This window comes from Aeromicrobium halocynthiae (assembly GCF_039531385.1).
Lineage (GTDB): Bacteria > Actinomycetota > Actinomycetes > Propionibacteriales > Nocardioidaceae > Aeromicrobium > Aeromicrobium halocynthiae.
In genome coordinates this window covers 1-111524 of sequence record NZ_BAAAPY010000008.1, presented here as the reverse complement: position 1 = coordinate 111524, position 111524 = coordinate 1, and the positions used below count along the sequence as shown (strand labels likewise).

Sequence of the window (111524 nt, the reverse complement as noted above, 5' to 3'; positions counted from 1 at the left end):
GGAGCGTGGCGCGAGGCCCGCGGCAGCGGCCCCACGCCGCGGCGAGCCGCCGGGCGTGACCGTCGAAGGGGTCGTCGTCGCCGGTCACGACGAGCAGGGGAACGCCCAGGGCGCCGTAGCGGTGGCGCAGGTCCAGCGGCCGTGCGGACCAGAGCCGACGCCAGCGCTGGAGCTCGTCCTCGTCCCAGCCGAGCCAGCGAACGGCGGCGAGCGGGCCGTCGGTGGCGGCGACGTGGGTCGCGGTGCGCAGCACCTGCGCGGGCAGCGGTGGGTGGTCGGTGCGGGCCAGGCCGTGGATCGACCACCACCCGAGCCGGTCCCGGTGCTGGGGGCGGCCGCGGTCGTCGTGCGCCGTCTCGTGCAGGCCGAGGGCAGGCACGAGGGCCACGACCGCAGCCACGTCGTCCGAGTCGAGGACACGGGCCGTCTCGAGGGCGGTGTGGGCGGCGTAGGAGGCCCCGAAGAGCACCCAGGGTCCGGCCAGCCCGGCAGCCGTCGCGGCGGCGACGGTGGCGGCGCCATCGGCGGCCTCGTGGGCGTAGGGGGTCCAGCTCCCGGTGGAGCCGTGCCGCCCTCGGACGTCCTGGACCAGGCAGTCCCAGCCACGTTGCGCCAGTGAGCCGGCGACGGATCGGTGCGCGACGGCGTCGTACGGGGTGCGCAGGAGCACGGCACCCCTGCGCACCCCGCGGTGCCGGTGGAGCTCGCCGTGCAGGACCGCACCCGCGGTCGGGACCGGGAAGGGCGCCGGGGTGGTCATCGTGGCGGCGCCGTCGTGGGCGCCGGCTCGTCGAAGCCGAGGACCACGTGCTGCGTCTGGTGGAGGTCGGGGTGGACCACGTGCAGCGTGCGGCGCAGGTCGTCGAGCTGCGGAGCCTCGCTGGCCCACGTCCGGACCACCTCCACCACGCGGGCCGTGACCAGGGCCCGCACGGTGCCGCTCGGCTGGACCGGTGGGCCCTGCGTGAGCCAGCACGCCAGCTCGTCGGCGGCCGGGGACGCGGCCAGTCGCCGCCGGCGCACCTGGTCCGGCGTCACCGCGTCGCGGTCCGTCGCGAGGGGCATCACCAGGAAGCCGCCGCCGTCGGCGTGGCCGTGGAGCACGGCGGTGCCCTGAGAAGGCAGGTCGGCCAGCCGGTCGGCGACCGCCGGCTCGGGAGCGTGAGCGGCCACGGCGACGACCAGGTCCGCCGTCGCGTCGGCCGCGGACCGGGGGGAGCGTCGCACGTCGGCGCCGAGTCGTGCGAGCTGGTCGGCGATGGCGCGGGAGAGCTGGTCGGTGTCGAGCACGTCCACGCGTCGACGCCCGGCCGGCCAGAGACCGGCCTGGATCCTCCCGCGGCGGTCGCGGGCGAAGTCGGTGACCTGGCGCAGGTAGGCGCGGCGCGCCAGGCGTCCGCCGTCGGGCACACGGTGCAGGCGGAGGAACTCGCCGGTGTCCGTGCGCAGGGCGGGCCGCAGGCCCTCCAGTCGTACGTGACCCAGGCCGTCGGGCAGCGGTCGCCACGGGTGCTTCATGGAAACTCCTGACGCGGGCGGAAGGGCTGTCGGATGATGGGGCGGCGGAGTGCGCCGGGCGATGAGGACGCCCGGCGCACTCCGCCTGGTGCACCCGGTGTCACGCGTCAGCTGCCACGTGGCACCTGGTGCGGATCACTCGAAGGGGTTCTCGACCAGAGCGTTGGAGTGGCTGGCCGAAAGGTGCGCCAGCTGCTCGGTGTCCTGGATCTCGCTCGCGATGACGTTGTCCATCGTGAGACTCCTTCCTGTGTGATGTTTCCGGCCGGAGCCGGGCCCACGGGTGTGGGCACGAGCCACCCTACACACGAACGAGAGTCATTCCCATATAGGGTGTGGTCGATGACTTCCTCCCTCCTGGTCTCCGACCACCGCGCCGGTTGGTGGCGATCGGTCTCGACCGACTGCCTCCTCGAGCCGTTGCCGCCCGCCCGCCCGGCGACTCTGGCGGAGCACGCCGGCGTGCTCCGTCTTCCTCTCGGTGCTCCGGCTCGCGCCGTCTTCGCCGACGACGCCCGTGGCGCACTGGTGGTGGTGCGCGGCGCGAGCTCCGTCGAAGAGATCCCGCTCGCCATCCCCGCCGAGCACCTCGCGTGCGACGGCTCCGGGCGCCATGTCGTCTGCACGACGGGAGCGGGTGCCTCGTGGGAGCCCTGGAGCGACCTGGTGACGATCGCCGACCTCGAGACCGGGGAGTCGTTGCGGTGCCGGGTTCGTGTCGGCGAGCCCGGAGTCGCCGTCGTCGACGGCGAGGAGGAGCACGAGCCGGTCGTCGTGCTGCGTCACCGTCAGCCCGGCGCGGTGGAGACCATCGGGCTCGCTGCGATCCGGGCCGCCGGGCCGCACTGCCCCGTGGTGCGGGGCGTCTCCCTCGCGCTCGAGGGCGATCTCGGCCACGGTGACGCGCTCGACCGGAAAGGTGGAGTCCTGTACTGCGCCACGGAGGCAGGGCTCGAGCGGGTCCGGATCACCGGAGGCGGCTCCCTCGAGCGGCTGGTAACCTGGCCGTGGCCGGTCGAGGGCCGGGCCTACTTCCTGCGGCTCGATCCCGTGCGCCGCGAGCTGGTCGCCGCACTCCGAGGGGGTCCGGCTGGCCCGACTCGCTGGCAGCACTGGCGCAACCACGTCGCCACCTGGAGGCTGGACGAGGAGTCGGTGGACGTGGAGGCCACCGACGACGGGCTGGTGTTCCGTCCCGACGTGCTGGACGGCCACGTTGCCTGGACCGTCGTGCACCCTGACGGCGACCGGCTGCACCACCGGCGTCCGGACGGTCAGACCCTCAGCACCGAGCTGCCCGCGATGTCCGCCGCTCCCCGCCCCGGGGCCACGCCGTGGGACGCCGTCGACGGGCGCTCGGCCCAGCGCCGTGCTCTCGCCCTGCTCGACGGGCGGCGCACCGCGGTGACCCGCGGAGGTGACGGGGAGCTGTCCATCGTCGAGGACGGAGAGATCACCACCACCGTGAGCCTCGAGACCCCGGTGGACGAGGGCGGTCACCTCACCCTCCTGCCCGGGAGCCCCCCGGAGCTCGTGGACGGGATCGGTCGATGACCCGGGCGTCCGCAGCGTTGCAGCGAGCCGACGCCGTACCGCGACCGGAGCTGCCCCTGCCCGGCTTTCGGCTGGTGCGACGTGCCGGCGACGAGTGGCCCGTGGTCCTCGACGAGGATCACCGACTCCTGCTCGTCCCTGACGCGCGGGTGCAGCGCGTGAGCGCCGGGCCCGACGGCCAGGTGCTCGCCCTCGAGCTCGCCGAGGACGGGAGCGAGACGGGGCACCTGGTCCTGCTCGACCGGGCGGGCCGACTCACCCCGGTCGCCACCCCGGCACTGCGCCACGGCGACCAGGCCTGGACCGGTTCGCAGCTGCACCTGCTCGACCGGGCCGGGGGCTGGCACGTCGTGGACTCCCGCTCCCCGACCCCCCGGGCCCGACTCGTGAGGGCGGCCGCGGCCGGACGGCCCCGACTGGTCTCCCTCGGTGGCCGGTGCTTCCTGGCGGAACCCGGGCCGGACCAGAGGGACCCCTCGTGGCTGCTCGGCGTGGATGGTCGGCAGCTCCTGCGGCTGCCTGCGGTGCGCAGTCTCAGCAGCGTCGGCGACACCGCACTCGTGGTCTCCGCTGACCACCTGCTGCTGCTCGATGCCTCGGACGGGGAACCGCGGGTGAAGGCCAGCGCGACCCTGGACGCCCGGACGCACGGCGTTCCCGTCCACGCCGCGGCGGCCCCCGGAGGCGCCGCGGTCCACCTCGTGCGGGCTGGGCACTCCCGGGTGGTCGAGCACGACCGTGGACTCCGGCCGCTCCGCGACCACGCGCTGTCCGCCGACGACGACGTCGCGACGGCCACCGGCCTCGCCTGGGCCGACGGCGCGATGTGGGTGCGCCACGAGTCGCCCGGCGGCGCCCCCTGCCTCACCAGGCTCGAGGACCTGCCGACCGGACCCCGGCCGACCGGCCTGCGCTCGCGCCTGGTCACCGTGACAGCCGAGGACGGGACCCCTCTCGAGCTGGTCGTCACGGGCAGCCGCTCGGGTCCCGTGCCGACGCTGCTCGAGGTGTACGGGGGGTTCGGCCTGGTGGACGTGCCGCGCTTCGAGCCGTCGGTGGCGGCGTGGTGCGACGTCGGGGGACTGCACGTGACCGCGCGGGTCCGAGGGGGTGGAGGACACCGCTCGCCATGGCACGAGCAGGCCCGAGGGCCGCGCAAGGGCCGCGCGGTGGCCGACACCGTGGCGGTGGCCCGGGCCCTCGTCGACCGAGGCATGACGAGCCCGCAGCAGCTGGTCGTGGCCGGGGCCTCGCACGGCGGCCTCGTCGCCGCGTCGGCCGCGCTCGCGGCTCCCGGCCTGCTGGCAGGTGCCGCGTGCACGGCGGCGCCGCTGGACCCGCACCGACTGGCCGAGCACCCGCTGGCCCGTGCCTGGACCGAGGAGTTCGGCGACCCCGGCGACGACGCAGTGCGGGAGGCCATGGACGACTACTCCCCGCTGCGACGACTGGACCGGTGGCCTCGACCGTCGCCGCTTCCGCGATTCCTGCTCACCACCTTCGCGGAGGACAGCCGGGTGTCCTCGAGTGCCACCGACCGGTTCGAGACGGCGTTGAGATCGCGCGGAGCCGAGGTGCAGCGCCACCACCGACCCGCCATGGGCCACGGCGCCAACGCCCGCAGCCGGGTGCACGACTTCGCCACGTCCGTCCTCGACTTCGCCCTCGCCGCGACAGGAGCCACATGACCACCGAGCTCGCGCCGTCCCGGACGTCGTCCGCGCCGGCCGCCCACTCCCCCCTGCGGGACCGACGGGTCCTCCGGGCCAGGGTGCTGACCCTGTGCTCGACACTCGCGCTGGTGGTGGTCGTGCTGATCTCGGCCAGCACCGGGACGGTCAACCTCACCCCGATCGACGCCGGCCGGCTCGTACTCGGTCACCTCGTCCCCGGGCTCCCGTGGATGAGCGACGGCTCCTACACCCCGCTGCAGGACCAGGTGGTCTGGCAGTTCCGGCTGCCGCGGACGCTGCTCGCCGCCCTCGCCGGCGCCGCGCTCAGCCTCGCCGGGGTGCTGCTGCAGGCCGTGGTGCGCAACCCCTTGGCCGAGCCGGCGATCCTCGGGGTCTCGGCGGGCGCCAGCGTGGGTGCCGTCAGCGTCGTGGCGATCGGAGCCCTCGGCGCCGTCTCGGTCAGTGCGGCGGCCTTCACCGGGGCCACGGTGGCCATCGTGGCCGTCTTCCTGGCCGCGCAGAAGAATGGTCGGATCGCGCCGCAACGGCTGATCCTGGCCGGTGTCGCCCTGGGCACCTTCTTCAGCGCCGTCACGAGCTACCTGACCCTGACCACGGACGCGCAGAACGTGTTCAGCGTGCTGTTCTTCCTCCTGGGCTCGGTCTCCGCCGCGACCATGCAGAGCCTCGTCGGTCCGTCCTGCGCGCTGGTCGTCGCGGCCGTCGTCGTGGCGTGCACGGTGCGTGGAATCAACGCGCTCAGCGCGGGGGACGAGGCAGCCACGGCGCTCGGGGTGCCGGTCAACGGCCTGCGTGCCCTGCTTCTGCTCACTGCCGCCCTGCTCACCGCCGCCGTGGTCTCCGTGGCCGGCGGCATCGGGTTCGTCGGCCTCGTCGTGCCCCACGTGGCGCGGCTGCTGGTCGGCGCCGACCACCGGCGCCTGGTCCCGCTGGCGCTCGTCGGCGGTGCGCTGTTCCTCAGCACGGCGGACCTGCTGGCGCGGACGGTCTCCGCTCCGGCCGAGGTTCCCCTGGGCATCGTCACCGCGATGATCGGCGCGCCCTTCTTCCTGTGGCTGATGCGCGGCCAGGCCGCCGACGCGCAGGGCATCGGTCGATGAGGCTCGAGCTCGACGGTGTCGGCATCGTCCACGGCTCCCGCACCGTCGTCTCGGACGTCCGCCTGACGGTGGAGCCCGGTGAGGTGGTCGGCCTGCTCGGTCGCAACGGGTGCGGCAAGTCGTCCCTGCTGCGCACGTGCTTCCGGGCCGCCCGCCCGGCGGCCGGCCGGGTGCTGCTGGACGGGGCGGACGTCACCACGCTGCACCGTCGCGAGATCGCCCGGCGGGTGGCCGTCATGTCCCAGGAACCGGCCGACGACCTCGGCCTCACGGTCGCGGAGAGCGTGCTGCTCGGCCGTACACCGCACCACCGAGGCTTCGGTCAGGACACGAGCGAGGACCGGGACCTCGCGCAGGCGGCCATGGCGCGGACCGGCGTCCTGCACCTGGCGCAGCGCACGATGCCGACTCTCTCTGGCGGAGAGCGGCAACGGGTCCTGCTGGCCCGTGCCCTGACGCAGGAGGCGCAGGTGCTGGTGCTCGACGAGCCCACCAACCACCTCGACCTGGCCTACCGCTTCGAGCTCATGCGCCTGGTGGCCGAGGCCGGGGCCGCCACCCTCGTGGCCCTCCACGACCTCGACCTGGCCATGGGCTACTGCGACCGCGTCGCCGTCCTCGACGGTGGCGGTCTCACCGACCTCGGCCCGCCCGAGCAGGTCCTGACCCCAGCACTCGTCCGCGCCGTCTTCGGCGTCGAGGCAGCACCGACCGTCCATCCCGCGACCGGTCGCCACCACCTGCTGCTCAGCGGAGCAGCAGAACCCCAGGAAAGGCCAGCATGAGCATCTCCAGAACCCACCACGTCCGGTCCCACCGTCAGTCCCGGTGGCTCGCCACCGGGCTGAGCACGGTCGTCCTCGGCATCGCCGGATGCGGCGCGGACGTCACCACGACCGCGGCCGACGACGGTCCCACCGACGAGGGATACCCGGTGACGATCACCAACTGCGACCGGGAGCTGACGGTCGACCGCGCCCCGGAGAGCATCGTGGGCCTGATGCCCTCCCAGACCGAGCTGCTGGTCGGTCTGGGCCTGGCCGACCGGATGGTCGGGCAGGCCCAGACGGGCACCTACGCCCTGCCCGAGGAGGTCGCCGAGCAGGTCGCCGACGTCTCCGAGCTGAGCACGGACACGCCGCCGGCGCGGGAGGAGCTGCTGGAGGCCGCCCCGGACGCCGTCGTCGCCCCCACGACGTACGAGTTCACCGGGGAGCAGGGCTTCGCCACCCTCGAGCAGCTCGAGCAGGCGGGCGTCACGTCGTACGTCGCCACCGGTGGCTGCCCCGAGCGGCGCAACACCGCCGTCGTCGAGGACCTCCTGACCGACATCGAGAACCTGGGACTGATCTTCGGTGCCGACGCCGAGGCCGAGACGCTGGCCGGCGAGGTCCGAGGCCGACTCGCAGCCGTCGACGAGGCCATCGACGGAGCGGACCAGCCCACGGTGGCCCAGCTCTACATCGAGGGCACGTCGGTCTTCGCGATCGGCGCCGGGGTCGAGTACGACATCATCCGGCGGGCGGGCGGGGACAACGTCTTCACCCCGGACGAGGATCTCTTCGAGCAGTTCTTCTCCGCCGCGATCTCGCCCGAGGAGGTCGCAGCACGCAACCCGGACGCCATCGTGTTCACCGTGGCCGACGACGCCCAGGAGCAGCGCGTGCGCGACTACCTGGGGCGCACGTTCCCCGACGTGACGGCCGTCGCCGAGGACCGCCTCCTGGCCATCCCGGCGTCAGACGTCTTCCCGGGCGCACTGGGCAACGTCTCCGCCGTGGAGTCCATCGCCCAGGTGCTGCACCCGGACCGGTTCTAGGTCTACTCGGCAGGGACGTTGCCGATGGGACGCGCTGCGTTCTCGCTCTTGGAGGGTCCACCGTTCCGAGTAGGTGAGCCGCAGCGTTCCCGTCGGTGCCTGAGGTTCCAGATCACCTTCGTGTGTTCCGCAGCGTTGAATGAATGTCCCCATGTCCCAGAGGCCCGCGGGCTGGGCGTGCTGCCTCGAGTGCCCCGGGTGCCGCGACCCATCTTGGCAGAGCCGACCGGCGCCGGCGGCGCAGTGCGGGCCCCGGTGTCGGGCGTCCTGTCGACCAGCCCTGGCGGGACCCGTTCCCGAGTTGACATGCGCTCATGCATATATGGCGAACGTCTGCATGAGTGACGGGCCGAGCATCGCCGCTGACTACAGCGACGTGAGCGACATGTTCGGCGCGCTCTCCTCACCAGTCCGGGCTGCCATCGTGCACCGCCTGACCGAGGGGGAGCAGACGGTCGGTCACCTCGTCACCACCTTGGGTCTGTCCCAGCCGTTGATCTCCCAGCACCTGCGGGTGCTGCGGGGCGCGCGGCTGGTCGTCACCGAGCGTCGAGGCCGAGAAGTCGCGTACACCCTGGCGGACGACCACGTCGCCCACGTCTTCCTGGACGCGTTCCACCACACCAAGGAGAACCACGATGACGATCACTGACCACCGCGAGGCCGAGACCCACGCCCACACCCACGGACCCGACTGTGGCCACGAGGCCGTCGTGCACGAGGACCACGTCGACTACATCCATGACGGTCACGCGCACCGCGAGCACGACGGCCACTCCGACGAGTGCGCCACCTGCTCGTGCGCCAACTGTGCGGACACCTGTGCGAAGTGCGACTGCCGCGACTGCAGCTGCCCCACCTGCAACCACCACACCTGCTCCTGCAGCAACTGCGGCGGCGACCCGTGCGTCAACTGCGTCTGCGCCGACTGCTCCTGCGCCACCTGCAACCACGCCGCCTGACCTGCGCCAGCTCCACGCGACGCCCCCGCCGAGACCGGCGGGGGCGTCGGCGTGCTCAGCGAGTGCTGGTGGCTTCCGCCGGCGCCTCGGTCGCTGGGCTCACCAGCTCGACTTGGTGATGCCGGGGAGCTCGCCGGCGTGCGCGGCGTTGCGGAAGCGGATGCGCGAGAGGCCGGCCTTGCCGACGTGACCGCGGGGGCGGCCGTCGACCTGGTCCCTGCGACGCACCCTGGAGGGAGACGAGTCCCGCGGCAGCCGCGCCAGGGCGCGGGAGGCCTCCATGCGCTCGGCCATGGTCAGCGACGTGTCCTTGGACGCCCGACGCAGGGCGTCACGCTGCTCGGCGTAGCGGGCCACGATCTCCTTGCGTCGCTCGTTGGCGACGATCTTGCTCCGCTTGGCCATGTCAGCGCTCCTCCTTGAAGTCGACGTGCCTGCGCAGCACGGGGTCGAACTTGCGCAGGACCGTGCGGTCGGGGTCGTTGCGACGGTTCTTGCGGGTCACGTAGGTGAAGCCGGTCCCGCCCGTCGAGCGGAGCTTGACGATGGGCCGCAGCTCGTTGCCTCGCCTGGCCATCAGAGCCTCCCTCCCCGGGCGCGGATGTCGGCGACGACGGCGTCGATGCCGCGGACGTCGACGGTCTTGATGCCTCGGGCGCTCAGCGTCAGCGTGACGTGGCGGCCGAGGCTGGGGACCCAGTACCGCTTGCGCTGGACGTTGACGTCGAATCGGCGCCTGGTCCGCCGGTGCGAGTGGCTGACGTTGTGGCCGAAGCCGGGCTCGGCCCCGGTGACCTGGCACACGCGTGACATGGAGGTGCTCCTGTGTAGAATGGGAATCGTTCTCAACCCTACATGCAGGAGCTGACGCTGTGAAGAACGGCATCCACCCCGAGTACCGCCCCGTCGTCTTCCGTGACCGCTCCGGAGGCCAGACCTTCCTCACCCGCTCGACGATGACCTCCACCGAGGAGATCGAGTGGGAGGGACGCACCCTGCCCGTGGTCGACGTCGACGTCTCGAGCGCGAGCCACCCCTTCTGGACGGGCCGCGGCCGGGTCGTCGACACCGAGGGCCGCGTCGAGCGCTTCCGTCGCCGGTACGGGAACCAGGCATGAGCCGCACGCCGGTCATCCTCGTCTGCGGCGTCGCCGACGACCCGATGGCGCGGGTCACCATGGGTCTGCAGTGGGACCTGCCCCAGGCCGTGGTGGTCCAGCACCGCATCGACGACGAGCGTCAGGTCCTGACCCGGACCGTCACCGACATCGGGGGCGTCGTCGAGCGCGAGGAGATCGACCTCGAGCACGCGTGCACCAGCTGCGCGATCCGCGAGGACATCGTGCCGAGCATCGAGCGGCTCGCCGCCACCGGACTCTGGGGCTCGGTCGTCGCCCACCTGCCCGTGGGCGCCGAGCCGATCCAGGTCTGCCGGGTGGTGGCTTGGGACCCTTCGCGGGTGCCGCACGTCGAGGTGGCGGCCGTGGTCGCGGCCCTGGATGCTGACGACGCCGTGGACGACCTGCTCGGCGACGACCTGTTCCGCGACCGGGGGATCGGCGCCACGGCCGACGACGGCCGCGGCGTCGCGGAGGTGGCCGCGGCCATGGTCGAGTACGCCGACGTCGTCGCCGTCCTCGGCCAGGCCGACGGCCCGGAGCACGCGCTGGTGCGCACCATCGCCCGTCCCGGCGTCGACGTCGTCGACGACGCCTCGGCCCTGGACACGGCGCGCCTGGCGCGGGGCGTCCACACGCACGGCGCGACCGAGCAGTGGGTCTCGGAGGTCCGTCGCGGGGACCTCCCCGGGCCCGAGCACGACGAGTCGGAGGTGTGGCGACTCGACCTGTCCTCGGACCGGCCGTTCCACCCGGGCCGGCTCCACGAGAACATCGAGCTCCTCGGTGGGGGACCACGCCGCTCCCGGGGCTGCTTCTGGCTGGCCAGCCGTCCCTCGGCCCTCTGCGTCTGGGACGGTGCCGGTGGCCAGCTCAGCATCGGCACGGACCGGCAGTGGGGCGCGGCCCGGCCCCTGACCCGGATCGTGGTCGTCGGCATCGACGACGGTCGCGACGAGATCGTCGAGACCTTCGAGCACTGCCTGCTCTCCGACCAGGAGATGGCCGGTCGCGGCCCCTTCTGGGAGGTCGGCGAGGACGGTCTCGAGCCCTGGCTGGGCGAGATCCGCCGAGCCGCCTGACCGAAGGAGAAGACATGGCCGTCCCGAAGCGCAAGCTGTCCCGCAGCAACACCCGCCACCGCAGGTCGGCCTGGAAGGCCACCGCGGTCGACCTGGTCCCCGTCACCGTCGACGGACGGACCCACCGGGTCCCACGTCGACTCGTCCGCGCGGTGCAGCGCGGACTCATCGACCCCACCGCACGATGACCCACTCCCGGAGGAGACACCCATGAAGGTCCGCAACTCGCTGCGCTCGCTGAAGAACCAGCCCGGCTCCCAGGTGGTGCGCCGCCGCGGCCGCACCTACGTCATCAACAAGCAGAACCCACGCCTCAAGGCACGCCAGGGGTGATCCCGGCCGCCTGGTCGGCTCAGGCCAGGGCGATGGTCGCGTCGCGCACGAAGTCAGGGTCGGTCAGCAGGTCGCCGTACACCTCGCGGAGCTGCCCGACGCGGTAGCGGACGGTCTGCGGATGCACGAAGAGCACCTCGGCGATGTCCTCCCGGCGCCCCTGGTGGAGCAACCAGGCCCGCCAGGTGTCGGTCAGCTTCTCGCGGGACGCGGGGGTGAGGTCCTGCAAGGGCGCGAGCACCCGAGCGCGCAGGTCACCCACCGCGTCCGGGTCCGCGCTGACCGCGAGGGTGGCGAGGTGGGCGTCGGTGTCGCCGGACAGGCCGAGCAGGTGAGCCTCTCGCGCGCGGCGGAAGGAGGCGTCGGCTCGGACCCAAGGGCGCGCCGGCCCCACCACGGCCTCGACGTCGGCGAGCGACCGGATCAGCGCGCGCCGCTCGCGCCCCGTCCCGGCGGGGGAGCTCAACTCTGGGCGGGCTGAAGAAACCTGACTCAGGGGTGGACGTGGGAGCGGCGATCCGTGGCCTGAGGTGTCAACACCGACATCTCAGGAGGAGGGGACTGCCCCCAGTTAGGTAGACACCTGACCTCTGAGGTTTCGACCTCAGGCGGAAGGATGTCCCCGTGGCAAAGCCCTACCCCAAGGAGTTCCGCGACGACGTCGTGGCCGTGGCCCGCAAGGGCCAGGCACCGCTGTCCCAGATCGCGAAGGACTTCGGCATTTCCGAAGGCTCGCTGACGAACTGGATGAAGCAGGCCGACATCGAGGACGGCAAGCGCCCCGGCCTGAGCGAGGACGAGCGCAAGCAACTGCGCGAAGCGAACAAGCGGATCCGGCTCCTGGAGCAGGAGAACGAGGTCCTGCGCCGTGCGGCCGCCTACCTGTCCCAGGCGAACCTTCCGGGAAAATAGTCTTCCCGCTCGTCCGAGAGATGGCCGCGACCGGCGCCCACATCAGGGTGCCGGTCGCGGTGACGTTGCGGGTCCTCGGCCTGTCCAGGGCCGGGTACTACAAGTGGCTCAACGACCCCGTATCCCAGCGCGACTGGGACGACGCCCACCTGCTCAACCTGATCCACGAGATCCACGCCGACGACGCCACTCTCGGGTACAGGTTCATCACCGACGAGCTCGACCTCGAGCACGGCATCAGCGTCGGGGAGAACCGCGTGCACCGGCTGTGTCGCATCGCCGGCATCCACGCCTCCCATCACAAGAAGCGCTCCAAGCCGGGCTCCACTGGCCCCGCGCCCCACGACGACCTCCTCGCCGTCGTCGATGAGCACGGCGTGGTGCGCCACGAGTTCGTCGCCGACGCAGCCAACAAGGTCTGGCTCTGGGACATCTCGGAGCACCCCACGAGAGAAGGGAAGCTGTACATCTGCGCGATCAAGGACGTGTGGTCGAACAAGATCGTGGGCTACTCCATCGACACCCGGATGAAGTCGTCGCTGGCGCGGGCAGCGATGCGCAACGCGATCGCGCTTCGCAGCCCCGTCGGCACGATCTGTCATTCGGATAGAGGCGGTCAGTTTCGTGCCAAGCGCACCCAGCGGCTGCTGGCGAACAACGGCCTGGTGGGCTCGATGGGCCGCTCCTACGGAGCCGGGGACAACGCCAGCATGGAGAGCTTCTTCGCGCTGTTGCAGAAGAACGTCCTCAACACGAAGCGCTGGGACACCCGCGAGGAACTCCGCCTCGCGATGGTCACCTGGATCGAGACCAAGTACAACCGGCGCCGTCGCCAACGCGCCCTCGGCAAGCTCACCCCGGTCGAGTTTGAGATGATCTACGCGGCCGCAGACGCGGCCTGATTACTGCAAACCCCGAGTGTCAACCAGACCGGGGGCAGTCCCATCACTAGTGCGTATCGAACCGTCTGATCGACGCGGGCCTTGGCCGCATTGTTCTTCCACCAGCCACCGACCGGAAAGACTGCGAGCTTCCCCGAGCGCGTAAGCTCGATGCCGGAGGCTCGCCAGACGTCCTGGTGTAGTGAACCGAGGTTGCGCTGGTTGGCACCCACTAGCCACCTGACCTGTCCACCCCCGGGGCGTCCGCCCGCCTCTTCCGTTCGAGCGTCGTGGTTGACCCGTTGTACAAACTGCGATTCGGTTTCCAACGGATCTTGAACCTCGAAGCGCAGGTGATGGGAAGTGTAGCTGTAGCGCCGGCGCCATCCTCGCCGCGACGCTGTCGGTTCAATAAAGTACGAGAGTGTGACTCGAAGATCCACCTGGGCGTCTCCTAGGTCTTGGAGAACCTCTGTCGGCCAGGGCAAGTCGTGTAGACGGAAGGCGGGGGCCTTGAACTCGTCGCCCTCGAACGGAATGAACTCGTCTTGAACGACCAGGGTCACTGCCTGATCCGTCGAGTAGAGCACCCGGTCCTCGGTCGGAACTCCCCAGCCGTATCGACGCAGCATCGCTTGCTGGTCCCTCTTGCCGGACTTGCCCGCTTTGGTTACGGCAGCCTTCATAACCGGAGTCCACTCTGCTCCGTGCACCACAAGCGCGCGGATGGTCTCAGGCCAGTACTCCGGGTAGGTGGCCATCGCCAGCGCAGCGAGACGCGCAGCTTGAGCAGTGGCCGCACTGGTGGCGTGCGCCGAAGCAAGCGCGAGATCGTTGGCATGCCCGGTAGTTGGCGTGGATAGCACCGGCAATCCTGGTTCGAACAGCGAAGCCCCGTCGTGAAGGACATTGCCACCCTCCATCACGATGTCCGGCTTAATTGGCCATGGCTTGATCCCGAACAGCAATGAAGTGCGGCTGTACGGGGAAAGTTCGCCGTCCTCGGCGACCACGTCCCACCCCGTGTAAGCCGGGTCCATCGGCGGATCGGTGAGTTCGGTATGTGCACCGACTGTCAGTGCATTCCAAGCCTGTCCAGGATCCAGGACCGCTGAAAGATCCGACTGGGCAAGGTGATCAGCGACGCTCTGGTCTGTGTTTCCGGCCGAGACCACCAGCAATCGTGCGCGTTCGGGATCCGGCGCGGAGAGTAGTTCAAGTTCGTCGCCGCTCCGGACAACCTCGGCCCCCACCGCGAGCGCATCGACTGTTGCTGACCAGAGGGTTGGTTGGCCCGGCACGTCGACGGTGTCGGACTTGGCGCTGACAGGCATGCAGAACACACGGCCCCGGTTGGAGACGGTCTCAGGTATCGCGACCGCTTGAGCAGTAACGTCGCCGTAGGCGATCGGGGCGTGCTGCGGTTCACCGTTCTGAGGGATGATTCTCACGGATTCCAGGCGATGCCGCAGCACCACGGGAGCGGAACCTGCCAGATGTCCCTCAAGGTCGCCGAACAAGGCGATTCCGGCCATCTTGGTGCCGTGGCCTTCGTGATCGAAGCCGCTAACTCCGAGCACGGTGTGCAGATCTTGCTCGGCCAGCGATTCGCCCAGCAGGACATGCGTGCGCGCCACACCGGTGTCGAGATGGCAAACGGCCGGCACAGTCTCTTGGGCCGGTTCAATACGCTCACGGAGATCGGCGAGGTACTCCTGCTGCTCGTCCAACGTCAGGTCCTCGATCGTGTCCACGAACTCAGGGCGACGGATCTCCGCTACTGGGACGGCCGTGAACGGGAGAGGTTCGAGCTGAGACCAGGTGGCTTGAACCCACGTCACGTTACGGTCCAGGAGGCGCAAGACCCGCGGCGAAACAACAAACTCTGCAAGCCGCGCGTAGCGGCGTAGAAGGTCCGGACCGTCTGCCGTAGGCCGAAGCCAAACTTCCCACCAACGAATCCCGGTCAGTGGGGGCTGTCCGTCGGACTGCCACAGGTCAGCGAGAACGCTCTGTCGGATCCGGGCGATGTTCGCCACCAGTTCGTTGTTCCTGGGGTTCCCAGAAGAACTAGATTGATTCAGATAGTCCTCGAAAAGCTTCAGGAACTGGGTCCGGTACTCGTCGCTAACCCAGACCATCGCACGCTCCGGTAGGTCCTGGTCAGGCTGCGCTGAAAGTACTGAGAGAAGAAGCCACTTTGAACGCTTTGGCGTCTTGCGGTGTGCAGACGTGCGTTCCAGACGTTCGATCGCCAGCGGATACTCGGCGCCGGTTCCTTCGAGAGTGATTACGGTCCCGAGAGCGCGAAGCTCTTCCTCGGTCAGAAGCTCGACTCGTGCCTGATCGCCGGCGTCCAGTGCCGTCCGAGTCTCAGCGAGACGTCCTCCACCGTGCCCGGCGCGGCTCTCGACATGTCGGATCTTGGGATCGCCTCCGCCGCGGCGCCGAAACTCCTCGTCGGTGGATCTGTTCTCAACCAGGAGATGGCTCAGATGTTAACGGGGTCCAGCCAAGGCTGCCCGCCTTTCGCGCCTCTAGCGAAATCCTCAGATCCTCGACGGTGATCCGAATGCTTCCATTCAGGATCACAGTCTTCGCAGCCGACTCAGCCGCCCGCACGAGATCGGCATGCGACAGACCTTCCATCGCCGGTGCGAGGCTCGGCCACCGCACCCCCTTCGCCAGTCTGCCTAGGCGTCCGCGCATCACAGCGGCCCCTTGCTTGGGATCTGGGAGTGCATAGTCCAGCACCATGTCGAAACGCCGGAACAACGCTCGGTCCAAGATCTGGCGGTGGTTGGTCGCAGCGATGATCAAACTCTCGCTCCTGTTGTTCTCCAAAAACACCAAGAACGAGTTCAGGATTCGGCGAGCTTCACCGACGTCGTTGCCTGTGCGGTCTCCACCGAGAGCGTCGAACTCATCGAAAAGATAGACCGCGCGCTGCTGCTCGGCCGCGTCAAAGATGACCCTCAGTTTGCTCGCCGTCTCCCCCATGAACTTGCTCATCAAGCTGTCCAGACGGATCGTCAGCAAGGGCATCGAAAGCTCATGGGCGAGCACCGCCGCGGTCATCGTCTTGCCGGTTCCTGGTGGGCCTTCGAACAGGAGGCGGTGCGCCGGCTCGAAGCCATGATCCAGAAGATTCTTGCGCTGGCGTTGCTCAGTCAGGACTCGTTCGACAAGAGACCTCAGCCCTGGCGGAAGCACGAGTTCCTTCAGCGTTACGTCAGGATGTGTCGCGATAACCAGATCTGCCAAATCGCCGCGCGGCTGCGCGATCGAAGTCACCCCACGCCCGGACGTACGGGAGGACTCGACAGCCGACTTCAGGTCGGCCGCGATCTTGTGGTGTCCCTTACGCGCCTCTTGAGCCGCCACCTGCATCGCGACGGAGTAGAAGGCGGAATCGTCACCAGCAGCATGGCTGCGGACGAGCGCCTTGAAATGCTCAGCACTTCCCGCCACAACACACCTCCCGCCGCATCTGACCCGTTCGTGCAGTCTAGAGGGCACCGCCACCGGAATAGACCGAACAGGGCCACCAAAGACGGTCACCGAACCGCGAGGTTGGTCTTTTCCAACTCGCACCCATCGCTCCAGCGTCAATGATGGGCTCCCTCTCAGGGTCCTCGTGACGTCGAAGAGGTGATTGCTGCGTTCCGCCACCTACATGACGCGAAGTCGCGCACGAGGGGTACGACTTCTGAGTGTGGATGCGCGTCACTTGATGCGGGCGGCAGAGCAGTAGTGTCGCTCCATCTCAGTGCGTCTATGCGTCGCGATTGATGCGAGCGACCAACTGCCTTGGATGGCCTGGGTGAGCGTGACCAGTTGTCGGCGGTGCGCTCGTGGCGGGGTCGATGGCGTGCTCACGGAGGTCCGGCTCTGTGTGCCCCTGGCGTGTCCCGAGCATGGAGACGGAGGGAATCTGGGGTACGAGTGCAACTGATATGACGGGAAATCGAGGGTTTCGCGACTACTCGTAATGAAAAGGTCGTCGGTTCGATTCCGACAGGCGGCTCCACCGCGTCCCATCGCCTCGCATGACGACGCCCCCACCGGGTACGTCCCGCGTCGACCCCGACGCGAGGAGCAGCCATGGTGCGGAGCACCTTCTGGGACCGATCGACCGAGCCGCTGGTACCGCCGGCACCGACCAGCGAGTCCTACGACGACGTCGTCGTAGGCGCCGGGGCGGTGGGACTCGCCGTCGCGACCGCTCTCGCCCAGCGGGGTCGGTCCGTGCTCGTCGTCGAGGCGCACGAGGCGGTCGGGCACGGCACCACCGCCCGCTCCACCGGCAAGCTGGCCCTGCTGCAGGGCACCCGACTGTCCACCATCGCGAAGGACGCCGGCCTCGATGCGGCGGGCGACTACCTCGCCATGTGCCGGGAGGCGCTCGAGTGGGTGCGTCCCGTCCTCGCGCGGCACGACGTCGCCACGACGCGACGGACGTCAGCGAGCTGGGGTGAGGACCTCGGCGACGTCGACGCGACCCGCGACGAGGACTCCGCCGCCCGAGCGCTCGGGCTCGCCACCCGCTGGCAGCGCTCCGCTCCCGACGGACTCCCCGGCCACGGCGCGGTGTTGCTCGACGACGAGCTGCAGGTCGACCCCCTCGCCTACACCGTCGCCCTCGCTCACGAGGCCATGGCCGTCGGCGTCGACATCTCCGTCGGTCGTCGCGTCACGAAGGCCGTCGGCCACCCGCAGGCCGTCGTGCACTGCGACGACGGCTCGGCCGTCACCGGCTCGCAGGTCGTGCTCGCCACCGGCATCCCGGTCCTCGACCGCAGCCTCGCCTTCGCCACCACCAAGCCCGTCCGCTCCTACGCCCTCGCGTTCGCGAGCCCCGGAGCGGAGCTGACGATGTCGGTCTCCGTCGGCCAGGCGTCCATCTCCGTGCGCGACGCGGCCGGGTCGGGCTCGACCACGAGCGAGGCCGTCGTGGTCGGCGGGCTGTCCCATCCCGTCGCCCGCGGCGGCTCCGAGGCCCGGCGGATCGAGACCCTGCGCCGCTGGACCCGCGACCACCTGCCCGGAGCCGGGGAGGAGCTCGACGCCTGGTCGGCGCAGGACTACACGACGCCCGACGACCGACCCCTCGTCGGACGACTGCCCGGCGCGACGCCCGTCCACGCCGTCACCGGGTTCGGCAAGTGGGGACTGCTCGCCGGGGTCGGAGCGGCCCGCCGGCTCGCCGACGCGATCGTGGCCGGCGACGACGTCGGCCGCTTCCCGCCCTCTCGCCTCGCCGGCCCCAAGCGTGCTGCGACGATCACCGCGTGGAACGGCGAGGTCGGCGCCGCGATGGTCGCCGGCTGGCTGGGCGCGGCGCGCCAGGGCCGCCGGCCCCGCGCGACCTCCACCGTCGACGGGTGCACCCGCACCGTCAGCGGGGTCTGCCCGCACCTCGGCGGCGTCGTCCGGTGGAACGACGCCGAGCAGACGTGGGACTGCCCCCTGCACGCGTCGCGGTTCGCTCCCGACGGTCGGGTGCTCGAGGGACCGAGCACGTCGCCCCTCGAGGGCTGAGGGTCAGAGGGCGCCGACAGCGGCCTCGAGTCGGACCCGGGCGTCGGCAGCGACGTCGCGGAGAACCTGCGGGGCGTCCTCCATCATCGAGATCATCACGGCCGGGTCGAAGGCCTCGACGACACGATGGTCCCCGGCGTCGCGCACGACGACGTTGCACGGCAGCAGTGCCGCGATCGACGGATCGGCCTGCACTGCCTCGTGCGCCAGCTGGGGCCGGCACGCCCCCAGCACGACGTGGTCCGCCGTATCGGCGTCGAGCTTGGCCTTGAACGTGGCGCGCAGGTCGATCTCGGTGAGCACGCCGAAGCCCTGCGCGCCCAGCATCTCCTTGACGCGTGCCGTCGCCTCGGCGAAGGGAAGGTCGGTCCGCGTGGTCATCGTGTACTCCGTCATGACACCATCGTAACCCCCCGGGGGGATCTGTGCTAGCGTCGCCACGTCATCCCCCCGGGGGGTTCTTTTCGTGAGCAAGAGAGACCGTCATGGCCACCACCACCCGCGCCGTCCCACCGACACCCGACGCCCCCTCGAGCACCGGGCCGCTCGGCCGACTCGGCCTCTGGGTCGTCCGCAACGCCCGCACCGTCACCATCGTCTGGCTGCTGCTGGTGGTCGGGCTCGGGATCTTCGCGCCGAAGGTCGAGCACCACCTCTCCGGCGCCGGGTGGCAGGCCGACGGCTCCGACTCCGTCGCCACCCGCGAGCTCGCCCAGGAGCACTTCGACGGGAACGCCTCCTCGGCCATCCAGGTCGTCGTGCACTCGGAGTCCGGGCCCGTGACCGAGGGCACCGGGGCCACCGTCCTCGAGGAGGTCCAGGCACTGCTCTCGACCGAGGACCGGATCGCCGACATCGTCGCCCCCCAGCCGGGCGCGACGCTCTCCCCGGACGGCCGCACCGCCGTGGTCCTCGCCGGCGCCGGCGTCGACACCAACGAGATGGTGCGCGTCGCCAGCGACATCAAGGGCCCCCTCCAGGACCTCTCCCGCGACGGCGTCCAGGTCAATCCGACCGGGTCGTCCCTGCTCTGGTCCGACTTCAACCAGGCCAATCTCGAGGCGATGCTGACCTCGGAGATGCTCGCCTTCCCCGTCACCATGGCGATCCTCGTGCTCGCCTTCGGCGCACTCGTCGCCGCCGGTCTGCCCCTCATGCTCACCATCGCCGGGCTGGTCGCATCGGCCGGCTCGCTCGTGCTCATCAACGAGCTCGTGCCGGTCTCCATCTGGGCGATGAACTTCGCCCTCATGTTCTCCCTCGCGCTCGGCATCGACTACGCCCTGCTGATCGTGGTGCGCTATCGAGCCGCCCGCATGGGTGCGAAGCTCAGCGCCGAACGGGCCATCGCCCAGACGATGGACACCGCCGGCAAGGCCGTGCTCCTGTCCGGCATCACCGTCCTGGTGTCGCTGTCGGCGGTGATGATCGTCCCGTCACCATCGTTCCGGTCGATGGCCGGAGGCATCATGCTGTCCGTCCTCTTCGTCCTCGGCGCCACCCTCACCCTCCTGCCACTCGTCCTGCACAAGCTCGACCACCGCATCAACCGCTTCGCCCTGCCGTGGGCGAGCAGCGGCGAGCACCGCTCCGCGCGCTTCGCCGCCTGGGGCGAGCGTCTCTGGCGACGGCCCCTCGTCTTCGGCGCGATGTCGCTCGTCGTCCTCGTCGCCCTCGCAGCACCCGTGCTCGGTCTCAAGACGGCGATGCCGTCGATCAAGGTCCTGCCCGAGGACGCGTCGGCCCGCGTCGGGTACGACCTCGTCCAGGACGCCTTCGGTGACGGCGCCCCGGGCACGCTCCAGGTGGTCGTCGACGCCGACCAGGCGCAGGCCGCGACCTCCGTCCTCGACGCCGACCCCGGCATCGCCGGAGCCATGCCCGCCCAACCTGCGGCCGACGAGAGCGGCCTCGCCCTCGTGCAGGCCGTCCCCACCGTCGATCCGTCCGACCCCGCGCTCGCCGAGACCGTCGACCGCCTGCGTGCCGACCTCCCGGACTCCGCCGTCGTCGGTGGCGCAGCCGTGGAGAACCTCGATCTCGAGGACCAGCTCGACGAGTCGACGCCATGGGTCATCGCCATCGTCCTGGGCCTTGGCTTCCTGCTGCTCCTCGTCGCCCTGCAAGCGCCTCTCATCTCCCTGCTGGGGACGTTGGTCAGCCTGCTGTCGACTGCTGCAGCCTTCGGCGTCGCCCGCCTCATCTTCCAGGAGGGGTGGGGCGCCGGCCTGCTCGGCTTCGAGAGCCAGGGCTTCCTCGACGCCTGGGCACCGGTGTTCTTCTTCGCGATGATCTTCGCCATCGCGATGGACTACACCGTCTTCCTGCTCGCCTCCGCCAAGGAGCACTACGAACGATCCGGCGACCCGAAGGACGCGATGGTGGGCTCCCTCGCCCACACCGGCCGCGTCATCTTCGCCGCAGCGGCGGTCATGGTGGCGGTGTTCTTCACCTTCGCGCTGTCCGGACCGCTCCCACCCAAGGAGATGGGCATCGTGCTCGGCGTCGCCGTGCTCCTCGACGCCTTCCTCGTCCGCCTGGTGCTGCTGCCGGTGCTGCTGCGCCTCAGCGGACACGCCGCCTGGCACGTGCCGACCTGGCTGCAGCGTGTGCTGCCCAAGGTCACCTTCGCCCACGGCTGAGCCGTCCAGCCCTACCCCAGGAGACCCCTCGTGACCGTCGATCGACTCGTCCTCGCCCTGGCCGGCAATCTCGTGCTGGTCGGCACCGTCCTCGCCGTCCTCGTCTCGCCCTGGTGGCTGCTGCTCACCGGTTTCGTCGGGGCCAACCTGCTGCAGTCCAGCATCACGGGCTGGTGCCCGGCAGCGATGGTCCTCGGCCGGTTCGGCGCGAAGCGGGGCTGCGCGTTCAGCTGAGGACCGACAACCGCCACAGCGCCTCGTCGATCACCTCGGGGCGCTTGCAGAACGCCCACCGGACGAGGGGGCGGCCCGCCTCGACGTCGTCGTAGAAGGCCTGGTGCGGGACCGCCACGACACCCGCGCGCTCCGGCAGCGACCGGCAGAACTCGAGCCCGTCGTCGAAGCCGAGCGGACGGATGTCGGTGGTCGCGAAGTACGTCCCGTCGGGCACGAACACGTCGAACCCGATCTCCGCGAGGCCGGTGCACAGCTGGTCGCGGCGGGCCCGCATCCCCGCGGAGAACTCGGCGAAGAAGTCGTCGCCCAGCATCAACGCCTCCGCGATCGCCGGCTGCAGCGGAGCCCCCGAGGTGAAGGTCATGAACTGCTTGGCCTTGAGCAGCGACTCGATCAGCGGCGCGGGCCCGCACGCCCATCCGACCTTCCAGCCGGTGAACGAGAACGTCTTGCCGCCGCTGGAGACCGTGAGGGTGCGCTCGGCCATGCCCGGCAACGTCGCGATCGGCACGTGCGGGACGTCGAACGTCAGGTGCTCGTACACCTCGTCGCTCACGACGACGAGGTCGTGCTCGCGGGCCACCTGCGCGACCGCCTCGAGCTCCTCGGCCCTCAGCACCGCGCCCGTCGGGTTGTGCGGGCTGTTCAGGACGATCGTCGTGGTGCGCGGGCCCACCGCGGCCCGCAGCTCGTCGACCGGCAGACGGAAGTCGGGTGCCCTCAGCGTCACCGGGCGCCGGACACCGCCGACCATCTGGATCACCGCGACGTAGGAGTCGTAGTACGGCTCGAGCACGATCACCTCGTCGCCGGCCTCGACGAACGCGAGCATGGCCGCCGCGATCGCCTCCGTCGCGCCGGTGGTCACCGCGACCTCCGTCTCCGGGTCCAGCTCCATGCCGTAGAAGCGGTGCTGGTGCGCGGCGATCGCCCGGCGCAGCTCCGGCACCCCGGCTCCGGGGGCGTACTGGTTGCGTCCCGAGCGCAGCGCGTGGACGGCTGCCTCGAGCACCTCGTGCGGTCCGTCGGTGTCGGGGAACCCCTGGCCCAGGTTCACCGCGCCGGTGCGCTGCGCGAGGGCGCTCATCTGCGCGAAGATCGTCGTGCCCAGACCGTCCAGACGTGCCGTGCTCGTCCTCATCGTCACGACTGTACGCGGGGAATCTCCGCGAACACGTGGCGCACCGCGTCGGACGGGCGCATGATGTCTGCACCGAGACTGCCGGGAGACGGTCTCGCCGTGAGCAGGGGGAACTCATGAGCGGACGCCTGTCTGCTGCCGTCAAGCCGAAGCCGCTGAGCGCTCGGAACCATCACGACGTCAGTCGCTTCACCTTCGGTGTCGACGCCGCCGTCATCAAGGACGTGCGCACGCGCGGGTCCAGCAACGCCTGGTTCGACGCCCAGCTGCGCCACACCGCGATCAAGGACAGCGCCGCCGGCGCCGTCGCGTCCTGGTTCCCGCGGCTGTCCCACAGCCCCGGCCAGGCATGGGCGGAGGTCACGGCCGGCCGGGCGAGCGGCTGGGACTACGGCATGGACTTCACGTCGTACACGCTGGCGCGACGCATCCTGTCCATGCGACAGGTGCACGAGGTGATGAGCGACTTCTGGTCGAACCTGCTCTACATCCCCGCCTGCGAGGACCGGTCGTTCCCGTGGCGGTACTCCTACGACCAGGCGATCCGCAAGAACGCGCTGACCAGCTACGGGGCGCTCCTGCGCGAGGCGGTCGTCCACCCAGCCATGTCCGGGTGGCTCACCAACCACGAGAACACCAAGCGCGGCGTCAACGAGAACCTCGGACGCGAGCTCCTGGAGCTGTTCACCGTCGGGCGCGGTGCCGGGTACACCGAGGCCGACGTGCTGAACGCCTCCCGACTGCTCACCGGGTTCCGCGTCCGGATCTTCGACGGCTACGACGCCAGCTACTCCCCGGGCGACCACTGGACCGGTCCGGTCTCGGTCCTCGGCTTCCGGCACGCCAACAGCGACCCGGACGGACGGGCGGCGCTCTCCGCGCTGCTGACCTACCTCTCCACCCATCCGGCGACCGCCGAGCGGGTCGCCCGCAGGCTGTGCCGACGCTTCGTGCGCGACGAGCCGCCCGGCGCGATCGTCAAGGCCGTCGCCACGGCGTACTCGCGATCCGGCGGCGACGTGAAGGCCAGTCTGAAGGCCCTGCGCGCCCATCCGGAGTACTACGCGTCCCGGCGGTCCAAGCTGCGCACCCCCGTCGAGGACGCCGTGAACGTCGCCCGGCTGCTCGGGATGCGCCCGACCGGTCGCGGCGACGACAACGGCTTCGTGCGTCAGCTGGTGTGGATGTCGGAGTCCATGGGCCAGCAGCCGTTCCGCTGGCCGCGGCCGGACGGGTTCCCCGAGACGTCGGAGGTGTACGCCTCCCCGGCCCGCATGCTGCGCTCGTGGGAGCTGCACTACGCCCTGCCCGGCAACTGGTGGAAGTCCACCGCGATGACCCGCCCGAAGCAGGCCTCGACCCTGCCCACACAGTGGCCGCGGCGACTCGACGAGATCGTCGAGCACCAGTCGCGGATGCTCCTCGGCCGATCCGCCGACCCCGAGGCGGTGCGGGCCATCAGCCGCGTCCTCGAACGCCCGGCCTCGGCCCGCTGGCGGCGGGCCTCCGAGGTCGACCCGTGGCACCTCATCGTGATCCGCGGGACCCTGCTGAACACACCCCACGGGATGCTGCGATGAACGAGACCGAGCCCTGCGGCTGCCCCGACTACTCGATGACCCGCCGCTCGCTGCTGCGTGCCGCGGGCCTGGCCTCCATGGCCGGCGTCGTCACCTCGATGACCGGGGGCGCCCTGACCTCCACGGTCTTCGGATCCACCAACGCGAACGTGCTCGTCGTCCTGTCGCTGCGTGGAGGCGCCGACGGCCTCTCGATGGTCGTCCCGCACGCCGAGCCCGCCTACCACGCCGCGCGGCCCTCCACGGCGATCAAGGCCACCCAGGTGCTGCACCGCGACGACACCTTCGGCCTGCACCCGGCGTTCGCGCCGCTCAGTCCCTGGTGGGAGCGCGGCGAGCTCGCCGCCGCCCACGCCGTCGGTCTCCCCGCACCGAACCGGAGCCACTTCGAGGCGATGGAGATCGTGGAGGACGCCGACCCCGGCAGCCCCGAGCGGATCGGCTGGATCAACCGGATGATCGCGGGCCTGGCCGGGCAGGCCGACGTGATGCGCGGCCTGCAGCTCGGGAACACGACGATGCCGACCTCCCTGCTGGGTCCGGCCCCCGCGCTGGCGACCGGACGCCTGGACGACCTGACGATGCCGATGCACGAGAACCCCCGCATCACGGGCGTCCTCGAGGACACCTGGCGCCGCCAGTACGGCGGGCGCAAGGACGTGCTCGGACGCGCGGCTGGCGAGGCCCTGGCGCTGTCCAAGCGTTCGGCCGCCATCAGCAGCGCGATCGAGCGCAAGCCCGCCAACGGTGCCGCCTACGCCCGCTACTCCGAGGCCGGAGCGGCCCTCGCGCACGGCGCGGCGCTCATCAAGGCGGCCGTCGGCGTCCGCGCGCTGGCCGTCGACGCCGGCGGGTGGGACCACCACGCCGGCCTGCGCTGGAACGTCGAGGACACGATCGGCAAGCTCGCGACCGACCTCGCGGCGTTCTTCACCGACCTCGGGTCGCACGCGTCCCGCGTCACCGTCATCACGCTGAGCGAGTTCGGTCGACGTCTGCAGGAGAACGGTTCCGCCGGCGTCGACCACGGGTACGGCAACTGCGTCCTGCTCATGGGCGCGGGCGTGCGAGGCGGCCAGTACTACGGACGCTGGCCGGGGCTCGGGCGGGCCCAGCAGGTCGACGGCGACCTGGCCGTCACCACCGACTACCGCAGCCTGCTGGGCGAGGTCCTCGCCGCCCGGTTCCCGGAGATCGACCTCTCGCGGGTCTTCCCCGGGGTGACGCGCGAGCCTCTCGGGGTCATGCGCTGATCCGCCGTCGAGTCCCGGGACCGGCCCCGGACATGAGTCACCCCGCCGGTCTCGGGGGGTGAACCGGCGGGGTGATGTCTCCAGTCTAGGACAGCGGTGGCGGCGGGCAAGCGCTTTCAGCAAAATCTCAAGAGAATCGTCCGCGACAGCGCTTCGAACCCCATGAGACGATGGGATCGATGACTACCGACGTGACCGACCAGGCGCCGCGACGCCGCGCGCAGAAGCGCCGGCGCAACCCGATCGTCACCGTGCTGGGCCTCTCGCTCATGCTCGGCGGTCTCGGGATCCTCGGCTGGGGTGCGTGGCAGTACTGGGGCACCAACGTCGTGGCCAAGCAGGAGCACAGCCAGATCCTGCAGGCCCTCGACGAGGACTGGGGCCAGGGTCTGGACTCCGACGCCATCGGCGTCCTGCGCGTCGAGCGCTGGGGCGACGACTACGAGGTCCCGATCGTCAAGGGGTTCGAGGACGAGGACCTCGCCCGCGGCGTCGGCTGGTACGAGGAGGGCGCCCTGCCCGGGGAGATCGGCAACTTCGCCATCGCCGGGCACCGCGTCACCCACGGTGAGCCGTTCCGCGACTTCCTGGAGCTGCGCGCGGGCGACCTCGTCGAGGTGGAGACCCGCACCCACGTCTACACCTACGAGCTCGAGAACGACGGCGACTCCCTCACCCTCGACTTCACCGTCGGGTGGCCGCTGCAGCCCGTCCCCGACCCGGACCTGCGCGGCGAGCAGCCCACCGAGGCACGCCTGACGATGCTGACGTGCTCGGAGCTCTTCCACACCCGCAACCGCAACGTCGTCTTCGGCGACCTCGTCGACACCGTGGACAAGCGAGAAGCCACCGCCTGATGCACGACTACCAGCACGAGTTCATCGAGCTGGCCCTGGACCACGAGGTGCTGAGGTTCGGCGACTTCACCCTCAAGTCCGGGCGCCGGTCGCCGTACTTCTTCAACGCCGGCAACATCCGCACCGGAGCGGGCCTCGCGGGGCTCGGCCGCTTCTACGCCCAGGCCGTGCTCGCCGCGGACCTCGACGTCGACGTCCTGCTCGGTCCCGCGTACAAGGGCATCCCCCTGGCCGCGGCCACCGCCGTCCAGCTGGCCGAGCACCACGACCGCGACCTCCCGTGGTGCTTCAACCGCAAGGAGGCGAAGGACCACGGCGAGGGCGGGATGATCGTCGGAGCGCCGCTGCAGGGTCGCGTCGTGGTCATCGACGACGTCATCACCTCCGGCAAGGCGATCCGCGAGGTCCTTCCCCTGATCGACGACGCCGGGGCGAGCCTCGCCGGCATCGTCGTGGCCGTCGACCGGCAGGAGCGCGGCACCGGCGACCTCTCGGCCATCGCCGAGGTCGAGCGCGACACCGGCGCCCGCGTCCACGCCATCGTCACCCTCGACGACGTCATCGAGCACCTCGATGCCACCGGACGCTTCGCCGAGCACCTGCCGGCCGTCCGCGCCTACCGCGCCGAGCACGGCGTGTGAGCGAGCCGGTCGGCTCCCGCGCCGGCGTCGGGGTCGGGCCGTGGGAGGGGCCCTGGCCCGACGACCCTCGCTACGACCCCGAGCTGCTCGAGCACGGCGACCGCCGCAACGTCGTCGACGCCTACCGCTACTGGAGCGTCGAGGCGATCCTCGCCGACCTCGACACCCGCCGGCACGGCTTCCACGTCGCCATCGAGAACTGGGAGCACGACTTCAACATCGGATCGGTGGTGCGCACGGCCAACGCCTTCAACGCGGCCGCGGTGCACGTCGTCGGCCGTCGCCGCTGGAACCGTCGCGGTGCGATGGTCACCGACCGCTACCTGCACGTGCGCCACCACGAGGACGTCGCCGCGCTGACCGACTGGGCCCGTGACGAAGGCCTGCCGCTGCTCGGCATCGACAACCTGCCCGGCGCCGAACCCCTGGAGACCGCCGAGCTGCCCGCCGCGTGCGTCCTCGTCCTCGGCCAGGAGGGCCCGGGACTCTCCGACGCCGCCCGGGCGGCGTGCCGCACCACGCTGTCCATCGCCCAGTTCGGCTCGACCCGGTCCATCAACGCCGGAGCGGCCGCCGCCATCGCCATGCACGCATGGGTGCGCCGACACGCCGAGCTCGCATGAGCAGAGCCCCTCGCCCCCGCCCAGCCCTCGTGAGGCTGGTCCCCCGCGCGACCGCTCCCGCCGACCTGCCGGCCGGCACGAGCCGAACCTTCTCCGACGACCTCGTCGCCGTCCTCGTCGACGACACCGGACATCCCCTCGACGACGACGCCGTCGAGCGGCTGGGAGGGCCGCGGGCCGCCCGCACGACGGCTCTGCAGGCCCTCGGGCAGGTCGTCGCCGACCTCGAGGTGCACCACCTCGGCAACGAGGAGGTCGGGGTCACGCTCCTCACGTCGGACTCGCCCCTGACCGCCGCCACTGCGCTCGTCCTGCCCGCGATCCTCGCCCACGCCGAGCTCGGAGCCGCCCCCGACGGCGTCTTCGTCGCCACTCCCACCCCCACCGAGCTGCTCGTCCACCCCCTGCGCGACACCCGCTCGGTCGCGAGCCTGCAGGTGCTCACCCAGATGACGCACGCCGGCTTCCAGCAGTCCGACGATCCGCTCAGTCCCCACGTGCACTGGTGGGACGGGACGACGACCACGCAGCTGACCAGCATCGATGCCGAGCGGACCCGTCTGCACGTCGGACCCGAGCTCCAGGCCGTGCTCGAGCGCCTCTGCTCCTGAGCCGACCTGCGTCCCGGACGGCGCCGTCCTACGCTCTGCCCATGGCTCCACGCGTGCTCGTCATCGGCGGTGACGCCGCGGGGATGACCGCCGCGTCCGCCGTCAACCGTCTCGTCGACGACGTCGAGGTCGTCGTGCTCGAGCGCGGCACCTACACGTCCTACTCCGCCTGCGGCATCCCGTTCTGGATCGGCGGCGAGATCGACTCGTGCGACGACCTCGTGGCACGCACCCCCGAGCAGCACCGCGAGCGCGGCATCGACGTCCGCCTGGAGAGCACCGCCACCGGCGTCGACGTCGACGCCCGGACCGTCACGTACACCGACGCCGCCGGCGAGCACACCCTCGCGTGGGACCGGCTCGTGGTGGGCACCGGCGCCGCATCCGTGCGACCCGACCTGCCCGGCATCGACGCCACCGGCATCCACACCATCAAGGACATCGACGACGGCCACGCCGTCCTCGACGCGCTCGACGGCGACGTCCGCCGCGCCGTCGTCGTCGGCAGCGGCTACATCGGCATGGAGATGGCCGAGGCGTTCGCCGGTCGCGGTCTTCGCACCACCGTGATCGAGCGCGAGAGCACGCCGCTGCCGATCGTCGAGGACCACATCGGCGAGGTCATCGCCGAGGCCATGGGCCGCTTCGGCGTCGAGCTCGTCACCGAGGCGGAGGTGACCGGTTTCGGCACGAGCGACGGACGGGTGACGTCCGTGCAGACCGCCGAGGGCGAGCACGAGGCCGACATCGTCGTCGTCGCGTTCGGCGTGACCCCCCGATCGAGCCTGCTGCCCGACGCGCAGAAGGGGATGAAGGACGGCTTCGTCACCGACGACCAGCAGCGCCTCACCGGTCTCGACGACGTGTGGTCCGCCGGCGACTGCGTCGTCACGCTCGACCGCCTCACCGGCGACCTCGTGCATGTCCCGCTCGGCACGCACGCGAACAAGCAGGGTCTCGTCGCCGGGGAGTCGATCGCCGCCTCGCTGGGCGCCACCTGGTCCGGGCGGACCTTCCCCGGCATCGTCCAGACGGCGATCACCAAGTTCTGCGACCTCGAGATCGCCCGCACCGGGCTCGGCGAGCAGCAGGCCCGCGACGCCGGGTTCGACCCCGTCGTCACCACGATCGAGACCACGACGCGCGCCGGCTACTACCCCGGTACGGAGTCCATGCACGGCCTCGGCATCGCCGACCGCAGCACCCGCCGTCTCCTTGGCGTGCAGGTCGCCGGTGGCGCCGGTTCCGGCCTGCGCATCGACGCCGCCGCGATGGCCCTGTGGAACGGGCTCACCGTCGACGAGCTCGTCATGACCGACCTGTCGTACGCGCCACCGTTCTCCAGCGTGTGGAGCCCCATCCAGGTCGTCGCACGGGCCCTGACCAAGGAGCTCGCCGCCGGCACCGGCCGACCCGCGTGAGGCCGGGCGGCCACGAGCGGCGATAGGCTGGCCGGACCGCCGCACGACCGTCCACGAGGAGAGCCCATGCCCGTCGCCACCCCCGAGGTCTACGCCGAGATGCTCGACAAGGCCAAGCGCGAGTCGTTCGCGTTCCCGGCCATCAACGTCTCCTCCTCCCAGACCCTGAACGCCGCACTCGCCGGCTTCGCCGAGGCCGAGTCCGACGGCATCATCCAGGTCTCCACCGGCGGCGCCGACTACTTCTCCGGGCCCACCGTCAAGAACATGGTCTCCGGCTCCCTCGGATTCGCCGCCTTCGCGCAGGAGGTCGCCAAGAAGTACCCGGTCAACGTCGCGCTGCACACCGACCACTGCCCCAAGGACAAGCTCGACGGGTTCGTCCGGCCCCTCATCGCCGCGTCCACCGAGCGCGTGCAGGCCGGCGGCCTGCCCTACTTCCAGTCGCACATGTGGGACGGCTCGGCCGTGCCGCTGGAGGAGAACCTGCAGATCGCCGAGGAGCTGCTCGCGCTGTCCGCCGCCGCGAAGATCATCCTCGAGGTCGAGATCGGCGTCGTCGGCGGCGAGGAGGACGGCGTCGAGGCCGAGATCAACGACAAGCTCTACACGACCCCCGAGGACGCCCTCGCCACCGTCCGCGCCCTCGGCCTCGGCGAGAAGGGCCGCTACCTCACCGCTCTGACGTTCGGCAACGTCCACGGCGTCTACAAGCCCGGCAACGTGAAGCTGCGCCCCGAGGTCCTCAAGGCCGCTCAGGACGCCGTCGAGGCGGAGTTCGGCACGGCGAACGCGTTCGACTTCGTCTTCCACGGCGGCTCCGGCTCCCTGCCCGAGGAGATCTCCGCGGCCGTCGACTACGGCGTCGTCAAGATGAACGTCGACACCGACACCCAGTACGCGTTCACCCGCCCCGTCGCCGGCCACATGTTCGACAACTACGACGGCGTCCTGAAGGTCGACGGCGAGGTCGGCAACAAGAAGGCCTACGATCCGCGCGCCTGGGGCAAGGCCGCCGAGGCCGGCATGGCATCCCGCGTCGTGGAGGCCTGCCAGAACCTGCGCTCGGCCGGCACCCGCCTCTGACGGATGCCCGATTCCCAGGAGGACCTGGGAATCCGACATCGGGCTCGGAGAACTGTCGCGGACCACGGGAAACATCGCGTGGTCCGCGACAGATTCCCGTGACTCATGCGGTCGGGCCGTTCAGGCGATGACGCGACGTCCGCGCGCGTAGAGGCGGTGGGACTGCTCCAGCTCGTGCCGGAGGCGTGCACCCGTCGCCCTCGACGAGTCACGCAGGACGTCCGGCCACGTCGTGCGGGTCATGCCCCAGCCCTGAGCGCGCATCGCATCCTCACGGGCCTTCTCCCTGACGACGACGTCGCTCGCATCCTCTCCGGCACGCCGGTCACGCCAGTACTTGCGCATGCCATCGAACTCCGCGAGATGACGGTACAGACGCCAGCCGAGGTCGCTGCGACCGAGCAGTCGGCCATGTCCGTCGACCACCTCGAGCTGGGTCTCCGGAGCCGGCAACGCCTCCTCCCAGCAGAGGAACCGCAGCAGGGACTCACCGACGGACTCGGCGCCCGGGTCGGCGAGCCTCGCCATGAGCCGCGCTCGTCGTGAGCCCCGCCAGGTCGCGTACCGGCCGACGGTGTCAGCCAGCTCCTCCGGCGACATCGACCCGCGCCGCAACGCGGAGTCGAGCACCACCAGTGCTCCCCTGCTCGACGTCGAGCAGGCGGTCTCCCACGCTGCCCGCGACGCCGAGGTGACGAGGCGACCGTCGAGCTCCACGATCTCCTCGGGTGCCGGTGAACCCGTGTGGTGCTGGATCCCCGACTCGATGCGCCCCGAGCCGTCGTCCAGACGGGTCAGGTGGACGACGGACAGATCGACGTCGAAGAGCTCGATGCCGTGCAGCGCCGCGGCGCTGGCGTGGGAGAGCGCGACCGAGCCGGCCGGCAGCTTGTCGATCGTGGCGCGGGCCAGGACGACGTGCCTGCCGAGAGGATCGAGCGCATCGACGCGGTCGCGGAAGGCGTAGGTGCCCACACGGATCCGGACCAACGTCCGGTCCCGAAGGGCGCGGGCGATGGAGCGGTCCGTCTCACCCAGTGCCAGGAGGTCCTCACGATGGAGGTACCCCCCGTTGCGTTCGGCGACGTGTCTCAGCAGGGGATCGTCCATGGAGACATGGTGTGCTCGATCCGGCCTTGAACGGGCCCGCTCCGACCTGGCCTGTGGACAGCGGGTCCAGCCCTCCGTCCGGTGTGGACAGGCGTCGACCATGGTCCTCCCGCACTGATCATGGGGAGCATCCCGTGAGGCGCGCAGGAAAGCCGTGCCCTGGGTCTGATTCCCAGGTGGTCCTGGGAATCAGCGACACGGATCGTAGGGTCGGGGCATGACGAACCTGCTGGGCGAGCCGCCCGAGACCTTCCTGCCCGCCGACTCGGGGGCCGCAGCCATCGACGCCGGCGACGACGTGCAGTCGGTCGCCGCGACGCACCCGGACTCCACGCTCGCGTGGTCGCTGCTCGCGGAGGCGGCGTTCATCGAGGGCCGCGACCTCGAGGGGTACGCGTTCGCGCGCACCGCCTACCACCGTTCCCTCGACGCGCTGCGGCGCAACGGGTGGAAGGGGCACGGCCCCGTGCCATGGTCGCACGAGCCGAACCGCGGATTCCTGCGCTCCCTCGCCGTGCTGGCCACCGGGTCCGAGCGGCTCGGCGACGAGGCCGAGGCGCACCGCTGCCGGGAGTTCCTGCGCGAGTCGAGCCCTGAGGCGTACGCCGAGCTGGTGTGAGCGAGAACCCCCGATGGCGTCGTCGTGGCGACCGCCCACCGGTCTCGAGCCGGCCTGGGGCGGTCGAGCCGTCGGACTCCTCGTCGTCGCCGCGGCACTGACCCAGGTGTACCCCCTCTACGGTGACATCGAGGCGGGCCTGTGGGCCCTGAGCGCCGTCGCTGCCATCTGTGGCGTCGTCGCCGGCCTGCGCGTCGACGGCATCGCCGCGATGCAGCTGGCCGCGCGTCGTGAACCCCAGCCGTCGCTGTTCCCCACCCTGTGGCCCCTGTTCCTGGCGCCGGTGCTCACCGCGGTCGTCGGCCTGCCGCTCGTCCTGCCGCTCGTCGTCCAGCCCGACGAGGACGCGAGCGTGCTCCTCATGCCGCTCGTCCTCGCCCTCCTGGTCACGCTCGCCTCGCTGCTCGGCTGGCTCGTGTGCGGGCTCGTCCTGTGGCCCCTCGTCCACCTCGTCCGATGGGTGCTGCGACGACGCGGCGGCGAGCCCGACGCCGCCCTCGTCGTGCTCTCGTCCCTCTCCCTGCTGCTCGTGACGGCACTGTCGACCGTCATGGTCCCCGCCCTCCCTGCCGACGGGCGCAGCGGGCTCGGCATCCTCCGGGTGGTCGACGACGTCGTCAGGCTGTGGACCATCGACGGCGAGGACTCGCGCCGACAGGGCATGCTGCTGGCCGCCCGCCTCCTCTTCGTGGCGACGTGCGTCTCCGTCGTGGCATGGGTCGCCGTCGCGAACCGCACCTCTCGTCGTCGGCGCCGGCGACCGACCGTCGACGACCCGCCGCTCGTCTAGTTCGACGCCTCGGCGCGGTCCTCGTCGCGGGGGACGAGGAAGCGCAGCGCGCCCGGCTCGATGCGCCACTCGTAGGTCGTGACGGGCGGGCCGATCTCACCGTCGGCGTTGCTGCCGGTGGCCTCGCCCACGACCCGCACGGTCCGGCCCTTCAGGTACTCCACGTCGTCGCGCAGCGGGTGGCGTCCCTTGCGCAGTCGCCACGCGTACCCGAGCCGTCGCAGTCGCGGGTTCGACCAGGAGATCGCGACGTCGAGCAGACCGTCACCCGCCTCGGCCTCGGGCAGCAGCGGCGCTCCACCACCGATGTACCGGCCGTTGCCGACGGCCACCTGGATGATCCGCCCCCGGTGGCGCACCGGCTCGCCGTCGACCTCCACCCGCGCCCGGAACCCGCGGTGCTTGACACCGGAGATCGTCGCGCCGATCGCGTACCCGACCCGGCCGAGGACACGCTTCCACGGCTTGGCCTCGATCGCCGCCTCCGCGCCGATGCCGATGTGTACCGCGTTGACGACCACCGCGTCGCGCTCGTCGCGGATGAGGTCGATAGTCACCTCGTGGCCGTCGAGGAGCTGCCGGGCGGCGTCGACGGACCCGTCGCGGTCCATGCCGATGGTGCGCGCGAAGTCGTTGCCGGTGCCCCGCGGGACCAGCGCCACCACGACGTCGGACAGGCGGTCGAGGTCGTCGAGCGCGGCGACGACGGCGTGCAGGCTGCCGTCGCCACCGATCGCGGCCACCACGGTGCCGTCGGCGACGTCCGCGAGCGCGTCGCGCAGCTCGTCCGTCCCGGCGGTCTCGACCAGTCGGACCTCGTGCACCTCGCGCAGCACCTCGACGACGGCCTCGACCTCGTCGGGCGTGCTCGTGCCTGCCTTGGCGTTGGCGATCGCCACCCACTGACCCATGTCGCTCCCTCGTCCCGTGGAGAGCATAGGCCCGGCGGCGATAGACTGCCCCGGTCAGAGCCCCGGACACGGGGCTTGTCTCGTGTTCGAGGGGTGCATTCCGATGCCCGCAGTCGTCATCGTCGGAGCCCAGTGGGGTGACGAGGGCAAGGGCAAGGCCACCGACCTGCTCGGCAGCCGCGTCGACCACGTCGTGAAGTTCAACGGCGGCAACAACGCCGGACACACCGTCGTCATCGGCGACGAGAAGTACGCCCTGCACCTGCTGCCGAGCGGCATCCTCAGCCCCGGGTGCACGCCGGTCATCGGCAACGGCGTCGTCGTCGACCTGTCGGTGCTGTTCGAGGAGATCGACGGTCTCGAGGCGCGCGGCATCGACACCAGCAACCTGCTCATCAGCGCCAACGCGCACGTCATCGCCGACTACAACCGCACCCTCGACAAGGTCGCCGAACGGTTCCTCGGCAGCCGCAAGATCGGCACCACGGGCCGCGGCATCGGGCCGACGTACGCCGACAAGATGAACCGTCTCGGCGTCCGCGTGCAGGACCTCTTCGACGAGAAGATCCTGCGCCAGAAGGTCGAGGGAGCGCTGGAGCTGAAGAACCAGATCCTCACCAAGGTCTACAACCGACGCGCCGTCGAGGTCGACGAGATCGTCGAGGAGCTGCTGTCGTACGTCGACCGGCTCCGCCCGATGGTCGCCGACACGACGTTGCACCTGCACGAGGCGCTCGAGCGCGGCGAGACCGTGCTGCTCGAGGCCGGCCAGGCCACGCTGCTCGACGTCGACCACGGCACCTACCCCTTCGTGACGTCCTCGTCGGCCACCACCGGGGGTGCGTGCACCGGCTCGGGCATCGCCCCCACGCGCATCACCCGCGTCATCGGCATCGTCAAGGCGTACGCCACCCGCGTCGGCGAGGGCCCGTTCCCGACGGAGCTGTTCGACGCGAACGGCGACCGGCTGCGTGAGAACGGCGGCGAGTTCGGCACCACGACGGGTCGTCCGCGTCGCTGCGGCTGGTACGACGCACCGATCGCCCGCTACGCCGCCCGCATCAACGGCGTCACCGACTTCGTCCTCACCAAGCTCGACGTCCTCACCGGCTGGGACCAGATCCCCGTCTGCGTCGCCTACGAGATCGACGGCGAGCGCGTCGAGGAGATGCCGATGACGCAGACCGGCTTCCACCACGCGAAGCCGATCTACGAGATGTTCCCGGGCTGGAGCGAGGACATCTCGGCCTGCCGCGAGTTCTCCGACCTCCCCCAGAGTGCCCAGGACTACGTCCTGGCGCTCGAGTCGATCTCCGGCGCGCGGATCTCGACGATCGGCGTCGGCCCGGACCGCGAGCAGACCATCGTGCGCCACGACCTGCTCGACGCATGAGGGTACGGCGGCTCGCGCCCCTGCTGACCGTCTTCGCCCTCGTCGGCTGCGGCGGGAACGGCGACGTCGACATCGAGGACGTCGAGGTGACCGGAGTCCCCCAGTCCTGGCTGGAGGAGACCGCCGAGCAGTGGCCCAGCTCCGACGGGTTCGACGCAGCGATGCCGGTCCTCGATGCCGACGGCTCGTGCCTGACGTTCGAGGAGGGCACGACGATCGCCGGGGTCGAGCCGACGACGACCGGTGCCGGGTTCGGACGTCTGGGCTTCAGCTCCTCCGACGACGACTACCTCTACGTCTGCAGCATCTGGGACCGCGACCACTACGCCGGGGACGTCCAGCTGATCCAGGTGGCCGACCTGGCCACGGCCGAGGCCGTCGCGGCCGACCTCGCCGACGACACCGACCTGCCCGTGCAGGAGAACGACGTCACCGTCGTGGAGGTCGCCGGCCTGCAGATCTCGGTGCTGTCGCGCTGGTACCCGACGAACCCGCAGGGGATGCGGCGCGCCGTCCTCGTCGACGAGGACCGGACGGCCGTCGTCTCGCTCGAGGTCAACTCCCTCGACGAGGAGGACTTCGAGGCCTACACCGACCGCGACGTCGCCGAGGACCTCGTCGCCGTGCTCGCGCGCGGCTGACCGCGCCGCCCGAGGCGGCCCGGTCGACGGTTACGCTCAGGAGCCGTGAAGACCCTCGTCATCGGCACCGGCGGGCGCGAGCACGCCCTCGCCCTCGCCCTGTCCCGCGACCCGAACGTCACCGAGGTGCACGCCGCCCCGGGCAACCCGGGGATCGGCGAGGTCGCCGAGCGCCACGACGTCGACCCGATGGACGGCGCCGCCGTCGCGGCGCTCGCGACGGAGCTGGACGTCGACCTCGTGGTCGTGGGGCCCGAGGCGCCGCTGGTGGCCGGTGTGGCCGACGCGGTCCGCGAGGCCGGCATCGCCTGCTTCGGGCCGTCGCGTCGGGCGGCGGAGCTCGAGGGCTCCAAGGCGTTCGCGAAGGACGTCATGGCCGCCGCCGAGGTGCCCACCGCGATGGCTCACGTGTGCGAGACGCCGGAGCAGGTCGAGGCCGCGCTCGACGCGTTCGGCCCGCCGTACGTCGTCAAGGACGACGCGCTCGCCGCCGGCAAGGGCGTCGTCGTCACCGACGACCGCGCCACCGCGGTCGCCCACGCCGCCGGGTGCGACCGCGTCGTCATCGAGGAGTTCCTCGACGGACCCGAGGTGTCGCTGTTCGCGATCACCGACGGCGAGACCGTCATCCCGCTGCAGCCGGCGCAGGACTTCAAGCGGGCCCTCGACGGCGACGAGGGGCCCAACACCGGCGGCATGGGCGCGTACACGCCGTTGCTGTGGGCGCCGGACGACCTCGTCGCGGACGTCACGCGGCGGGTCCTCGTCCCGACGGTGCAGGAGATGGCACGTCGCGGCACTCCGTTCGCGGGACTGCTGTACGCCGGCCTCGCGCTGACCTCGCGCGGGGTGCGGGTCGTGGAGTTCAACGCCCGTTTCGGCGACCCCGAGACGCAGGCCCTGCTCGCACTGCTCACGTCCCCCTTGTCGCCGCTGCTGCACGGCGCCGCGACCGGCACCCTCGACTCCGTCGCCCTGCCCCAGTGGCACGACGGCACCGCTGTCACCGTCGTCATGGCGTCGGCCGGCTACCCGGAGAGCTCCAGCAAGGGCGACGTCATCCTCGGCGTCGGTGCCGCAGACGTCATCGAGGGCGTCGACGTCATCCACGCCGGCACCGCCCTTGACGACGACGGCCGGCTCGTGACCGCAGGTGGCCGGGTCCTGGCAGTCACCGCCGTCGGGGAGGACCTCGAGCACGCCCGCGACCGCGCCTACGCCGGCGTCGACGCCATCAGTTTCGACGGCGCCCAGCACCGCGCCGACATCGCCCTCGCCGCCCAGCGCGGCGAGATCCAGGTCGACCCCGCCTGAGCCGGTCCGGCCGACCCGGCTCGCGGTTTACCACGGTCCCACGGCAAGCACCCACTTCCCGCGGCAGATCTGCCGCGGGAAGTACAGCCTTGCCGTGGGACCGTGGTAAACCGCACCCCGGGGGGGTGGGAGGATGAGGGGCGTGACCACGCCCAACGTCCTCGCCGCCCGGTACGCCTCCGACGAGATCACCCGCATCTGGTCGCCGGAGCACAAGATCGTGCTGGAGCGGCAGCTGTGGATCGCGGTCATGAAGGCCCAGCGCGACCTCGGGGTCGCCACGCCCGACGGGGTCGTCGAGGCGCACGAGGCGGTCGTCGACCAGGTCGACCTCGCCTCCATCGCCGAGCGCGAGAAGGTCACCCGCCACGACGTGAAGGCGCGCATCGAGGAGTTCGCCGCGCTCGCAGGCTCGGAGCACATCCACAAGGGCATGACGTCGCGCGACCTGACCGAGAACGTCGAGCAGCTGCAGGTGCGTGCCAGCCTGCAGGTGCTGCGCTCGCGCGCCGTCGCCACCGCCGCCCGGCTCGCCCGCCTCGCCGCCGAGCACGCCGAGCTCGTCATGGCCGGTCGCAGCCACAACGTCCCGGCCCAGGCCACGACGCTGGGCAAGCGGTTCGCGACCGTCGCCGACGAGCTGCTCGTCGCCGTCGACCGTCTCGACGCGCTCCTGACCCGCTACCCCCTGCGCGGCATCAAGGGTCCCGTCGGCACGTCGCAGGACATGCTCGACCTCCTCGGCGACGCGTCCGCCCTCGCCGAGCTCGAGCAGCGCGTCGCCGCGCACCTCGGCTTCGAGCGGGTCCTCACCAGCGTCGGCCAGGTCTACCCCCGCTCGCTCGACTACGACGTCGTCACCGCGCTCGTGCAGCTCGTCTCTGCGCCGTCGAACCTCGCCACCACCGTCCGCCTCATGGCCGGCAACGAGCTCGTCACCGAGGGCTTCGCGCCCGGCCAGGTGGGCTCCAGCGCGATGCCGCACAAGATGAACACCCGCTCGTGCGAGCGCGTCAACGGCCTCGCCGTCGTGCTGCGCGGCTACGCCTCGATGGTCGGTGAGCTCGCCGGCGACCAGTGGAACGAGGGCGACGTGTCCTGCTCCGTCGTCCGCCGCGTGGCGCTGCCCGACGCGTTCTACGCCGCCGACGGCCTGTTCGAGACGTTCCTGACGGTGCTGGAGGAGTTCGGGGCGTTCCCGGCCGTCGTGCAGCGCGAGCTCGACCGCTACCTGCCGTTCCTCGCGACGACGAAGGTGCTCATGGCCGCCGTCCGCGCCGGCGTGGGCCGCGAGAGCGCCCACGAGGCCATCAAGGAGCACGCCGTCGGCGTCGCCCTGGCCATGCGAGAGAAGGGCGCCAGCGAGAACGACCTCTTCGCCCGCCTCGCCGCCGACGAGCGCCTCTCCCTGACCGAGGCCGACCTCGAATCGCTCGTCGCCGCCCCGCTGGAGTTCACCGGCGCCGCGACGACGCAGGTGGGCGACGTCGTGGCACGCGTCGAGGAGCTCGTCGCCACCGACCCCGACGGCGCGCGGTACAGCCCCGGCGCCATCCTCTGAGCGGGACCGCACCGTGTCCCAGCTGACCGTCGTCGAGGCCGCCGGCCTCCTGGACGTGCCGACGACCGAGGTCCACCGCCTCATCGCCACGGGCCGCCTCGACCACCAGCTCGCGTGCTCCGGGCGCTGCGAGCTGGTCGTCAGCCACGAGTCCGTCGTCGCGGTGCTGGTCGAACGCGCCCACTAGGCTGGCGCGCGTGCCCCTCGACATCCCCGGCCGCGACATCCCCGGCGCCCAGCACCTGCACTCGGGCAAGGTCCGCGACCTCTACGCGCTGGACTCCGGCGACCTGCTGATGGTCGCCTCCGACCGCATCTCGGCCTACGACCACTCGCTGGAGCCCGGCATCCCGGACAAGGGCGAGATCCTCACCCGCATGTCGCTGTGGTGGTTCGACCAGCTGGCCGACATCGTCCCGAACCACGTCCTCTCCACCGACCTGCCGGACGGCGCGCCCGACGACCTGCGCGACCGGTCCCTCGTCGTCGAGCGGCTCGAGATGTTCCCCGTCGAGTGCGTCGTCCGCGGCTACCTCACCGGTTCGGGGCTGGAGGACTACCGGCGCACCGGTGAGGTGTGCGGCGTCGCGCTGCCGGGCGGGCTCGTCGACGGCGACCGGCTGCCCGAGCCGATCTTCACCCCCGCCACGAAGGCCGAGATCGGCGAGCACGACGAGAACGTCGACTTCGCACACGTCGTCGCGACGGTCGGAGCCGACGTCGCAGAACGCCTGCGCGAGCTCACCCTCGCCGTCTACGCCCGCGCCGAGGCCGTCGCTCGCGAGCGCGGCATCATCCTGGCCGACACCAAGCTGGAGCTCGGCGCCCGCGCCGACGGCACGATCGTCCTCGGCGACGAGGTCCTCACCCCCGACTCCTCGCGCTTCTGGCCCGCCGACGACTACGCGCCGGGCCGCGCCCAGGACTCCTTCGACAAGCAGTACGTCCGCGACTGGCTCACCTCGCCGGCATCCGGCTGGGACCGTCACGGTGACGCACCGCCGCCACGGCTGCCCGCCGACGTCGTGGAGCGCACCCGCGCCCGCTACGTCCAGGCCTACGAGCAGCTGACCGGCGAGCGGTTCTGACCGGACTCGCGTACCGCGGGTATCCCGCCCGCCGGTAGGCTGGGTGACGCCCACCACACGTCCGACCGAGGAGTACCCGTGGCCAACCTCGCCGCCCTGCTGGAGACCACCACCGAGAACCACGGCGACCGCACCGCCATCGTCTTCGGCGACACCCGCATCAGCTACGCACAGCTGAACGGCGCGGCCAACCAGGTCGCGAACCTGCTCGTCTCGCGCGGGATCCAGCCCGGCGACAAGGTGGCGCTCTCGTGCCCCAACGTCCCCTACTTCACGATCGTCTACTACGGCATCCTCAAGGCCGGCGCCACGGTCGTGCCCCTGAACGTCCTGCTCAAGGCCCGCGAGGTCGCCTACCACCTCGACGACTCCGACGCGAAGGCCTACTTCGCGTTCGAGGGCACGCCCGACCTGCCGATCGGCGAGGAGGCGTGGGAGGGCTTCCAGGCCACCGAGAGCTGCACCGACTTCTTCCTCATCAAGCTCGACTCCTCCGCACCCGAGCCGATGGAGCCGCCGGAGTTCTACGGTCCGCTCGTCGCCCAGCAGCCCCCGACGTTCGAGACGGTCCAGACCGACGACGACGACACCGCCGTCATCCTCTACACCTCCGGCACCACCGGCCAGCCCAAGGGCGCGGAGCTGCGCCATCGCAACATGCGCGACAACGCCCTCGCCGGCGAGGCGCTCTTCGGTGCCGACGTCGACAACCCCGACACCTACCTGTGCGTGCTGCCGCTGTTCCACTCCTTCGGCCAGACGTGCATCCAGAACGGCGGCATCGCCTACGGCGGAACCGTCGTCATGCTGCCTCGCTTCGAGGCGCAGGCGGCGCTCGGGCTCATGCTCAAGGAGAAGGTCACGTACTTCGCCGGGGTCCCGACGATGTACTGGGGTCTGCTCGGCGCGCTCGCGGACGGCGACGTCGACGTCTCCTCCATCGCCGAGACCCTGCGCGTGGCTGCGGCCGGTGGCGCGGCGCTGCCGGCGGAGGTGCACCGCAACTTCCAGGAGAAGTTCGGCGTCACGATCCTCGAGGGCTACGGCCTGTCCGAGACCTCCCCCGTCGCCTCCTTCTCGCCGTGGGGTCAGGAGGTCCGCGTCGGCTCGATCGGCACCCCCATCCCCGGCGTGGAGATGAAGCTCATCGATCCGGAGTGGAACGACGTCCCGGGCGACATCCAGGACGACGGCAAGAGCGCCGTCGGCGAGATCGCCATCAAGGGCCACAACGTCATGAAGGGCTACTACGGCCGCCCGGAGGCCACCGCCGAGGCCATCCGGGACGGCTGGTTCCGCTCCGGCGACCTCGCGCGCAAGGACGCGGACGGCTTCTACTACATCGTCGACCGCTCCAAGGACATGATCATCCGCGGCGGCTACAACGTGTACCCGCGCGAGCTCGAGGAGGTGCTGATGACGCACCCCGCGGTCTCCCTGGTGGCCGTCATCGGCGTCGAGCACGAGTCCCACGGCGAGGAGATCAAGGCCGTCGTCGTCAAGGAGAAGGACCACGACGACCTCACCGAGGCCGACCTCGTCGCGTGGGGCAAGGAGCAGTTCGCCGCCTACAAGTACCCGCGCATCGTGGAGTTCCGCGACGAGCTGCCCATGACCGCCACGGGCAAGATCCTCAAGCGCGAGATCTGAGCCGCATCGGCCCGGCGGCCGGGTCCAGGTGCGTCCTGGGCCCGGCCGCCGGCGTGTCAGCCCCGGCCTTCCTACCTCAGCCCGAAGATCGGGGGGAGGGCGAGCAGCATGGTCAGCGACCACGTGCAGTGCGTGAGGATCGGCGCGAGGATCCCGCCCGAGACCCGGCGTTGAAGCCCCACGACCACGCCGAGCAGGATCGCGGCGAAGGCGAGCATGGCGTTGCCGGTGGCGAGCGTGGCCACGGTGTACGCCACCGTCGTCCACAGGACCGGGCGCCGAGGGATCGCGGCGTACGCCGCGCCGCGGAAGAACAGCTCCTCCGCGACGCCGTTGACGGCCGTGACGACGACCAGCAGCGGCAGCGCACCCTCGGTCGCGAAGCCCAGCACGCTCTCGACCTGGCCGGACAGCAGCGGGATCTCGCGCACCACGAGCGCACCCACGACGAAGACGCCGGCGAGCGCCAGCCCGATGGCGATCGGTTGCACGACGGGTCGTGCGAGGCCGTCCTCGTCGTCGGGGTCGTCGGTGGCGATGTGCCCGAGGTAGAGCTGTCCGGAGGCGAAGGCGCCGCCCGCCCAGACGGCCGCGAGGCCGAACGTGAGCGGGTAGAACCACGAGCTGCCCGGCTCCACCCGCAGCGAGACGCCGAGTACCGCCGCGCCGAGCACCACGACGCCGGCGGTGACCCACTGGCGGCGGCGGAAGGCCGCCGGCGGCATGCGGTGGTCGCGCGCCACGACGTCGCGCAGGGAGCGGTCCAGCCAGCGTCGGCCGGGGTAGCTGCGCGTCACGCCGGCCTCAGCCGCGGGGCTCGGAGCCGACGACGGTGGCGGCCGCCTCGGCGCCCATGGGTCCGAGCCCGATCACACTCGCGCGCATGGTCCGACCGTACGACGGACGGTGACAGCGTGCCGGGTGGAGGCGCAGCCGGAGCGCGCCGATAGGATGCGCTCATGGCCCGCATCATCGTCGACGTCATGCCCAAGCCCGAGATCCTCGATCCGCAGGGCAAGGCGGTCCACGGCGCGCTGCCGCGCCTGGGCTTCGACGGCGTCACCGACGTCCGACAGGGCAAGCGCTTCGAGCTGCAGGTCGAGGACGCCGACGACCACACGCTCGCCGAGGTCGAACGGATCGCCGGGACGCTGCTGTCCAACCCGGTCATCGAGGACTTCACGGTCCGCGTCGAGGACGCGTCGTGAGCCGCATCGGCGTCGTCACGTTCCCCGGCTCGCTCGACGACGCCGACGCCGCCCGCGCGGTCCGGCTCGCCGGCGCCGAGCCTGTAGCCCTGTGGCACGGCGACCACGACCTCGCCGGGGTCGACGCGATCGTGCTGCCCGGCGGCTTCTCCTACGGCGACTACCTGCGCTGCGGTGCCATCGCCCGGTTCGCGCCGATCATGACCGAGGTCGTCGCCGCCTCCGAGCGGGGGGTGCCCGTGCTCGGCATCTGCAACGGCTTCCAGATCCTGTGCGAGTCGCACCTGCTGCCCGGTGCGCTCATCCGCAACGACCACCGCACGTTCGTGTGCCGCGACCAGGTGCTGGCCGTGGAGAACGCGTCGACGGCGTGGACGACGGACTTCGAGTCCGGCCAGCACGTCACCATCCCGCTGAAGAACGGCGAGGGCAGCTTCGTGGCCGACGCGCAGACCATCGAGCGGCTCGAGGGCGAAGGTCGCGTCGTCTTCCGCTACGTCGGGGCGAACCCCAACGGGTCGGTCAACGCCATCGCCGGCATCACCAACGAGCGTGGCAACGTCGTCGGTCTCATGCCGCACCCCGAGCACGCCGTCGAGGAGCTCACCGGCCCCTCCGGCGGCACCGACGGACTCGGGTTGTTCACCTCCGCGCTCACCGCTCTCGTCTCCTGAGGAGACCGACGTCATGGTGCTGCGCTCCGCGATCGTCTCCCTGGCCGAGGCCGTCATCCTCGTCCTGCTGATCGTCGACCGTGTGCTGGAGCCGGCGTGGGAGGGTCCCGCCCTCGTCGTGGCGCGCGGAGCGATCGTCGTGGCGGCCGTCGTCGTCGCCGGCCTGGCCTACCACTCGTGGTCGTCGATCGAGCCGCGCTCGGGCTCCCTGACCGTCGCCATGGTCGGTGGGCTCGTGGGCGGTGCCGCGATCACCGCCTCGATCGTCGGTGCACCGGCCGGCGTGCTGTTCGGGTCCCTCCCGCTCGCGCTGCTCGGCCTGCTCGGCGTCGTCGCCGGCGCCGTCGGCATGAGGATCGACGCCCGCGCCCGCACGGCCCCCTCGTAGGCTGGACCCCATGGCCATCGAGCTGCGCACCCCCACACAGATCGAGCAGATGCGACCCGCCGGCGTGTTCGTCGGCGAGGTGCTGTCCGCGCTGATGGACGCCGCGGACGTCGGCGTCAACCTCCTGGACCTCGACGCGCTCGCGCACCGGCTGATCCGGGAGCGCGGCGCCGAGTCCTGCTACATCGACTACGCCCCGTCGTTCGGCAACGGACCGTTCGCCAAGGTGGTGTGCACCTCGGTCAACGACGCCGTCCTGCACGGTCTCCCGCACGACTACGCACTGCGCGACGGGGACCTCCTGACCCTCGACTTCGCCGTCTCCGTCGACGGCTGGGTCAGCGACTCCGCGGTCTCCTTCGTCGTCGGCACGCCCCGCGAGGAGGACCTGCGCCTCATCGATGCCACCCGCGAGGCCCTCGACGCGGCCATCGCCGTCGCGCGGCCCGGCAAGAAGATCGGCGACATCGGTGCGGCCATCGGCGACGTGGCGCGCAGCCACGGGCTCGCCGTCAACACCCAGTTCGGCGGTCACGGGGTCGGACGAACGATGCACGGCGAGCCGCACGTGCCCAACGACGCGCGCGCCGGCCGCGGCCTCAAGCTCGCGCCGGGTCTCGTCATCGCGATCGAGCCGTGGTTCTGCGCCGGCACCGACGAGATCGTCATGGACCCCGACGGCTGGACGATCCGCAGCGCCGACGGCTCGCGCGGAGCGCACTCCGAGCACACGGTCGCCATCACCGAGGGCGACCCGATCATCCTCACCGCACGCGACTGACCCCGCGCCGGACCCCGCGTCGCGCGGCACCGGCCAGCTGCGCGGCGGCGCGCACGGGCATGGGCACCGCCGTGGCCCGGCGCATAGCGGCAACCTCGCGGTGCAGGGCCATCAGCTCGGCGGTGACGTCGTCAACAGGCACCTGTCCGGAGAGGTCGAGGTGCTCGACGCAGTGGTCGATGAGGGCTCTCGTCGTGGCACGCACGTCCGGCGACGCTAGGCGGTCCCGGCTGTGCCTCGGTGATCCGCAGGTGGCTGGGTGGTGACCGGCGGGCGACGGTGCGACCACGGCGCGGCCTGCTCGACCTGCGCCGCGAGGCTCAGCAGGGGGCCGTCCCCGTACGGGCGACCGGCGAGCATGACACCGACCGGCAGTGCGGGTCTCGACGAGGTGGCCTCGGTGACGTGGAGCGGGAGGCTGACGGCCGGGACGCCAGCCATGTTGTAGACCGCGGTGTAGGGCGTGAACTCCAGCTCGCGGCGGTGTGCCGCGGCCGGGTCGCCGTCGGACTCGAACCACTCCACCGCGGGCGGGGGCAGGGCGAGCGTCGGCGTCAGCCACGCGTCGAACCCGTGCATGCGGACGAGGACGTCGCGGCAGGTGGACTCCAGGAGCTGCAGGGCGGCTGCGAGCTCGGCCCCGCTCACCTCGGCCCCCCGTTCGCGCCAGTACCGCGTCGTGGCACGCAGCAGGTGCTCAGCCTGCTGCGGCACGGGCGCAGCGGCCATGCCGCTGGACCAGACCCGGTTGAACTGCGGCTCCAGCTCCGCCGGGAACGGCCCGTCGACGTCGACCACCTCGTGCCCGAGGTCGACCAGCACCCGTGACGCGTGCTCCCACGCGGCGACGGACTCGGGCGAGGCCTCGATCCCCGGCAGGTAGGGATCGTCCCAGCGCGCGATGCGCAGGTGGCCCGGCTCGCGCCTCGTCCACTCGGTGAACGTCGGTGGCACGACCGGCAGGGTCCGGGTGTCGCCGGGCATCGGGACGGCGAGCACGTCCAGCAGGGCCGCGGCGTCGCGCACGGACCGCGACAGGGGCCCGTCGCCGGCCAGCCCGCTCCACTCGCTGCCGAGCGGTCCGGCGCTGACCCGACCCCGGGTCGGCTTGAACCCGACGACGCCGCAGCAGCTCGCCGGGATGCGGATCGAGCCGCCCCCGTCGCTGCCCAGCGCGAGCGGCACGAGCCCCGCGGCGACCGCGGCCGCGGCCCCTCCGCTGGACCCGCCGGCCGTGCGCCGCGGGTCCCACGGGGTGCGTGCCGGACCCACGACGTCGTTGTCGGTGTAGGAGGACAGGCCGAACTCCGGGGTGTTGGTCTTGCCGAGGCTGACCAGTCCCGCGGCGCGCACGAGCGTCACGACGTGCGCGTCGACGTCGGGCACGTGGTCGGCCATGAGGGCCGAGCCCATCGTCGTGCGCACGCCGGCCGTCGCGGTGAGGTCCTTCACGGCGGTCGGCACCCCGAGGAGTGAAGCGAGATCGCCGCTCGCGAGGCGTCGGTCGGCCTCCGCAGCCGCGGAGAGGGCCTCGTCGGCCGTCACGGTGACGAAGGCCCCGAGGCCCGGCCCGATGCTGTCGACGCGCTCGAGGTGGTGGCCGACCAGCTCGACGGACGAGACCTCGCGCCGTCGCAGCAGGTCCGCCTGGTCGGTCGCGTCGAGCTCGTGCAGGTCGGTCATGGGGGCCAGCCTGGCACGGGTGGCGTCACGACCGGGACAATGACGGGGTGGGTACGCCGAAGGTCATCTCGTTCTACGTCTTCACCCCTCTCGCCGACCCCGAGGCCGTGCGGGTCTGGCAGCTGCAGCTCGCCGGGTCGCTCGGTCTGCGCGGACGAGTGCTGCTCTCCACCCACGGGATCAACGCGACCCTCGGTGGCGACATCACCGTCCTCAAGCGCTACGTCCACGGCCTGCGCGAGTACCCGCCCTTCCGCCGCGCCCGCATCGCCTGGAGCACCGGAAGGGCACTCGACGACGGCGTCACCACGGCGCTGTTCCCGCGGCTGAGCGTCAAGGTCCGCGAGGAGGTCGTCACCTTCGGCTCCGCCGGCGAGCTCGAGGTCGACGAGGACGGTGTCGTGGGCGGGGGCACGCGCCTGAGCCCCCAGGAGCTCGACGAGCTCGTGGCGAACGACCCCGACGTCGTCCTGCTCGACGGTCGCAACGGCATCGAGTACGACGTCGGGCACTTCCGCGGAGCGGTCCGCGCCGACGTGGAGACGACACGCGAGTTCGTCGGGCTGATCGAGTCCGGCGCGTGGGACCACCTCAAGCAGACCCCGGTCGTCACCTACTGCACGGGGGGCATCCGCTGCGAGGTCCTCACGCCGCTGCTGCGTCGGCGAGGGTTCGAGCAGGTCTACCAGCTCGACGGCGGCATCGCGCACTACGGACGGACGTTCGGCGACTCCTCGCTGTGGGAGGGCTCGATGTACGTCTTCGACGGTCGCACCACCGTGGAGTTCAGCGACGACGCCGCCGTCGTGGGTCGCTGCGACCGGTGCGCGGCCGCGACGCGACGCGTCGTGGACTGCGCCGACGGCGCCTGCGTGCGCCAGATGGTGCGGTGCGAGACCTGCACGGCCGCCGAGCAGCGCTGCGAGGGGCACGCCTCCGCGACCGGCGCCGCGGACGACGTCGGCGGCTACTCCTGCGGGCAGACCGTGCCGTCGTCCGGCACGGTGCCGTCGACCAGGTAGGCGTCGACGGCGTCGCGGATGCACTGATTGCCCGAGCTGTAGGCGGTGTGGCCCTCGCCCTCGCGGGTCAGCAGCACGCCGACACCCTCGCCGAGCTGGTCGACGAGGTCCTGGGAGTTCTCGTACGGGGTCGCCGGGTCACCCGTCGTGCCGATCACGACGATGGGCGCGGCCCCGGTCGCGTCGATCTCGACCTGCGGGTTGATGGACTCCAGCCCGATGTCGGTGCAGGAGATGGCGCCCCAGCCCATCGTCCGACCGAAGATCGACGACGCCTCCTCGAAGCGAGGCAACAGCTCGATCGTGTCCTCGATGTCGAGCCGCTCGGCCTGGTCGAGGCACGAGACCACCGAGATGACCTCGCCGATGTTGCCGTCGTAGGAACCGTCGGGCTGGCGCGAGAAGTAGGCGTCGGACAGGAACAGCAGCACCGAGCCGTCGCCGGAGAGGCCGGCCTCGAGACCCTGGGTCAGGAACGGCCACGTCTGCTGGTCGTACAGCGTGACGGCGACCCCGTAGAACGCGTTGCCCTGGGTGAGCTCACGGCCCTCCTGGTTCGTGGGCAGCGGCCGGTCCGCGAGGTCGTCCATGAAGGTGGCCAACCGGTCGACGGCGGCGTCAGCGTCCGTGCCGAGCGGGCAGTCGGCGTCCTGGACGCAGTCCGCGACGTATGCCTCGACCGCCCGCTGGAAGCCCCCGGCCTGGCTGAGCGAGCTCTCGACGCCGTCCTCGGCCGGGTCGACGGCACCGTCGAGCACCATGCGACCGACGCGCTCGGGGAACTCGGTGGCGTACGTGGCGCCGAGCTGCGTGCCGTAGGAGGCGCCGAACCAGTCCATCTGCTCCTGGCCGAGCAGCGCCCGGGCGATGTCCATGTCACGAGCGGCCTCGAGGGTGGAGACGTGCTGCGCGAGCAGGCCCGAGCGCTCGCGGCAGCCCTCGCCGAAGGTCCGGGTCTCGCCCCGCAGCTCCTCGATGAGCGCGGTGTCGTCCTCGTCGGGGTCGACCGGACCGGCGACGTACTCGTCGAAGTCCGCGTCGTCGAGGCAGTCGATGGGGGTGCTCTCGCCGACTCCCCGGGGGTCGACGCCGACGACGTCGTAGAGGTCGCGGACGGTGCGGGGCAGGTCCGCGGCGAGCGTCCTGGCGTAGTCCTGGGCCGATCCACCCGGACCGCCGGGATTGACGAAGAGCACCCGATCGCCGTCACCGGTGCTCCGGACGCGCCGCATGCGCAGCTCGACCGTCTCCCCGTCCGGGTCCTCGTAGTCGACCGGGGCCTCGAAGCCGGCGCACTGGTCGTCGCCGCTGCCGCAGTCCTCCCAGGAGACGTCCTGGGCGTAGAACTCCTCCAGCCCGGCGGGAGCACCCTCGACGAGCGGCTCGGGAGCGTCGCTGCCGACGTCGCGGGTCACCAGGACGACCACGACGGCAGCGATGACGACGGCGAGGGCGGCGCCCACGGCGAGCAGGACGGTGGTGCGGCGGCTCATGAGCGGAGGAATCCCATCATCGTGCGTTCCAGGGCGAGCAGGGGTGCCGCGTTGGCGGTCAGCGACTCCCTGGCAGTGACGATCGCATCGATGCGCGCGATGGTCGACTCGACCGTCCACAAGCGGGCGGCCTCGTGCACCGCGTCGGTGACGTCGGCGTTGATCAGCGGGGTCCCCGGCGCCTGCTGCACGACCGCGACGTCACGGCAGAACGAGAGCAGGTCGAGCAGGACGCCGTCGATGGCGTCGCGGCTCAGGCGGGTGCGTCGGCGCTTCTGGTCCTTCTCCAGCGCCGAGAGAGCGCCCGCGTAGCCGGCCGGCCGGCGCCCACGGTCCTCCACGCCCCACGACTGCTTGAGGTCGTCGAGCTCCGCGGCGTCGGCCGCGTCGGCCGTGGACGCGGCACGCGCGGCGGCCTCGTCGTTGATGGACTGCGCGGCCTGGAGGCAGTCGCCGAGGGAGCGCAGCCCTCCCGGCAGGGTGAGGATGCGGTGTCGCCGTTCACGCGCCTGCGGGTCACGGGCGAGACCGCGCGCCCGACCGATGTGACCTTGCGACGCCGCCGCAACCGCCGAGGCGAGGGCCGGCTCGACACCGTCACGCTCGACGAGCAGCCGGGCGATGGCGTCGGTGGGCGGCGTGCGCAGCAGCACCGCACGGCAGCGCGAGCGGATGGTCACGATGACGTCCTCGACCGCGGGCGCGCACAGCATCCAGACCGTGAACGACGACGGCTCCTCGATCGCCTTGAGCAGCGCGTTGGCGGCCTGGTCGGTGAGGCGGTCGGCGTCCTCGACGACGAGCACCTGACGGCGGCCGAGCGCGGGCCGCAGCGCGGCCTTGCGGACGTACTCGCGGGCGGCGTCGGTGCCGATGGACAGACCGTCGGTGCGGATGGCGGTGATGTCGGGGTGGCTGCCGGCGCGCGCCGTCGTGCAGGACTGGCAGTGTCCGCAGCCGCCCTGCTCGCACTGCAGCGCGGCGGCGAAGGACATCGCGGCGTTGGACCGTCCCGACCCCGGGGGACCCGTGAAGAGCCACGCGTGGGTCATGCTCGACGGCTCGGCCACGGCGCGCTGCAACGTGGCGACGACCGGCTCCTGGCCGACGAGCTCGTCCCACACGCTCATGCGCGGACCCCGGCCTGGGCGAGCCACGGCTCGACGGCTGCCCGCACCGCCGCGTGGACGTCCTGCGGCGGCGCCGCGGCGTCGATCACGAGGTAGTGCTCGGGATCGGCGGCCGCGAGTGAGAGGAAGTGCGCGCGGACCCGCTCGTGGAAGGTCAGCGGCTCGGCCTCGATCCGGTCGGGGCTGCCCGCGCGAGCCAGACCGACGGAGGGTTCGACGTCGAGGACGACGGTCAGGTGGGGCCGGAGGTCGGCGGTGGCCCACCGGGCGACGTGCTCGAGCTCCGCGGCGTCGACGTCGCGCCCCGCCCCCTGGTAGGCGAGTGTGGAGTCGACGTACCGGTCCGTGACGACGACCTCGCCGCGCGCCAGCGCGGGCAGCACCACGGCATCGACGTGCTCGGCCTTGTCCGCGGCATAGATCAGGGCCTCGGTCCGCGGGCTGAGGGCACCGGTCGCGGGGTCGAGCACGATGCGACGCAGCTGTGCGCCGACCGCTGTGGCCCCGGGCTCGCGCGTGGCGAGCACCTCGTGGCCGAGCGAGGCGAGCCACTCGCACAGCAGCGCCGACTGGGTGGACTTCCCGCCGCCCTCTCCGCCCTCGAGGGCGACGAAGACCCCCGTCTCGGCGTAGCGCGGCATGGATCCGAGCCTAGGGCATCGCTCCGACGGGACGTCCGGCCCTGCGGGTCCCGGAGTCAGCGGATCGTGAGGTCGAGCCGCTCCTGCGAGGCGACGTCCGTCAGCGGGAAGACGTCCTCGACGGGCTCGGCCGGTTCCACGGTGACGCTCGGGGTCGTGCCGAGCTCGGCGTCGGCCGTGACGGTGTAGTCCACCACCTCACCGAGCTCGCGCGCCGTCGCGACGACGCGTGCCGCGCGCTGGAGGTCGGGACACACCCCGTCGCCGCGGAGCGTGACACGTGCCGGCACCGCACCTCGCGCCGCTCGCAACCCCCGCACCCGACCCCGGAGCCTCAGTCCGCGGAGCCGGGCGACGTCGGGGCGGTGGTCTTCTTGGCGGTGCTCTTCTTGGCCGCGGTCTTCTTGGCCGGCGACTTCTTCGCCGTGCTCTTCTTGGCGGTCTTCTTCGCCGTGCTCTTCTTGGCGGTCTTCTTCGCGCCCTTCTTGGCCGCCTTCTTCGCCGGCCCCTTGGCCCGGCGCTCGGCGAGGAGCTCCTGGGCCCGCTCCGCGGTCAGGGTCTCGAGGTCGTCGTCCTTGCGCAGCGTGGCGTTGTACTCGCCGTCGGTGACGTAGACGCCGAAGCGACCCTCCTTGACGACGATCGGCGAGCCGCTGACCGGGTCGTCACCCAGCTCCTTGAGCGGCGGCTTGGCCGCCCGGCGCCCGTACGTCTTCGGCTGGGCGTAGATGGCCCGCGCCTGCTCCTCGGTGAGGCTGAACAGCTGCTCCTCTGTCTCGAGGGACCGCGAGTCGCTGCCCTTCTTCAGGTAGGGACCGTAGCGCCCGTTCTGGGCGGTGATCTCGGTGCCGTCGACGTCGGTGCCGACGACGCGCGGCAGGGTGAGCAGCCGGACGGCGTCGTCGAGGCTCAGCGAGTCCAGGCTCATCGTCTTGAACAGGCTCGCCGTCCGCGCCTTGGCGCCCTTCGGGGCGTCCTCGGGCAGCGCCTCGGTCACGTACGGGCCGAACCGGCCGTTCTTGGCGACGATCTGCAGGCCCGTCTCCGGGTGGCTGCCGAGCATCTTCTCCTGGCCGGCGGGGTTGGCCAGCAGCTCACGAGCCATCTCCAGCGTCAGCTCGTCCGGGGGGAGGTCCTCCGGGACGTTCGCGCGGGTGGGGACGTCCTTGCCGCCGTCGCCGGGGACCATCGGCGGGCCCTCGACGTACGGGCCGTACCGGCCGACGCGCAGCGCGATGCCCTCGCCGAGGTCGAACGTCGACAGCCCGCGGGCGTCGATGTCGGGCAGGTTCTCGATGAGGCGCTTGAGGCCGGTGTCGCTCTCGCCGTCGCCGGCCCAGAAGCTCTGCAGCACCGCGACGCGGTCCTCGCGCCCGTGCGAGACCTGGTCGAGGACCGACTCCAGCTCCGCGGTGAAGGAGTAGTCGACGAGCCGCTCGAAGTGCTGCTCCATGAGGCGCGTGACACTGAAGGCGATCCACGCAGGCACCAGCGCCGTGCCCTTCTTGTAGACGTAGCCGCGGTTCTGGATGGTGCCGATAATCGAGGCGTACGTCGACGGGCGACCGATCTCTCGGTTCTCCAGCTCGGTGATGAGGCTGGCTTCGGTGTAGCGCGCCGGAGGCTTCGTCTGGTGGCCGGCCACGCCGAGCTCGACGACGGTGAGCGGGTCACCCTCGGCGACGTCCGGCAGTCGTGTCTGGGCGTCGTCACCGGCCTTGGAGGCGTCGTCGTGGGACTCGACGTAGGCCTTGAGGAACCCGTGGAACGTGAGCGTGCGCCCGCTCGCCGCGAACACCGCGTCCTGGCCCGACGTGGCCGTGGCACCCAGTCGCAGCGCGACGGAGTCGCCCTTGGCGTCACGCATCTGGCTGGCGATGGTGCGCTTCCAGACCAGCTCGTACAGCCGGTTCTCGTCGCCGCGCAGACCCGTCTGCTGCGGGGTGCGGAAGTTCTCGCCCGCCGGGCGGATCGCCTCGTGCGCCTCCTGGGCGTTCTTGACCTTGCCGGCGTAGACGCGCGGGGAGTCCGGCAGGTACTCCTTGCCGTACAGCTCGCTCACCTGGCGGCGGGCCGCGGTGATCGCGGTCTGCGACAGGGTGATGGAGTCGGTGCGCATGTAGGTGATGAAGCCGCCCTCGTAGAGGCGCTGAGCCACCTGCATCGTGCGGGCTGCGCCCCAGCCGAACTTGCGGGACGCCTCTTGCTGCATCGTCGTGGTGCGAAACGGCGCGTACGGCTTGCGGGTGTAGGGCTTGGACTCCACCGACCGCACCGTGAAGGTCTGCTCGCGCAGTCCCGACGCCAGCTCGCCGGCAGCCGCCTCGTCGAGGTGGACGACGTCGGCCTTGTCGCCGCCCTTGAGCCGTCCGTCGGCTCCGAAGCTCGAGCCGGTGGCGACGCGCTTGCCGTCCACGCTGTGCAGCTTCGCACCGAAGGCCGACGGATCGTGCTGCTCGCCGGCGTCGAAGGTCGCCTCCAGGTCCCAGTAGTCAGCGGTGCGGAACGCCATGCGCTCGCGCTCGCGCTCCACGACCAGACGCGTCGCGACGGACTGCACGCGGCCGGCGGACAGGCCGCTCATGACCTTCTTCCACAGCACCGGGCTGACCTCGTAGCCGTAGAGACGATCCAGGATGCGACGCGTCTCCTGCGCGTCGACGAGGTCCATGTCCACGTCGCGCGGGTTGGCGACCGCGTGCTGGATCGCCTCCTTGGTGATCTCGTTGAAGACGATCCGCTTGACCGGCACCTTGGGCTTGAGCTCGTCCAGCAGGTGCCACGCGATGGCCTCGCCCTCGCGGTCCTCATCGGTCGCGAGGACGAGCTCGTCGGCGTCCTTGAGCAGCTTCTTCAGCTTGGTGATCTGCGACTTCTTGTCCGCCGAGACGACGTAGACCGGCTCGAAGTCGTTGTCGATGTCGACGCCCAGGCGTGCCCACGGCTGGCCCTTGTACTTGGCCGGCACCTCGTCGGCCCCTCGCGGCAGGTCACGGATGTGGCCCACGGAGGAGTCCACGACGTACCCGTCGCCGAGGTAGCCCGCGATGCTGCGGACCTTGTTCGGCGACTCGACGATGACGAGCGTGGTCACGGGGGTCTCACTTCCTGGCCGGCGACGGCGTGGCCGGACGCGCATACGCTAACGCGTCCTGTCAAGGACCCGGGAACTCAGGATGGGCTCGCCCGGCGCCCGCGCCCGTCAGCGGTGCAGCAGACCGGCCACCGGGCGCTGCTGCTCGCCCTGCTGCGCTCCCATGACGACCAGGACCCCGGTCACGGCGGGGATCGCCCACTGGCAGACCCGCAGCCTGCGCTGAGCCTTCGCGAGCTCGGTCGAGGCACCCGGAGCGGGCTCGGTGGCACCGGCGCCACCCTCCTGCGCGTGCTTCTGCACCTCGCGGCCGAGCTTGCCGCTGTAGGCGGTCAACCCCATCGCCGCACCCGTGAGCGCGGTCTTGACCAGGGTGTTGGCCTGGGTCTCGTCCTGGTGGGCGAGGCGTCCCTTGTTGCCGGCCAGCAGGCCGAGACCGCCGACGACGTGGGCGCCGATCGCCACGGCGTTCACCGGTGCCCAGCGGGCCCACCCCTCCGCCGAGAGGCCGGTCCGCTCCTGCGGCGAGCTCGCCTGGGCCGTGGCGCCGTTCAGGCCGACGGCTCCCATCAGCGAGCCGCCGAACCAGGCGGCCAGACCGGTGTCGTGCATCGCGCGGACGACGGTGTTGCGCTGGGACATGTCGTTCTCCTTCACGTCGGGGGGACGCCCACCGACTGCGGACGTCCACCCCCGGCGTACCCGGCGCCCGCTGCTCCAAACCGTCCGGACCGCTCGATCGTCGCGCCGGCGCCTCGGTCCGTTCAGTGCAGGTAGCCGTCGGCGACGAGGTCGTGGACGACGGGACGGTACCGCTCACGCAGCTCGTCGGCGTCACGCTCGAGCAGCGTCGCCAGCGCGTCGAGCACCTGCCCGGCGGTCAGCTCGCCGTCGAGGGCGCCCACGAGTCCGGCCTCGACGGTGTCGACCTGCCGGGCGCGGCGCGGTCCCTCCGCCAGGCGCAGGACGATCGCCTCGGGGTCGGTCGCACCGGCCGGTCCGAAGGTCTCCTGGACCAGGCCCGGCACCTGGCGCCAGCAGGCTGCGAGGACGTCGTCGGCGTCGGCGAGCGCGTCGACGCGATCGGCCCAGGCCAGGACGGCAGGACCCATGGACCCGGCGACGTCGTGCTGCCAGGTCTCGGTCCGCACGACCGGCGCCTCCCGACCGGCGTTGCGCAGGTCGATCCACCCGAAGGCCATCGCCTCGACCCCCTGCTCGGCGAACCAGGAGAGCCACTCGTCGTAGCGACGGACGTAGTCGGGCCGATGCCGTAGTCCGGCGTCGGCGAGCCACATCTCGACATAGGCCGGCAGGTCGACGACCTCGCGCTGCACCACCCAGGCGTCCAGCCCGGTGGGCTCGATCCAGCCCTGCAGCCGCTCCTCCCACGGTCGGTCGGCGGTGTGCATCCACGACGCGAGCACCTGGCACCACCCGTCGGGGCGCAGGTGGTGGTGCGCGCCGGCGACGATGCGACGCACGACGTCGTCACCGGGCAGGTCGCTCTCGCGATAGACGAGCCGGTCGTCGCTCGGCGGGGAGACGACGAACGGCGGGTTGGTGACGACGAGGTCGAACCGCTCGCCCGCGACCGGCTCGTACAGCGACCCCTGGCGGACGTCGGCGTCCACGCCGTTGAGCTCGGTCGTGAGCCGGGCCGCCCAGAGCGCCCGCGGGTTGACGTCCGTCGCGACGACCTCCCGGCTGTGCCCCGCGAGGTGGAGGGCCTGCACCCCGCACCCGGTCCCGAGGTCGAGCACGCGGTCGGCGTCGCGGCGCACGGTCAGGCGCGCCAGCGAGCTCGACGCCTCGCTGATGCCGAGCACGTGGTCCGGCCCGACCACGACGGGCTGGGTGTCCAGGCCCGGTGTCAGGTCGCAGACCACCCACCAGTCGTGGTCGTCGTCGCCGTAGGGCCGCAGGTCCGCGCGGGCGTGGACGTCGCTCCCGTCGGCCCCGAGCAGGCCGACCTCGACGAGGTCGGCGATCGACCCGGGCAGGGCTCTCTCCGCCGACTCGCGCGGCACGGGGAGCTGCAGCTGGAACAACCGCACCAGGGTCGACAGCGCGGACCCGTCGGCCGTGGCCCGGCGGGCGGGCGTCGTCTCGTTGCGCAGCAGGGCGGCGTGGGCGGCGGGGCCGAGCAGCTCGCCCACGGCGTCGACCGTGAAGTCGACCTCGGCCAGACGGTCCCGCAGACGCTCGATCATGTCCCCAGACTGTCACTCGGGGCGTGGGCGGCCCCGCCGACCTCAGCCGCGCTGGTCCAGGGCCGCCTCGTCCTGGGCGTCGCCGATGGCGATCGGACGTCGCTTGGAGACGTACACCGCGACCGCGATGACCAGGACGGAGAAGCCGGCGATCGAGTAGCGCACCCAGGGGTTCTCGTCGCCGCCGTAGCTGAACTGGACCACGAGCGGGACGGCCAGCAGGGCCACGAGGTTCATGACCTTCAACAGCGGGTTGATGGCCGGACCGGCGGTGTCCTTGAAGGGGTCGCCGACCGTGTCGCCGATGATGGTCGCGTCGTGGGCGAGCGATCCCTTGCCGCCGTGGTGCCCGTCCTCGACGAGCTTCTTGGCGTTGTCCCACGCGCCCCCGGAGTTCGCCAGGAAGACGGCCATCAGCGTGCCGGCACCGATGGCACCGGCCAGGTAGGCACCCAGGGGCCCGACGCCGAGCCCGAAGCCGACCGCGATGGGCGCGAAGATCGCGAGGATGCCCGGGGTCGCGAGCTCGCGCAGCGAGTCACGGGTGCAGATGTCGACGACCTTGCCGTACTCCGGGCGACCGGTCCCGTCCATGATCCCGGGGATCTCGCGGAACTGACGACGCACCTCGAAGACGACCGCTCCGGCGGCACGACCGACGGCGTTGATGGCCAGGCCGGAGAAGAGGAAGACCACGGCGACGCCGATGATCAGGCCCAGCAGGTTGCTCGGGTCGGTGATGTTGATGACGCCGCGCAGGACGTCGAGGGTCCCGGCTCCCTGCACCTGGTCGTTGAGCACCTCCCCGGCACCCTGGTTCTCGACGCCGTCGAGGAGGATCGGGGTGAACGCCTCGCGGATGGCGTTGGTGAAGGCGCCGAAGAGGGCCGTGGCCGCCAGCACGGCCGTGGCGATGGCGATGCCCTTCGTGATGGCCTTCGTGGTGTTGCCCACGGCGTCGAGCTCGGTGAGGATCTGCGCGCCCTCCTCGCTGACGTCCCCGGACATCTCGGCGATGCCCTGGGCGTTGTCGCTCACCGGGCCGAAGGTGTCCATCGCGACGATGACGCCGACCGTGGTCAGCAGACCACAGCCGGCGAGCGCCACCGCGAACAGCGCGACGACGAGCGACCCGCCGCCGAGCAGGAAGGCTCCGTAGACCGCGGCACCGATGACGAGCGCCGTGTAGACCGCCGACTCGAACCCGACCGACAGGCCCGACAGGATGACCGTGGCCGGTCCGGTGAGGGAGGTCTTGCCGACGTCCTGGACGGGCCGGGTCTCGGTGCCGGTGAAGTACCCGGTGAGCGCGAGGATGACGGCGGCGAGGACGATGCCGATGAGCACCGCGACCGTGGCGATCACGCGGGGGTCGCCGTCGAGCGCCGTGAGGTCCTCGATCTGGAAGAACTGCGTCAGGATCGCCTGGTTCTGGTCGTTCTCCTCGGCGCCGCCGAGGCCGCTGAGTCCACCGAAGCTGCTCGGCAGGTAGAGGAAGGCCGCCGCCGAGCTGGCCGCCGCGGAGATGGTGGCCGTGATGTAGAAGGCCCGGTTGATGGTGGTCAGACCGTTCTCCCCGACCCGCCCACGGGTGATGTACACGCCCAGGATGGCGGTCACGGCCCCGATCGCGGGAATGATGAGCGGGAAGACCAGACCCTGCTCGCCGAACGCCACCGACCCGAGGATCAGCGCGGCGACGAGGGTGACAGCGTAGGACTCGAAGAGGTCGGCGGCCATGCCGGCGCAGTCGCCGACGTTGTCGCCCACGTTGTCGGCGATCGTCGCGGCGTTGCGAGGGTCGTCCTCGGGGATGTTGTTCTCGACCTTGCCGACCAGGTCGGCTCCGACGTCCGCGGCCTTGGTGAAGATGCCGCCGCCGACGCGCATGAACATGGCGAGCAGCGCCGCACCGAAGCCGAAGCCCTCCAGGACGGTCGGGGCCTCGCCGCGGTAGACCAGCACGACGACCGCGGCCCCCAGCAGGCCGAGGCCCACGGTGGACATGCCCACGGTCCCACCGGTGCGGAACGCGATGCGCATGGCGGCCTCGCGGCCCTCGTTCTGCGCGGCCGCGGCCACCCGCACGTTGGCGCGGACGGCCAACCACATGCCGAGGTAGCCGATCACCGCCGAGAACGCGGCGCCGAACAGGAAGGCGACCGACCGACCGATGCGCACGTCGAGGTCACCGGGCAGCGCGAACAGCAACCCGAAGGCGACGACCGCGAAGACCGCGAGCGTCTGGAACTGCCGACGCAGGTAGGCCGAGGCGCCTTCCTGCACGGCGAGCCCGATCTCCTTCATGCGGTCCGTGCCGTCCGCGGCGGCGAGCACCTGCGAGCGGAAGAGCGCGGCGAAGATCAGCGAGAGCACGCCGATGCCGGCCACCACGGCCACCAACGTCGTGTTCCCGCTCGACAGGTCGAGTCCTTCTGCGGACACAGCGGCCAGCGTGACATGCGCCATCGGGAGGAACCTCCGGGTTCGGTCTCAGGGACTACCGAGGCTTAGGCAACCACGAAGAGTGTGATGTGCGCTACACCTCGCGCGGCGCGGCGTCCTCCTGGCCGGTGGCGAGCCGGGCGGCCTCGACGCTCTCGTGCAGGCCGAAGACCTTGTCGAGGCCGGTGATCTCGAAGATCTTCAGCAGGCGCGCGTTCGTGCAGACGATGTCCAGCGAGCCACCGTCGGCCCGGACCCGCTTGAGGGCGCCGACCAGGACGCCGAGACCCGTCGAGTCGAGGAAGTCGACCTTCTGCACGTCGATGATGAGGTTCAACCGACCCCGTCCGACCGCCTCGACGACGGCCTCGCGCAGCCTGGGCGCGGTGAGCACGTCGATCTCACCGCCGACCTCGATCACCTCGAACCGCCCCTCCGATCGCGTCGTCAGCGACAGTTCCATGGCTGGTCTCCCTCGAGCAGTGGCGAACTGACGCCATCCAACCACGCAGCGCGGGCCCTCGCGTCCCGGGCGCCTCTGACAGACTCAGGCGGTGGATCCGGCCGACCTCCTCGCCCGTCACGGCGACCGACTCACCCACGTCGAGCTCGTCACGGCACGGCCGGCGACCACGGCGCTGTGGCCCGACTGGGTCGATCCGCGGGTGCGCGCCCTCATGGCCGACGGCGGCGTCGGAGACCTGTGGCGCCACCAGCGCGAGGCCCTCGACCACCTGCACGCCGGTGACGACGTGGTCGTGGCCACCGGGACAGCGTCGGGCAAGTCGCTCGCCTTCCAGGTCCCGGCCCTCGACGCGCTCGCACGCGGCCGTGGCGGGCCCTCGCTCGGGGGACACCGGCGACCGACGGTGCTCTACCTCGCTCCGACCAAGGCCCTGGCCGCCGACCAGCTGCGCCGCCTGGCGCCGGCCCGCGACCTCGTGCGCGCGGCGACCGTCGACGGCGACAACTCCCCCGAGGAGCGGGCGTGGGCACGCGAGCACGCGGACTACGTGCTCACCAACCCCGACACGCTGCACCACTCCCTCATGCCGGGTCACGAGAGGTGGTCACGGCTGCTGCGCGGACTGAGGTACGTCGTGGTCGACGAGTGCCACCACTACCGCGGCGTGTTCGGGGCGCACGTCGCGCACGTCCTGCGGCGGTTGCTGCGCCTGTGCGAGCACCACGGCAGCACACCGCAGGTCGTGCTGTCCTCGGCCACCCTCGCCGACCCCGCCGGTCTGGCCGAGCGTCTGACGGGGCGGCCCGCCCACGCCGTCACCGAGGACGGATCGCCACGACCCGAGCGCAGCGTCGCCCTGTGGGAGCCGCCCCTGCTGGGCGACCCGCACTCCTCCCAGCAGGCGGGACCGCCGGTACGCCGGTCGGCGACGCGCGAGGCGGCACAGATCCTGACCGACCTGGTGATCGGCGGCACGCGGACGCTCGTGTTCGTCCGGTCGCGGCGCGGTGCCGAGCAGGTGGCCACCATCGCCCAGGATCTGCTGCAGGAGGTGCACCCCGAGCTGTCCGGACGGGTGGCCACGTACCGCGGCGGCTACCTCCCGGAGGAGCGACGCGAGCTGGAGCAACGCCTGCGCTCGGGGGACCTGCTGGGGCTGGCCACCACCAATGCCCTCGAGCTCGGGATCGACGTGGCCGGGCTCGACGCCGTCGTGACCGTCGGCTTCCCGGGCACCCGCGCCGCGCTGCAGCAGCAGCTGGGGCGCGCGGGCCGGACCGGGCGCCCGGCGCTCGGCGTCCTCGTCGCGCGCGACGAGCCGTTGGACACGTACCTGGTCCACCATCCGCGCGCCCTCCTCGGCGCTCCGCTCGAGGCGAGCGTGTTCGACCCCGACAACCCCTACGTCCTCGGGCCGCACCTCGCGGCAGCGGCCCAGGAGCTGCCGCTCACCGAGGCCGAGCTGGGTCGGTTCGGACCGCGGGCCGCCGAGGGGGTCGCTGCCCTCGAGGCCGCCGGGTGGCTGCGCCGGCGGGTCGCCGGCTGGCACTGGACGCGCAGGGACCGCGCCAGCGACCTCGCCGACCTGCGCTCCGCCGGCGGCTCACCGGTGCAGATCGTCGACGCCGCGACGGGTCGACTCGTGGGCACCGTCGACGCCGGCTCGGCCGACGCGGCGGTCCACGAGGGCGCCGTGTACGTCCACCAGGGCACCGTGCACGTGGTGCAGGAGTACGACCTCGAGGACGGCGTGGCGACCGTCCGCGCCGAAGACCCCGAGTACACGACGTCGGCCCGCTCCACCACCGAGATCGCGATCGTCGAGACCGACCGGAGCGTGCGCTGGGGAGCCGCGACGATCACGACGGGAACCGTCGACGTGACCAGCCAGGTCGTCTCCTTCAGCCGGCGCACCCGCGAGGGGCGGCTGCTCGACGAGGAACCGCTCGAGCTGCCGGAGCGGACCCTTCGCACCCAGGCCGTGTGGTGGACGCTGACCGGTGCGGCCGTCGAAGAGGCGCTCGGCGACGGCGACCGAGGCGGTGCCGCCCACGCCGCCGAGCACGCTGCCATCGGGCTGCTGCCCCTGCTGGCCACCTGCGACCGCTGGGACATCGGAGGCGTGTCCACGGCACTGCACCCGGACACCGGGACGCTCACCGTGTTCGTCCACGACGGACACCCCGGAGGGGCCGGCTTCGCCGAGCGCGGGTACGAGGTCGCCGCCCGCTGGCTGCAGGTCACGCTGGAGGCGATCGAGGCGTGCGAGTGCCGCGACGGGTGTCCGTCGTGCGTCTACTCCCCCAAGTGCGGCAACGGCAACGAGCCGCTCGACAAGGCCGGAGCCGTGCAGCTGCTGCGCACGGTCCTCGAGGACGCGCCGGCGGCCGAGCGTCACGAGGCGCAGCCGCGGTAGGCAGACGACGGACCGGGTCCGTCAGCCCCGGCCGTTCCTGCCCCCACCTTCCGGCTTGCCACCCCTGGACCCGGCACCCTTGGGCTTGGCGTCCTTGGGCTTGGCGTCCTTCTTCGGCTTGGCGTCCTTCTTCGGCTTGGCGTCCTTCTTCGGCGTGGCATCCTTCGGCTGTGCGGTGACCGGGGCCGACCCGGTCGTGGAGGCATCGACCGTGGGCGAGGGGGCGGGTGCTGTGGCCACCGACAGCGTCACGGTCGAGCCGACGGGGCGTCGACCGGTCGAGTCGACCTCGACGACCGTGCCGGCGGCCTCGTCGGAGGTCACGGTGACGGTCGCGACCTCGAACCCGTGGTCCTCCAGCACGCCGGTCGCCTCGTCGGCGGGGGTGCCGACCAGACCGACCGGCACCATCACCTCGCCGGAGGCGACCTCCAGCGTCACGACGGTGTCGTCGGGCAGCGGCGCGTCCGCCTCCGGGCTCTGCGACACCACGTCGTCCGCGGAGGCCTGCGGGTCGTCGACGACCCGGATCCGCACCGTGGCGCCGACGGCCTCGAGGTCCTCGGTGGCCTGCGCGACGTCCTGGCCGACGACGTCGGGCACGGTCGCGTCGGCACCGGCGCCTCGCATCATCCCCGCGAGGACCACCAGGACGGCGAAGACGGCGACGCCGCCGAAGACACGGATACGAGGGGACGCCGCCACCGCCCGGGAGCGGCTCGTGCGCGCCGCGGCGACGGCTGCGGGCCGGGCACCGATCGGCGTCGCCTCGGTGGGCGGCGGTTCCTCCGGGCCGGGCGCGGCAGGGGCGGGGACCTGGACGGCGGCAGGCAGGACCGCGGTCGCGCCGTGCGTCCGCTCCGCGACGGCGTCGCGGACCTGCTCGGCGGTCGGTCGTGCACCGGGTTCCTTGTCGGTCATCGCGGCGAGCAGTGCCGCGAGCCGCGCCGGCACCGGGGTCGGCAACGGTGGCAACGGGTCCCCGACGTGCGCGAGGGCGGTGGCGACCGATGTCTCGCGACGGAACGGCGAGGTGCCCGCGAGGCACTGGTAGGCCACGAGACCGAGCGAGTAGACGTCCGAGGCCGCGGTGGCCGTGCGTCCGAGCGCCTGCTCGGGGCTGATGTAGTCGACGGTCCCGAGCACGGCGCCGGTCTCGGTGAGGGGCTCGTGGTCGGCGCTCATGGCGATGCCGAAGTCCACGAGGACGGGCCGGGAGTCGGCCGTCAGCACGATGTTGGCCGGCTTCACGTCCCGATGGACGACCCCGGCGGCGTGGGCGGTGGCGAGCGCGTCGGCGACGCCCACCAGGAGGCGCTCGACTGCGTCGACGGGCAGCGTCCCCTGGTCGCGCAGCACCTGGGCGACCGACGCGCCCTCGACGAGCTGCATGACGATGAAGGGGTCCAGGTCGTCGCTCGCGGTGTCCTCGCCGACGTCGTGGACCGTGGCGATCCCGGGGTGGTGGATGCTCCCGGCGGTGCGGGCCTCGGCCATGAACCGCGCACGGGCCGCGTCGTCCCCGACCCGCTCGCCACGCAGCACCTTGACGGCGACGTCGCGGTCCAGGCGGAGGTCACGGGCCCGGTGCACCGCTCCCATCCCACCGGCGCCGAGTCGCTCCCCCAGCTCATAGCGTCCGTTGAGGGGTGTGGTCATCCCCTCAGGCTAGGACCGGTAGGGCCGCGTCGCGCGCTGAGGATCGGGTCACGGATCGACGTAGTCGACGGGTGCGGCCCGGGCCCGCTGCACGGTGATCCACTCCCCGCCCCACCACGGCTCCGCGCGGAGTCGGGTGGTGACGGTGGCGACGTCGAGGTCCATGCGACAGTCCTCGAGATCGGCGCCGTTGGCCCGCGCGACCTGCTCGGCGGTCGCGCACCCGTCCCGTCCCTGGACGCTGGCACCGGTGGCGGCCAGCGCGGAGAGGTCCGCAGCGGCCGCCGCTCGGTGTCGCAGCTGGACGAGGGCGACCACCTGCACGACCAGCAGCGCGACGAGGGTCAGCCCGACGACGACCCAGAGGGCGTGCACGCTGGCCGAACCGCGGTCCCACCTCACGGCTCCTCCCGTGCGGCCACGGCGGTCGCCTCGAGGTCGACGGCTGCGACATGACCCAGGGCCGGCACCGGCAGTCCGGCGGACGCCGTGACGGTGACGACCAACGTCCCGTCGTCCTCGGTGAGCTCGACGGTGGCCCCGGGTGGTGCCAGTCGTCGCGCCAGGTCCTCGACGGACTCGACGGACTCGCCCCGAGCCAGCACCCGTGCCGCCTCCCGGGAGGCGTCGACGAGGCGCACCTGGGTGATGCCGAGCGAGACCACCCACAGCAGGAGGAGCACGACCACCATCACGAAGGGTGCGATCGTGGCGGTCTCGGCGGTGACCATGCCGCGTTCGCGCCTCATCGCAGCCTCACCCGAGGCACGTCGACGGGCACGAGGTCGAGCAACCCGCGCGGCGACAGGGCCCCCCGGAGGATCGACTGGATCAGGTCGACGAACCAGTCCTGGCCACCGAGGTGCACCAGCACGCCGGCGATCGTGCAGGCACCGACCGTGCCGACGGCGTACTCGGCCGTGCTCATCGCGGTCTCGTCGCGTCTCATCGGCTGACGTGTCATCTCGAGCTCCTCTCCGCCGACCGGACGGTCGACGTGCGGGGCCGGCGCGGCGAGGCGCCGGCCCCCACGGGGTCAGAACGGCAGCAGGCTCGGGATCTTGGTGATGATCTCCCTCACCATGTCCCCGAACCACTCGGACTGACCGATCTTGACGAGCACGCCACCGACGGTGCACGCGCCGACGGTGCCGACGGCGTACTCCGCGGTGCTCATGCCCTGCTCGGCGCGGACGCGGGGCTGACGCTCCTGGGAGCGGGTCTGGAACGGCTTCTTCATGGGATGTCCTCTCGGGACGGAAGGTGAACGGACGACGGAAGATCGCGACCGGCGGCCTGCAACCGTCACGTCGGTGGTGGTCCTGTGGATCGACGACCGGGACGCGACCACCTGTGGACGGACGGACGACGCGGGGTCCACGTCAGAAGAGGTCGAGGCCGAGGACCACCCCGGCGATCGCCGGCACCACCCCGACGAGGAAGAACGCCGGCAGGAAGCACAGCCCGAGCGGGCCGGCGGTGCGCACACCCACGCGGCGGCTCCGTTCGCGCGCCGCGGCACGACGGGTCCGACGCATCTCCTCGGCGACGGCACGGACCACGCGGCCGACCGCCATCCCGGAGTCGTCGGCCCGCGCGAAGGCACGACCCACCGGCCCCAGCACCGGGTGCTCGGCCAGGTGGGTCCACACGGCGCGGGGATCACCCCCGGCGGACAACCGCGCTGCGATCGTCGCCAGCTCCGAGGAGAGCGGGTCGTCCACGGCCCCGGCGACGAGACCGAGGGCCGACCCGGGTGGGCGCCCGGCCTCCAGCGCCGCGACGACGAGGTCGAGCGCTCCCGGCAGCTGTCGCACGAGCTCGGCGTCCCGTCGCCTGCGACCGGCGTCCCGCAGACTCGTGACGGTCCTCCGCGCGAGGGGCGTGGCGGCCAGTGCGACCAGGACACCGACGGGCCACCCCAGCAGGACCAGGCAGGCCAGCGGCGTGAGGATCGTGATGGTCGTGACCGTGTCCACCGACCGCGACCGGCTCGCGACCGACGAGGCGGCCCGTGCGCGTGACCACCCGGGCAGCAGCAGCCACGTGGCCAGACCGGCGAGCAGGCCGCTCACACCTGTGCCTCCGCCGACGACGCGATGCGGTCGACCCACCACGTCCCGAGGCACGCCAGCAAGGCCCCGGCCGCGAGGCACAGCGCACCCGGCACCGTCCGCGTGAGGAGGTGGAACGGGTCGGCGCCCATGCCGGCCCCGAGCCCGAGCCCGAGCAGCGGCAGGACCGCCATCACCTGACCGGTGGCCCGCGCCGGAGCCGCCTCGGCACCGACCTCACGCATGAGGTCGACGTCGTCGCGCACGGTCTCGGCGAGACGCTCGACGACGTCCGCGAGGGGTGCCCCGGCACGGTCGGCGACCTCCCACCCCGCAGCCAGCGCTGCCCAGGCCTCCGCACCGGGTCGGCGGGCCGCGCGGCGCAGTGCCGTCGGCACCTCCCGGTCGTCGCCACCGGGGGCGAGGGCGAGGCCGTGCAACGTCGGGGCGCCGGCCGCCATGGCGACCACGGCGCGAGAGGTGAGGACGCCGGCGCGCAGGTCCGCGCCCAGCAGGTCGAGGGCCGTGCCGATCTCGCGCCGGGTCCGCTGCACGTGCGCCCGCGCACGAGCCGCTCGCCACCGACCGAGACCGAAGACCGCGACGGCGACGCCCGTCGCCACGGCGATCGCCGGCGCGAGGGCACCGGAGAACCACACCGCGGACGCTCCCGCCGTGACCAGGACGACGAGGCGAAGGCGACGCGGCACGGTGGTGGGCATCTGCTCCTGCCGAAGGCCCAGGCGGTGCGCCACCGACCACGACGCAGGCGGGCGGGCGACGAGGACGGCCGCGGCGGCCAGCAGGGCTGCGAGGACGCTCCAGGGGCCCACGACTCACACCGCCCTGGCGAGAACTCGCTCCAGGGCCGGCCACCCACGGTCCCGCTCGGACCGCTCACCGCGCCGGGTCACGGCTGCGTGCACGCGGACCAATCCCGCGTCGTCGGCGTCGACGACGCCGACCTCGGCGAGCACCCGGCGCCCGTCACGGTCCCGCCCGACGTGCAGGACGACGTCGAGACCGGCGGCCAGCTGGCTGTGGACGGCGTCGCGCGTGAGTCCGGCGGCGACGCCAAGTGCCTCGAACCGGGCGGGGACGTCGGCCGGGGAGTTCGCGTGGAGCGTGCCGCACCCGCCCTCGTGGCCGGTGTTGAGCGCAGCCATGAGGTCGACGACCTCCGGTCCCCGCACCTCCCCCACGACGACGCGGTCCGGCCGCATCCGCAGGGCCTGACGGACGAGGTCGCGAACGGTGACCAGCCCGGAACCCTCGATGTTGGCCGGACGGGCCTCCAGGCCGACCACGTGGGGATGGTCGGGGCGCAGCTCGGTGGCGTCCTCCACGACGACGATCCGCTCCTCGGCTCCCAAGGAGGACAGCAGCGACGAGAGCAGCGTCGTCTTCCCCGAGCCGGTGCCGCCGGAGACGACGAACGCGGCCCGCGCGCGCAGGAGACCGTGCAGCAGCGGGACGTCGGCCTCGGTCAGCGTGCCGGCCTCCCGCAGCGCCGCGAGGTCGAAGGTGCGTCGTGCTGGGACCCGCAGGGAGATGAGAGTGCCTGGTCGTGCGACGGGGGAGAGCACCGCGTGCAGCCGCGTGCCGTCGGGCAACCGGGCGTCGACCCACGGGCTCGCGTCGTCCAGGCGCCGGCCGGCCCTCGCGGCGAGCCGCTGTGCCAGCCGACGGACGGCGGCCTCGTCACCGAGGCGCACGTCCGAGCGCACCAGCCCGGAACCACGGTCGACGTACACGCCCTCAGGTCCGTTGACGAGGACGTCGGTGACGCCCTCGAGGGCGAGCAGCGGCTCGAGAGCGCCCGAACCGCGCGCCTCGCCGCGCAGGAGGTCCACGACGGCGAGCACGGTGGCGCTGCCGTGGAGCCCGGCCTCGGCCTGCAGCGCGGCGGCCACGGTCTGCGCGGTCGGGGCGAGGACGTCGGCGGCGAGCCGGGCACGGACGCGGTCGACGAGCTCGGCGTCGGGGGCGACGGCGCCGCTCACGCCGCGACCGCCTCGAGGCCGAGGAGGTCCAGCACGGCGTCGGCCGTGCGCGCCGTGCGCCGTGCACGCAGGGGCCCACGTCCGACCTCCACGGCCGTACGCATGCTGCGGTCGCGTCGCAGCCGCCCGACCACGGGTCGCTCCAGGGCCCGGGCGAGGAGACCGGACTCGATCCCGCCAGGTCGCGCGACGCCGAGGACGGCGACCGACCCGGCGGTCGTCTCCAGCCACGCGAGGGTCGCTCGCGCGGCCGCGAGGGCGCGTGTCTCCTCGGGCACCAGCAGGACCGTGAGGACCGACCGTCCGAGCACGTCCTCGACGTGCTCGTCGGGACGGCGGGGCAGGTCCGCCACGACGAGGTCGAAGCCGCGGACCGCCGCCGACACGATCCCGCCGACCTGGGACGGTCGCGCGACCGGGTGGTCACGGTCCCACGTGAGCACCGCCATGCCCTCCGCCGTGGGCAGGACCTTGCTGAGCGAGCCCGCCGACAGGGTCCCGTCGGCACCCCCGAGACCCTGCCACCGGACGCCCTCGGCGTGCTCGGCGCCGAGCAGGAGGTCGAGCCCACCGCCGAGAGGGTCGAGGTCGGCCAGGAGGGACCGGTGGCCCCGGTGCACGGCGCGACCGGCGAGGCACCCCGCGAACGTCGACGTCCCGCTACCGCCGACGGCACCCAGGACGCTCACGACGGCACCCTCGCCCCGGCCGTCGAGCGCCGCGGTCAGCGCCGCCAGCGCGGCGCGCTCCTCGCGGACCGAGACGACGGCGACGGCACCGAGGGCGACGGCCGCCGGCCACGCCTCCTGCTCGTCGTGCCCCTCGTGCACCACGACCACGTGGTCGCGCCGCGAGAGACCTGCTCCGGCGACGCTCCGTGCCACGTCCGCCCCGACGATCACGAGGCGCGCCTCGCGCCACGAGCGGCGTGCCTGCACGACGTCGTCGGCGAGCACCGCCTCCGCCCCGAGGGCGGCGCACCAGCGCTCGGCGTCCTCACGGACCGGCGGCGAGGAGCTGACGACGAGGGCGGCGGCATTCGGCTGTCCCGGATCCATGGGCCCAGCCTTCGCTCGGGAAGCCGGCACGTGAAGGGGCCGGCACCGAACCTGTGGACGAACCGACCGGGGCGCGCCGCCTGTGGACCGAGCCGCGGCAGCCGCGCACCCTATGCTCGAGTCATGACCGTCCCCGGCGCCCGCACCGCGGCGTTCTTCGACCTGGACAAGACGATCATCGCCCGCTCGAGCACCCTGGCGTTCAGCAAGGCGTTCTACGCCGGCGGGCTGCTGAACCGTCGCGCCGTCGTCCGCAGCGCGTACGCGAACCTCGTCTTCGGCGTCCGAGGAGCCGACCACGACCGGCTCGAGCAGATGCGCCTGCACCTCACCGAGCTGATCGAGGGGTGGGACGTCGAGGCCGTCCGCGGAGCCGTGCGCGACACGCTGCACGAGATCGTCGACCCGATCGTCTACGCCGAGGCGGTCGACCTGATCGAGGAGCACCGTGCCGCCGGGCACGACGTCATCATCGTATCGGCCTCCGGGTCGGAGGTCGTCGAGCCGATCGGGGAGATGCTGGGCGTCGACGACGTCATCGCCACCACCCTCGTCGAGCGCGACGGCCGCTACACCGGTGAGGTCGAGTTCTATGCCTACGGCCCTCACAAGGCGACTGCCATGAGGCAGATGGCCGACGAGCGCGGACTCGACCTCACCGCCAGCTACGCCTACTCCGACTCCGAGACCGACGTCCCGATGCTGGAGGCCGTCGGGCACCCGTTCGCGGTCAACCCGGACCGCACCCTGCGCCAGGTCGCCACCGAGCGCGGCTGGCCGATCCTGAACTTCGATCGTCCCGTCGGGCTGCGGCGACGTCTCGGCATGGGCGCTCGGACCGGTCTGCTGGCCGCCGGGGTCGGTGCGCTCGTCGGCGGTGCGGTCGTGGGCGTCGTCATGCGCCGACGGCTCGCCGCGCGACGGTGACGCCGTCACCAAGCTTGTGAACTGAGTCACACAACATTACGGTTCCGTAGGTCTTTCACCTCGCGCCCGCGCGGCGTACAACAGAGAGCACAACACCACAGACGGACCAGCAGGTCAGTACCCACGCGGCGATCTCCCGTCCCAAAGGGCAGTCGTCCCGGGACAACCGCACCGCTCAGGGATCAGCGGCCCCGCGGCGACGATTCGACGAATGCACGCTTGGTAGCTCGACTGCTGGACCCCCAGACGGCGCCGTTCCCCCGGAGCGGCGCCGTCGTCTGGGTCATGGGCCCGGGCCCGCCTCAGGCCGGGTACGGCTCGCGGCTCAGCACCCGCGCCAGGTGGACGGCGTTCGCCGAGGCCGTGCGCAGCGTCTCGATCGTCGCCTCGGGCGCCTCGTCGAGGTCGTTGTAGTCCGTCGTGTGCATGGCCTCGCCGTTCCAGTAGGTCCCGCCCTGGGCCGGGATCGTCGGGCCGGTGTCGTCCAGCGCCTGGAACAGGTCGGCGGTGATCTTGTGCGCGCCGTCCTCGTTGCCCACCACGCCGACGAGCGCGACCTTGCCGTACAGGATCGGGTTGCCATCGTCGCGGGTCTCGGCGGACTCGGCGTTGAGCCGCTCCAGCACGCGGTTCGCGACGCTGGACATCTGACCGACCCAGGTCGGCGTCACGACGACGACGATGTCGGCGGCGAGCACCTTCTCGCGGATCGCAGGCCACTCGTCACCGTCGCCCATGTCGGTCTCCACCCCGGGACGGACGTCGTGGTCGACGACGCGCACGAGCGATCCCGCCACGTCGTGCTCGGCGAGCGCGTCGAGGTACTGACGCGCCATCAGCTCACTGCTGGACGGGTCGGCGGATGGCTTGAGGGTGCAGTTGAGGGCGAGGGCGGTGAGTGCCACGGCGGCTCCTTCGTGTCGTCGGCGACCCGGGCCGGTCGCCACGTCACGGCGTGCCCGACGCGCCGGCACTCATGCGCGGGCGACCGGCCCACCCGGTCGACCGGTCAGCGCGACGGTGGCAGCGGGTCCCTCGAGAACCAGGCCAGCCCGAGGCCCTCGGTGTAGCGGTCGCGCCGGACCAGCTCGAGGCCGGCGTCGGCGAGGACGTCGCGGATCTCGTCGAAGTCGTGGCCGGCGAGGGCGTGGTACTCCATGACCACGCGACGGACCTGCTGCCAGACCGCGCCTGAGGCGCGCAGGACCACGTCGTACTCCGCTCCCTCGGCGTCCATCTTCAGCACGTCGACCTCTCCCCCGGCGCGCCTCACGACGTCGTCGAAGCCGACGCTCGGCACCTCGATCTCGGCTGCCCCCGGCTCACCGAGGTGGAGGACGCCGTTGTGACCGCTCCCGGTCCCGTTGTCGGCCATGACGAGGGTCCCCGAGGCCGCCGAGACCGCCTCGTGGTGGACGGTCACCCGGTCGGCCAGCCCGTTGCGGTCGACGTTGCGACGCAGGTAGGACCCCGTGGAGGGCGTCGGCTCGTAGCAGTGCACCTGCGCGGTCGGTCGCGCCGAGGCGAAGGCCAGGGCGAAGCAACCGATGTGGGCCCCGACGTCCACGAGGACCGGGCTGTCACGCAGCCCGGTGGTGAACCAGTCGACGGCGTACTCGTCCTCGGCGAAGACCTCGTAGACCGGCACGCGGGCGCCCCGGCACGTTCGGACCGACGATCGTCACGTCTCCGATGACGTACTCGACCTCCTCCGCGCGACCCGCGACCGTCCGCAGGACCTCCCACGGGTTGTCGAAGCAGCGCACGGTCTGGACGACGCGGCGGGTGGCGAACCGCGCACGGTGCAGGATGGTCATGACGTCACCAGCTCCTCGGTGGATGAGTCCTCGTCCGTCGCGGCGTCGGCCTGACGGGGCCTGGCGAGCAGGAAGGGCAGGGCCAGCACGCACCAGATGTACCGGTCCCAGAGCAAGGGCGTGAGCGGACCGATCAACAGGTAGGCCGCGGCCGGCAGGACCAGCAGGTGGTGACGCGGGTCGAGCCTCAGCGGCTGGACCACGACGGCCGCCAGCAGCACGAGGTAGCAGGCCACCAGCAGCAGACCACCGGCCGCGGCGATCTGCAGGTAGATGTTGTGGGCCTCCAGCAGGTCGGCCGAGAAGCCGTTGCCGATGACGGGGTGGCGCAGGAACTCGTCGATCGCCCGTTGCGCCTCGATCTCGCGGGCGAGGTCCGAGGCGGACGCCGTCCCGGCACCGAAGATCCGTCCGATGGTCCCGGACGCCGCCCGGCCCTGGTCCAGCGCCGAGCCGAGGAACCACAGCGCGGCGACGCCGCCGCCGAACAGGGCGATCGCGACGGGGACGGACCGCGCCACGACGGGGTACAGCACGGCGACGGCGACCGTCACGACGAGCGCCGCGCGGCTGCCACTCGTCCAGACCCCGTAGGCACACACGCCACCGGCGAGGACCACCGTCCAGCGCCACCGGACCGGGACGACCGTCAGCAGGTACGGGACCAGGGCGACGGCCAGCATGGCGCAGAACCCGAGGATGTTGACGTGCATCGACAGGCCGATGCGTCGGCCCTCGTCGGACACGTCGCCGAGGGTCACGGACCAGATGACGTTGAAGACGTTGCCCAGCACGTAGGAACCGGCCAGCAGCGCGAGCACCGTGCGTCCGGCGCGCCAGACGGCGAAGACGAACGGGAGGGCGAGGGCCCCGACGACCAGCCGCATCACGGTGTTGAGGCTCGTCAAGGGGTCGGGGGCGAGGACCGAGGTCACCAGGCTCACCACGACCACGCCGAGGGCACCGCCGACCAGGAGCGCCTGACCGCTCAGGCGTCGCGTCACGAGGACGGGCAGGAGCAGCCCGATGGCGAGGAGCAGGAGCAGGTCGGCCAGGGTCACGAAGCCCAGGCCGGGCACGGGCCGGACGGCGTTGAGCGGGGCCGTCGCGAACGCGGCGGCGAGCAGGACGACGGCCGAGCGCTCGAACCCCAGGACGAGCACGAGGGCGAGACCACCCACCGCCGCCGCGCCGGCCAGGCCCAGTGCGACGGAGGCCGCCGCCAACGGGAGCCAGGCGTAGAGGACCAGCGCGACGAGGACCGCCGGGAGCGCGGAGACGACCCTGAGCAGGACGGCGCGCCGCCGGGCGTCGGTCCTGGCGCCGCTGCTCACGGCTAGCGTTCCGCTCGTCGCTGACCGCGGCCCGCCCGTGCCGGTCGGGACTCCGCGGCGGGATCGATGATGTCGGGCGTCGTGCCGTACCCGTACCCGTAGCCGTAGTCGTCGCCGTACCCACCGACGGTGCGACGCGGGACGCGGTTCAGGACGGTCCCGAAGAGGCGCCCGCCGACGGTCTCGATGCGGGCGACGGCCAGACGCAGCTGCTCACGGGTCGTGGCGCCGTGCCGTGCCAGCAGGAGGGCTCCGTCGACCTCGGTGACGAGGATCGACGCGTCCGCGACGGGCAGCATCGGCGGGGCGTCGAGGATGACGGTGTCGTACATCGAGCGCACCGTCGCGAGCAGCTCCTTCATCGCCCGGGTCTCGAGCACCTCGGCGGGGTTCGGGGGCTGGGGTCCCGTGCCGAGGAAGGCGACGCCACTCGGGTGCTCCTGGATCGCCTCGTCGAGCGTGGCCCGTCCCACGAGGACCGTCACCAGACCCACGCCGTTCTCCAGCCCGAGCACGTCGGCGACGTTCGGGTTGCGCATGTCGGCGTCGATCATGAGGACCGACCGACCGGACTGGGCCAGCGACGTCGCGAGGTTGGTCGCGACGAGCGTCTTCCCCTCGTCCGGGACCGCACTGGAGACGAGGATCGTCTGGCGGTCGGCGTCCAGGTCGGCGAACTGCAGGTTCGTCCGGAGGACACGCAGCGCCTCCGCCAGCGGGCCCCCGACGCTCGAGAGCGCCGGCTCCTTCTTGACGTCGGGGTCGAACGGCAGGGTCGCGAGCACGACGGAGCCCGTCGCCTTCTCCACGTCCTCGCGGCTCTTCAGCGTGCGGTCGAGCAGGTGGCGCAGCACCGCCCCGAGCACCGCGAGGAAGATGCTCATCAAGATCCCGATGGCCAGTACCAGCGGGACGTCGGGAGCGACCGGGGTGTCGCTGATGCTCGCCGGGCTCGCGACCCGGGCCACCAGCGTGGGGTCGTCGCCGCTCGGGGGCTCCTCGAGCTGGGCGACGAGGTCGATGACCTCCTGGCCCGCGGCGTCGGCGATGCGCTGCGCGGACTCCGGCGTGGACGCCCGCACGGAGATCTCGACGGTCTGCGTCCCCGGGATGACCGACGAGCTCACCTGACCCTGCAGGTCCTCGAAGGTGGTGTCCAGGCCCAGCCTGTCGATGACGCGCTGCATCGTGGCGGGGTCGGTCGCGAGGTCGGCGTAGGACTCCACCCGCTGCGTCACGATGAAGGCGGCGGCGAAGTCGGCCTGGCCCCCGGTGGGCGTGGAGACGAACAGCTTGACGTCCGAGCCGTACTGGGGTGCGGCGAGGAAGAGGTAGAGCCCCGTGGCCACCGACCCGAGCACCACCGTGGTGACGGCGAACTTCCACCGGGCCGCGAGCACGCCCAGGAATTCGCGCAGGTCCACTGTCTCTCCCTTTCACCGCGACCGGCCCCGGTCGGACGGTCGGGGCGAGTCTATGCGAGTCCGTGCCCCAGCTCGGGCAGAGCCACGAACCGCGTGGAGCGCAACTCGGGGCGGAACTTTGTGTCGATCGTCTCGTTGTAGGTGCACAGCGCGACGTCGAGCCCGATCGAGCGCCTTCCCGAACCTCTCGGAGGACAGAGCCCATGACCATTCTCCTGGCCGGTGCCGGCGGATTCATCGGCGGACACCTCGTGGCGGACCTCCTCTCGGCAGGGCACGACGTCCGCGCCGTCGACAAGAAGCCCGAGTCGCAGTGGTACCAGCTGCACGACGCCGCCGAGAACGTCGTCGCCGACTGCTCGGACCCCCAGGACGCGCACAAGATGTCCATCGGGACCGAGGAGATCTACAACCTCGCCGCCGACATGGGCGGGATGGGGTTCATCGAGAACAACAAGGCCGAGTGCATGCTCTCGGTCCTGACCTGCTCGTGGCGGCCCGCGACGCCGGCACCCGCCGCTTCTTCTACAGCAGCTCGGCGTGCGTCTACGCCGGCGACAAGCAGACCGACCCGGATGTCACGGCCCTGAAGGAGGCCGACGCCTACCCCGCCGATCCCGAGGACGGCTACGGCTGGGAGAAGCTCTTCAGCGAGCGCATGGCGCGTCACTTCCGTGAGGACTTCGGCCTGGAGACCCGCGTCGCCCGCTACCACAACGTCTACGGCCCCGAGGGGACGTACGACGGAGGTCGCGAGAAGGCCCCGGCAGCCCTGGCGCGCAAGGTCGCCCAGGCCAGGATCTCCGGCGACCACCGCATCGAGATCTGGGGCGACGGCGAGCAGAGCCGCAGCTTCATGTACATCGACGACTGCGTCCGCGGGACCAAGGAGATCCTGGCCGGCGACAACGTCGAGCCGGTCAACCTCGGCTCCGCCGAGCTGGTCACCATCAACCGAATGGTCAGCCTGCTGGAGGACATCGCCGGCATCACCCTCGAGCGCGACTACATGCTCGACGCGCCGCAGGGAGTCCGCGGCCGCAACAGCGACAACACGATGCTCCGCGAGATCTACGGTTGGGAGCCCTCCATCTCCCTGCGCGACGGCCTCGAGCGGACCTACTCCTGGATCTACGACCAGCTGCAGGCCTGATCGATGCGCATCACCGTCCACGACTTCTCCGGGCACCCGTTCCAGGCCGAGCTGTCGCGCAGCCTCGCCCGGCAGGGGCACGAGGTCGAGCACCTGCACGCCGAGCAGTACGTCAGCGGCAAGGGTCACCTCGACCTGCTGCCCGACGACCCCACGAGGCTGCGCTTCGCCGGCATCCGCCTGCGGCTCCCGTTCCTCAAGTACTCCCCGCTGACCCGGCTGCGCTACGAGGCGGCCTACGGGGCGGAGTGGATCCGGCGCACCCGACGCGGCGACGCGCAGGTCACCATCGCCTCGAACGTGCCGCTCGTCTCGCACTTCCGCTGGGCCGTGTGGGCCCAGCTGCAGCGCCACCCGTGGGTCTTCTGGCACCAGGACATCGACAGCGTCGGTCTCGCGGACGAAGCCCGCTCCCGCCTGCCGCGGCCCCTCGGCGCGCTGGCCGCTCGCGTCTTCGACCGCATGGAACGGTTCTGCGCCCGCACCGCGGCGCACGTCGTGGCCATCGGGGACGGCTTCTGCGAGACCTACGATCGCTGGGGCGTCGACCCGCAGCGCGTGTCCGTGATCTCCAACTGGGCGCCCCTGGACAAGGTGCGGCCGACCTCTCGCGCCCACCACCGCTCCACGGAGCTGTTCGGCGAGGCCGAGGGACTGCGGATGCTGTACGCCGGGACGCTCGGACGCAAGCACAACCCGATGCTGCTCGTCGAGGTGCTGCGTGCCGCCCACGCACAGGGGCTCGAGGCCGCGATGACCGTGATCTCCGAGGGCGAGGCCGCGGACTCCCTGGCCGCCCTCGCGCAGGAGGAGCCCGACCTCGGGCTGCGTGTCCTTCCCTTCCAGCCGGCCGAGGACCTGCCGTACGTCCTGGGATCGGCTGACGTCCTCGTCGGTCTGCTCGAACCCGACGCGACGATGTTCTCGATCCCCAGCAAGGTGCTCTCCTACATGGCCGCGGGTCGTCCGATCCTCGGACTCATGCCCGACGACAACCCGGCCGCGATGGACATCCTCACCACGGGCGGCCACGTCGAGGTCCCCACCGTCGATGGGGCATGGGCCTGCGCCGAGTGGTTGGAGAAGCTGGCCGCCGACACCGGTGCCGTCGCGACCATCGGTTCGCGGGCGCGCGCCGTGGCCGAGGAGAAGTTCCACCTGCCGACGATCACGCAGCGGTTCGAGAGCGTCCTCGCCGCCTCGCTCGCGCCGGCGGCCACGGCCCGGCCCGAGCGCGCGGCCCCGCAGCCCGAGCGCGCGACCGGTCTGGTCGCTTCCTGAGCCGGCCCGGGGCGGGTCAGGACGCGACCAGCGGGGACGCCTCGGCACCGCGGGCGAAGGCCTGGGCGGCGTAGGAGAGCCACTGGTGCACACCCGCGGTGTCGCCACGGGCGTACGCCGCCAGTGCCGACCGGTAGCCGTCCGGCTCGGCCGCGTGGCCGGCCTCGGGAACGGTGACCGATGCGGGGTCGACGCCGCGTGCGACGAGCAGGAGCCGCTCCACGGCTCGGGCGACCACCGCGTTGTGCGAGCTGAACGCGTCGGCATTAGCGATCTCGGCGTGGGCGAGAGCAGCCACGACGAGCGCCGGCGCCTCGGTCGGCAGGGCGAGTCGCGCGGCACCCTGGGACAGTCGCGCGGTCGCCTCGGCCGAGACCGGGCGGCCGAGCTCGTCGGCCCCTGCGGACCCGCCGGCCGCCAGTACGTGGATCCGCGCGATGGCCTGGATCGGGGAACGGCTCCAGACGGGCACGAGCCCGAGGAGCTCGGTGGACAGGCGCAGCGCGCCACGCGCGGTGGCGCCACCGCCTCCCCCTGCCAGGTCCTCCGGACCGACCTCGTCACCCTCGAGGGTGGCCGTCGCCGCTGCACCGAGCAGCAACGAGCGTGCCGTGTCCTCGGGCGTCGTCCGTCGCAGGCCCCGGTCGCGCAGCAGGACGTCGATCCCGTCGCGAGCGGCGGCGTAGGCCGACGGAAGGCCCTCGAGGGCCGCCAGGGCCGCGAGCGGATCGGGAGTCTCTGACACGCCGGAAGACTACCGACGACCCGCACGCGGCGCGATAGCCTGCCCGAGATGACCAGCTTCTTCGACCAGGCCGCGCACGTGACGCCGGACGAGCCCGCGCTCGCGGTCTCCCGAGCGGCCAAGTGGCTCGTCGGGGAGCGGCTGGCCTGCGTCCTGCACGTCGGCGACGGGTCCCTCGCCTACCTGTTGAGCGACCAGGGTCACGAGGTCGTGATCGCCGGGGGCGACGTCACCGCGCGCCACCACCGCGACCTCGCCTACGTCCGTGCCGAGCCGACGAGCCTGCCGTTCGCGGAGCGGAGCTTCGACGCGGTCGTCGTCCCCCGGCTCGACGGTCCTCGCGCCGGCCTGGACGAGGTCGCGCGCGTGCTGCGGCCCGGCGGTCTCGTCTCGGCCATCGACCGGGTCGACGACGAGTCCATCCCGTGGCTGCGTCGGTTGCGCGACATCGTCGGTCACCGTGCGCGTCCTGCTCTGTCCGGGGACGCGCTCGAGCGCAGTGGGCTGTTCGAGACGCACGAGGTGCAGGACCTGACCACGTGGGCCGCGCTCGACCGGGCCGGCGTCCAGCAGTACGCCCGCGCCACCGCGGAGGGTGCGGTCGACGACGCCACGATGGCCTCGGTGCACGAGCTGTTCAGCGAGAACGCGGGCCACACCGGCACGCTCCGCCTGCGCCAGATCACGCGCTGCGTCCGGGCGCGGGTCGCCAAGGAGCCCGGGCCCGTCCGTTCCCAACCGCCCACCGAGACGATGCTGCTCGACTTCCGGTAGGCCGCGCCGCGGCCCGTAACCCACGACCGCCGCCCTCCGTTGTGCACACAGGACCGAACGGAACAGAGGGACGCACATGGCTCATCGCGGGGTGTCGTACGTGGCACGCCGGGCCCGGCAGTCGTTCACCCACTTCGAGAACGGGCCGCGGATCCTCGCAGGGCTCCTGCGCGGCGGCGAGATGACGTTGCGCACGAGGACCGGGACCACCCTGCACGTCCCCAACGTCCCTGGGGCGCGGTTCCCCGTGTTCGAGGTGCACGCCGACGACGTCTACCGGCTGCACGAGCTGCTGGACGGGTTGACGCCCGACGCCGTCGCCCTCGACATCGGTGCGCACATCGGCAGCTTCTCCACGGCCGTCTGCTCGGCCCTCCCGGACGCCGTCGTCCATGCCTTCGAGGCCTCCCCGTCGACGGCGGACTGGCTGGAGCGCAACGTCGCGGCCAACGGCCTCGAGGGCCGCCTCCACGTGCACCGCAGCGCCGTCTCCGACCACGTCGGGACGATCGAGCTCGTCGACAACGGCCTGGCGAGTGCCCACAACGGACTCACAGCGCCGGACGGTCTCGGCGGCGTCGTGGAGGTCCCGTGCGTGTCCTTCGCCGACGCGCATGCTGCGGCCGGCGGTCGCGTCGACCTCGTGAAGAGCGACGCCGAGGGCGCGGAGTACGGCTTCATCCTCGACAGCGACCCCGCCCTGTGGCGCACGGTGCAGCGCGTCGTGATGGAGTACCACCCCGTCGCAGGGCACAGCCTCGACGAGCTCGTCGAGTTCCTGGCCGCTGCCGGCCTGGAGCTCGCCCGGCACGAACCGTCCTCCGAGACCCCGGGGCTGGGCAACGCGTGGTTCCGCCGCCCCGCCGGGGCCGAGGGCCGATGACCCGACTGCCGCCGGCCCTGCATGCCGGGGACGCGAACACGGACGTGTCAGCGCTCAGCGAGCCGCGGATGACGTCACCCGGACCGAAGCCCAGCATGCGGGCGTACGCCTCGCTCCGCTCGCTCGGGACCATCGCGACGTCGGCCACGGACTGCACGTACCACGGGCTGACCATCCTGCCGAGCCACTGTCGAGGAGCCGAGCGCCACAGGTTGTCCATCACGAGGATCCGGACCACGTCGTGGGGCAGGCTCCTCATCACCGCCCGGTAGGACCGGGCGAAGTTCCAGGCGGTCATGCTGACGGCGTCCGGGGCGAAGGTCGCGACCCTCGACCGGAGGTTGGCGGGGTCCGGCTCGGTGCGCCAGATGAGCTGCTGGGCGTAGGACTCCACCCCGAAGGGGGAGAAGTCACTGTCGCGCATGGCCTCGACGACCGCGTCGGGACCGCCGGGCTGGACCACGAGGAGCTCGTGGCCGAGGGCGGCGAGGGCGCGGTACTGGGCATCGAGGTAGCCCGTCATCCCGTTGCCGAGGAATGCGATCCGCACGCGCGGACCTTAGCAGCACGCAGGACGATCCGGTCATGTCCGACCCATAGACTTCCGGGGTGGAGTTCCTCAACGGCCTGGCCCCGTCGCACGACCTGACCTACAACGACGTCTTCATGGCGCCAGGACGATCGGACGTGGTCTCGCGCTTCGACGTCGACCTCTCGACGTCCGACGGCACCGGGACCACGCTGCCGCTCGTCGTGGCGAACATGACGGCCATCTCCGGTCGTCGGATGGCCGAGACCATCGCGCGTCGCGGCGGCATCGCGATCCTCCCGCAGGACATCCCCGTCGACGTCGTGGCCGACACGGTGGCACGGGTCAAGGCCGCGCACACCGTCTACGAGACGCCCGTGACGGTCTCGCCCCACATGACCATCGGCGAGACGTTGAGCCTCATCCCCAAGCGGGCGCACGGCGCGGCGGTCGTCGTCGAGGACGGCAAGGCCCTCGGCATCGTCACCGAGCACGACGGCGCCGAGGTCGACCGGTTCACCCAGGTGCGCGACGTCATGAGCGAGGAGCTGTTCACCGTCGACGCCGGCCTGGAGCCGCGTGACTACTTCTCCCTGCTCAGCGCCTCGCACGTCTCCGTCGCCCCGGTCCTCGCCGACGGCCTCCTCGCCGGTGTCGTGACCCGGCGCAGCGCGCTCCGCTCGACCATCTACACCCCGGCCGTCGACCCCGAGGGCGCACTCGTCGTGGGTGCCGCGGTCGGCATCAACGGCGACGTCCGCGGCAAGGCCGAGGCCCTGCTGGAGGTCGGCGTCGACGTGCTCGTCGTCGACACCGCCCACGGCCACCAGGTCAAGATGCTGGAGGCCCTGCCCGTGGTGCGCGCCGCGCGCGACGCCCACGCCGAGCGCACCGGTCGTCGGGTGCCCGTCGCAGCGGGCAACGTCGTCACCGCCGACGGCACCCGTGACCTCGTCGAGGCCGGCGCGGACATCGTCAAGGTCGGCGTCGGGCCGGGCGCGATGTGCACGACGCGAATGATGACCGGCGTGGGCCGGCCGCAGTTCTCCGCGGTGCTGGAGTGCGCCGCGGCGGCGTCCTCGCTCGGCGCGCACGTGTGGGCCGACGGCGGGGTCCGCTACCCGCGCGACGTCGCCCTCGCCCTCGCTGCCGGTGCCGGCAGCGTCATGATCGGCTCCTGGTTCGCCGGCACCCACGAGAGCCCCGGGGACCTCAAGGTCGGTGCGGACGGTCGGGCGTACAAGGAGTCGTTCGGCATGGCGAGCGCCCGCGCGGTCGCCAACCGCACGAAGGACGCGGCCGGTTTCGAGAAGGCCCGCATGGCGCTGTTCGAGGAGGGGATCTCCACGTCGCGGATGTTCCTCGACCCCGAGCGTCCCGGCGTGGAGGACCTCGTCGACGCGATCACCGCGGGCGTCCGCTCGAGCTTCACGTACGCCGGCGCGCGCACGCTCGCCGAGTTCGCCGACCGCGCCCTCGTCGGCCTGCAGAGCTCGGCCGGCTACGACGAGGGCCGGCCGCTGCACGCCTCCTGGTGACCCCCGGTCCCGCGGTCGCGGTCCCGGGCGACGGACGGTCGGGGGATTCTCGGGCCTGGTCCCGATTCCCAGGCGGACTGGTCAGCGCAGGATGATGTCGAGGCCCCGGTCGAAGGACGCGTCGAGATCGGGGTCGGGGTCGACGATGCCGAGGCCGGCGGCCTGGCGGTGCAGCTGGCTGGCCTGTGTGTGCCCGACGACGTAGAGGAAGAGCGTGCGGGCGACGTCGGGGTCGGACCGCGCGGCGAGCGCGGCCTGCAGGTCCGAGACCCCGAGGCGGAAGGCCGACGCGGTGGCGACCACCTCGGCGCCGTCGCGCACGGACTCCATGGCCGCACGCAGCCGGTGGGCGGTGGCGTGGAGGTCGGCGTCGACGTGGACGTCCGCGACGATCCGTGCCGCCATGAGCCCGAGCAGCGTCTGCTTGTCCGCGACGTGGTGGTACAGCGCGCTCGGCTGCACCCCCAGCTCGGCGGCGACGCGACGCATCGAGGAGAACTCCAGGCCGTAGGCGTCGAGCACCCGCAGGGCACCGCTCACCACGTCGTCGACGGTGTTCGCCACGTCACGTCCCCTCGGTCTGTCCGCACGGTCGGCCGTGCCTGTGGCACACTACCTGAACACTGTTCACCTGAACGGTGTTCAGGTAGTGACGTCCCGTTCCAGGAGCCCCCATGCCGTCGACCGAGTCCCCGTCCCCCTCCCGTCCGGCGCACACCGGTCGCCGCGCGCCGTCGACGAGCACCGACCTCGCGCTCGTCACCTCCTTCGCCGCGCTCATCGCAGTCTGCGCGATCCTGCCGGCGCTGCCGCTCGGCGTCGTCGGCGTCCCGCTGACCCTGCAGATGTTCGGCATCTTCCTCGCCGGCGCGGTGCTGGGGGGACGCCGCGGGTTCCTCGCCGTCCTGCTCTACCTCGCCGTGGGCACCGCCGGGCTCCCCGTCTTCAGCCAGGGCGCCGGCGGCCTGGCGGTCTGGGGCGGCGCGACCGCCGGGTACCTCGTCGCCTTCCCGTTCGCGGCCCTGCTGGTCGGTGTCGTGGCGTCGACGCTCGCGCGGCGCGCTGCCGGTGTCTACGTCGTGGGCGTCGCGGTCGCCGCCGCGGTCGCGACCCTCGCGGTCGTGACCCCCGTCGGCGCGCTCGGCCTGAGCCTGCGTCTCGGACTGAGCCTCTCCGAGGCGTGGGCCGCCGCCGCACCGTTCATCGCCGCCGACCTCGTCAAGGGGGTCGTGGCCGCGATCGTCGCCGGAGCCGTGCACCGTGCCTTCCCCCAGGTGCTGGCACGATGAGGCGATGATCGACCTCGACGGCGCCGGCGTCGAGGTCAGCGGTCCCGACGGGACCCGCACGATCCTGCACCCGGTCACCCTCCGTCTCGCCGAGCACCGCATCGGCGTCATCGGCGCCAACGGGTCGGGCAAGTCGACCCTGGCGCGCCTGCTCAACGGGCTCACCCAGCCCACGTCCGGGCACGTCCAGGTCGACGGGCTCGACACCCGACGCGACGGTCCCGCGGTCCGGCGACGGGTCGGCTTCGTCTTCACGAACCCGTCCGCCCAGCTCGTCATGCCGACGGCCGTCGAGGACGTCGGCCTGTCGCTGCGGCGCGTCGAGAAGGACGCGCGTCGGCGGCGGGCGGCGGCGCTGCAGGTGCTCGAGCAGCACGGCCTGGTCGACAAGGCCGACGTCAGCGTCCATGCCCTGTCCGGCGGGCAGAAGCAGCTGCTGGCACTCGCCGGGGTGCTCGCGACCGAGCCCGACGTCGTCGTCGCCGACGAGCCCACGACGCTGCTGGACCTGCGCAACACCCGCCTCGTCGCCGATCGGCTGTTCGGCATGCGCCAGCAGCTCGTGCTCGTGACCCACGACCTCGACCTCGTCCAGCGGTGCGAGCGGGTGCTCGTGGTCGAGGACGGCCGCGTCGTCCACGACGGGCAGGCCGCCGGGGCCGTCGCGTTCTACCGGGACCGAGAGCTGTCCCGATGAGACGAGCACGTGAGCAGGCAGCGACGACCGGGCTGAGATGTCTGCCGCGATGACGGGGCTACCCGGCGCCTACCGACCCGGGTCGACACCCCTGCACCGCCTCCCCGCCGGAGCGAAGCTCGCGCTGCTGGCGGGGTACGCGGTGCTCGTCGTCGCGCTCACCGGACCGGTCAGCGCGCTCGTCCTCCTCGGCGCCTCCCTCACGCTGGCAGCCTGGGGGCGGCTCCCGCTGCGCGCGACGGCCCGGCGCCTGCGGCTCCTGCTGGTCATGCTCACCGTCGTCGCGGCCTACCAGACGTGGCAGCGCGGCGCCGACGTCGCCGTCCACGTCGTGGGCGACCTCCTCGCCCTCGTGCTGGCGGCACTCACCCTCACCGCGACCACCCGCACCGAGGACCTGCTCGAGGCGATCCTGCGCCTCCTGTCCCCGTTGCGCCGCCTCGGCGTGCGCACCGAACGCGTCGCCCTGGCGTTCTCCCTCATGATCCGCACCGTCCCCCAGGTCCTCGAGATCGCCGACGAGACGCGCGCGGCGGCCCGCGCCCGCGGACTCGAGCGGTCACCGCGCGCCCTGCTCGTGCCCATGGCGCTGCGGACCGTGGCCCACGCCATCGAGACCGGCGAGGCCCTCGACGCCCGCGGGATCGCCGACTGAGCGCCGCCCAGGCGCTAGGTTCGAGCGATGGAGGTCCTGGCCGCCGCCGTCACCGGCGGACTCGTCGTCGCACTGGGCGTCGCGGTCTGGCTGGCTCTCGGCCGTCGACGCGACCGTGGCCTCGGTGACCCGAGCGACCTCGCCACCTACGCCACGTTGCACACCGCCTCCCTGGCCGCGCCGTTCCTGCGCGCCGGGCTCGACGCCGACGGCGCGCGGTCCGCCCTGCCCCACCTGCGGGCCCTGCTCGGTGACGCCCCGGTCGCCCTCACCGACGGCGCGGGACTGCTCGCCGGCACCGACGACGCCCCGCCGGCGGTGGCCGAGCCCCTCGTCACGACGGTGCTCACCCACGGACGCACCGAGGCCACGGACGACGCCGTCGTCGCGCCGCTCGTCGTCGAGGAGCGCGTCGTCGGCACCCTCGTCGTGCACACTGACCAGCCCTCCGCGGCGCTCACCCGCACCACCACCGAGGTCGCCCGCTGGATCTCCGGGCAGCTCGAGCTCGGGGAGCTCAGCGCGTCCCGCACCGCCCTCATGGAGGCCGAGCTGCGTGCCCTGCGCGCGCAGATCTCCCCCCACTTCATCTACAACTCCCTCGGCGCCATCGCCTCGTTCGTGCGCACCGATCCCGAGCGGGCCCGCTCGCTGCTGCTGGAGTTCGCGGACTTCACGCGCTACTCCTTCCGCCGCCACGGCGAGTTCACGACGCTCGCCGAGGAGCTGCGGTCCATCGAGCGGTACCTGACCCTGGAGAAGGCGCGCTTCGGCGACCGCCTGCGCGTGACGTCGACCGTCGCGCCGGAGGTCCTCCACGTCACCCTGCCGTTCCTGTCGGTACAGCCACTGGTGGAGAACGCCGTGCGCCACGGGGTGGAGCCCAAGGACGGTCCGGGCTCGGTGCGCGTGCTCGCCCACGACGCGGGGGCGTTCTGCGTCATCGAGATCGAGGACGACGGCGTCGGCAGCGATCCCGACGTCGTCCGGGAGGCGCTCGCCGGACGCGGACGTGGTGGCTCCGTCGGCCTCGCGAACGTCGACGAGCGGTTGCGCTCGGTCTACGGCGACGACCACGGCCTCGTCGTCGAGACCGCGCCCGACCTCGGCACCAAGGTCTCGCTGCGCATCCCGAAGTTCGCGCCCGGTGTGAGCACCTGAGATCGGGCACCTGCCCTCGCACACGTGACGCGAGCTGGTGACGCCGGACCAGTGACGCTGTATTAGTGACGCTGGGCACACCCGGGCCTAGGATCACCGCGTGAGCACCCCAGCGCCCGCCGGGCCCCGCCTCAGGGTCCTGGTGGTCGACGACGAGCAGCCCGTCCTCGACGAGCTGGTCTGGCTGCTGTCGCGCGACCCCTCCGTCGACGTCGTGCGCTCCACCACCTCCGGCACGAAGGCGCTGCGCATCCTCGAGGAGGCCGAGATCGACCTCGTCTTCCTCGACATCGCCATGCCCGGCCTCAGCGGGGTGGAGATCGCGAGGCTCGTGCGGCGCTTCGAGAGACGACCGCTGGTGGTGTTCGTGACCGCCCACGACGAGCACGCCGTGGAGGCGTTCGAGATGAACGCCGTCGACTACCTCCTGAAGCCGTTGCGCGAGGAGCGGGTGCGCGAGGCGGTGCGCCGGGCGCTCGCCCAGCCCGAGGCTCCCGCACCGAACCCGGACGAGCGCATCCGGATCGAGCTCGCCGGCGTCACCCGGTTCGTGCAGCGGTCGACCGTCACCGACGTCGAGGCCCAGGGCGACTACGTCCGCCTGCACACCCTCGACGGTGGAGCGCACCTGGTGCGCACGACGCTGAGCCAGGTCGCCGACGAGTGGGCCGAGCACGGGTTCGTCCGCGTCCATCGCAGTCACGTCGTCGCGCTGCACCACGTGCGCGAGGTCCGTCAGCGCGGGGGGCGCACCACGCTCGTCCTGCCCGACGGCGACGGCGTGCTCGAGGTCGACGTCGCCCGGCGCCTGCACCGCGACCTGCGCGAGCTCATCCATGACCGCGCCTGAGCGGCCCACCGGTCGGGTCCGGATCACCAGCCCGCTCGCCCACGCGCCGGCCCACCAGCGGCGCAGCGCGGCCCAGGAGATCGAGGAGTCCTCGACGGTGGGTGCGGTGTACGTGCGATCCCTGATGCGCGCGCAGCGGCGAGCGGCCGTCGGCACCGTGGTGCTGGCAGCGGTCTCGATCGGCCTGCTGCCCATCATCTTCTGGACCGACCTCGCCCTGCGGTCCTGGCACGTCGGACCGGTCCCGCTGGTCTGGCTCGCGCTCGGCGTCGGCGTCTACCCGTGGGTGTGGCTGCTCGGCCGGGCCAACGTCGCGCGCACCGAGCGCAACGAGCGCACCTTCGCCGCGCTCATGGAGTCACCGACCGACCCGCGCGGGCCCGAGGCGCGATGAGCACCACCACGGGAGTCCTCGCGATCGGCACCGTGACGGTGGCGACGGTGCTCATCGGCGCCCTCGCGATGCGCTGGAGCCGCACGACGAGCGACTTCTACGTCGCCTCCCGCAGCGTCAGCCCGTGGCTCAACGCCTCCGCGATCGGCGGGGAGTACCTCTCGGCGGCATCCTTCCTCGGCGTCGCCGGACTGGTGCTGCTCGGTGGGGCCGACATGCTCTGGTACCCGATCGGCTGGACCACCGGCTACCTGCTGCTGCTCGTGGTGGTCGCGGCTCCCCTGCGTCGCTCCGGCGCCTACACGATCCCCGACTTCGCCGGCTGGCGGATGCAGTCGACGGCCGTGCGGCAGGTCTCGACCGTGCTGGTCGTGGCGGTGGGCTGGCTGTACCTCATGCCGCAGTTCCGCGGCGCCGGGCTGACGCTGCAGGCGGTCACGGGCGCCCCGGCCTGGGCCGGGGTGCTCGTCGTCGCGACCGTCGTCGCCGCTCTCGTCGCCTCCGGTGGCATGCGCTCGGTGACCCTGGTGCAGGCGTTCCAGTACTGGCTCAAGCTCACCGCCCTGCTGGTGCCACTGGTCTTCCTCGTGATCGCCTGGCGGGCCGACGGCTCGCCAGGCCCGCTCGACGCGGCCGAGTGGGCGCTCCCGGCAGCCGACCTCGGCGGAGCCCGCCTGTACACCGCCTACGCGATCCTCGTCGCCACGTGCCTCGGCACGATGGGACTCCCGCACGTGGTGGTCAGGTTCTACACCAACCGCGACGGCGCCGCGGCCCGTCGGACGACGCTGATCGTCCTCGGCCTGCTGGGCATCTTCTACCTCCTGCCCACGGCCTACGGTGCGCTCGGCCGCGTCTACGCACCCGACCTCGCCACCGGCGAGCTCGCCGAGACGGTCGTGCTGGAGCTGCCCGGCCGGATGCTCGGCACCGGAGCCGAGCTGCTGGCCGCCCTGCTGCTCGCCGGGGCGTTCGCGGCCTTCCTGTCGACGTCGTCGGGCCTCACGATGGCGATCGCCGGCGTCGTCGGGCAGGCCATCGAGCGTCGGCGCTGGTTCGAGGGCCGGCTCGTCGGCGTCGCCGCGGTGCGGGTCGCGGCCGCGGGCTGCGTCGTGCCGCCGATCGCGCTCGCCCTCTACGGCAGCGAGGTCTCGATCGCGATGTCGGTGACGTTCGCCTTCGCCCTGGCGGCGTCGACGTTCTGCCCACTGCTCGTCCTCGGGATCTGGTGGTCGCGGCTGACCAGGGCCGGCGCCCTCGCCGGCCTCGTCGGAGGGGGCGTGACGGCCGGCACCGCCCCGCTCGTCACGATCGCGCTGGCACCGACCGGGTGGACCGGACTGCTCGTCGCCCAGCCGGCCCTGTGGAGCGTGCCGCTCGCCTTCGCCCTCATGGTCGGCGTCTCCCTCGCGACGCCCCGTTCGCTGCCGGTCGCCGTCGACGCGGCCTTCGCCCGCCTGCACACCCCCGAGCGTCCGGCGGCGCCCCACCGCTGAGCGGGCGAGTGCGACGACCGTTCACCGACGGCCGAGCACCGCCGACCGAGGCCCCGCCGCTGTGACGTGGCGCACAGGTGCCCGGAGGGCATAGCGTCGACCATGGCAACGACGCCGCAACCCGACCCGCACGATCGTGACCGTCGACCCCCTGCACGACCCGAGCCCGAGCCCACCGAGGAGAGACCACCTGATGAGTGACCAGGGAATCAGCAACCTGTCCAGCGAGGAGCGTCGGTTCGAGCCGCCCGCCGACCTCGCCGCGACCGCGAACGCCACCGAGCAGACCTATCGCGCCGCGAGCGAGGACCGGTTGGCCTTCTGGGGCGAGCAGGGTCGACGTCTCGACTGGGGCACCCCGTTCACCGAGGTCCTCGACTGGTCGAACCCGCCGTTCGCGAAGTGGTTCGTCGGCGGGACCCTGAACGTCGCGCACAACTGCGTCGATCGGCACGTCGACGCCGGGCACGGCGACCGGGTCGCGATCCACTTCGTCGGCGAGCCCGGCGACACCCGCGACCTCACCTACGCCGACCTCAAGGACGAGGTGTCCAAGGCCGCGAACGCGATCGAGGCGCTGGGCGTCCAGGCCGGTGACCGGGTCGCGATCTACATGCCGATGATCCCGGAGGCTGTCGTCGCAATGCTGGCCTGCGCCCGCGTCGGCGCGGTCCACACCGTCGTGTTCGGCGGGTTCTCCTCCGATGCGCTCGCGAGCCGGGTCGAGGACTGCGAGGCCAAGCTCGTCATCACCGCCGACGGCGGGTACCGCCGCGGCAACCCGTCGGCCCTCAAGCCGGCCGTGGACGAGGCGCTCGCGAAGCTCGGCGACTCCTCCCCCGTCGAGAACGTGCTGGTCGTGCGCCGCACCGGCGAGGACACCGCGCTCACCGAGGGTCGCGACGTGTGGTGGCACGACGTCGTCGACTCCGCCTCGGCCGACCACACCCCCGAGATGTTCGACGCCGAGCACCCGCTGTTCGTCATGTACACCTCGGGCACGACGGGCAAGCCGAAGGGGATCCTGCACACGTCGGCGGGCTACCTCGCGCAGACCGCCTACACGTTCTGGGCGACGTTCGACCACAAGGAGTCCGACGTCTACTGGTGCACCGCCGACGTCGGCTGGATCACCGGCCACTCCTACATCACCTACGGGCCGACGGCCGCAGGCGCCACGCAGGTGCTCTACGAGGGCACGCCCGACACCCCGCACAAGGGACGCTGGTGGGAGATCGTCGCGGACAAGAAGGTCACGCTCTTCTACACCGCGCCCACCGCCATCCGCACGTGCATGAAGTGGGGCGAGCAGATCCCCGCCGAGCACGACCTGTCCAGCCTGCGCATCCTCGGCACCGTGGGGGAGTCCATCAACCCCGAGGCCTACGTCTGGTACCGCGAGAACATCGGCGGCGGTCGCACCCCGATCGTCGACACCTGGTGGCAGACCGAGACCGGAGCCCACATGATCACGCCGCTGCCCGGCGTCACCACCGCCAAGCCGGGGTCGGCGCAGGTGCCGTTCCCCGGCATCAGCGCGGAGGTGGTCGACGACGCCGGCAACCCGGTCGGTGACGGCGAGGGCGGCTACCTCGTGATCACCGAGCCGTGGCCGTCGATGCTGCGCACCATCTGGGGCGACGACGACCGCTTCAAGGAGACCTACTGGTCGCGGTTCGAGGCGCAGGGCTACTACTTCGCCGGCGACGGCGCCAAGAAGGACGACGACGGCGACATCTGGCTCCTCGGCCGTGTCGACGACGTCATGAACGTCTCCGGGCACCGCCTGTCGACCACCGAGATCGAGTCCGCGCTCGTGTCCCACCCGTCCGTCGCCGAGGCGGCGGTCGTGGGCGCCGCCGACGAGACGACGGGCCAGGCGGTGTGCGCCTTCGTCATCCTGCGGGAGTCCGCCGCCGACGGCGCCTCCGGCGACGAGCTCGTCGCCGAGCTGCGCCAGCACGTCGCCAAGGAGATCGGCCCGATCGCCAAGCCCCGTCAGATCCTCGTCGTGCCCGAGCTGCCGAAGACCCGCTCGGGCAAGATCATGCGCCGGCTGCTGCGCGACGTCGCCGAGAACCGCGAGGTCGGCGACGCCACGACGCTGGCCGACTCCGGCGTCATGGACCTCATCACGGCCGGCATGCAGGACGCCAAGAGCGACGAGGACTGAGTTCCGTCGTCCTCGACGACGCGGTCGGGTCGCCCCGGAGGCGACCCGGCCGCATCGGGATAGAGTCGACGTCATGACCGAGCAGCCCGACGACCCGACCATCGGCAAGATCGTCGCGGACATCACGCGCGACCTCAACGTCATCGTCCAGCACCAGGTCGATCTCGCGAAGCGGGAGGTCGTCACCAGTGCCAAGGTCGGCGGCATCGGCGCGGCCATGTTCGTCGTGGCCGCCTTCCTCGGCCTGCTGGTCATCATCTTCGCCTCCGCCGGTCTCGCCCACCTGATCTCCATGACGGGACTGCACCTCGCGTGGAGCTACCTGATCGTCGCCGGCGCGTACGTCGTGCTCGCCGCGGTCCTGGTGCTCATCGGGTGGAAGCTGATCCAGAGGGTCCGCGCACCGCGCGAGACGATCCGCACCGCCAAGCAGCTGCCCACGGCCCTCAAGGGCGAGTCGCCCACGGCGCGCTCGTCCGCACGCATCGACCCGCCGGTCGAGGTGCGCTGACCCGACCCTGCGACCAGCGGGATCAGCGGGCGACGACGCGCGCGCCGAGGCCGACGAGTGCGGCAGCGGCACCGACGGCCACGGCCAGCAGGAGCCAGTCGTCGAAGGACGCCGTGGCCCGCGCGACGAGAAGGTCCCGCATCGTGGTGGCGAGCTCGGTGTCGGCCGGGCGGGCCTCCAGCAGGGCCGGGACCGCACGGCCGGTGGCCAGCATGAGCGCGCCGGAGACGGCCGCGACGCCGACACCCCAGAGCCCGAGCGCCGTGGACGTGCGCCGCGCGACCACCCAGCACAGCAGCGAGGCACCGGCGAGGACCGCGGCACCGAGCAGTGCCCGTGACGGCGCACCGGCGACGGCGGCGATCGTCGCCGGCTCGGCCTCGGTGGTGACCGGCACGATCACCGAGTCGGGCGTGGGGAGCTGAGCGCCGACCTGGTCGCCCACCGGCGCCACGACCAGCTCGACGACGGGGGCGATGTCGAGCACGATGCGCTGCTGGTCGGCGTCGGCGAAGGTGGCGTCGTGGGAGACCTCCTGCGTGCGCTCCCACGCCTCGGGGAAGCCCGGGTCCTCCAGGACCCGGTCGATCGCGACCAGGGCGACGTCGCGCAGGGCCTGCTCGCCGAAGCCGAGGTTCGCCTCCGAGACGACCGTCTCGGCCACACCCTCGCGCAGCGCCGTGCGCAGCTCCTCGTCCTGCGCGAAGGGCGCGGTGAACGCCACGTAGCCGTCACGATCGCTGACGTTGACCGCGACCCAGGCCACCGGCAGCGTCACCGCCAGCGCGACGAGGGCGACGAGACCGGCCAGCAGCGCGACGAACGCGCGGATCATGCGCACCCTCCGGTGTCGACCGGTCGGCTCGAGCGCAGCCCTTCCGCGGCGTTGTCGGCCGCGGCGGCGGCCGTCACCGCGTAGCCGGTGGCACTGTCGGAGATCGAGGCCGCGAAGATGACACCGAGCACGTCGCCGGCGGTGGAGACCAGGGGCCCGCCGGAGTTGCCGGAGCGCACGAGACCGCGGATGGAGAAGGTCTCGCGCAGCACCTCCCCGCGATCGTAGATGTCGGGGCTGCGGAGCGTCATCTGCTCGCGGATGCGCGCCGAGCGGGCGTCGAACGGGCCGTTGAGCGGGAATCCGAGGACGGCGGCGGACTGCCCGGGAGCGCCGGACTCGTCGAAGTCCAGGGCCGGCACGCCGAGGTCGGAGGTGGCGATGACGGCGATGTCCAGACCGGGGTCGAAGACGACGACCTGGCCCGGCAGCTCACGACCGTCGACGTCGACGAACGGCTCGCGCACGCCGGCGACGACGTGGGCGTTGGTCATGACCCGGCCGGGCCCGTAGACGAAGCCCGAGCCCTCGATGCCGCGCCCGCACACGGCTCGACCGGTGATCTTGACGACGCTGCGGCTGGCCTCGCGCACCCCCGCCTCGGAGAGGATGACGTCGTCGGGAGGACCGACGGCCTGGATCTGCTCCGGCGTGAACGGGTCGATGTAGCGCGGGAAGAGGTTGGCGTCCAGGGTCCGGTTGAACGCGCGCAACGCCCCGGACGCCCGCTCGGGCATGATCGCGTCGACCTCGCCGAGGATGGCCGACTGCCGGGCCGCGGACGACAGGTACGGGATGGAGGTACCGCTGACCGAGTAGCCCAGCGCCCACGTCGCGACGAGCACGGTGACGATGCTCAGCGCCCCTCCCCCGACGGCGTCGACGTGCCGGGCCGGGCCGGACCGGATGCCGCCGCGCAGGTCCGTCCCGAGGTAGGTGCCGACGGCCTGCCCGATCGCCGCGGCGCCGATGACGAGCCCGAGGGCAAGCAGCGAGGTCTGCAGCGATCCCGACGAGCCGCTGTCCAGCAGGCGCGGCACGAGCAGGATCGCGCCGCCGGCACCGACCAGCAGTCCGATCGTGGCGATCAGGTTCACCACGAAGCCCTGGACGTAGCCGGAGACGGCGTAGGCGAGGACGATGACGACGAGCACGACGTCGAGGGAGTTCACGTCAGCTCCGGGAGGTCGCGCACGCGATCCTCGTCCCAGGGACGAGCCCAGCCGACGCGGTCGAACAGGCGCGAGATCACGCCGGCGGTGAAGCCCCACAGGGGCACCTCGGTGCCGACGTCGAAGGCCGGGCCACGCCAGCCGGAGGGGTGCACGACGGTGAACCGACGGTCGGGGTCGACGAGGTCGTCGAGACGTTGATGGATCACCCGACGGACCTCGCGGGGCGACCGCGCGTCGAGAGGGCGTGGGGCCTGCCAGTAGGCGAGGACGGGAGTCACGCCGAAGTTGCTCGGCGGCAGCCACAGGCGCGGCAGGGTGCCGAACACCTCGACCTCCGACGGCTCCAGCCCGACCTCCTCGTGGGCCTCGCGCAGCGCGGTGTGGGCGGGGTCGACGTCGTCGGGGTCGCTGGCGCCACCGGGGAAGGAGATCTGGCCGGCGTGGTTGCGCAGGGTGGTCGCGCGCTCGGTGAGGATGAGCTCGGCACCCGACGGTCCGTCGGCGAAGCAGACCAGCACCGCGGCGGGTCGGGCGTCGGCCGGCGGGTGCGGGAACCGTGGAGCCAGCTGCTCGGCCTCGACCGAGCCCGCGAGGTCGGCGAGCGGACGCAGCCAGTCGGGCAACGTCGTGCTGGTCATGGGCGGACTCCGAGGTGGCGGTCGACGGCGGCGACGAGGTCGTCGTACGAACGATACGGGGTGCGCTCGGTGGCCACCACGCGTCCGTCGGCGTCGACGAAGACCGTCTGCGGCAGGCCCACCACGCCGAGCGGACCGCGCAGGGTCTGGTCGGGGTCGAACATCTGCGGGTAGGTGACGCCGCTGCGCTCGGCCAGCTCCAGGGCCGCCTCCGGGGCCCGGTCGGCGAAGTCGACGCCCACGACCTGCACCTGCGCGCCGATCTCCTCGTCGAGACGGGCCAGGAGCGGCAGCTCCTCACGGCACGGACCGCACCAACTGGCCCAGAGGTTGACCACGGCGGGACCCTCGATCGCAGCGAGGCTGGTGGGTTCGCCGTCCTGCAGGCACAGCAGGGCGACCGCCGGCAGGGCGTCGGGGCCGTCGGGGGTCGCGCTGGACGGCTCCGGGCACTCGCGCAGCCCCATGTCCTGCGCCTTCTGCACGGCGTCGGCGAGATCGACCCCGGCGTCGGCGGGGTCTCCACCGAACGTGGGTGGGCCGCCCGGCTCCGCACCGCACCCGACGAGGGCCAGGACCGCGACGAGCCCGAGCGTCGCCCGCCGCACCCTCACGCCCGCCCCTGCGTGGTGACGAGCTGCTCGGCCACGACCGGGTCGGTGGGACCCGTGCCGAAGGCCGGGCACCAGTGCGCGACGGGGCAGGCCCCGCACGCGGGCCGCCGGGCGTGGCAGCGCCGACGTCCGTGCCAGATGAGGCGGTGGCTCAGCATCGTCCAGTCCCGACGCTCGAACAGGGCGCCGACGGCGTGCTCGGTGCGGACCGGGTCCTTCAGCGTGGCAGCGTCGACCCAGGCGAACCGGCCGACGAGGCGGGCGAAGTGGGTGTCGACGGTGAGCCCCGGCACGTCGAACGCGTTGCCGAGGACGACGTTCGCGGTCTTGCGTCCCACGCCGGGAAGCCTCACGAGCTCGGTCATGCGCCCGGGCACCTCACCGTCGTGCCGTTCGACGAGCGCGGCCGACAGGCCGAGCACGGACGCGGTCTTCGCGCGGAAGAAGCCCGTGGAGCGGATCACCTCCTCGACCTCGGCGCGGTCGGCCCCCGCGAGCGTGTGCGCGTCGGGCCAGCGTGCGAACAGCACCGGGGTGACGGCGTTGACACGGCGGTCGGTGGTCTGGGCCGACAGGACGGTGGCCACGAGCAGCTCGAAGGGGGTGGAGAAGTCGAGCTCGCAGCCCGCGTCGGGGTAGGCCGCGGCGAGCTCGCGGTGGATGCGTCGGGCGCGTCGCACGAGCGCGGTCCGCGAACGGTCCGGCGCCCCCTCGGGCACGCTCGGACCAGGACTCGACACGCGGACAGCGTACGTGGCGCCACCGACCACGGCCCGGCGTGTGGAAATCTTGTGCGCCGTAGTCCAGACTGTGACTCATCTGACAACCCGAAGGATGCTTGTGACTGACGACGTTCTGCGCCGTGCGCCCCTGTTCTCGGGCCTCGACGACGAAGCTGCCGGCGCGCTCGACGCGTCGATGACCCCGTTGACGCTGCGCCGCGGCGAGGTGCTGTTCAACGAGGGCGACGACGGCAACCAGCTCTACGTCGTCACCGACGGCAAGATCAAGCTGGGCCGCACGTCGCCCGACGGCCGCGAGAACCTGCTGGCGATCCTCGGCCCGAGCCAGATGTTCGGCGAGCTCTCGTTCTTCGACCCCGGACCGCGCTCGGCCACGGCCACGGCGGTCACCGACGTCGACGTCCGCAGCCTCGGCCACGAGGCGCTGAGCCCCGTCCTGCGCGAGCACCCCGACGTCGCGATGGCCCTGCTGAACCAGCTGGCCGGTCGACTGCGGCGCACCAACGAGGTCGTGGGTGACCTCGTCTTCTCCGACGTCCCGGGCCGTGTCGCCAAGGCACTGCTCGACCTCGCCTCCCGCTTCGGCCGCAAGGCCGACGACGGCGTGCACGTCAACCACGACCTCACCCAGGAGGAGCTCGCCCAGCTGGTCGGCGCCTCTCGCGAGACCGTCAACAAGGCGCTGGCCGACTTCGCCTCGCGCGGCTGGCTGCGGCTGGAGCCCCGCAGCGTCGTGATCCTCGACCTCGAGCGCCTCCAGCGCCGCGCTCGCTGAGCCCGGCGGCGGTCCGTCAGGACCGCAGGTGCTCGATCTGCGCGCGCACGCTCAGCTCGGCGGCGTCCCACAGGACGGGGTCGACGTCGGCGTAGACCCGCTCGACGACCTGCCGCGCGGTCGTGTCGCCGGCGGCCAGGGCGGCCCGGACCTGGTCCAGGCGCTCGTGACGGTGGTCGATGTAGCCGTCGACGACGGCCAGGGCCTGCTCGACGACGGGTCCGTGCCCGGGCAGGATGCGCTCGACGCACCCCTCCTCCACGAGCTCGCGGATCCGGGCGAGGGAGTCCAGGTAGGGCCCGAGCACGCCGTCCGGGTGGGCGACGACCGTCGTGCCGCGGCCGAGGATCGTGTCGCCGCTGAGCAGCGTCGGCTCGTCGACGAGTCGGAAGCACGTGGAGTCGCGCGTGTGCCCGGGGGTGGCCACCACCTCCAGGCGCAGCCCGTCGACGTCGATGACCTCGCCGTCGGCGAGCGGGGCGCCGTCACGGCAGAACTCCGGATCGGTGGCACGCGCCGGGACACCGGCGATCTCGTCGAGGGCCTCGGTGTGGTCGGCGTGGCGGTGGGTGAACAGCACCAGGGCGATCTCACCGGCCGCGTCCCGCACCCGGTCGAGGTGCTCGGCCTGCGCCGGGCCCGGGTCGACGACGACGGAGCGGACGGCGCCGGGCTCGCGCAGGATCCACGTGTTGGTGCCGTCCAGCGTCATGATGCCGGGGTTGTCGGCGCGGACGAGGCGGACGCGCTCGCTGACGGTCTCCATCAGGTCTCCTCGATCGGGTTCTCCAGGAACAGCTCCCCGTCGACCTCGACCAGCCGGGGCTCGATCGGTTCGATGACGCGGTCCGCCGCCACGTCGTGGAGCCGGTGGACCTCGACGGTCGCGAGCTCGCGGCACGTCACCAGGGTCGGGGGCAGCATCGCGGCCCGTCCCTCCTCGACGGCCTGCACGGCGTCGGCGAGTCCCACCCAGTGCGCGCGGTCGGCCTCGCCGGGCAGGGAGCCGACGCGCTGTCCCTCGGGCGCGACGGCGACGAAGAAGCGGGTGTCGTAGCGCTTCGGCTCGAAGGCCGGGGTGATCCAGTGGGCCCACGCGCTCAGCAGGTCGGCGCGCAGGACCAGCCCACGCTCGGCCAGGAGGTCGGCCAGGCTCAGCGCGCCCGCCTCCAGCGCCAGCCGGGCGTCCTGCGCCCACGGCTGGGACACGTCGGAGGCGACGGCGTGCGCGTCCGGGCCGGCCAGCAGGATGCCGGACTCCTCGAACGTCTCGCGCACCGCGGCGACGACGAGCGCCCGCGCCATCTCGGGGGTGCAGCCGAGCCGGTGCGCCCAGGTGGCGGCGTCCGGTCCGACCCATCCGATCTCGTCGGCGTCGGACTCCTGGACGGCACCGCCGGGGAAGACGTACTGTCCCGCGGCGAAGGCCATGCGCGGCTGGCGGCGGAGGAGGTACGTCTGCGGTCCCGCGGCTCCGGGACGGACCAGTGCGATGGTGGCGGCGTCGCGAGGCGTCACCGGCGAGCCGGACCGCGCTGCAGCGCTCTCGGCGAGGGACGGCGGGACCGGGATGCGCATCAGGCCAGCTCGACGACGATCTCGACCTCGACCGGGGCGTCGAGGGGCAGGACGGGCACGCCGACGGCACTGCGCGCGTGGCGCCCGGCCTCGCCGAACGCGGAGCCGAGCAGCTCGCTGGCGCCGTTGGCGACGACCGGCTGGCCGGAGAAGTCCGGCGTGCTCGCGACGAACACCGTGGCCTTGACGACCCGTGTCACGGAGTCGAGGTCGGCGACCGACCCGACCGCGGCGATGGCGTTGAGCGCGCACTGGCGAGCGCACTCCTGCGCCTCCTCCGCCGACACCTCGCCGCCGACCTTGCCGACGAAGAGGAGCTCACCGCCGACCAACGGCAGCTGCCCGGCGGTGAAGACGTGCTGTCCGGAGCGGACGGCCGGCACGTAGTCGGCCACCGGCGCGACGACGTCGGGCACGGCGAGGCCGAGGTCCGCGAGCCGCGCCGCGACGCTCACGACGCGACCGGCCGCTTGAAGTAGGCGACGAGGTTCTCCGGGTTCATCCCCGGGACGATCTGCACGAGCTCCCACCCGTCGGACCCGAAGTTGTCGAGGATCTGCTTGGTGGCGTGGACGAGGACCGGTGCGGTCAGGTACTCCCATTGCTGCATGGACCGAGCCTAGGGCATGCCGGCGGTCGGCCCGCGGGTGTGAGCCGGGCCGCGTCCTCGGCGAGGGCGCGGATTGGTCGCTACGTTGAGGCCATGACGCGAACGGAGCTGCACATCGTCAGCGGCAAGGGCGGCACGGGCAAGACGACCGTCGCGGCCGCACTCGCGATCGCCCTCGCCTCCGGTGGGCGCAAGGTCCTGCTGTGCGAGGTCGAGGGACGCCAAGGCATCGCCCGTCTGCTCGACGTCGACCCGCTGCCGTACGAGGAGCGTCGCGTCAGCGTCGGTCTGGACGGTGGCGAGGTGTACGCGCTCGCCATCGACCCCGAGTCCGCGCTGCTGGAGTACCTGCAGATGTTCTACCGCCTCGGCCGCGCCGGGCGCGCGCTCGACCGCTTCGGGGTCATCGACTTCGCCACCACGATCGCCCCCGGCGTCCGCGACGTGCTGCTGACCGGCAAGGTCTACGAGGCGGCGGGCCGCGACGGGCAGGACGGCTATGACGCCATCGTCATGGACGCGCCCCCGACCGGTCGCATCGCACGCTTCCTGAACGTCAACTCCGAGGTCGCCGGGCTCGCGAAGGCCGGCCCCATCCGCCGCCAGGCCGACTCCATCATGGAGATGATGCGGGCCCCGACCACCCGGGTCCACCTCGTCTCGGTGCTGGAGGAGATGCCCGTGCAGGAGACCCTGGACGGCATCGCCGAGCTCAGGGACACCGGTCTGCCCGTCGGGCACGTGATCCTCAACCTGGTGCGCTCCGACCTCGTCTCGGCGGGCACCGCGACCGCGCTCGCGGACGGCAGCCTCGACGCCGACGCCGTCGCGTCCGCGCTCCGATCGGTGTCGGTGCCCGCCGACGCAGCACCGGCTCTCGTGGTGGGGGGGCGCGAGCAGGTCGAGCGCCAGCAGCTGCAGGCCGACCAGCGAGCCGTCATCGCCGGCTCGGACCGTCCGATCATCGAGCTGCCCTACCTCCCCGACGGCATCGACCTGGGGTCACTGTTCGACCTCGCCCGCTCCTTGCGCGAGGACCTGCTCGAGGCGGGTGCTGCCTGATGGCCGGCAAGCCGACGACGACGCCCGGCGGACGCCGTCCGGGCCGCTCGCGCAACCGTGGTGGCGCGATCGCCACGACCTTCGACGTCGACGCCCTCCTCGGCGACACCCGGACGCAGATCATCGTCTGCTGCGGCTCCGGGGGCGTCGGCAAGACCACGACGTCGGCGGCGCTGGCCCTGCGTGCGGCGGAGTCGGGCCGCCGCGTCTGCGTGCTGACGATCGACCCGGCCCGGCGCCTCGCCCAGTCCATGGGGCTGACCGAGCTCGACAACACGCCGCGCCCGGTCGAGGGCATCGACACTTCCGCCGGTGGCTCGCTCGACGCCATGATGCTCGACATGAAGCGCACCTTCGACGAGGTCGTGGAGTCGCACGCGTCGCCGGAGAAGGCCCGTCAGGTCCTGGAGAACCCGTTCTACATCGCCCTGTCCAGCTCCTTCGCCGGCACGCAGGAGTACATGGCGATGGAGAAGCTCAGCCAGCTGCACGCGGAGTCCGTGAAGGGGTCGGTCGAGGGCACGCGCCGCTACGACCTCATCGTCGTCGACACACCGCCGTCGCGCTCGGCGCTGGACTTCCTCGACGCGCCGGAACGGCTCTCCTCGCTGCTCGACGGTCGCTTCATCAAGCTGCTCCTCGCCCCCGCCAAGGGCCCGGCGCGCCTGTTCAGCGCGGGCTTCGGTGTCGTCACCAGTGCGCTCAACAAGATCCTGGGGGCTCGCGTCCTCAGCGACGTCCAGACGTTCGTGGCCGCCTTCGACACGCTCTTCGGCGGGTTCCGCCAGCGCGCCGAGGAGACCTACGCGCTCCTGCAGGACCGCGGGAACGCCTTCGTGGTCATCGCCGCGCCCGAGCCGGACGCCATGCGCGAGGCGGCCTACTTCACCGAGCGGCTCGCAGCCGAGGACATGCCCCTGGCCGGACTGGTCGTCAACCGGGTCCACGAGGTGACGGCACCCGAGGCCGGCGGCGCGAACCTCACCGGCTCCGACGCGGAGTCCGCGGCGCGCAGGCTGCGACGCTCCGACGCCGAGCACGCCGAGGCCACGGCGGAGCTGCTCGACGTGCACGCGGCCCGTGCCCGCGTCGCGGCGCGCGAGGACGCCCTGCGTCGCCAGTTCGCGTCGTCGCACCCCGGCGTCGACTCGGTCGCCGTGCCGGCGCTGCCGACCGACGTGCACGACCTCGACGGCCTGCGTCGCGTGGGCGAGCTGCTCGCGCGACGCTGACCGGACCGACCCGTGGGCCGGGCCGGTCTCAGGCCGGCTGGAGGACGGCGCGCCAGGTGGCCACGTTCGGGCGCTTGCGCAGCAACGCGCGTCGCTCCCGCTCCGTCATGCCGCCCCAGACGCCCCACTCGATGCGGTTGTCCAGAGCCTCTGCGAGGCACTCGGCCCGGACGGAGCACCCGCCACAGACCTGCTTCGCGCGATTCTGCTCGGCGCCCTTGACGAACAGATCGTCCGACGTGCCGAGACATGCGGACTGAGCCGCCCAGTTGTCGTTCCACCCCATGGTCGAACCTCCCGAGAATCCGGCCCCGAGGCCGGAGGTGTTCTTGATGGCTCAAACATAAGAATCCGTTGAGATGCGCGGCAGACTCCGTGCGGATCAAATCGTCCTAGTCCCAACGAGCCACCCCGAGGAACCGCCGGGCGCGCGCGGTCGTCCGACGTGGGACGCGCCACGTACGCTGTCCCCATGTCCTGGGACGCCCTGACCGGCCGCGCGCGCCGCCTTGCCGAGACCGAGACCGAGCACGGCTCCCGCGCGTCGATCGTCGGCACCATGGTGATCATGGCCGCCGGCCTCGGGGTGCTGGCCGCCGCCGTCCTCGTCCCGACCACCGCCTTCCTGGCGGCCACCGCCACCGACATCAGCGACGACGTCATGTCCCTGCCGATGACCCTGGAGGACAAGCCGAACCCGCAGACCACCCGCCTCGTGGCCGCCGACGGCAGCCTGCTGGCGTACTTCTACCAGGAGAACCGCCAGGACGTCCCGCTGGAGGAGATCTCCGACAACGCCAAGGACGCGATCATCGCGATCGAGGACACCCGGTTCTACGAGCACGGGGCGCTCGACCTCCAGGGCACCCTGCGAGCGCTCGTCAACAACGCCGCCGGCGGTCGCACCCAGGGCGGCTCCACGCTCACGCAGCAGCTCGTCAAGCTGACCCTGGTCCAGCAGGCCACGACGCCCGAGCAGGTGCGCGCGGCCATCGAGACCTCCCCGGCGCGCAAGATCCGCGAGCTCAAGCTCGCCATCGACCTCGAGGAGCGGCTGTCGAAGGACGAGATCCTCGAGCGCTACCTCAACATCGCCTACTTCGGCGACGGGGCCTACGGCATCTCCGCCGCGGCACGGCACTACTTCTCGGTCTCCCACGAGGACCTCGACGTTCGCCAGGCAGCCACGCTCGCCGGCCTGGTGCAGAACCCCGACGAGTTCAACCCTCGCGTCTTCCCCGAGCGCGCGCTGCAGCGGCGCAACATCGTGCTCTCGGTCATGGCCCGCGACGGCATGCTCGACCGCGAGACCGCCGACACGCTGATCGACGCCGAGCTCGGGCTCGAGCTCACGCAGTTCCCCAACGGCTGCGTGGAGTCCGTCGCCGCCTTCTCCTGCGACTACATCCGCCAGTTCCTGCTCAACGACGAGAGCCTCGGCGAGACCGTCGACGATCGTCGCGCCGCGCTCGAGCGCGGCGGGTTGACGATCCGCTCCACGATCGACCTGCGGATGCAGGAGGCCGCCAACGCCGCCGTGCGCAACCGAGTGGACCAGCGCGACCGCGCCATCGGCTCCCTGGCGATGATCGAGCCCGGCACGGGCAACGTCCTGGGCGTCGCGCAGTCCCGGCCCATGGGTACGAACGCCCGTGCCGGCGAGACCTTCCTCAACTTCTCCGTGCCGCCCGAGCTCGGGCAGTCCGGTGGGTTCCAGGCCGGCTCGACGTTCAAGATCTTCACCACCGTCGCCGCCCTCAAGGAGGGCATCGACGTCGGTCGCACGTACAACTCCCCGCAGGATCTCACCGTGCCGGCCGGGACGTTCTTCACGTGCGACGGGGGCGGCACCAGCGAGTGGGAGGTCAAGAACTCGACCGGCTCGGGCTCGTTCAACATGTACACCGGGCTGCGCCAGTCCGTGAACACCTACTTCGCAGCACTGCAGCGCGAGGTCGGGTTGTGCGAGACGGTGCGCGCTGCCGAGGACATGGGCATCCGTGTGCCCGACCGCGACCAGGTCGGTCCGTTCACCCTGGGCGTCACCTCGGTCAGCACCCTCGACATGGCGAACGCGTACGCCACGGCCGGCTCCGGCGGGGTCTACTGCGAGCCGCGCCCCGTCGCCGAGATCGTCGACGTCAACGGCGACGTCGTCACGGAGTACCCCCGCAACTGCAAGCGCGTCATGGAACGGCGCGTCGCCGCCCAGGTCAACGACATCCTGCGCGGCGTGCAGCAGCCGGGCGGCTTCGGCTTCAACAACGGAACGGGCCTGAACGTCGACTCCGCCGCCAAGACCGGTACCACCAACTCCAGCCAGGCCGTCTGGTACGTCGGCTACACCCCCGAGATCGCGACGGCCTCGATGATCGCCGGCGCGAACCGCCGTGGCGAGCCGCAGGGCCTCGTGGGCGTGACGTTGCGTGGGCAGGGCGTCTCCTTCGCCCAGGCCGGCGGTAGCTCCCTGTCCGGTCCGATGTGGGCCGACGCGATGCGCGTCATCCAGACCTACCTGCGGGGCGAGCGCTTCGAGGACCCGCCGCGACGTCAGCCGGCACCGCCGCGTGCCGCGGCTCCCGCCCAAGGGGGCGGCGACCAGGGAGGCAACGACCGCGCCGGCGACAACCGCGGTGGCGGTGGTGGCGGCAACGGACGCGGACGCGGAGGCGGACGCGGCGGCGATGACGACTGACCGCCGCTCGCACGGGTCCGGACGCGGTGCATAGGCTGGTCCGGTGAGACCAGCGATCGCCGTCCCCCTCGCGGCTGCCACGGCCGGCGTCACCGGCCTCGCCTACGCCGTCGCCGAGACACGATGGTTCGCGCTGCGGCGCGTCACCGTGCCGGTGCTGGAACCCGGCTCGGCCGACCTGCGGGTCCTGCACCTGTCCGACGCCCACATGCGTCCCGGTCAGCGGCGCAAGCAGGACTGGGTGCGGGGTCTGGCCGAGCTGGAGCCGGACCTCGTCGTCAACACCGGCGACAACCTGTCCCACGCCGACGCGAACGACGCCGTCCTCGACGCCTACGGTGAGCTGCTGGAGCGCCCAGGCGTGTTCGTGTTCGGGTCGAACGACTACTTCGCCCCGATCGCGAAGAACCCGGTCAAGTACCTCACCGGAGGCACGGGATCCAGCGCCGGGGGGTCGTGGGAGCGTCCGGCCACCTTGCCGTTCGAGGAGCTGCGCCGCTCGTTCACCGACCGCGGGTGGCTCGACCTCAACAACGCGCGCGGCGAGCTCGAGGTCGCGGGCCGACGTCTCGCCTTCGTGGGCGTCGACGACCCCCACCTGGAGTACGACCGCCTCGACGACGTACCGGCCGACCGCTCCGCGGACCTCGCGATCGGGGTGGCCCATGCGCCGTACCTGCGGGTCCTGGACCGCTGGAACGCCTCGGGTTACCCGTTGATCCTCGCGGGCCACACCCACGGCGGCCAGCTGCGCCTGCCCTTCGCGGGAGCCCTCGTCACGAACTGCGACCTCGACCGGGCCCGCGCTCGTGGTCTCCACACCCACCAGGTGGACGGCCACGACCCGTCGTGGTTGCACGTGTCCGCCGGGCTCGGCACGTCCCCGTTCACCCCGGTGCGCTTCGCCTGCCGCCCCGAGGCCACGCTGCTCACCCTCACTGGGGTAGACTCCTCGAGGTCGTCCGCTTGACGCGGATGCCGCGGGGTGTGGCGCAGCTTGGTAGCGCGCATCGTTCGGGACGATGAGGCCGCAGGTTCAAATCCTGTCACCCCGACGTCGTGATGTCGCTGGACATCCAGACCGGTCCGGATCCACCGAGGTGGGTCCGGACCGTCGTCGTCCCGGCCGCTGTCGCAGCTGCGCGGCTCACTCGTGCCGACGTGGTCACCTGGCCCTACACTCTCGTCGACGGCACGTGATCATCGCCCAGGAGGCCTCGCAGTGAGCATGCTCGAGTCGGGCGCACGGACGGCAGCGGCCGCGATGGTCGACATCGTCCGCCGTGAGCTGGGCCTCGAGGTGGCGTTCATCAGCGAGATCGAGGGGGACCAGCGATCCTTCCGCGCCCTCGCGACCGAGGTCGACCTGCCGATCGAGGTCGGCTCCAGCGAGCCCTACGAGGGCACGTACTGCCAGATGATCACGAGCGGGCAGCTCGACGAGGTCGTCCCGGACACCGCCGCCGACCCCCTCACCGAGCACGCCTTCCACACCTCCCACCTCGGGATCGGGGCGTACCTGGGCGTCCCGATGCATCGCAGCTCCGGTGAGGTGTTCGGGACCCTCTGCGCCTTCTCCCGGACCGCACGTCCGGAGCTGTCCACGGCCGAGGCGGAGGTCCTCCGCGCCACGGGCGTGCTGATCATGCGACTCGTCGAGGCCGAGGAGGCGGTGGACCACCGGCTCGCCGACCTCGACAAGGCCGTCGACGACGCCCTCGACGACGCCGCCATCGACCTGCTCCCCGTGTGCGACGTCAAGGACGGCACCGTGGTCTCCCACGAGGCCGTCGCACGGTTCGCCGACGGACGGTCGTTCCGCGACCGACTCCGCGAGGCGCGGGAGGTCGGCCGGGGGGTCGAGCTGGAGCTCACGGTGCTCGCGCGCACGCTGGCGGCCGTCCAGGAGATCACCGTGCCGCTCGTCAGCGTCAGCCTCTCGGCCGACGCGATGAGGGACCCCGCCTTCCAGGCGATCATCGCCGCCGTGCCGCCGGGACGACTGATGATCCGCTTCGACGTGGACGACGTCGTCCAGGACTACGAGGAGCTCGTCGCACTCCTGCAACCGCTGCGCCGCCTGGGAGCGTGCGTGGCCGTGGACCGCGTCGGGGAGGGGTCGGCGGACCTGCGCCACATCCTGATGCTCGCCCCCGACTCCCTGCGCATCGACCCCGCCGTGACCACCGGCCTCGGGGACGATCCGGGTCGTCGCATGCTGGTCGAGTCGATCGCGACGTTGGCGGCGAACGTCGACGCCGACTGTGTCGCGCTCGGCGTCACGTCGGATGCCGATCTCGGCTGGATGGACGAGCTCGGCGTCTCCCACGTCGTGCGCCCGCTCGTCTGACCCACCGCGCCGGGTGCTCGGAGCTCTCGCCCGACCCACTGGCTCGCTCCGTGGCCTGTGACACACTGTCGTCGTGAGCGAGCAGGACGAGCAGACGACCCCACCGGGACAGCCCCGGGTCGTCAAGAAGGTCGTCAAGCGCACCGTGGTGCGCCCACCGTCGGCCTCCGCGTCACGGACGTCCCAGCCGATGGGATCGCTGCGCACGACGCCCCCGGCCGACGACGCGGGCACGGCCACCACCGGCGATGCGCCGCTGCGCTCGCGTCGGCCGTCGATCGACCTCGGTGCGCTGCGGCGCACCGGCCGCTCCCTCGGCGAGCGCGGAGGAAGCGGGATCTCCGCCGTCGGGTCGGCCGTGCGGGGTGTCGGCTCGGCCACCGGCCAACGCCTCTCCGACGCCTTCTGGGACGTCCGCACCTACCGGCTCCCACCGCAGCCTACCGTCCGAGCCGCGGTCGTCGTGGGTCTGCTGCTCGGTGGGTTCTCCCTGCTCGTCGGGTGGGGTTCGGCCCAGCTGTTCACCGAGCTGCGCGGCACGTCCGCCGGCGGGGGCCTGTGGGGGGGACTCGTGGTGCTCGCCCTGGCGCTGTTCAGCGGCTGGCTCGGAGCCCGCCTGCTGCGCGCCGCGTCCGTCGAGCACGCCGGGGGGATCTCCGGGCTGGCCGTGCTGCTCGTGCTGACCGCCGTGCTGATGTTCTTCGTCGACCTCGCCGCAGGAGGGTGGGCGTTGCTGATCATGCCGACCCTGGGCGCCGTCGCCTACGCCGGCGCCGCTGTGCTGATCGGCCTCGCAGCGCAGGACACGCAGACGGCGTGAGCGAGATCCTCTGGAGTCCCCCGCCCGGGGGTTCCTCGCAGCTGGCCCGGTTCGCCGAGCACGCCGCCGCACGCGGGGCCCCGGCCGCGGACGACTACGCGGCCCTGTGGGCGTGGTCGGTGCGCGACCTCGACGTCTTCTGGTCCGCGGTGTGGGACCACCTCGCCCTCCCCCACGACGGTCACGGGTCCCCCGCGCTCGCGCACGAGGCGATGCCCGGTGCCGTGTGGTTCCCGCACGTGTCGCTGAACTACGCCGAGGCCATGCTGCGGATGCCCGGCCGCGCCCACGACGACGTCGTCGTCGTGGCCCGGTCGCAGACCCGCGACGAGGTCCGCCTCACCGCCGCCGAGCTGCGCGACGCGGTGGCCCGGGCCCGCGCCGGCCTGGAGCGTCACGGCATCGGCCGCGGTGACCGCGTCGCCGCGTACGCGCCGAACGCGCCCGAGACGCTCGTGCTCATGCTGGCCACCGCGAGCCTCGGCGCCGTCTTCAGCTCCTGCGCACCCGAGTTCGGCGTCCAGAGCGTCGTCGACCGGTGGCAGCAGACCGAGCCGCGCCTCCTGCTGGCCGTCGACGGCTACCGGTACGGCACCAAGGACGTCGACCGCCGCGAGCAGGTCGCCGAGATCGTCGCAGCGCTGCCGAGCGTCGAGACGCTGGTCTGGCTGCCGTACCTGGACCCCGCCGCGCCTCCTCCGACGAGCCCCGGGCCGGACGGCGCCGTGGGCTGGGACGACCTGCTCGCCGAACCCGCGCCCCTGACGTTCGAGCGCGTGCCCTTCGACCACCCGCTCTACGTGCTGTACTCCTCGGGGACGACCGGCCTGCCCAAGCCGATCGTGCACGGGCACGGCGGGATCACGCTCGAGCACCTCAAGAGCCTCTCGCTCCACCACGACCTCGGCCCCGACGACACGTTCTTCTGGTTCTCCACGACCGGCTGGATGATGTGGAACCTGCTCGTCTCCGGCCTCGGCACCGGGGCCACGATCGTGCTCGTCGACGGCAACCCCGCGCACCCGGACCTCGGCGCGCTGTGGCGGATGGTCGAGGAGCTCGCCATCACCTCCTTCGGCACGAGTGCGCCGTTCCTGCTGCAGTGCCGCAAGGAAGGACTCGTGCCCCGCGAGGTCGCCGACCTCTCCCGGCTGAGGGCGGTCGGGTCCACCGGCGCACCGCTGCCGGCGGAGGGCTTCCGCTGGGTCTACGAGGCGGTCGGCGACGACGTCCACCTGCAGTCGGTCTCCGGCGGCACCGACGTGTGCGCGGCGTTCGTCGGCGCGGCCCCGACGGTGCCCGTGTACGCCGGCGAGATCTCCTGCCGTGCGCTCGGTGCCGCGGTCGACGCGTACGACGAGGACGGGCGCAGCGTCGTCGGGAGCCTCGGGGAGCTGGTGGTGACGCGACCGATGCCCTCCATGCCGGTGGGCTTCTGGGGCGACGACGACGGCTCGCGCTACCGCGCCGCGTACTTCGAGGACATCGAGGGCGTGTGGCGCCACGGCGACTGGATCACCATCACCGAGCGCGGCAGCTGCGTGATCACCGGTCGCAGCGACGCGACCCTCAACCGCGGCGGCGTACGACTGGGCACGAGCGAGTTCTACGCCGTCGTCGAGTCCCTCCCCCAGGTGACCGACAGCCTCGTGGTGCACCTGGAGGACGACACCGCCGACGCCGACGCGAGCGGGGCCGGGACGCTCGTCCTGCTCGTCGTCCTCGCCGAGGGCGCCGATCCCGACCAGGTGCGCGCCGACGTCGCGGCCGCGCTGCGCTCGCGGCTCTCCCCCCGCCACGTGCCCGACGAGCTGCACGTCGTCCGGGTACTGCCGCGGACGCTGTCGGGCAAGAAGCTCGAGGTCCCCGTGAAGAAGATCCTGCAGGGCGTCCCCGCCGACATGGCCGCCACCCGGGGCGCCCTGGCCGACCCCTCCGCCCTGGACGAGGTCACCGCCGTGGCGCGACGCCGCGCCTGAGCCGTCCTCCCGGCGCAGGGACCGGCGTCGTGCGCACGCACGCGGTGGCCGTCGGCACGACGGTCACCGGGGCATCGGGCCTCAGCCGAGGAGCAGCTCGGCGATCTGCACCGTGTTGAGCGCAGCGCCCTTGCGCAGGTTGTCACCGCTGACGAAGAGCACGAGGCCCTTGCCGTCGGGGGCGGACTGGTCGGCGCGGATCCGTCCGACGAGGCTGGGGTCGGCGCCGGCGGCCTGCAGCGGCGTGGGGACGTCGGCGAGCTGGACGCCGGGGGCCCCGCCGAGGATCTCGGTCGCCTGCTCCGGCGAGAGGTCCCGCTCGAACTCGGCGTGGATGCTCAACGAGTGCCCGGTGAACACGGGGACCCGGACGCAGGTGCCCGCGACCCTCAGCTCCGGGATCTCGAGGATCTTGCGCGACTCGTTGCGGAGCTTCTGCTCCTCGTCGGTCTCGTTGCTGCCGTCGTCGACGACGCTGCCGGCCATCGGCAGCACGTTGAACGCGATGGGCGCGACGTAGACGTCGGGGGCGGGGAAGGTGACGGCGCCTCCGTCGTAGGCGAGCTCGTCGGCCTTCTCGACGACCGCCCGCGCCTGACCGTGCAGCTCGCGCACGCCGGCCACGCCGGAGCCGGAGACGGCCTGGTAGGAGGCGACGACGAGCCGGACCAGCCCGGCGGCGTCGTGCAGGGGCTTCAGCACCGGCATGGCGGCCATGGTCGTGCAGTTGGGGTTGGCGATGATGCCGCGCCCGCCCGGACCGTCGCCGGCGGGGATGGCCCCGGGGTTCACCTCGCTCACGACGAGCGGGATGGCCGGGTCCTTGCGGAACGCCGAGCTGTTGTCGACGACCGTGACGCCGGCGTCGGCGAAGCGCTGGGCGTGGGCACGCGACGTGGTGGCGCCGGCGGAGAACAGCGCGATGTCCAGGCCGGTCGGGTCGGCCGTCTCGGCATCCTCGACCGTGATCTCGCGTCCCGCGAACGGCAGGACGGTGCCTGCCGAGCGGGCGGAGGCGAAGAACCGGACGTCGTCGGCGGGGAAGTTCCGCTCCTCGAGGATCTGGCGCATGGCGACGCCCACCTGTCCGGTGGCGCCGACGATGCCGATGCTGGCCGAGCGTGCGCCGCTCATCGGCCGGTCCCCCCGTAGACGACGGCCTCGACCTCGTCGGTGCCGAGGTCGAAGGCCTCGTGGGCGGCACGGACGGCCTGCTCGACCTGGTTCTCGGCGACGACGACCGAGATGCGGATCTCGGAGGTGGAGATCATCGCGATGTTGACGCCCGCGTCGGCCAGCGCCTGGAAGAAGGTGGCCGTGATGCCGGGCGCCGAGCGCATGCCCGCGCCGACGATGGAGACCTTGCCCACCCCGTCGTCGTACTGCAGGCGCTCGAACCCGACCTCGTCCTTGAGCCGCGCCAGTGCGGTCATCGCCGTCTGGCCGTCGGCGCGTGGCAGCGTGAAGGAGATGTCCGTGAGCGCCGTGGCCGCGGCGGACACGTTCTGCACGATCATGTCGATGTTGATCTGCGCGTCGCCCAGCGCTCGCAGGATCGCCGCGGCGTAGCCGACCTTGTCGGGCACGCCGACGACGGTGATCTTGGCCTCGGAGCGGTCGTGGGCGACGCCGGAGATGATGGCAGCTTCCATGGTGGGGTCCTTCGTGACCTGGTCGGCGGGCAGGACCCACGTGCCGGGCCTGTCGGAGAACGACGACCGGACGTGGATGGGGATGTCGTTGCGCCGCGCGTACTCGACGCAGCGCAGGTGCAGGATCTTGGCGCCGTTGGCGGCCATCTCCAGCGTCTCCTCGTAGGAGATCTGGGGGACGTGACGGGCGTCGTGGACGATGCGGGGGTCGGCGGTGAAGATGCCGTCGACGTCGGTGTAGATCTCGCACACGTCGGCCTTGAGCGCCGCGGCGAGAGCGACGGCGGTCGTGTCGGAGCCGCCGCGACCGAGGGTGGTGATGTCCTTGGTCGTCTGCGAGACACCCTGGAAGCCCGCGACGATCGCGATGGAGCCCTCCGCGAGGGCCACCTCGATGCGGCCGGGGGTGACGTCGATGATCTTGGCCCTGCCGTGCTCGGCGTCGGTGATGACGCCGGCCTGGGAGCCGGTGAACGAGCGGGCCTGGGCGCCGAGGTTGCCGATCGCCATGGCGAGGACCGCCATGGAGATCCGCTCGCCGGCGGTGAGCAGCATGTCGAGCTCGCGAGCCGGCGGGAGCGGAGAGACCTCGTTGGCGAGGTCGATGAGGTCGTCGGTCGTGTCGCCCATGGCGGAGACGACCACGACGACGTCGTGGCCGGCCTTCTTGGTGGCGACGATGCGCTGGGCGACCCTCTTGACGCTGGTGGCGTCGGCGACGGAGGAGCCGCCGTACTTCTGCACGACAATGCCCACGGAACTGTCCTCGGTTGAGCGGGGTGGTGTGGTGGGAGCTCGGGCGACGCTGACCGGGCAACGCCGACCATCCTACCGGCCCGGGCGCGGGGGCCTCCACCGTCGTCCCTGCCGTGGGACCACGAGATCTCGCCGAACAGGGGCCCCATCAGTCGTGCAGGCCCCGGCCCTCGCCGTCGTCAGGTCGAATCGTGCGCGACGACGAAGATCTCGCCGTTGCGGGGCATGGTGGGGACCGCGGAGTCGGCCGGGTCCTTGGCGTACGCCTCGAGCTGGGCGTCCAGCTCGCCGGTGGGCTCGATGTCGGACCAGGTCATGACGATGCCGGCCGCGGCGTCGACGGCGACGCGGTCCATGAGCTGGACGTGCAGGTGCGGCATCGACGTGTTCCCGGTGTTGCCCACCTCCCCCAGTCGCTGACCGACCTCCACGCTCTCCCCGACGGCGACCACCGCCGAACCCCGCCTCAGGTGGGCGTAGGCGGCGAAGGTGCCGTCGCCGTGGTCGACGACGACGTGGTTGCCGAGCACCCTGGCGCTGCCGCCCATCTCCCGGACGAAGCCCTCGATCGTCAGCATGAACAGCAACGCCTGCCACGTGTTGCGTGCCCTGTGGTCGCGCTGGCCGTCGCGGACGCGGACGACGGTGCCGGCCGCCATCGAGCGGATCGGCTCGCCGTAGCAGGCGTAGTCCTGGGGACGGTTGCCGCGCAGACCCCACCGGACGAGGGCGGGTGCCGTGTCGTCGGCGGGCGAGCACAGGTCGACTGCGCCCAGCTGGCCGCGGGTCCGGGTGCCGTGGCTCGGCACCTTCTGCCCGGGACTGTTCATCGCCACCCAGCGGCCGCGGACCGGCGCCGCGAGCGTCACGGGTCCCTCGTCCTCAGCCCGTGGCGCCACGGCGACCAGACCCATGAGGACCACGAACACCGCGACGACGACCGGTATCGCGGCCGACCCGCCAGGTGGGCCGAGGTTCGACACCCCCGGCAGCAGTGCAGTACCGACGTCCGCCACGATCACGAGCACGACCAGCGCCAGGCAGACGTCCCACAGGGGGCGGAGGGCGGCGAAGCGTCGCGTCACGGGCGCGTCGTGGTCAGCCGGCGATGGACGTGCGGCCCTCGAAGGCCCGGCCGAGGGTGAGCTCGTCGGCGTACTCGAGGTCCGCGCCGACAGGCAGGCCGCTGGCCAGCTTGCTGACCTTCAGACCGAGCGTGGAGAGCATGCGGATCAGGTAGGTGGCGGTGGCCTCGCCCTCGAGGTTCGGGTCGGTGGCGATGATGACCTCCGTGACCGTGCCGTCCTGCAGGCGGCCGAGGAGCTCGCGGATGCGCAGCTGGTCCGGGCCGATGCCCGCGATCGGGCTGATGGCCCCACCGAGCACGTGGTAGCGGCCGCGGAACTCGCGCGTGCGCTCGATGGCGATGATGTCCTTGCTCTCCTCGACGACGCAGATGATGCTGTCGTCGCGGCGAGCGTCGGTGCAGATGCGGCACTGGACGTCGACCGTGACGTTGCCGCACACCTCGCAGAAGTGCACCTTGCTCTTGACCTCGACCATCACCGCAGCGAAGCGCTTCACGTCATCAGGGTCGGCGTCGAGCAGGTGGAACGCGATCCGCTGGGCGCTCTTGGGCCCGATCCCGGGCAGCTGCCCGAGCTCGTCGATGAGGTCCTGGATCACGCCGTCGTACACGGACCCAGGGTAGTCGCCTCGTCGAGGCGGACACCTCCGACGCGCAGCGGGGTCGGTGGCGACATGCGCGACCGCCGATCGTTCGGCGAACGTCCGGAGCGGGGCGGCGCGACGGGGACGTGCTCGCGAGGGACGATGGTCACGAGGGGGCGCCGGTGCCGTCCCGCCTCATCTGCCTGATCGAAGTGACAGCGATCAAGGCGGTGAAGCCTCCGACCGCGGGTTCGGGACCATGCCGGCCTGCCGAAATCGTGGCCTCGAACACTGTCAGAAGTAGAGTATATGTTTGATTCATGGACACCGAGTCGGCTCCCGGCACCGCGTCGCTGGACGCGTTGGCGCGGGCGCAGGCGATGTCGGAGGCGGCGTCGCTCATGGGAATGGTGCGGCACCGGGACATCGAGCAGGCACGGATCGACGCTGATCCCTCTCCCATCAAGCGACTGCTGGAGCGGGGGATGATCTCGCTGGAGATCGGGCAGGCCATGGGTCTGTCGGAGCAGCAGGTCAACGCCCGTCTGGCGATGGCGGATCGGATGATCGAACGGGCACCTGGCTGTTGGGCGGCGT

General features: G+C 72.0%; 116 protein-coding genes, 1 tRNA gene and 1 pseudogene (1 of these 118 running past the window's edge). 64 read left to right on the top strand and 54 right to left on the bottom strand.

From position 1 onward, the window contains the following. From ABD213_RS11765 to amiA, 3 genes are all read right to left on the bottom strand, one after another. Positions 1-760: the 5' portion of a CocE/NonD family hydrolase gene (locus ABD213_RS11765; RefSeq protein ID WP_344328684.1), read on the bottom strand. Its footprint begins 188 nt before the window's first position; the window shows 760 of its 948 coding nt (coding positions 1-760); its start codon is at positions 758-760; the stop codon falls past the left edge of the window. Further along, positions 757-1518 (bottom strand): hypothetical protein, encoded by a 762-nt coding sequence (locus tag ABD213_RS11760; RefSeq protein WP_344328680.1) that lies wholly within the window; start codon positions 1516-1518, stop codon positions 757-759. Before ABD213_RS11760 ends, ABD213_RS11765 begins: the two co-directional genes overlap by 4 nt. 135 nt (positions 1519-1653) lie before the next feature. After that, positions 1654-1752: a streptamidine family RiPP gene (gene amiA, locus ABD213_RS11755; RefSeq protein WP_344328677.1), complete on the bottom strand. Its 99-nt coding sequence runs from the start codon at positions 1750-1752 to the stop codon at positions 1654-1656. A gap of 108 nt (positions 1753-1860) precedes the next feature. Here amiA and ABD213_RS11750 point away from each other — a divergent pair, with 108 nt between their 5' ends. The 7 genes from ABD213_RS11750 to ABD213_RS11720 all read left to right on the top strand — a co-directional run bounded on the left by ABD213_RS11750 (position 1861) and on the right by ABD213_RS11720 (position 8647). Further along, positions 1861-3072: a hypothetical protein gene (locus ABD213_RS11750; protein WP_344328675.1), complete on the top strand. Its 1212-nt coding sequence runs from the start codon at positions 1861-1863 to the stop codon at positions 3070-3072. Next, entirely contained in the window at positions 3069-4760 is a 1692-nt protein-coding gene (locus ABD213_RS11745) for a prolyl oligopeptidase family serine peptidase (protein WP_344328673.1), read from the top strand. Before ABD213_RS11750 ends, ABD213_RS11745 begins: the two co-directional genes overlap by 4 nt. Further along, positions 4757-5866 carry a FecCD family ABC transporter permease gene (locus ABD213_RS11740; protein ID WP_344328671.1) on the top strand — a complete coding sequence of 370 codons (1110 nt, stop codon included), beginning with the start codon at positions 4757-4759 and terminating at the stop codon, positions 5864-5866. The genes ABD213_RS11745 and ABD213_RS11740 overlap by 4 nt, the downstream gene beginning before the upstream one ends. Next, positions 5863-6651 (top strand): ABC transporter ATP-binding protein, encoded by a 789-nt coding sequence (locus ABD213_RS11735; protein WP_344328668.1) that lies wholly within the window; start codon positions 5863-5865, stop codon positions 6649-6651. The genes ABD213_RS11740 and ABD213_RS11735 overlap by 4 nt, the downstream gene beginning before the upstream one ends. Continuing rightward, entirely contained in the window at positions 6648-7685 is a 1038-nt protein-coding gene (locus tag ABD213_RS11730; RefSeq protein WP_344328666.1) for an ABC transporter substrate-binding protein, read from the top strand. The genes ABD213_RS11735 and ABD213_RS11730 overlap by 4 nt, the downstream gene beginning before the upstream one ends. Before the next feature lie 337 nt (positions 7686-8022). After that, positions 8023-8337 carry an ArsR/SmtB family transcription factor gene (locus ABD213_RS11725; protein WP_344328663.1) on the top strand — a complete coding sequence of 105 codons (315 nt, stop codon included), beginning with the start codon at positions 8023-8025 and terminating at the stop codon, positions 8335-8337. Beyond that, the gene (locus ABD213_RS11720; protein WP_344328660.1) at positions 8324-8647 is read left to right on the top strand and encodes a hypothetical protein; all 324 of its coding nucleotides are present in this window, start codon (positions 8324-8326) and stop codon (positions 8645-8647) included. The genes ABD213_RS11725 and ABD213_RS11720 overlap by 14 nt, the downstream gene beginning before the upstream one ends. Positions 8648-8746: 99 nt before the next feature. Here the strand turns inward: ABD213_RS11720 and rpsN are convergent, their stop codons facing one another. From rpsN to rpmB, 3 genes are read right to left on the bottom strand one after another with little or no spacing between them, the layout of a single operon-like run. Continuing rightward, entirely contained in the window at positions 8747-9052 is a 306-nt protein-coding gene (gene rpsN / locus ABD213_RS11715) for a 30S ribosomal protein S14 (protein ID WP_344328658.1), read from the bottom strand. Position 9053: 1 nt separating this feature from the next. Beyond that, the gene (gene rpmG, locus ABD213_RS11710) at positions 9054-9224 is read right to left on the bottom strand and encodes a 50S ribosomal protein L33 (RefSeq protein ID WP_344328656.1); all 171 of its coding nucleotides are present in this window, start codon (positions 9222-9224) and stop codon (positions 9054-9056) included. After that, the gene (gene rpmB, locus ABD213_RS11705; protein WP_344328654.1) at positions 9224-9460 is read right to left on the bottom strand and encodes a 50S ribosomal protein L28; all 237 of its coding nucleotides are present in this window, start codon (positions 9458-9460) and stop codon (positions 9224-9226) included. The genes rpmG and rpmB overlap by 1 nt, the downstream gene beginning before the upstream one ends. Positions 9461-9519: 59 nt before the next feature. On the opposite strand from rpmB, the gene ABD213_RS11700 reads away from it, so the two are divergent. Genes ABD213_RS11700 through ykgO form a run of 4 tightly spaced genes read left to right on the top strand, consistent with a single transcriptional unit; the run spans position 9520 to position 11180 of the window. Next, a complete protein-coding gene (locus tag ABD213_RS11700; protein WP_344328652.1) occupies positions 9520-9765 on the top strand; it encodes a type B 50S ribosomal protein L31 in 246 nt (81 codons plus the stop codon). Next, complete coding sequence (locus tag ABD213_RS11695; RefSeq protein ID WP_344328649.1) at positions 9762-10847, top strand: GTP-binding protein; 1086 nt, start codon at positions 9762-9764, stop codon at positions 10845-10847. Before ABD213_RS11700 ends, ABD213_RS11695 begins: the two co-directional genes overlap by 4 nt. 14 nt (positions 10848-10861) lie before the next feature. Beyond that, positions 10862-11035, top strand: coding sequence for a 50S ribosomal protein L32 (gene rpmF, locus ABD213_RS11690; protein WP_344328645.1), 174 nt, complete (start codon positions 10862-10864; stop codon positions 11033-11035). Positions 11036-11057: 22 nt separating this feature from the next. After that, the gene (gene ykgO, locus ABD213_RS11685; RefSeq protein WP_023645249.1) at positions 11058-11180 is read left to right on the top strand and encodes a type B 50S ribosomal protein L36; all 123 of its coding nucleotides are present in this window, start codon (positions 11058-11060) and stop codon (positions 11178-11180) included. Positions 11181-11199: 19 nt separating this feature from the next. Here the strand turns inward: ykgO and ABD213_RS11680 are convergent, their stop codons facing one another. After that, positions 11200-11646: a helix-turn-helix domain-containing protein gene (locus ABD213_RS11680; protein WP_344328632.1), complete on the bottom strand. Its 447-nt coding sequence runs from the start codon at positions 11644-11646 to the stop codon at positions 11200-11202. Between the two features lie 158 nt (positions 11647-11804). On the opposite strand from ABD213_RS11680, the gene ABD213_RS11675 reads away from it, so the two are divergent. Next, a protein-coding gene (locus ABD213_RS11675; protein ID WP_344328628.1) for an IS3 family transposase occupies positions 11805-12994 on the top strand; the annotation gives its coding sequence in 2 pieces (ribosomal slippage) (positions 11805-12071 and positions 12074-12994; 1188 coding nt in all). Here ABD213_RS11675 and ABD213_RS11670 read toward each other — a convergent pair. Continuing rightward, a complete protein-coding gene (locus tag ABD213_RS11670) occupies positions 12970-14727 on the bottom strand; it encodes a S8 family peptidase (RefSeq protein ID WP_344328625.1) in 1758 nt (585 codons plus the stop codon). The two genes, ABD213_RS11675 and ABD213_RS11670, sit on opposite strands and share 25 nt — an antisense overlap. Positions 14728-15448: 721 nt before the next feature. After that, entirely contained in the window at positions 15449-16444 is a 996-nt protein-coding gene (locus tag ABD213_RS11665; protein ID WP_344328623.1) for an AAA family ATPase, read from the bottom strand. Between the two features lie 633 nt (positions 16445-17077). Here ABD213_RS11665 and ABD213_RS11660 point away from each other — a divergent pair. After that, positions 17078-18514: an FAD-dependent oxidoreductase gene (locus tag ABD213_RS11660; RefSeq protein WP_344328621.1), complete on the top strand. Its 1437-nt coding sequence runs from the start codon at positions 17078-17080 to the stop codon at positions 18512-18514. Between the two features lie 3 nt (positions 18515-18517). Here ABD213_RS11660 and ABD213_RS11655 read toward each other — a convergent pair whose 3' ends face one another. Next, entirely contained in the window at positions 18518-18910 is a 393-nt protein-coding gene (locus ABD213_RS11655; protein ID WP_344328616.1) for a DUF302 domain-containing protein, read from the bottom strand. An 89-nt stretch (positions 18911-18999) separates the two neighbouring features. Between ABD213_RS11655 and ABD213_RS11650 the strand changes: the two genes are divergently transcribed. Both ABD213_RS11650 and ABD213_RS11645 read left to right on the top strand, forming a co-directional pair. After that, positions 19000-21156, top strand: a complete 2157-nt coding sequence (locus tag ABD213_RS11650; RefSeq protein ID WP_344328614.1) for an MMPL family transporter — start codon at positions 19000-19002, stop codon at positions 21154-21156. Between the two features lie 30 nt (positions 21157-21186). Then, positions 21187-21390 (top strand): YgaP family membrane protein, encoded by a 204-nt coding sequence (locus ABD213_RS11645; protein ID WP_344328612.1) that lies wholly within the window; start codon positions 21187-21189, stop codon positions 21388-21390. On the opposite strand, the gene ABD213_RS11640 is transcribed toward ABD213_RS11645, so the two are convergent. Continuing rightward, the gene (locus ABD213_RS11640; RefSeq protein ID WP_344328608.1) at positions 21383-22534 is read right to left on the bottom strand and encodes a pyridoxal phosphate-dependent aminotransferase; all 1152 of its coding nucleotides are present in this window, start codon (positions 22532-22534) and stop codon (positions 21383-21385) included. The genes ABD213_RS11645 and ABD213_RS11640 overlap by 8 nt on opposite strands. 116 nt (positions 22535-22650) lie before the next feature. Here ABD213_RS11640 and ABD213_RS11635 point away from each other — a divergent pair, with 116 nt between their 5' ends. The 8 genes from ABD213_RS11635 (at position 22651) to fbaA (ending at position 30606) form a co-directional block, all read left to right on the top strand. Then, on the top strand, positions 22651-24114 hold the full coding sequence (locus tag ABD213_RS11635; RefSeq protein WP_344328606.1) for a DUF1800 domain-containing protein: 1464 nt from the start codon (positions 22651-22653) through the stop codon (positions 24112-24114). Beyond that, the gene (locus ABD213_RS11630) at positions 24111-25367 is read left to right on the top strand and encodes a DUF1501 domain-containing protein (protein ID WP_344328604.1); all 1257 of its coding nucleotides are present in this window, start codon (positions 24111-24113) and stop codon (positions 25365-25367) included. Before ABD213_RS11635 ends, ABD213_RS11630 begins: the two co-directional genes overlap by 4 nt. 179 nt (positions 25368-25546) lie before the next feature. Then, the gene (locus tag ABD213_RS11625; RefSeq protein WP_344328602.1) at positions 25547-26224 is read left to right on the top strand and encodes a sortase domain-containing protein; all 678 of its coding nucleotides are present in this window, start codon (positions 25547-25549) and stop codon (positions 26222-26224) included. Next, positions 26224-26865 (top strand): orotate phosphoribosyltransferase, encoded by a 642-nt coding sequence (gene pyrE / locus ABD213_RS11620; RefSeq protein WP_344328598.1) that lies wholly within the window; start codon positions 26224-26226, stop codon positions 26863-26865. The genes ABD213_RS11625 and pyrE overlap by 1 nt, the downstream gene beginning before the upstream one ends. Next, entirely contained in the window at positions 26862-27488 is a 627-nt protein-coding gene (locus ABD213_RS11615; RefSeq protein ID WP_344328596.1) for a TrmH family RNA methyltransferase, read from the top strand. The genes pyrE and ABD213_RS11615 overlap by 4 nt, the downstream gene beginning before the upstream one ends. Further along, positions 27485-28099, top strand: coding sequence for a hypothetical protein (locus tag ABD213_RS11610; protein WP_344328592.1), 615 nt, complete (start codon positions 27485-27487; stop codon positions 28097-28099). Before ABD213_RS11615 ends, ABD213_RS11610 begins: the two co-directional genes overlap by 4 nt. A gap of 41 nt (positions 28100-28140) precedes the next feature. Continuing rightward, a complete protein-coding gene (locus tag ABD213_RS11605; RefSeq protein ID WP_344328590.1) occupies positions 28141-29520 on the top strand; it encodes an FAD-dependent oxidoreductase in 1380 nt (459 codons plus the stop codon). Positions 29521-29586: 66 nt separating this feature from the next. Next, positions 29587-30606 carry a class II fructose-bisphosphate aldolase gene (gene fbaA, locus ABD213_RS11600; protein ID WP_344328588.1) on the top strand — a complete coding sequence of 340 codons (1020 nt, stop codon included), beginning with the start codon at positions 29587-29589 and terminating at the stop codon, positions 30604-30606. 120 nt (positions 30607-30726) lie between these two features. On the opposite strand, the gene ABD213_RS11595 is transcribed toward fbaA, so the two are convergent. Then, complete coding sequence (locus tag ABD213_RS11595; protein WP_344328586.1) at positions 30727-31716, bottom strand: type IV toxin-antitoxin system AbiEi family antitoxin domain-containing protein; 990 nt, start codon at positions 31714-31716, stop codon at positions 30727-30729. 217 nt (positions 31717-31933) lie between these two features. Between ABD213_RS11595 and ABD213_RS11590 the strand changes: the two genes are divergently transcribed. Together ABD213_RS11590 and ABD213_RS11585 are read left to right on the top strand one after the other, a co-directional pair. Then, the gene (locus ABD213_RS11590) at positions 31934-32335 is read left to right on the top strand and encodes a DUF3151 domain-containing protein (RefSeq protein ID WP_344328584.1); all 402 of its coding nucleotides are present in this window, start codon (positions 31934-31936) and stop codon (positions 32333-32335) included. A 13-nt stretch (positions 32336-32348) separates the two neighbouring features. Beyond that, positions 32349-33125, top strand: a complete 777-nt coding sequence (locus ABD213_RS11585) for a hypothetical protein (RefSeq protein WP_344328583.1) — start codon at positions 32349-32351, stop codon at positions 33123-33125. On the opposite strand, the gene ABD213_RS11580 is transcribed toward ABD213_RS11585, so the two are convergent. Beyond that, positions 33122-34036 carry a diacylglycerol/lipid kinase family protein gene (locus tag ABD213_RS11580; protein WP_344328580.1) on the bottom strand — a complete coding sequence of 305 codons (915 nt, stop codon included), beginning with the start codon at positions 34034-34036 and terminating at the stop codon, positions 33122-33124. The genes ABD213_RS11585 and ABD213_RS11580 overlap by 4 nt on opposite strands. Positions 34037-34139: 103 nt before the next feature. Here ABD213_RS11580 and ABD213_RS11575 point away from each other — a divergent pair, with 103 nt between their 5' ends. From ABD213_RS11575 to ABD213_RS11545, 7 genes are all read left to right on the top strand, one after another. Further along, positions 34140-35429: an adenylosuccinate synthase gene (locus ABD213_RS11575; protein ID WP_344328578.1), complete on the top strand. Its 1290-nt coding sequence runs from the start codon at positions 34140-34142 to the stop codon at positions 35427-35429. Next, positions 35426-36070 (top strand): hypothetical protein, encoded by a 645-nt coding sequence (locus ABD213_RS11570; protein ID WP_344328576.1) that lies wholly within the window; start codon positions 35426-35428, stop codon positions 36068-36070. Before ABD213_RS11575 ends, ABD213_RS11570 begins: the two co-directional genes overlap by 4 nt. A gap of 45 nt (positions 36071-36115) precedes the next feature. Next, positions 36116-37384 (top strand): phosphoribosylamine--glycine ligase, encoded by a 1269-nt coding sequence (gene purD, locus ABD213_RS11565; RefSeq protein WP_344328573.1) that lies wholly within the window; start codon positions 36116-36118, stop codon positions 37382-37384. Positions 37385-37526: 142 nt separating this feature from the next. Next, complete coding sequence (gene purB / locus ABD213_RS11560; protein WP_344328571.1) at positions 37527-38945, top strand: adenylosuccinate lyase; 1419 nt, start codon at positions 37527-37529, stop codon at positions 38943-38945. A gap of 13 nt (positions 38946-38958) precedes the next feature. Further along, positions 38959-39132: a hypothetical protein gene (locus tag ABD213_RS11555; protein WP_344328568.1), complete on the top strand. Its 174-nt coding sequence runs from the start codon at positions 38959-38961 to the stop codon at positions 39130-39132. Between the two features lie 10 nt (positions 39133-39142). Further along, positions 39143-40033, top strand: coding sequence for a phosphoribosylaminoimidazolesuccinocarboxamide synthase (locus ABD213_RS11550; RefSeq protein ID WP_344328566.1), 891 nt, complete (start codon positions 39143-39145; stop codon positions 40031-40033). Positions 40034-40111: 78 nt separating this feature from the next. Further along, positions 40112-41683 carry a long-chain-fatty-acid--CoA ligase gene (locus ABD213_RS11545; protein WP_344328564.1) on the top strand — a complete coding sequence of 524 codons (1572 nt, stop codon included), beginning with the start codon at positions 40112-40114 and terminating at the stop codon, positions 41681-41683. Positions 41684-41754: 71 nt separating this feature from the next. Here the strand turns inward: ABD213_RS11545 and ABD213_RS11540 are convergent, their stop codons facing one another. Then, complete coding sequence (locus ABD213_RS11540) at positions 41755-42480, bottom strand: CPBP family intramembrane glutamic endopeptidase (RefSeq protein ID WP_344328562.1); 726 nt, start codon at positions 42478-42480, stop codon at positions 41755-41757. A 162-nt stretch (positions 42481-42642) separates the two neighbouring features. Between ABD213_RS11540 and purS the strand changes: the two genes are divergently transcribed. Genes purS through map form a run of 4 tightly spaced genes read left to right on the top strand, consistent with a single transcriptional unit; the run spans position 42643 to position 44734 of the window. Beyond that, positions 42643-42891 (top strand): phosphoribosylformylglycinamidine synthase subunit PurS, encoded by a 249-nt coding sequence (purS, locus tag ABD213_RS11535; protein ID WP_344328560.1) that lies wholly within the window; start codon positions 42643-42645, stop codon positions 42889-42891. Beyond that, positions 42888-43565: a phosphoribosylformylglycinamidine synthase subunit PurQ gene (gene purQ / locus ABD213_RS11530; RefSeq protein ID WP_344328557.1), complete on the top strand. Its 678-nt coding sequence runs from the start codon at positions 42888-42890 to the stop codon at positions 43563-43565. The genes purS and purQ overlap by 4 nt, the downstream gene beginning before the upstream one ends. 13 nt (positions 43566-43578) lie before the next feature. Continuing rightward, complete coding sequence (locus ABD213_RS11525; protein WP_344328554.1) at positions 43579-43953, top strand: hypothetical protein; 375 nt, start codon at positions 43579-43581, stop codon at positions 43951-43953. A gap of 10 nt (positions 43954-43963) precedes the next feature. Then, on the top strand, positions 43964-44734 hold the full coding sequence (map, locus tag ABD213_RS11520) for a type I methionyl aminopeptidase (protein WP_344328551.1): 771 nt from the start codon (positions 43964-43966) through the stop codon (positions 44732-44734). On the opposite strand, the gene ABD213_RS11515 is transcribed toward map, so the two are convergent. After that, on the bottom strand, positions 44718-44939 hold the full coding sequence (locus ABD213_RS11515; RefSeq protein WP_344328548.1) for a hypothetical protein: 222 nt from the start codon (positions 44937-44939) through the stop codon (positions 44718-44720). The two genes, map and ABD213_RS11515, sit on opposite strands and share 17 nt — an antisense overlap. A gap of 11 nt (positions 44940-44950) precedes the next feature. Beyond that, on the bottom strand, positions 44951-46417 hold the full coding sequence (locus ABD213_RS11510; protein WP_344328544.1) for an amidase: 1467 nt from the start codon (positions 46415-46417) through the stop codon (positions 44951-44953). Between the two features lie 47 nt (positions 46418-46464). On the opposite strand from ABD213_RS11510, the gene trhO reads away from it, so the two are divergent. Continuing rightward, positions 46465-47439 (top strand): oxygen-dependent tRNA uridine(34) hydroxylase TrhO, encoded by a 975-nt coding sequence (gene trhO, locus ABD213_RS11505; RefSeq protein ID WP_344328541.1) that lies wholly within the window; start codon positions 46465-46467, stop codon positions 47437-47439. Here trhO and ABD213_RS11500 read toward each other — a convergent pair. From ABD213_RS11500 to ABD213_RS11460, 9 genes are all read right to left on the bottom strand, one after another. Further along, the gene (locus ABD213_RS11500; RefSeq protein ID WP_344328536.1) at positions 47385-48932 is read right to left on the bottom strand and encodes an alpha/beta hydrolase; all 1548 of its coding nucleotides are present in this window, start codon (positions 48930-48932) and stop codon (positions 47385-47387) included. The genes trhO and ABD213_RS11500 overlap by 55 nt on opposite strands. Next, on the bottom strand, positions 48929-50062 hold the full coding sequence (locus ABD213_RS11495) for a DNA polymerase III subunit delta' (RefSeq protein WP_344328532.1): 1134 nt from the start codon (positions 50060-50062) through the stop codon (positions 48929-48931). The genes ABD213_RS11500 and ABD213_RS11495 overlap by 4 nt, the downstream gene beginning before the upstream one ends. Continuing rightward, on the bottom strand, positions 50059-50703 hold the full coding sequence (tmk, locus tag ABD213_RS11490; RefSeq protein ID WP_344328528.1) for a dTMP kinase: 645 nt from the start codon (positions 50701-50703) through the stop codon (positions 50059-50061). The genes ABD213_RS11495 and tmk overlap by 4 nt, the downstream gene beginning before the upstream one ends. Positions 50704-50759: 56 nt before the next feature. Beyond that, complete coding sequence (locus ABD213_RS11485) at positions 50760-50993, bottom strand: hypothetical protein (RefSeq protein WP_344328524.1); 234 nt, start codon at positions 50991-50993, stop codon at positions 50760-50762. Between the two features lie 44 nt (positions 50994-51037). Further along, the gene (gene topA / locus ABD213_RS11480; RefSeq protein ID WP_344328519.1) at positions 51038-53842 is read right to left on the bottom strand and encodes a type I DNA topoisomerase; all 2805 of its coding nucleotides are present in this window, start codon (positions 53840-53842) and stop codon (positions 51038-51040) included. A 63-nt stretch (positions 53843-53905) separates the two neighbouring features. Continuing rightward, positions 53906-54439, bottom strand: coding sequence for a hypothetical protein (locus tag ABD213_RS11475; protein WP_344328516.1), 534 nt, complete (start codon positions 54437-54439; stop codon positions 53906-53908). A gap of 122 nt (positions 54440-54561) precedes the next feature. Continuing rightward, positions 54562-56010, bottom strand: coding sequence for a DUF7059 domain-containing protein (locus ABD213_RS11470; protein WP_344328514.1), 1449 nt, complete (start codon positions 56008-56010; stop codon positions 54562-54564). A 42-nt stretch (positions 56011-56052) separates the two neighbouring features. Continuing rightward, the gene (locus tag ABD213_RS11465) at positions 56053-58479 is read right to left on the bottom strand and encodes a sodium-translocating pyrophosphatase (RefSeq protein WP_344328511.1); all 2427 of its coding nucleotides are present in this window, start codon (positions 58477-58479) and stop codon (positions 56053-56055) included. Between the two features lie 70 nt (positions 58480-58549). Next, entirely contained in the window at positions 58550-58918 is a 369-nt protein-coding gene (locus ABD213_RS11460; protein WP_344328508.1) for an STAS domain-containing protein, read from the bottom strand. Between the two features lie 91 nt (positions 58919-59009). Between ABD213_RS11460 and ABD213_RS11455 the strand changes: the two genes are divergently transcribed. Next, complete coding sequence (locus ABD213_RS11455; protein ID WP_344328506.1) at positions 59010-61337, top strand: DEAD/DEAH box helicase; 2328 nt, start codon at positions 59010-59012, stop codon at positions 61335-61337. 21 nt (positions 61338-61358) lie between these two features. Here ABD213_RS11455 and ABD213_RS11450 read toward each other — a convergent pair whose 3' ends face one another. The 9 genes from ABD213_RS11450 to ssd all read right to left on the bottom strand — a co-directional run bounded on the left by ABD213_RS11450 (position 61359) and on the right by ssd (position 68111). Further along, positions 61359-62996: a protein kinase domain-containing protein gene (locus tag ABD213_RS11450; protein ID WP_344328502.1), complete on the bottom strand. Its 1638-nt coding sequence runs from the start codon at positions 62994-62996 to the stop codon at positions 61359-61361. Between the two features lie 48 nt (positions 62997-63044). Continuing rightward, positions 63045-63398 (bottom strand): Rv3654c family TadE-like protein, encoded by a 354-nt coding sequence (locus ABD213_RS11445; RefSeq protein WP_344328497.1) that lies wholly within the window; start codon positions 63396-63398, stop codon positions 63045-63047. Continuing rightward, complete coding sequence (locus ABD213_RS11440) at positions 63395-63745, bottom strand: TadE family type IV pilus minor pilin (protein ID WP_344328491.1); 351 nt, start codon at positions 63743-63745, stop codon at positions 63395-63397. The genes ABD213_RS11445 and ABD213_RS11440 overlap by 4 nt, the downstream gene beginning before the upstream one ends. After that, entirely contained in the window at positions 63742-63960 is a 219-nt protein-coding gene (locus ABD213_RS11435; protein WP_344328488.1) for a DUF4244 domain-containing protein, read from the bottom strand. The genes ABD213_RS11440 and ABD213_RS11435 overlap by 4 nt, the downstream gene beginning before the upstream one ends. Before the next feature lie 72 nt (positions 63961-64032). Then, on the bottom strand, positions 64033-64236 hold the full coding sequence (locus ABD213_RS11430; protein WP_344328486.1) for a DUF4244 domain-containing protein: 204 nt from the start codon (positions 64234-64236) through the stop codon (positions 64033-64035). Positions 64237-64378: 142 nt separating this feature from the next. Next, on the bottom strand, positions 64379-65071 hold the full coding sequence (locus ABD213_RS11425) for a type II secretion system F family protein (protein WP_344328484.1): 693 nt from the start codon (positions 65069-65071) through the stop codon (positions 64379-64381). Continuing rightward, positions 65068-65883, bottom strand: a complete 816-nt coding sequence (locus ABD213_RS11420) for a type II secretion system F family protein (RefSeq protein ID WP_344328481.1) — start codon at positions 65881-65883, stop codon at positions 65068-65070. Before ABD213_RS11420 ends, ABD213_RS11425 begins: the two co-directional genes overlap by 4 nt. Before the next feature lie 3 nt (positions 65884-65886). Continuing rightward, positions 65887-67053 carry a TadA family conjugal transfer-associated ATPase gene (locus tag ABD213_RS11415; RefSeq protein WP_344328478.1) on the bottom strand — a complete coding sequence of 389 codons (1167 nt, stop codon included), beginning with the start codon at positions 67051-67053 and terminating at the stop codon, positions 65887-65889. Continuing rightward, complete coding sequence (gene ssd / locus ABD213_RS11410) at positions 67050-68111, bottom strand: septum site-determining protein Ssd (RefSeq protein ID WP_344328475.1); 1062 nt, start codon at positions 68109-68111, stop codon at positions 67050-67052. The genes ABD213_RS11415 and ssd overlap by 4 nt, the downstream gene beginning before the upstream one ends. 123 nt (positions 68112-68234) lie before the next feature. Between ssd and ABD213_RS11405 the strand changes: the two genes are divergently transcribed. Further along, positions 68235-69038, top strand: a complete 804-nt coding sequence (locus tag ABD213_RS11405) for an HAD family hydrolase (protein ID WP_344328472.1) — start codon at positions 68235-68237, stop codon at positions 69036-69038. A 302-nt stretch (positions 69039-69340) separates the two neighbouring features. Here ABD213_RS11405 and ABD213_RS11400 read toward each other — a convergent pair whose 3' ends face one another. The 4 genes from ABD213_RS11400 to ABD213_RS11385 form a co-directional block, all read right to left on the bottom strand. Then, positions 69341-69943, bottom strand: coding sequence for a flavodoxin family protein (locus ABD213_RS11400; protein ID WP_344328469.1), 603 nt, complete (start codon positions 69941-69943; stop codon positions 69341-69343). Between the two features lie 104 nt (positions 69944-70047). Further along, a complete protein-coding gene (locus tag ABD213_RS11395; protein WP_344328467.1) occupies positions 70048-70686 on the bottom strand; it encodes an FkbM family methyltransferase in 639 nt (212 codons plus the stop codon). Between the two features lie 165 nt (positions 70687-70851). Further along, positions 70852-72189, bottom strand: a complete 1338-nt coding sequence (locus ABD213_RS11390; protein WP_344328465.1) for an O-antigen ligase family protein — start codon at positions 72187-72189, stop codon at positions 70852-70854. A 2-nt stretch (positions 72190-72191) separates the two neighbouring features. Further along, the gene (locus ABD213_RS11385; protein ID WP_344328463.1) at positions 72192-73613 is read right to left on the bottom strand and encodes a tyrosine-protein kinase domain-containing protein; all 1422 of its coding nucleotides are present in this window, start codon (positions 73611-73613) and stop codon (positions 72192-72194) included. 203 nt (positions 73614-73816) lie between these two features. Here ABD213_RS11385 and ABD213_RS11380 point away from each other — a divergent pair, with 203 nt between their 5' ends. From ABD213_RS11380 to ABD213_RS11370, 3 genes are read left to right on the top strand one after another with little or no spacing between them, the layout of a single operon-like run. Continuing rightward, on the top strand, positions 73817-74203 hold the full coding sequence (locus ABD213_RS11380; RefSeq protein ID WP_344328461.1) for an NAD-dependent epimerase/dehydratase family protein: 387 nt from the start codon (positions 73817-73819) through the stop codon (positions 74201-74203). Continuing rightward, positions 74104-74766, top strand: a complete 663-nt coding sequence (locus ABD213_RS11375; RefSeq protein ID WP_344328743.1) for an NAD-dependent epimerase/dehydratase family protein — start codon at positions 74104-74106, stop codon at positions 74764-74766. Before ABD213_RS11380 ends, ABD213_RS11375 begins: the two co-directional genes overlap by 100 nt. Positions 74767-74769: 3 nt before the next feature. Then, complete coding sequence (locus tag ABD213_RS11370; RefSeq protein WP_344328458.1) at positions 74770-76047, top strand: glycosyltransferase family 4 protein; 1278 nt, start codon at positions 74770-74772, stop codon at positions 76045-76047. A gap of 16 nt (positions 76048-76063) precedes the next feature. Here ABD213_RS11370 and ABD213_RS11365 read toward each other — a convergent pair whose 3' ends face one another. After that, positions 76064-76792, bottom strand: a complete 729-nt coding sequence (locus ABD213_RS11365) for an oxidoreductase (RefSeq protein ID WP_344328456.1) — start codon at positions 76790-76792, stop codon at positions 76064-76066. Positions 76793-76840: 48 nt separating this feature from the next. Here ABD213_RS11365 and ABD213_RS11360 point away from each other — a divergent pair, with 48 nt between their 5' ends. From ABD213_RS11360 to ABD213_RS11350, 3 genes are all read left to right on the top strand, one after another. Then, complete coding sequence (locus ABD213_RS11360; RefSeq protein WP_344328452.1) at positions 76841-77566, top strand: class I SAM-dependent methyltransferase; 726 nt, start codon at positions 76841-76843, stop codon at positions 77564-77566. Positions 77567-77666: 100 nt separating this feature from the next. Then, positions 77667-78449 (top strand): FkbM family methyltransferase, encoded by a 783-nt coding sequence (locus ABD213_RS11355; protein ID WP_344328447.1) that lies wholly within the window; start codon positions 77667-77669, stop codon positions 78447-78449. Positions 78450-79058: 609 nt separating this feature from the next. Next, positions 79059-80516, top strand: coding sequence for a GuaB1 family IMP dehydrogenase-related protein (locus ABD213_RS11350; RefSeq protein WP_344328443.1), 1458 nt, complete (start codon positions 79059-79061; stop codon positions 80514-80516). 81 nt (positions 80517-80597) lie between these two features. Here ABD213_RS11350 and ABD213_RS11345 read toward each other — a convergent pair whose 3' ends face one another. Continuing rightward, on the bottom strand, positions 80598-81080 hold the full coding sequence (locus tag ABD213_RS11345; protein ID WP_344328440.1) for a TetR/AcrR family transcriptional regulator: 483 nt from the start codon (positions 81078-81080) through the stop codon (positions 80598-80600). Between the two features lie 110 nt (positions 81081-81190). Here ABD213_RS11345 and ABD213_RS11340 point away from each other — a divergent pair, with 110 nt between their 5' ends. The 9 genes from ABD213_RS11340 (at position 81191) to ABD213_RS11300 (ending at position 89742) form a co-directional block, all read left to right on the top strand. Then, positions 81191-81805, top strand: coding sequence for a biotin transporter BioY (locus ABD213_RS11340; RefSeq protein WP_344328436.1), 615 nt, complete (start codon positions 81191-81193; stop codon positions 81803-81805). Between the two features lie 4 nt (positions 81806-81809). Beyond that, positions 81810-82502 (top strand): energy-coupling factor ABC transporter ATP-binding protein, encoded by a 693-nt coding sequence (locus tag ABD213_RS11335; RefSeq protein ID WP_344328431.1) that lies wholly within the window; start codon positions 81810-81812, stop codon positions 82500-82502. A 49-nt stretch (positions 82503-82551) separates the two neighbouring features. Beyond that, positions 82552-83157, top strand: coding sequence for a CbiQ family ECF transporter T component (locus ABD213_RS11330; protein ID WP_344328429.1), 606 nt, complete (start codon positions 82552-82554; stop codon positions 83155-83157). Between the two features lie 27 nt (positions 83158-83184). Beyond that, positions 83185-84318 (top strand): sensor histidine kinase, encoded by a 1134-nt coding sequence (locus ABD213_RS11325; protein ID WP_344328424.1) that lies wholly within the window; start codon positions 83185-83187, stop codon positions 84316-84318. Positions 84319-84418: 100 nt separating this feature from the next. Continuing rightward, on the top strand, positions 84419-85168 hold the full coding sequence (locus ABD213_RS11320) for a LytR/AlgR family response regulator transcription factor (protein WP_344328420.1): 750 nt from the start codon (positions 84419-84421) through the stop codon (positions 85166-85168). Beyond that, entirely contained in the window at positions 85155-85562 is a 408-nt protein-coding gene (locus tag ABD213_RS11315; RefSeq protein WP_344328416.1) for a hypothetical protein, read from the top strand. The genes ABD213_RS11320 and ABD213_RS11315 overlap by 14 nt, the downstream gene beginning before the upstream one ends. Further along, on the top strand, positions 85559-87058 hold the full coding sequence (locus ABD213_RS11310) for a sodium/solute symporter (protein WP_344328413.1): 1500 nt from the start codon (positions 85559-85561) through the stop codon (positions 87056-87058). Before ABD213_RS11315 ends, ABD213_RS11310 begins: the two co-directional genes overlap by 4 nt. A 193-nt stretch (positions 87059-87251) precedes the next feature. Further along, positions 87252-89231: an acetate--CoA ligase gene (gene acs / locus ABD213_RS11305; protein ID WP_344328410.1), complete on the top strand. Its 1980-nt coding sequence runs from the start codon at positions 87252-87254 to the stop codon at positions 89229-89231. 73 nt (positions 89232-89304) lie between these two features. Continuing rightward, entirely contained in the window at positions 89305-89742 is a 438-nt protein-coding gene (locus ABD213_RS11300) for a phage holin family protein (RefSeq protein WP_344328407.1), read from the top strand. A 22-nt stretch (positions 89743-89764) separates the two neighbouring features. Here the strand turns inward: ABD213_RS11300 and ABD213_RS11295 are convergent, their stop codons facing one another. From ABD213_RS11295 to nth, 5 genes are read right to left on the bottom strand one after another with little or no spacing between them, the layout of a single operon-like run. Further along, the gene (locus ABD213_RS11295; protein ID WP_344328402.1) at positions 89765-90577 is read right to left on the bottom strand and encodes a hypothetical protein; all 813 of its coding nucleotides are present in this window, start codon (positions 90575-90577) and stop codon (positions 89765-89767) included. Continuing rightward, positions 90574-91749, bottom strand: coding sequence for a MarP family serine protease (locus ABD213_RS11290; protein WP_344328397.1), 1176 nt, complete (start codon positions 91747-91749; stop codon positions 90574-90576). The genes ABD213_RS11295 and ABD213_RS11290 overlap by 4 nt, the downstream gene beginning before the upstream one ends. Beyond that, complete coding sequence (locus ABD213_RS11285) at positions 91746-92390, bottom strand: NUDIX hydrolase (RefSeq protein WP_344328395.1); 645 nt, start codon at positions 92388-92390, stop codon at positions 91746-91748. The genes ABD213_RS11290 and ABD213_RS11285 overlap by 4 nt, the downstream gene beginning before the upstream one ends. Next, positions 92387-93004, bottom strand: a complete 618-nt coding sequence (locus tag ABD213_RS11280) for a TlpA family protein disulfide reductase (protein WP_344328392.1) — start codon at positions 93002-93004, stop codon at positions 92387-92389. The genes ABD213_RS11285 and ABD213_RS11280 overlap by 4 nt, the downstream gene beginning before the upstream one ends. Further along, complete coding sequence (gene nth, locus ABD213_RS11275; RefSeq protein WP_344328388.1) at positions 93001-93744, bottom strand: endonuclease III; 744 nt, start codon at positions 93742-93744, stop codon at positions 93001-93003. The genes ABD213_RS11280 and nth overlap by 4 nt, the downstream gene beginning before the upstream one ends. Positions 93745-93844: 100 nt before the next feature. Between nth and ABD213_RS11270 the strand changes: the two genes are divergently transcribed. Beyond that, entirely contained in the window at positions 93845-94522 is a 678-nt protein-coding gene (locus ABD213_RS11270) for a Crp/Fnr family transcriptional regulator (protein ID WP_425546056.1), read from the top strand. 16 nt (positions 94523-94538) lie between these two features. Here ABD213_RS11270 and ABD213_RS11265 read toward each other — a convergent pair whose 3' ends face one another. From ABD213_RS11265 to sp36, 4 genes are read right to left on the bottom strand one after another with little or no spacing between them, the layout of a single operon-like run. Further along, positions 94539-95288, bottom strand: coding sequence for an MBL fold metallo-hydrolase (locus tag ABD213_RS11265; RefSeq protein WP_344328381.1), 750 nt, complete (start codon positions 95286-95288; stop codon positions 94539-94541). Then, positions 95288-96100 carry an NUDIX hydrolase gene (locus ABD213_RS11260; RefSeq protein WP_344328377.1) on the bottom strand — a complete coding sequence of 271 codons (813 nt, stop codon included), beginning with the start codon at positions 96098-96100 and terminating at the stop codon, positions 95288-95290. Before ABD213_RS11260 ends, ABD213_RS11265 begins: the two co-directional genes overlap by 1 nt. After that, entirely contained in the window at positions 96100-96555 is a 456-nt protein-coding gene (locus ABD213_RS11255; protein ID WP_344328374.1) for a RidA family protein, read from the bottom strand. Before ABD213_RS11255 ends, ABD213_RS11260 begins: the two co-directional genes overlap by 1 nt. After that, positions 96552-96710 carry a Sp36 family protein gene (gene sp36, locus ABD213_RS11250; RefSeq protein ID WP_344328370.1) on the bottom strand — a complete coding sequence of 53 codons (159 nt, stop codon included), beginning with the start codon at positions 96708-96710 and terminating at the stop codon, positions 96552-96554. The genes ABD213_RS11255 and sp36 overlap by 4 nt, the downstream gene beginning before the upstream one ends. Positions 96711-96803: 93 nt before the next feature. Here sp36 and bagA point away from each other — a divergent pair, with 93 nt between their 5' ends. Further along, positions 96804-97772 carry an ATPase BagA gene (gene bagA, locus ABD213_RS11245; protein WP_344328367.1) on the top strand — a complete coding sequence of 323 codons (969 nt, stop codon included), beginning with the start codon at positions 96804-96806 and terminating at the stop codon, positions 97770-97772. Beyond that, positions 97772-99004, top strand: coding sequence for an ArsA family ATPase (gene bagB, locus ABD213_RS11240; RefSeq protein ID WP_344328364.1), 1233 nt, complete (start codon positions 97772-97774; stop codon positions 99002-99004). Before bagA ends, bagB begins: the two co-directional genes overlap by 1 nt. A gap of 28 nt (positions 99005-99032) precedes the next feature. Here bagB and ABD213_RS11235 read toward each other — a convergent pair whose 3' ends face one another. Then, on the bottom strand, positions 99033-99290 hold the full coding sequence (locus ABD213_RS11235; protein ID WP_344328361.1) for a WhiB family transcriptional regulator: 258 nt from the start codon (positions 99288-99290) through the stop codon (positions 99033-99035). 186 nt (positions 99291-99476) lie between these two features. Between ABD213_RS11235 and ABD213_RS11230 the strand changes: the two genes are divergently transcribed. The 6 genes from ABD213_RS11230 (at position 99477) to ABD213_RS11205 (ending at position 106848) form a co-directional block, all read left to right on the top strand. Further along, entirely contained in the window at positions 99477-101699 is a 2223-nt protein-coding gene (locus ABD213_RS11230; protein WP_344328357.1) for a transglycosylase domain-containing protein, read from the top strand. Positions 101700-101742: 43 nt separating this feature from the next. Then, complete coding sequence (locus tag ABD213_RS11225; protein ID WP_344328353.1) at positions 101743-102669, top strand: metallophosphoesterase; 927 nt, start codon at positions 101743-101745, stop codon at positions 102667-102669. An 11-nt stretch (positions 102670-102680) separates the two neighbouring features. Then, positions 102681-102754, top strand: a tRNA-Pro gene (locus tag ABD213_RS11220). Between the two features lie 173 nt (positions 102755-102927). Then, a complete protein-coding gene (locus ABD213_RS11215) occupies positions 102928-104049 on the top strand; it encodes an EAL domain-containing protein (protein ID WP_344328740.1) in 1122 nt (373 codons plus the stop codon). Between the two features lie 73 nt (positions 104050-104122). Then, positions 104123-104869, top strand: a complete 747-nt coding sequence (locus ABD213_RS11210) for a hypothetical protein (protein ID WP_344328351.1) — start codon at positions 104123-104125, stop codon at positions 104867-104869. After that, entirely contained in the window at positions 104866-106848 is a 1983-nt protein-coding gene (locus ABD213_RS11205) for an acetoacetate--CoA ligase (RefSeq protein ID WP_344328348.1), read from the top strand. Before ABD213_RS11210 ends, ABD213_RS11205 begins: the two co-directional genes overlap by 4 nt. Before the next feature lie 81 nt (positions 106849-106929). Here ABD213_RS11205 and ABD213_RS11200 read toward each other — a convergent pair whose 3' ends face one another. The 4 genes from ABD213_RS11200 to recR all read right to left on the bottom strand — a co-directional run bounded on the left by ABD213_RS11200 (position 106930) and on the right by recR (position 110954). Further along, positions 106930-107982 (bottom strand): aspartate-semialdehyde dehydrogenase, encoded by a 1053-nt coding sequence (locus tag ABD213_RS11200; protein ID WP_344328346.1) that lies wholly within the window; start codon positions 107980-107982, stop codon positions 106930-106932. After that, complete coding sequence (locus ABD213_RS11195) at positions 107979-109256, bottom strand: aspartate kinase (RefSeq protein WP_344328344.1); 1278 nt, start codon at positions 109254-109256, stop codon at positions 107979-107981. The genes ABD213_RS11200 and ABD213_RS11195 overlap by 4 nt, the downstream gene beginning before the upstream one ends. 179 nt (positions 109257-109435) lie before the next feature. Further along, entirely contained in the window at positions 109436-110341 is a 906-nt protein-coding gene (locus ABD213_RS11190; RefSeq protein WP_344328342.1) for a M23 family metallopeptidase, read from the bottom strand. A 13-nt stretch (positions 110342-110354) separates the two neighbouring features. After that, complete coding sequence (gene recR / locus ABD213_RS11185) at positions 110355-110954, bottom strand: recombination mediator RecR (RefSeq protein ID WP_344328338.1); 600 nt, start codon at positions 110952-110954, stop codon at positions 110355-110357. A gap of 293 nt (positions 110955-111247) precedes the next feature. Between recR and ABD213_RS11180 the strand changes: the two are divergent. Beyond that, positions 111248-111524 (top strand): annotated as a pseudogene (locus ABD213_RS11180) (HNH endonuclease signature motif containing protein); the annotation flags it as partial.

Bases quoted from the DNA above. Each gene is read 5' to 3' on its own strand.
- ABD213_RS11405 (WP_344328472.1), top strand. From the start codon at position 68,235: ATGACCGTCCCCGGCGCCCGCACCGCGGCGTTCTTCGACCTGGACAAG.
- ABD213_RS11300 (WP_344328407.1), top strand. From the start codon at position 89,305: ATGACCGAGCAGCCCGACGACCCGACCATCGGCAAGATCGTCGCGGAC.
- ABD213_RS11340 (WP_344328436.1), top strand. From the start codon at position 81,191: ATGCCGTCGACCGAGTCCCCGTCCCCCTCCCGTCCGGCGCACACCGGT.
- ABD213_RS11640 (WP_344328608.1), bottom strand. From the start codon at position 22,534: ATGAGGACGAGCACGGCACGTCTGGACGGTCTGGGCACGACGATCTTC.
- ABD213_RS11200 (WP_344328346.1), bottom strand. From the start codon at position 107,982: ATGAGCGGCGCACGCTCGGCCAGCATCGGCATCGTCGGCGCCACCGGA.
- ABD213_RS11495 (WP_344328532.1), bottom strand. From the start codon at position 50,062: ATGAGCGTGTGGGACGAGCTCGTCGGCCAGGAGCCGGTCGTCGCCACG.
- fbaA (WP_344328588.1), top strand. From the start codon at position 29,587: ATGCCCGTCGCCACCCCCGAGGTCTACGCCGAGATGCTCGACAAGGCC.
- ABD213_RS11380 (WP_344328461.1), top strand. From the start codon at position 73,817: ATGACCATTCTCCTGGCCGGTGCCGGCGGATTCATCGGCGGACACCTC.
- ABD213_RS11650 (WP_344328614.1), top strand. From the start codon at position 19,000: ATGGCCACCACCACCCGCGCCGTCCCACCGACACCCGACGCCCCCTCG.
- ssd (WP_344328475.1), bottom strand. From the start codon at position 68,111: ATGGATCCGGGACAGCCGAATGCCGCCGCCCTCGTCGTCAGCTCCTCG.
- ABD213_RS11330 (WP_344328429.1), top strand. From the start codon at position 82,552: ATGACGGGGCTACCCGGCGCCTACCGACCCGGGTCGACACCCCTGCAC.
- ABD213_RS11360 (WP_344328452.1), top strand. From the start codon at position 76,841: ATGACCAGCTTCTTCGACCAGGCCGCGCACGTGACGCCGGACGAGCCC.
- ABD213_RS11585 (WP_344328583.1), top strand. From the start codon at position 32,349: ATGGCGTCGTCGTGGCGACCGCCCACCGGTCTCGAGCCGGCCTGGGGC.
- ABD213_RS11695 (WP_344328649.1), top strand. From the start codon at position 9,762: ATGAGCCGCACGCCGGTCATCCTCGTCTGCGGCGTCGCCGACGACCCG.
- ABD213_RS11630 (WP_344328604.1), top strand. From the start codon at position 24,111: ATGAACGAGACCGAGCCCTGCGGCTGCCCCGACTACTCGATGACCCGC.
- ABD213_RS11750 (WP_344328675.1), top strand. From the start codon at position 1,861: ATGACTTCCTCCCTCCTGGTCTCCGACCACCGCGCCGGTTGGTGGCGA.
- acs (WP_344328410.1), top strand. From the start codon at position 87,252: ATGAGTGACCAGGGAATCAGCAACCTGTCCAGCGAGGAGCGTCGGTTC.
- ABD213_RS11435 (WP_344328488.1), bottom strand. From the start codon at position 63,960: ATGACACGTCAGCCGATGAGACGCGACGAGACCGCGATGAGCACGGCC.
- ABD213_RS11625 (WP_344328602.1), top strand. From the start codon at position 25,547: ATGACTACCGACGTGACCGACCAGGCGCCGCGACGCCGCGCGCAGAAG.
- rpmG (WP_344328656.1), bottom strand. From the start codon at position 9,224: ATGGCCAGGCGAGGCAACGAGCTGCGGCCCATCGTCAAGCTCCGCTCG.
- ABD213_RS11370 (WP_344328458.1), top strand. From the start codon at position 74,770: ATGCGCATCACCGTCCACGACTTCTCCGGGCACCCGTTCCAGGCCGAG.
- ABD213_RS11590 (WP_344328584.1), top strand. From the start codon at position 31,934: ATGACGAACCTGCTGGGCGAGCCGCCCGAGACCTTCCTGCCCGCCGAC.
- ABD213_RS11575 (WP_344328578.1), top strand. From the start codon at position 34,140: ATGCCCGCAGTCGTCATCGTCGGAGCCCAGTGGGGTGACGAGGGCAAG.
- ABD213_RS11740 (WP_344328671.1), top strand. From the start codon at position 4,757: ATGACCACCGAGCTCGCGCCGTCCCGGACGTCGTCCGCGCCGGCCGCC.
- ABD213_RS11230 (WP_344328357.1), top strand. From the start codon at position 99,477: ATGTCCTGGGACGCCCTGACCGGCCGCGCGCGCCGCCTTGCCGAGACC.
- ABD213_RS11510 (WP_344328544.1), bottom strand. From the start codon at position 46,417: ATGACCGACCTGCACGAGCTCGACGCGACCGACCAGGCGGACCTGCTG.
- amiA (WP_344328677.1), bottom strand. From the start codon at position 1,752: ATGGACAACGTCATCGCGAGCGAGATCCAGGACACCGAGCAGCTGGCG.
- pyrE (WP_344328598.1), top strand. From the start codon at position 26,224: ATGCACGACTACCAGCACGAGTTCATCGAGCTGGCCCTGGACCACGAG.
- ABD213_RS11745 (WP_344328673.1), top strand. From the start codon at position 3,069: ATGACCCGGGCGTCCGCAGCGTTGCAGCGAGCCGACGCCGTACCGCGA.
- ABD213_RS11465 (WP_344328511.1), bottom strand. From the start codon at position 58,479: ATGGCGCATGTCACGCTGGCCGCTGTGTCCGCAGAAGGACTCGACCTG.
- ABD213_RS11235 (WP_344328361.1), bottom strand. From the start codon at position 99,290: ATGGGGTGGAACGACAACTGGGCGGCTCAGTCCGCATGTCTCGGCACG.
- ABD213_RS11610 (WP_344328592.1), top strand. From the start codon at position 27,485: ATGAGCAGAGCCCCTCGCCCCCGCCCAGCCCTCGTGAGGCTGGTCCCC.
- ABD213_RS11635 (WP_344328606.1), top strand. From the start codon at position 22,651: ATGAGCGGACGCCTGTCTGCTGCCGTCAAGCCGAAGCCGCTGAGCGCT.
- rpmF (WP_344328645.1), top strand. From the start codon at position 10,862: ATGGCCGTCCCGAAGCGCAAGCTGTCCCGCAGCAACACCCGCCACCGC.
- ABD213_RS11725 (WP_344328663.1), top strand. From the start codon at position 8,023: ATGAGTGACGGGCCGAGCATCGCCGCTGACTACAGCGACGTGAGCGAC.
- ABD213_RS11325 (WP_344328424.1), top strand. From the start codon at position 83,185: ATGGAGGTCCTGGCCGCCGCCGTCACCGGCGGACTCGTCGTCGCACTG.
- ABD213_RS11735 (WP_344328668.1), top strand. From the start codon at position 5,863: ATGAGGCTCGAGCTCGACGGTGTCGGCATCGTCCACGGCTCCCGCACC.
- ABD213_RS11475 (WP_344328516.1), bottom strand. From the start codon at position 54,439: ATGTCCCAGCGCAACACCGTCGTCCGCGCGATGCACGACACCGGTCTG.
- rpsN (WP_344328658.1), bottom strand. From the start codon at position 9,052: ATGGCCAAGCGGAGCAAGATCGTCGCCAACGAGCGACGCAAGGAGATC.
- ABD213_RS11500 (WP_344328536.1), bottom strand. From the start codon at position 48,932: ATGAGCCGCCGCACCACCGTCCTGCTCGCCGTGGGCGCCGCCCTCGCC.
- ABD213_RS11315 (WP_344328416.1), top strand. From the start codon at position 85,155: ATGACCGCGCCTGAGCGGCCCACCGGTCGGGTCCGGATCACCAGCCCG.
- ABD213_RS11460 (WP_344328508.1), bottom strand. From the start codon at position 58,918: ATGGAACTGTCGCTGACGACGCGATCGGAGGGGCGGTTCGAGGTGATC.
- map (WP_344328551.1), top strand. From the start codon at position 43,964: ATGGCCATCGAGCTGCGCACCCCCACACAGATCGAGCAGATGCGACCC.
- ABD213_RS11525 (WP_344328554.1), top strand. From the start codon at position 43,579: ATGGTGCTGCGCTCCGCGATCGTCTCCCTGGCCGAGGCCGTCATCCTC.
- ABD213_RS11570 (WP_344328576.1), top strand. From the start codon at position 35,426: ATGAGGGTACGGCGGCTCGCGCCCCTGCTGACCGTCTTCGCCCTCGTC.
- ABD213_RS11595 (WP_344328586.1), bottom strand. From the start codon at position 31,716: ATGGACGATCCCCTGCTGAGACACGTCGCCGAACGCAACGGGGGGTAC.
- ABD213_RS11655 (WP_344328616.1), bottom strand. From the start codon at position 18,910: ATGACGGAGTACACGATGACCACGCGGACCGACCTTCCCTTCGCCGAG.
- ABD213_RS11215 (WP_344328740.1), top strand. From the start codon at position 102,928: ATGCTCGAGTCGGGCGCACGGACGGCAGCGGCCGCGATGGTCGACATC.
- ABD213_RS11760 (WP_344328680.1), bottom strand. From the start codon at position 1,518: ATGAAGCACCCGTGGCGACCGCTGCCCGACGGCCTGGGTCACGTACGA.
- ABD213_RS11730 (WP_344328666.1), top strand. From the start codon at position 6,648: ATGAGCATCTCCAGAACCCACCACGTCCGGTCCCACCGTCAGTCCCGG.
- ABD213_RS11450 (WP_344328502.1), bottom strand. From the start codon at position 62,996: ATGACCACACCCCTCAACGGACGCTATGAGCTGGGGGAGCGACTCGGC.
- sp36 (WP_344328370.1), bottom strand. From the start codon at position 96,710: ATGCAGCAATGGGAGTACCTGACCGCACCGGTCCTCGTCCACGCCACC.
- purS (WP_344328560.1), top strand. From the start codon at position 42,643: ATGGCCCGCATCATCGTCGACGTCATGCCCAAGCCCGAGATCCTCGAT.
- rpmB (WP_344328654.1), bottom strand. From the start codon at position 9,460: ATGTCACGCGTGTGCCAGGTCACCGGGGCCGAGCCCGGCTTCGGCCAC.
- ABD213_RS11720 (WP_344328660.1), top strand. From the start codon at position 8,324: ATGACGATCACTGACCACCGCGAGGCCGAGACCCACGCCCACACCCAC.
- ABD213_RS11260 (WP_344328377.1), bottom strand. From the start codon at position 96,100: ATGCGCATCCCGGTCCCGCCGTCCCTCGCCGAGAGCGCTGCAGCGCGG.
- bagA (WP_344328367.1), top strand. From the start codon at position 96,804: ATGACGCGAACGGAGCTGCACATCGTCAGCGGCAAGGGCGGCACGGGC.
- ABD213_RS11430 (WP_344328486.1), bottom strand. From the start codon at position 64,236: ATGAAGAAGCCGTTCCAGACCCGCTCCCAGGAGCGTCAGCCCCGCGTC.
- tmk (WP_344328528.1), bottom strand. From the start codon at position 50,703: ATGCCGCGCTACGCCGAGACGGGGGTCTTCGTCGCCCTCGAGGGCGGA.
- topA (WP_344328519.1), bottom strand. From the start codon at position 53,842: ATGCGCGTCCGGCCACGCCGTCGCCGGCCAGGAAGTGAGACCCCCGTG.
- ABD213_RS11265 (WP_344328381.1), bottom strand. From the start codon at position 95,288: ATGGAGACCGTCAGCGAGCGCGTCCGCCTCGTCCGCGCCGACAACCCC.
- ABD213_RS11285 (WP_344328395.1), bottom strand. From the start codon at position 92,390: ATGACCAGCACGACGTTGCCCGACTGGCTGCGTCCGCTCGCCGACCTC.
- ABD213_RS11310 (WP_344328413.1), top strand. From the start codon at position 85,559: ATGAGCACCACCACGGGAGTCCTCGCGATCGGCACCGTGACGGTGGCG.
- bagB (WP_344328364.1), top strand. From the start codon at position 97,772: ATGGCCGGCAAGCCGACGACGACGCCCGGCGGACGCCGTCCGGGCCGC.
- ABD213_RS11580 (WP_344328580.1), bottom strand. From the start codon at position 34,036: ATGGGTCAGTGGGTGGCGATCGCCAACGCCAAGGCAGGCACGAGCACG.
- ABD213_RS11470 (WP_344328514.1), bottom strand. From the start codon at position 56,010: ATGATCGAGCGTCTGCGGGACCGTCTGGCCGAGGTCGACTTCACGGTC.
- ABD213_RS11335 (WP_344328431.1), top strand. From the start codon at position 81,810: ATGATCGACCTCGACGGCGCCGGCGTCGAGGTCAGCGGTCCCGACGGG.
- ABD213_RS11605 (WP_344328590.1), top strand. From the start codon at position 28,141: ATGGCTCCACGCGTGCTCGTCATCGGCGGTGACGCCGCGGGGATGACC.
- ABD213_RS11660 (WP_344328621.1), top strand. From the start codon at position 17,078: ATGGTGCGGAGCACCTTCTGGGACCGATCGACCGAGCCGCTGGTACCG.
- ABD213_RS11295 (WP_344328402.1), bottom strand. From the start codon at position 90,577: ATGATCCGCGCGTTCGTCGCGCTGCTGGCCGGTCTCGTCGCCCTCGTC.
- ABD213_RS11440 (WP_344328491.1), bottom strand. From the start codon at position 63,745: ATGAGGCGCGAACGCGGCATGGTCACCGCCGAGACCGCCACGATCGCA.
- ykgO (WP_023645249.1), top strand. From the start codon at position 11,058: ATGAAGGTCCGCAACTCGCTGCGCTCGCTGAAGAACCAGCCCGGCTCC.